The organism is Spongiibacter tropicus DSM 19543 (genome assembly GCF_000420325.1).
Classification (GTDB): domain Bacteria; phylum Pseudomonadota; class Gammaproteobacteria; order Pseudomonadales; family Spongiibacteraceae; genus Spongiibacter; species Spongiibacter tropicus.
The window spans coordinates 226,187-314,452 of the sequence record NZ_ATUS01000001.1; the positions used below are offsets into that span (position 1 = coordinate 226,187).

83 protein-coding genes and 1 tRNA gene (1 of these 84 running past the window's edge) are annotated in these 88,266 nt (G+C 56.6%); 20 read left to right on the forward strand and 64 right to left on the reverse strand.

The annotated features are described in order from the left end of the window. Nucleotides 1-240, forward strand: partial view of an HTD2 family dehydratase gene (locus G411_RS0101170; RefSeq protein WP_022957334.1) — the end only. The gene continues 615 nt to the left of window position 1, outside the view; the window shows 240 of its 855 coding nt (coding positions 616-855); its start codon lies beyond the left edge, outside the window; its stop codon occupies nucleotides 238-240. A gap of 21 nt (nucleotides 241-261) precedes the next feature. After that, nucleotides 262-1,116, forward strand: coding sequence for an HpcH/HpaI aldolase/citrate lyase family protein (locus tag G411_RS18865; protein WP_022957335.1), 855 nt, complete (start codon nucleotides 262-264; stop codon nucleotides 1,114-1,116). A 202-nt stretch (nucleotides 1,117-1,318) separates the two neighbouring features. On the opposite strand, the gene G411_RS0101180 is transcribed toward G411_RS18865, so the two are convergent. From G411_RS0101180 to G411_RS0101215, 8 genes are all read right to left on the reverse strand, one after another. Beyond that, nucleotides 1,319-2,512, reverse strand: coding sequence for an acetyl-CoA C-acetyltransferase (locus G411_RS0101180; protein ID WP_022957336.1), 1,194 nt, complete (start codon nucleotides 2,510-2,512; stop codon nucleotides 1,319-1,321). Between the two features lie 104 nt (nucleotides 2,513-2,616). Continuing rightward, nucleotides 2,617-4,692, reverse strand: a complete 2,076-nt coding sequence (locus tag G411_RS0101185) for a 3-hydroxyacyl-CoA dehydrogenase NAD-binding domain-containing protein (protein ID WP_022957337.1) — start codon at nucleotides 4,690-4,692, stop codon at nucleotides 2,617-2,619. 20 nt (nucleotides 4,693-4,712) lie between these two features. Further along, nucleotides 4,713-6,806, reverse strand: coding sequence for a PQQ-dependent dehydrogenase, methanol/ethanol family (locus G411_RS0101190; RefSeq protein ID WP_022957338.1), 2,094 nt, complete (start codon nucleotides 6,804-6,806; stop codon nucleotides 4,713-4,715). 281 nt (nucleotides 6,807-7,087) lie between these two features. Next, the gene (locus G411_RS0101195; protein ID WP_022957339.1) at nucleotides 7,088-8,629 is read right to left on the reverse strand and encodes an AMP-binding protein; all 1,542 of its coding nucleotides are present in this window, start codon (nucleotides 8,627-8,629) and stop codon (nucleotides 7,088-7,090) included. Between the two features lie 32 nt (nucleotides 8,630-8,661). Further along, nucleotides 8,662-10,065 (reverse strand): MFS transporter, encoded by a 1,404-nt coding sequence (locus G411_RS18870; protein WP_022957340.1) that lies wholly within the window; start codon nucleotides 10,063-10,065, stop codon nucleotides 8,662-8,664. A gap of 114 nt (nucleotides 10,066-10,179) precedes the next feature. Then, on the reverse strand, nucleotides 10,180-11,394 hold the full coding sequence (locus tag G411_RS0101205) for an acyl-CoA dehydrogenase family protein (RefSeq protein WP_022957341.1): 1,215 nt from the start codon (nucleotides 11,392-11,394) through the stop codon (nucleotides 10,180-10,182). A gap of 21 nt (nucleotides 11,395-11,415) precedes the next feature. After that, complete coding sequence (locus G411_RS0101210; RefSeq protein WP_022957342.1) at nucleotides 11,416-12,159, reverse strand: SDR family NAD(P)-dependent oxidoreductase; 744 nt, start codon at nucleotides 12,157-12,159, stop codon at nucleotides 11,416-11,418. 29 nt (nucleotides 12,160-12,188) lie between these two features. Continuing rightward, complete coding sequence (locus G411_RS0101215; protein WP_022957343.1) at nucleotides 12,189-13,229, reverse strand: phosphotransferase family protein; 1,041 nt, start codon at nucleotides 13,227-13,229, stop codon at nucleotides 12,189-12,191. A gap of 121 nt (nucleotides 13,230-13,350) precedes the next feature. On the opposite strand from G411_RS0101215, the gene G411_RS18875 reads away from it, so the two are divergent. The 3 genes from G411_RS18875 to G411_RS0101235 all read left to right on the forward strand — a co-directional run bounded on the left by G411_RS18875 (nucleotide 13,351) and on the right by G411_RS0101235 (nucleotide 15,735). Then, the gene (locus G411_RS18875) at nucleotides 13,351-14,070 is read left to right on the forward strand and encodes a TetR/AcrR family transcriptional regulator (RefSeq protein WP_022957344.1); all 720 of its coding nucleotides are present in this window, start codon (nucleotides 13,351-13,353) and stop codon (nucleotides 14,068-14,070) included. A gap of 20 nt (nucleotides 14,071-14,090) precedes the next feature. Next, the gene (gene npdG, locus G411_RS0101225; RefSeq protein WP_022957345.1) at nucleotides 14,091-14,759 is read left to right on the forward strand and encodes an NADPH-dependent F420 reductase; all 669 of its coding nucleotides are present in this window, start codon (nucleotides 14,091-14,093) and stop codon (nucleotides 14,757-14,759) included. 286 nt (nucleotides 14,760-15,045) lie between these two features. Further along, nucleotides 15,046-15,735, forward strand: coding sequence for a TetR/AcrR family transcriptional regulator (locus G411_RS0101235; RefSeq protein ID WP_022957347.1), 690 nt, complete (start codon nucleotides 15,046-15,048; stop codon nucleotides 15,733-15,735). Between the two features lie 62 nt (nucleotides 15,736-15,797). Here the strand turns inward: G411_RS0101235 and G411_RS0101240 are convergent, their stop codons facing one another. The 4 genes from G411_RS0101240 to msrB all read right to left on the reverse strand — a co-directional run bounded on the left by G411_RS0101240 (nucleotide 15,798) and on the right by msrB (nucleotide 21,091). Beyond that, on the reverse strand, nucleotides 15,798-16,868 hold the full coding sequence (locus G411_RS0101240) for an SMP-30/gluconolactonase/LRE family protein (RefSeq protein ID WP_022957348.1): 1,071 nt from the start codon (nucleotides 16,866-16,868) through the stop codon (nucleotides 15,798-15,800). Nucleotides 16,869-16,972: 104 nt separating this feature from the next. Beyond that, the gene (locus G411_RS0101245) at nucleotides 16,973-19,876 is read right to left on the reverse strand and encodes a TonB-dependent receptor plug domain-containing protein (protein WP_022957349.1); all 2,904 of its coding nucleotides are present in this window, start codon (nucleotides 19,874-19,876) and stop codon (nucleotides 16,973-16,975) included. Nucleotides 19,877-20,456: 580 nt separating this feature from the next. Beyond that, nucleotides 20,457-20,532: transfer RNA gene (locus G411_RS0101250), tRNA-Glu, on the reverse strand. Between the two features lie 160 nt (nucleotides 20,533-20,692). Continuing rightward, nucleotides 20,693-21,091: a peptide-methionine (R)-S-oxide reductase MsrB gene (msrB, locus tag G411_RS0101255; protein WP_028968034.1), complete on the reverse strand. Its 399-nt coding sequence runs from the start codon at nucleotides 21,089-21,091 to the stop codon at nucleotides 20,693-20,695. A 118-nt stretch (nucleotides 21,092-21,209) separates the two neighbouring features. On the opposite strand from msrB, the gene G411_RS0101260 reads away from it, so the two are divergent. Further along, complete coding sequence (locus tag G411_RS0101260) at nucleotides 21,210-22,442, forward strand: pyridoxal phosphate-dependent aminotransferase (RefSeq protein WP_022957351.1); 1,233 nt, start codon at nucleotides 21,210-21,212, stop codon at nucleotides 22,440-22,442. On the opposite strand, the gene G411_RS0101265 is transcribed toward G411_RS0101260, so the two are convergent. Continuing rightward, on the reverse strand, nucleotides 22,439-23,377 hold the full coding sequence (locus G411_RS0101265; RefSeq protein ID WP_022957352.1) for a class I SAM-dependent methyltransferase: 939 nt from the start codon (nucleotides 23,375-23,377) through the stop codon (nucleotides 22,439-22,441). The two genes, G411_RS0101260 and G411_RS0101265, sit on opposite strands and share 4 nt — an antisense overlap. A 6-nt stretch (nucleotides 23,378-23,383) precedes the next feature. Continuing rightward, a complete protein-coding gene (locus G411_RS0101270) occupies nucleotides 23,384-24,514 on the reverse strand; it encodes an ATP-NAD kinase family protein (protein ID WP_022957353.1) in 1,131 nt (376 codons plus the stop codon). A gap of 121 nt (nucleotides 24,515-24,635) precedes the next feature. On the opposite strand from G411_RS0101270, the gene G411_RS22015 reads away from it, so the two are divergent. Continuing rightward, nucleotides 24,636-24,857, forward strand: a complete 222-nt coding sequence (locus G411_RS22015) for a hypothetical protein (protein ID WP_157581084.1) — start codon at nucleotides 24,636-24,638, stop codon at nucleotides 24,855-24,857. Here G411_RS22015 and G411_RS18880 read toward each other — a convergent pair. Genes G411_RS18880 through G411_RS18890 form a run of 4 tightly spaced genes read right to left on the reverse strand, consistent with a single transcriptional unit; the run spans nucleotide 24,823 to nucleotide 27,932 of the window. Then, the gene (locus G411_RS18880; RefSeq protein WP_022957355.1) at nucleotides 24,823-25,956 is read right to left on the reverse strand and encodes a 4-phosphoerythronate dehydrogenase; all 1,134 of its coding nucleotides are present in this window, start codon (nucleotides 25,954-25,956) and stop codon (nucleotides 24,823-24,825) included. The two genes, G411_RS22015 and G411_RS18880, sit on opposite strands and share 35 nt — an antisense overlap. Then, nucleotides 25,953-26,867 carry a 5'-3' exonuclease gene (locus tag G411_RS18885; RefSeq protein ID WP_022957356.1) on the reverse strand — a complete coding sequence of 305 codons (915 nt, stop codon included), beginning with the start codon at nucleotides 26,865-26,867 and terminating at the stop codon, nucleotides 25,953-25,955. The genes G411_RS18880 and G411_RS18885 overlap by 4 nt, the downstream gene beginning before the upstream one ends. Continuing rightward, nucleotides 26,867-27,442 (reverse strand): elongation factor P hydroxylase, encoded by a 576-nt coding sequence (locus tag G411_RS0101290; protein ID WP_022957357.1) that lies wholly within the window; start codon nucleotides 27,440-27,442, stop codon nucleotides 26,867-26,869. The genes G411_RS18885 and G411_RS0101290 overlap by 1 nt, the downstream gene beginning before the upstream one ends. Beyond that, complete coding sequence (locus G411_RS18890) at nucleotides 27,435-27,932, reverse strand: gamma-glutamylcyclotransferase family protein (protein WP_022957358.1); 498 nt, start codon at nucleotides 27,930-27,932, stop codon at nucleotides 27,435-27,437. The genes G411_RS0101290 and G411_RS18890 overlap by 8 nt, the downstream gene beginning before the upstream one ends. 129 nt (nucleotides 27,933-28,061) lie before the next feature. Here G411_RS18890 and G411_RS18895 point away from each other — a divergent pair, with 129 nt between their 5' ends. Continuing rightward, entirely contained in the window at nucleotides 28,062-28,733 is a 672-nt protein-coding gene (locus G411_RS18895; protein ID WP_022957359.1) for a hypothetical protein, read from the forward strand. A 24-nt stretch (nucleotides 28,734-28,757) separates the two neighbouring features. On the opposite strand, the gene tusA is transcribed toward G411_RS18895, so the two are convergent. The 3 genes from tusA to G411_RS0101315 all read right to left on the reverse strand — a co-directional run bounded on the left by tusA (nucleotide 28,758) and on the right by G411_RS0101315 (nucleotide 29,616). Further along, nucleotides 28,758-28,991, reverse strand: a complete 234-nt coding sequence (gene tusA / locus G411_RS0101305) for a sulfurtransferase TusA (protein ID WP_028968037.1) — start codon at nucleotides 28,989-28,991, stop codon at nucleotides 28,758-28,760. 62 nt (nucleotides 28,992-29,053) lie between these two features. After that, complete coding sequence (locus tag G411_RS0101310) at nucleotides 29,054-29,278, reverse strand: YheU family protein (RefSeq protein ID WP_157581086.1); 225 nt, start codon at nucleotides 29,276-29,278, stop codon at nucleotides 29,054-29,056. Between the two features lie 23 nt (nucleotides 29,279-29,301). Then, the gene (locus G411_RS0101315) at nucleotides 29,302-29,616 is read right to left on the reverse strand and encodes an MTH1187 family thiamine-binding protein (RefSeq protein ID WP_022957362.1); all 315 of its coding nucleotides are present in this window, start codon (nucleotides 29,614-29,616) and stop codon (nucleotides 29,302-29,304) included. A gap of 94 nt (nucleotides 29,617-29,710) precedes the next feature. Here G411_RS0101315 and G411_RS0101320 point away from each other — a divergent pair, with 94 nt between their 5' ends. Beyond that, nucleotides 29,711-30,232, forward strand: a complete 522-nt coding sequence (locus tag G411_RS0101320) for a glycine cleavage system transcriptional repressor (RefSeq protein ID WP_022957363.1) — start codon at nucleotides 29,711-29,713, stop codon at nucleotides 30,230-30,232. Here G411_RS0101320 and G411_RS18900 read toward each other — a convergent pair. From G411_RS18900 to prmB, 5 genes are all read right to left on the reverse strand, one after another. After that, nucleotides 30,229-30,441: a hypothetical protein gene (locus G411_RS18900; protein WP_022957364.1), complete on the reverse strand. Its 213-nt coding sequence runs from the start codon at nucleotides 30,439-30,441 to the stop codon at nucleotides 30,229-30,231. The two genes, G411_RS0101320 and G411_RS18900, sit on opposite strands and share 4 nt — an antisense overlap. 60 nt (nucleotides 30,442-30,501) lie before the next feature. Next, the gene (locus tag G411_RS0101330) at nucleotides 30,502-30,933 is read right to left on the reverse strand and encodes a hypothetical protein (protein WP_022957365.1); all 432 of its coding nucleotides are present in this window, start codon (nucleotides 30,931-30,933) and stop codon (nucleotides 30,502-30,504) included. A 22-nt stretch (nucleotides 30,934-30,955) separates the two neighbouring features. After that, on the reverse strand, nucleotides 30,956-32,149 hold the full coding sequence (locus G411_RS18905; RefSeq protein WP_022957366.1) for an MFS transporter: 1,194 nt from the start codon (nucleotides 32,147-32,149) through the stop codon (nucleotides 30,956-30,958). A gap of 6 nt (nucleotides 32,150-32,155) precedes the next feature. Then, nucleotides 32,156-33,253 carry a chorismate synthase gene (gene aroC / locus G411_RS0101340; RefSeq protein WP_022957367.1) on the reverse strand — a complete coding sequence of 366 codons (1,098 nt, stop codon included), beginning with the start codon at nucleotides 33,251-33,253 and terminating at the stop codon, nucleotides 32,156-32,158. A 78-nt stretch (nucleotides 33,254-33,331) separates the two neighbouring features. After that, complete coding sequence (gene prmB / locus G411_RS0101345) at nucleotides 33,332-34,240, reverse strand: 50S ribosomal protein L3 N(5)-glutamine methyltransferase (protein WP_022957368.1); 909 nt, start codon at nucleotides 34,238-34,240, stop codon at nucleotides 33,332-33,334. Between the two features lie 148 nt (nucleotides 34,241-34,388). Between prmB and folE the strand changes: the two genes are divergently transcribed. After that, nucleotides 34,389-34,934 carry a GTP cyclohydrolase I FolE gene (folE, locus tag G411_RS0101350; RefSeq protein ID WP_022957369.1) on the forward strand — a complete coding sequence of 182 codons (546 nt, stop codon included), beginning with the start codon at nucleotides 34,389-34,391 and terminating at the stop codon, nucleotides 34,932-34,934. 55 nt (nucleotides 34,935-34,989) lie between these two features. On the opposite strand, the gene G411_RS0101355 is transcribed toward folE, so the two are convergent. From G411_RS0101355 to sdhC, 15 genes are all read right to left on the reverse strand, one after another. Then, nucleotides 34,990-35,859 carry an alpha/beta fold hydrolase gene (locus tag G411_RS0101355; protein WP_022957370.1) on the reverse strand — a complete coding sequence of 290 codons (870 nt, stop codon included), beginning with the start codon at nucleotides 35,857-35,859 and terminating at the stop codon, nucleotides 34,990-34,992. Between the two features lie 3 nt (nucleotides 35,860-35,862). Further along, nucleotides 35,863-36,339 (reverse strand): histidine phosphatase family protein, encoded by a 477-nt coding sequence (locus tag G411_RS0101360; RefSeq protein WP_022957371.1) that lies wholly within the window; start codon nucleotides 36,337-36,339, stop codon nucleotides 35,863-35,865. Continuing rightward, nucleotides 36,339-37,355 carry an NAD(P)H-dependent glycerol-3-phosphate dehydrogenase gene (locus G411_RS0101365; RefSeq protein WP_022957372.1) on the reverse strand — a complete coding sequence of 339 codons (1,017 nt, stop codon included), beginning with the start codon at nucleotides 37,353-37,355 and terminating at the stop codon, nucleotides 36,339-36,341. Before G411_RS0101365 ends, G411_RS0101360 begins: the two co-directional genes overlap by 1 nt. 131 nt (nucleotides 37,356-37,486) lie before the next feature. Next, nucleotides 37,487-39,382 carry a molecular chaperone HtpG gene (htpG, locus tag G411_RS0101370; RefSeq protein WP_022957373.1) on the reverse strand — a complete coding sequence of 632 codons (1,896 nt, stop codon included), beginning with the start codon at nucleotides 39,380-39,382 and terminating at the stop codon, nucleotides 37,487-37,489. Nucleotides 39,383-39,498: 116 nt separating this feature from the next. Next, the gene (locus G411_RS0101375; protein ID WP_022957374.1) at nucleotides 39,499-41,175 is read right to left on the reverse strand and encodes an acyl-CoA dehydrogenase family protein; all 1,677 of its coding nucleotides are present in this window, start codon (nucleotides 41,173-41,175) and stop codon (nucleotides 39,499-39,501) included. After that, complete coding sequence (locus tag G411_RS0101380) at nucleotides 41,172-41,783, reverse strand: TetR/AcrR family transcriptional regulator (RefSeq protein ID WP_022957375.1); 612 nt, start codon at nucleotides 41,781-41,783, stop codon at nucleotides 41,172-41,174. Before G411_RS0101380 ends, G411_RS0101375 begins: the two co-directional genes overlap by 4 nt. 117 nt (nucleotides 41,784-41,900) lie before the next feature. Next, nucleotides 41,901-42,773 (reverse strand): succinate--CoA ligase subunit alpha, encoded by an 873-nt coding sequence (gene sucD, locus G411_RS0101385; protein WP_022957376.1) that lies wholly within the window; start codon nucleotides 42,771-42,773, stop codon nucleotides 41,901-41,903. After that, on the reverse strand, nucleotides 42,773-43,939 hold the full coding sequence (gene sucC, locus G411_RS0101390) for an ADP-forming succinate--CoA ligase subunit beta (RefSeq protein ID WP_022957377.1): 1,167 nt from the start codon (nucleotides 43,937-43,939) through the stop codon (nucleotides 42,773-42,775). The genes sucD and sucC overlap by 1 nt, the downstream gene beginning before the upstream one ends. Nucleotides 43,940-44,077: 138 nt before the next feature. Further along, a complete protein-coding gene (gene lpdA / locus G411_RS0101395; RefSeq protein ID WP_022957378.1) occupies nucleotides 44,078-45,514 on the reverse strand; it encodes a dihydrolipoyl dehydrogenase in 1,437 nt (478 codons plus the stop codon). Nucleotides 45,515-45,588: 74 nt separating this feature from the next. Next, the gene (gene odhB, locus G411_RS0101400; RefSeq protein ID WP_022957379.1) at nucleotides 45,589-46,788 is read right to left on the reverse strand and encodes a 2-oxoglutarate dehydrogenase complex dihydrolipoyllysine-residue succinyltransferase; all 1,200 of its coding nucleotides are present in this window, start codon (nucleotides 46,786-46,788) and stop codon (nucleotides 45,589-45,591) included. Nucleotides 46,789-46,859: 71 nt separating this feature from the next. After that, the gene (locus G411_RS0101405; RefSeq protein WP_022957380.1) at nucleotides 46,860-49,694 is read right to left on the reverse strand and encodes a 2-oxoglutarate dehydrogenase E1 component; all 2,835 of its coding nucleotides are present in this window, start codon (nucleotides 49,692-49,694) and stop codon (nucleotides 46,860-46,862) included. A gap of 297 nt (nucleotides 49,695-49,991) precedes the next feature. After that, complete coding sequence (locus G411_RS0101410) at nucleotides 49,992-50,708, reverse strand: succinate dehydrogenase iron-sulfur subunit (RefSeq protein WP_022957381.1); 717 nt, start codon at nucleotides 50,706-50,708, stop codon at nucleotides 49,992-49,994. A 17-nt stretch (nucleotides 50,709-50,725) separates the two neighbouring features. Beyond that, nucleotides 50,726-52,498 (reverse strand): succinate dehydrogenase flavoprotein subunit, encoded by a 1,773-nt coding sequence (gene sdhA / locus G411_RS0101415; RefSeq protein ID WP_022957382.1) that lies wholly within the window; start codon nucleotides 52,496-52,498, stop codon nucleotides 50,726-50,728. 3 nt (nucleotides 52,499-52,501) lie between these two features. After that, nucleotides 52,502-52,873, reverse strand: a complete 372-nt coding sequence (gene sdhD, locus G411_RS0101420) for a succinate dehydrogenase, hydrophobic membrane anchor protein (protein WP_022957383.1) — start codon at nucleotides 52,871-52,873, stop codon at nucleotides 52,502-52,504. Next, on the reverse strand, nucleotides 52,867-53,241 hold the full coding sequence (gene sdhC / locus G411_RS0101425; RefSeq protein ID WP_022957384.1) for a succinate dehydrogenase, cytochrome b556 subunit: 375 nt from the start codon (nucleotides 53,239-53,241) through the stop codon (nucleotides 52,867-52,869). The genes sdhD and sdhC overlap by 7 nt, the downstream gene beginning before the upstream one ends. Nucleotides 53,242-53,756: 515 nt before the next feature. Between sdhC and G411_RS0101430 the strand changes: the two genes are divergently transcribed. Further along, a complete protein-coding gene (locus G411_RS0101430) occupies nucleotides 53,757-55,037 on the forward strand; it encodes a citrate synthase (RefSeq protein ID WP_022957385.1) in 1,281 nt (426 codons plus the stop codon). Between the two features lie 56 nt (nucleotides 55,038-55,093). Here the strand turns inward: G411_RS0101430 and G411_RS0101435 are convergent, their stop codons facing one another. Then, nucleotides 55,094-55,498 (reverse strand): hypothetical protein, encoded by a 405-nt coding sequence (locus G411_RS0101435; RefSeq protein WP_022957386.1) that lies wholly within the window; start codon nucleotides 55,496-55,498, stop codon nucleotides 55,094-55,096. 126 nt (nucleotides 55,499-55,624) lie between these two features. Between G411_RS0101435 and G411_RS0101440 the strand changes: the two genes are divergently transcribed. Together G411_RS0101440 and G411_RS0101445 are read left to right on the forward strand one after the other, a co-directional pair. After that, a complete protein-coding gene (locus tag G411_RS0101440; RefSeq protein ID WP_022957387.1) occupies nucleotides 55,625-56,398 on the forward strand; it encodes a glucose 1-dehydrogenase in 774 nt (257 codons plus the stop codon). Between the two features lie 75 nt (nucleotides 56,399-56,473). Further along, nucleotides 56,474-56,707: a DUF2789 domain-containing protein gene (locus G411_RS0101445; protein ID WP_022957388.1), complete on the forward strand. Its 234-nt coding sequence runs from the start codon at nucleotides 56,474-56,476 to the stop codon at nucleotides 56,705-56,707. 31 nt (nucleotides 56,708-56,738) lie between these two features. Here the strand turns inward: G411_RS0101445 and G411_RS0101450 are convergent, their stop codons facing one another. Continuing rightward, nucleotides 56,739-57,119 carry a hypothetical protein gene (locus G411_RS0101450; protein ID WP_022957389.1) on the reverse strand — a complete coding sequence of 127 codons (381 nt, stop codon included), beginning with the start codon at nucleotides 57,117-57,119 and terminating at the stop codon, nucleotides 56,739-56,741. A 93-nt stretch (nucleotides 57,120-57,212) separates the two neighbouring features. On the opposite strand from G411_RS0101450, the gene G411_RS0101455 reads away from it, so the two are divergent. After that, nucleotides 57,213-58,493, forward strand: a complete 1,281-nt coding sequence (locus G411_RS0101455; protein ID WP_022957390.1) for a CinA family nicotinamide mononucleotide deamidase-related protein — start codon at nucleotides 57,213-57,215, stop codon at nucleotides 58,491-58,493. A 2-nt stretch (nucleotides 58,494-58,495) separates the two neighbouring features. Here the strand turns inward: G411_RS0101455 and G411_RS21250 are convergent, their stop codons facing one another. After that, nucleotides 58,496-58,927 (reverse strand): SRPBCC family protein, encoded by a 432-nt coding sequence (locus tag G411_RS21250; RefSeq protein ID WP_022957391.1) that lies wholly within the window; start codon nucleotides 58,925-58,927, stop codon nucleotides 58,496-58,498. A gap of 159 nt (nucleotides 58,928-59,086) precedes the next feature. Here G411_RS21250 and G411_RS0101465 point away from each other — a divergent pair, with 159 nt between their 5' ends. Further along, a complete protein-coding gene (locus tag G411_RS0101465) occupies nucleotides 59,087-61,024 on the forward strand; it encodes a B12-binding domain-containing radical SAM protein (RefSeq protein ID WP_022957392.1) in 1,938 nt (645 codons plus the stop codon). 16 nt (nucleotides 61,025-61,040) lie between these two features. Here G411_RS0101465 and G411_RS0101470 read toward each other — a convergent pair whose 3' ends face one another. From G411_RS0101470 to G411_RS0101505, 8 genes are all read right to left on the reverse strand, one after another. Further along, nucleotides 61,041-61,439 carry an HIT family protein gene (locus tag G411_RS0101470; protein ID WP_022957393.1) on the reverse strand — a complete coding sequence of 133 codons (399 nt, stop codon included), beginning with the start codon at nucleotides 61,437-61,439 and terminating at the stop codon, nucleotides 61,041-61,043. A 14-nt stretch (nucleotides 61,440-61,453) separates the two neighbouring features. Next, entirely contained in the window at nucleotides 61,454-63,496 is a 2,043-nt protein-coding gene (locus tag G411_RS18915) for a GNAT family N-acetyltransferase (RefSeq protein ID WP_022957394.1), read from the reverse strand. After that, on the reverse strand, nucleotides 63,496-63,789 hold the full coding sequence (locus G411_RS0101480) for a hypothetical protein (RefSeq protein ID WP_022957395.1): 294 nt from the start codon (nucleotides 63,787-63,789) through the stop codon (nucleotides 63,496-63,498). The genes G411_RS18915 and G411_RS0101480 overlap by 1 nt, the downstream gene beginning before the upstream one ends. A 17-nt stretch (nucleotides 63,790-63,806) precedes the next feature. After that, the gene (locus G411_RS0101485; protein ID WP_022957396.1) at nucleotides 63,807-64,121 is read right to left on the reverse strand and encodes a DUF2288 family protein; all 315 of its coding nucleotides are present in this window, start codon (nucleotides 64,119-64,121) and stop codon (nucleotides 63,807-63,809) included. A 38-nt stretch (nucleotides 64,122-64,159) separates the two neighbouring features. Continuing rightward, complete coding sequence (locus tag G411_RS0101490; RefSeq protein ID WP_022957397.1) at nucleotides 64,160-64,834, reverse strand: TIGR01621 family pseudouridine synthase; 675 nt, start codon at nucleotides 64,832-64,834, stop codon at nucleotides 64,160-64,162. Between the two features lie 14 nt (nucleotides 64,835-64,848). Beyond that, nucleotides 64,849-66,144 (reverse strand): type IV pilus assembly protein FimV, encoded by a 1,296-nt coding sequence (locus G411_RS0101495; RefSeq protein WP_157581088.1) that lies wholly within the window; start codon nucleotides 66,142-66,144, stop codon nucleotides 64,849-64,851. A gap of 10 nt (nucleotides 66,145-66,154) precedes the next feature. Then, entirely contained in the window at nucleotides 66,155-66,754 is a 600-nt protein-coding gene (locus tag G411_RS0101500) for a type IV pilus assembly protein FimV (RefSeq protein ID WP_157581090.1), read from the reverse strand. A gap of 334 nt (nucleotides 66,755-67,088) precedes the next feature. Then, nucleotides 67,089-68,309: an MFS transporter gene (locus G411_RS0101505; protein ID WP_028968041.1), complete on the reverse strand. Its 1,221-nt coding sequence runs from the start codon at nucleotides 68,307-68,309 to the stop codon at nucleotides 67,089-67,091. Nucleotides 68,310-68,506: 197 nt separating this feature from the next. On the opposite strand from G411_RS0101505, the gene G411_RS0101510 reads away from it, so the two are divergent. Further along, nucleotides 68,507-70,018 carry an AbgT family transporter gene (locus tag G411_RS0101510; protein ID WP_051151225.1) on the forward strand — a complete coding sequence of 504 codons (1,512 nt, stop codon included), beginning with the start codon at nucleotides 68,507-68,509 and terminating at the stop codon, nucleotides 70,016-70,018. 67 nt (nucleotides 70,019-70,085) lie between these two features. Here G411_RS0101510 and phoU read toward each other — a convergent pair whose 3' ends face one another. From phoU to G411_RS0101560, 10 genes are all read right to left on the reverse strand, one after another. Further along, nucleotides 70,086-70,814, reverse strand: a complete 729-nt coding sequence (phoU, locus tag G411_RS0101515) for a phosphate signaling complex protein PhoU (protein WP_022957402.1) — start codon at nucleotides 70,812-70,814, stop codon at nucleotides 70,086-70,088. A gap of 35 nt (nucleotides 70,815-70,849) precedes the next feature. Then, nucleotides 70,850-71,692, reverse strand: a complete 843-nt coding sequence (gene pstB / locus G411_RS0101520; RefSeq protein WP_028968042.1) for a phosphate ABC transporter ATP-binding protein PstB — start codon at nucleotides 71,690-71,692, stop codon at nucleotides 70,850-70,852. A 26-nt stretch (nucleotides 71,693-71,718) separates the two neighbouring features. Then, nucleotides 71,719-73,419 carry a phosphate ABC transporter permease PstA gene (pstA, locus tag G411_RS0101525; protein ID WP_022957404.1) on the reverse strand — a complete coding sequence of 567 codons (1,701 nt, stop codon included), beginning with the start codon at nucleotides 73,417-73,419 and terminating at the stop codon, nucleotides 71,719-71,721. Between the two features lie 16 nt (nucleotides 73,420-73,435). Further along, on the reverse strand, nucleotides 73,436-75,658 hold the full coding sequence (locus G411_RS0101530) for an ABC transporter permease subunit (RefSeq protein ID WP_022957405.1): 2,223 nt from the start codon (nucleotides 75,656-75,658) through the stop codon (nucleotides 73,436-73,438). A 116-nt stretch (nucleotides 75,659-75,774) separates the two neighbouring features. Further along, entirely contained in the window at nucleotides 75,775-76,743 is a 969-nt protein-coding gene (locus tag G411_RS0101535; protein WP_022957406.1) for a PstS family phosphate ABC transporter substrate-binding protein, read from the reverse strand. A gap of 108 nt (nucleotides 76,744-76,851) precedes the next feature. Beyond that, nucleotides 76,852-78,156 (reverse strand): phosphate regulon sensor histidine kinase PhoR, encoded by a 1,305-nt coding sequence (gene phoR / locus G411_RS0101540; RefSeq protein WP_022957407.1) that lies wholly within the window; start codon nucleotides 78,154-78,156, stop codon nucleotides 76,852-76,854. Nucleotides 78,157-78,165: 9 nt separating this feature from the next. Further along, complete coding sequence (gene phoB / locus G411_RS0101545) at nucleotides 78,166-78,876, reverse strand: phosphate regulon transcriptional regulator PhoB (protein WP_022957408.1); 711 nt, start codon at nucleotides 78,874-78,876, stop codon at nucleotides 78,166-78,168. Between the two features lie 78 nt (nucleotides 78,877-78,954). After that, a complete protein-coding gene (purU, locus tag G411_RS0101550; RefSeq protein ID WP_022957409.1) occupies nucleotides 78,955-79,809 on the reverse strand; it encodes a formyltetrahydrofolate deformylase in 855 nt (284 codons plus the stop codon). A 24-nt stretch (nucleotides 79,810-79,833) separates the two neighbouring features. Next, nucleotides 79,834-80,682 carry an SPFH domain-containing protein gene (locus tag G411_RS0101555; RefSeq protein WP_022957410.1) on the reverse strand — a complete coding sequence of 283 codons (849 nt, stop codon included), beginning with the start codon at nucleotides 80,680-80,682 and terminating at the stop codon, nucleotides 79,834-79,836. A gap of 47 nt (nucleotides 80,683-80,729) precedes the next feature. Beyond that, a complete protein-coding gene (locus G411_RS0101560; RefSeq protein ID WP_022957411.1) occupies nucleotides 80,730-81,209 on the reverse strand; it encodes an NfeD family protein in 480 nt (159 codons plus the stop codon). A 163-nt stretch (nucleotides 81,210-81,372) separates the two neighbouring features. Between G411_RS0101560 and G411_RS18920 the strand changes: the two genes are divergently transcribed. The 3 genes from G411_RS18920 to G411_RS21255 all read left to right on the forward strand — a co-directional run bounded on the left by G411_RS18920 (nucleotide 81,373) and on the right by G411_RS21255 (nucleotide 84,627). Further along, the gene (locus G411_RS18920) at nucleotides 81,373-83,505 is read left to right on the forward strand and encodes a YgiQ family radical SAM protein (protein ID WP_022957412.1); all 2,133 of its coding nucleotides are present in this window, start codon (nucleotides 81,373-81,375) and stop codon (nucleotides 83,503-83,505) included. 200 nt (nucleotides 83,506-83,705) lie between these two features. Beyond that, nucleotides 83,706-83,912: a cold-shock protein gene (locus tag G411_RS0101570; protein WP_022957413.1), complete on the forward strand. Its 207-nt coding sequence runs from the start codon at nucleotides 83,706-83,708 to the stop codon at nucleotides 83,910-83,912. Between the two features lie 166 nt (nucleotides 83,913-84,078). Further along, on the forward strand, nucleotides 84,079-84,627 hold the full coding sequence (locus G411_RS21255) for an acyloxyacyl hydrolase (protein WP_022957414.1): 549 nt from the start codon (nucleotides 84,079-84,081) through the stop codon (nucleotides 84,625-84,627). 10 nt (nucleotides 84,628-84,637) lie between these two features. Here G411_RS21255 and rlmKL read toward each other — a convergent pair whose 3' ends face one another. Then, nucleotides 84,638-86,797 (reverse strand): bifunctional 23S rRNA (guanine(2069)-N(7))-methyltransferase RlmK/23S rRNA (guanine(2445)-N(2))-methyltransferase RlmL, encoded by a 2,160-nt coding sequence (gene rlmKL, locus G411_RS0101580; protein WP_022957415.1) that lies wholly within the window; start codon nucleotides 86,795-86,797, stop codon nucleotides 84,638-84,640. Between the two features lie 262 nt (nucleotides 86,798-87,059). Between rlmKL and rmf the strand changes: the two genes are divergently transcribed. Further along, nucleotides 87,060-87,266: a ribosome modulation factor gene (gene rmf, locus G411_RS0101585; protein WP_022957416.1), complete on the forward strand. Its 207-nt coding sequence runs from the start codon at nucleotides 87,060-87,062 to the stop codon at nucleotides 87,264-87,266. Nucleotides 87,267-87,352: 86 nt separating this feature from the next. Here rmf and rluB read toward each other — a convergent pair whose 3' ends face one another. Continuing rightward, nucleotides 87,353-88,171 (reverse strand): 23S rRNA pseudouridine(2605) synthase RluB, encoded by an 819-nt coding sequence (gene rluB, locus G411_RS0101590; RefSeq protein ID WP_022957417.1) that lies wholly within the window; start codon nucleotides 88,169-88,171, stop codon nucleotides 87,353-87,355. Nucleotides 88,172-88,266: the final 95 nt, after the last annotated feature.

Here is an 88,266-nt window from a genome sequence, read left to right on the forward strand (position 1 = left end):
CCCGACCTGGTGGTTCACGGGCCCTTCACGGCCGTGAAGCTGTTCGCCTACGCTCAACAGCAACTCGGAGCGCCCCTGACGCAGTTTAACTTCCGCGCCACGGCTCCGCTCTTTGTCGAGCAGACTGTGCGCCTGTGTCATGGCGGTCCGCGCCCCGACGTCGCCGAAGGCTGCCACGAATTCAAGGCCCTGCGCTGCGACGGCAGTACCGCCATGAGCGCCATTGTGCGTATAGACTGACAAGAAAAGCCGGAGAATCTTATGCAAAACCACTGGCGCTCACTGCTGTTTGTTCCCGCCGACAACCCCAGCCGTCAACAGAAGGCCGCCAGCGTGGGTGCCGACGCCGTCATCCTCGATCTGGAAGACGGCGTGGCTGCCGATGCAAAAGCCTCGGCCCGCGAAGGCATCGCGGCGGCAGCGACACAGCTCCACGATGCCGGTGTCACCGTCACCGTGCGCATCAACACGGGCTGGCAAGCGGTCATGGCCGATCTGAACGCGGCGGTCTGCCCCGCGGTTTCCGCGATTATGTTGCCCAAGGTCGAAAGCGCCGCCCACGCCGAGGTCATCGGCGAGATGCTGGGTGAATTTGAAGTAGAGCGCGGACTGCCCCTTGGCAGCATCGGCCTGATCGCGCTGATCGAGTCCCCCGCCGGCCTCACTGCACTCGACGACATCGCCAAGGTAGAGCGCGTCATCGGCCTGGCCCTCGGCCCGGAAGATTTCAGTCTGGAACTCGGTGTCCGCCCCACCCCCAATTTGCTCGACTACCCAGCTCGCCAGATCGCACTGGCCGCATCAAGCCGACACCTGATGGCATTGGGCGTACCCATTTCCATTGCCGAATTTCGAGATATGGATGCCTATACCGCTGCCGCCGTGCACGGGGCCGAGATTGGCATCAATGGCGCATTGTGCATCCACCCCAACCAGGTAACGGCCGCTAACCAATGCTTTAAACCCAGTGACGAAGCCATTGAACAGGCCAAGGCGATCCTCGACGCCTGGGAACAGGCCAAACAGCAGGGACAAGCCGTGACCGCCCTCAATGGCCAGATGATTGATTTACCCGTTGCGGAAAGAGCTGAGCGCTTGCTGGCCGCGGTATCCTGATTACCGCGCGGGCTCCTCTGCCCCCGCCGACCTGCCGATGCGGAACACGGACGTTTCGCTACTCCCCTATCCTATTCACTGATTATTTACTTCCCTTTCTTGTTGAACCCCGTCCACTTGCTTCATCCCATCGATAACAATCACCCATAAAAAAGGCCCTCCGAAGAGGGCCTTTTCAATAACATGCTACGGTTTCGAGCGCTTATGCACGCTCGAAGATAGCGGCAATCCCCTGCCCACCACCGATACACATGGTTTCCAGACCGTAACGGGCATCGCGGCGCTGCAGCTCACGCAGCAGATTGGCGAGAATACGACCGCCGGTCGCACCGATGGGATGGCCCAGCGAAATGCCGGAACCATTGACGTTCAGGCGATCGCGGTCATCCCAGCCCCAGCCTTTCAACACGGCCAGAACCTGCGGTGCAAAGGCTTCGTTCAGTTCAACCAGGTCGATATCGTCCCAGCCCATTTTGCTGCGGGCAAACAGGCGCTCAACGGCCGGTACCGGACCAATCCCCATCCGCGAGGGGTCACAACCCGCCGCCGCCCAGCTGACCATATAGCCCATGGGATCCAGATTGAGTTCAGCCAGTTTATCCTCGGCAACAATCAGGCAAGCCGCCGCCGCGTCATTTTGCTGGCTGGCGTTGCCGGCAGTGACGACACCGCCTTCAATGGGCTTGAGGGCTGACAGGGATTCCATGGTCGCATCGGGACGGTAGCCTTCGTCGTGACTGAAAATAACCGGATCGCCGCGACGTTGGGGAACAGGAACGGGCACCAGCTCGTCATCAAACTTGCCTTCTTTCCAGGCTGCGGTGGCACGCTGGTGGCTCATTACCGCGTATTCGTCGCAGTCTTCACGGCTGATGTTGTAATCCTTGGCGAGGTTCTCGGCCGTCTCGATCATGCCGGTGATCACACCGCAGCGCGAAATCGGCTGCGACATGACACGGCCGCGGGTCAGGCGGTCGTGCATGGTAGACGAACCGGAACGTGCGCCGCCGCGCATATCGGTGCTGTAGTACTCGACGTTGCTCATGCTCTCAACACCGCCGGCAATGACCACGTCAGCCACGCCGGTCTGCACCAACATGGAGGCATCGATGACCGCCTGCAGGCCACTGCCGCAGCGACGATCGAGCTGATAACCGGGAACGCTCAGAGGCAGGCCCGCTGCCAGCGCTGCCCAGCGTGCGATACAGGGGGCTTCACCGTTGCCGTACCCCTGGGCAAATACCACGTCGTCGATACGCTCTGGATCGATACCACTGCGATCGACCAGCGCTTTAATCACGTGGGCGGCCAGATCACCGGCAGCGATACCTTTGAGTGATCCCATAAACTTCCCAACCGGGGTACGCAGTGGGGTAACAATCGCGGCTCTACGCATAACAGACCTCTTTACCTTGTTCTTGAATGCCATAAAAAAGTGGCCGCGCAGTAAACACGGTCTGCGCGGCCAGCAAGGGGTATCCGACGGTTGCCGGATGGGAGTTACAGATCTTTGAAACCTTTGCCTTCGCTAACCAGACGCTCCAGCAGCGGCGAGGGTTTGAAATCGTCGCCATGCTCGGCTTCCAGCTTGCGCAAGCTGTCCAGAATCGTATCCAGTCCCACCAGGTCGCCCCAGAACATCGGGCCACCGCGGTAAGCGGGCCAGCCGTAGCCGGTAATCCAGACGATATCGATATCGGAGGCGCGGGCCGCTTTGCCTTCCAGCAGAATATTGGCGCCCTCATTCACCATCGAGTACACGCAGCGCTCGAGGATTTCCTGATCGCTGACGGGACGGCGGCTGATGCCCTTTTTCTCGCAGAAATCGAGAATGACCTGCTCAACTACCTTAGACGGTGTCGCTTTGCGCTTCTCGTCGTAATCATAGAAGCCCGCGTTGGTCTTCTGTCCACGACGGCCCATCTCATTCAGGATTTCCCGTACGGTCGACGAGGAGCTTTTCTCCGGATCCCAGCCCACGTCCATGCCCGCCAGATCGCGCATGGCAAACGGTCCCATGGGGAAACCAAAATCGTAGAGCACGCGGTCGACATCCCAGGGCCAGGCGCCTTCCAGTATCAACTTCTCGGCTTCACGCTGGCGCTGAGCCAACATCCGGTTGCCGACGAAGCCAAAGCAAACGCCAACCACCACGCCAACTTTGCCGATCTGCTTGGCCAGCTTGAGTGAGGTCGCCACCACCGACTTGCTGGTTTTATCCGCGCGGACGATTTCCAGCAGACGCATGACGTTCGCTGGCGAGAAGAAGTGCAAACCCACTACCTGCTCGGGGCGAGACGTCATCGCGGCGATGTCGTTCACATCGAGGTAAGAGGTGTTGGTGGCAAGAATGGCATCCGGCTTGGCGAATTCATCCAATCGGGAAAAGACGGCTTGCTTGATGTCCATCTGCTCAAACACCGCTTCGATAATCAGATCGCAGTCTGACAGCTCAGCCATGTCGAGGCTGCCGGTCAACAGGCCCATGCGGGTTTCCACATCGTCCTGACTGATACGCCCCTTCTTGGCGGTGTTCTCGTAATTCTTGCGAATCACGCCCAGACCGCGCTCCAGCGCTTCGGCCTTGGTTTCCACAATGGTGACCGGCAGGCCAACGTTGAGGAAGTTCATGGCGATGCCACCACCCATGGTGCCGGCGCCGATGACACCGACCTTGCGGATATCCTGGGTAGGCGTGTCTTTGGGGATGTCATCGATCTTGGCCGCCTGACGCTCAGCGAAGAACACGTGACGCTGCGCCGCCGACTGGGAATCCGCCATCAGCTCTTCAAACAGTTGGCGCTCGTACTTGAAGGCCTCGTCAAAGGGCATATTCACCGCGGCTTCGATACAGCGAATGATGTGCTCCGGGGCTTTAAAACCGCGGAACTTGCGCGCCTTGGCTTTGCGGAAATTGTCGAACAGTGCGGGATCGACCTTGGCCGGGTCGACCTTGTCGTTCATTTCCCGCACTTTGACCAGCGGGCGATTCTCGGCAACCACCTGTTCGGCGAAGGCGATGGCGCCCTCGCGCAGCTTGCCTTCCTCTACCACTTTGTCCAGCAAGCCCATTTCCAGTGCATCCTGAGCAGACAACTGGTCACCACTGGTAATGATCTCCAGTGCGCGCTCCGGGCCAACAATACGTGGCAGACGCTGGGTACCACCGGCGCCGGGCAGCAGGCCCAGTTTCACTTCCGGCAGACCGCAGCGCGCCGACGGTACGGCGACACGGTAGTGGGTCACCAGTGCGACTTCCAGGCCACCGCCCAGTGCGGTGCCGTGAATCGCTGCGATCACCGGCTTGCTGGCGTTCTCGATCGTTTCCTGCACCTCGCGCAGCGTGGGCAGCAACTTGCCTTTGCCAAACTCGGTAATGTCGGCGCCGGCAAAGAAGGTGCGGCCCTCGCAGATCAACACCATTGCCTTCACCGAAGGGTCGGCTACGGCCTTTTCAACCGCCTCGTTGATGCCGATACGAACGCGCTGAGACAGCGCGTTAACCGGGGGTGAATTCAAGGTGGCTACTGCGATCTCACCAACCACTTCATAGTGAGTAACGTCGTTAATCTGCATAGTGCTCTCTCAATGGTCTCTTACGGTTGCTTCTGTTCTTGAGCCTGTTCTTGCTTTGCGAGTTCGCGACGGGCGACCTTGCGGATGAAGTGAACCAGTCCTTCCACTTCTTCCATGGTCATGTCTTCGAACTGAGGCATACCCGCAGGTACCATTGCCCCCTCAATCAGCACACTGGCGAGAATGTTCTTGTCAGTGGTGATACCTGAGCGAAGAAGATCGGGCGCGGCACCACCGGCCAGTACTTCTACCCCGTGGCAGACGTAGCAGGTGCTGTAGTAAGTAGCGCGACCCAGTGCGGCTTTTTCTTCGTCGATTTTGAAGTCAGGCAGATCGATGATCGGGCCTGGCTTGCTGGTGTTCGGCGGCAGCTTGGCCTTGCCATCCAATGCGAATGTCAGCACACGACGCTTCTGAGTACGGTAGTCCCAGGCCTTGCCGGAACCGCGGTCTGATGACGCGCGCCAGCCGACGATTTGGGTGACGTACTGCTTGCCGTCAACCAGATAGGTGATCGGGTGCGTCATGATTCCGTTCTGGGCGTCGAAGGACCAGATTTTCTCGCCGCTATCTGCCTTGTAAACACTCAGCTCGCCCGAGTTACGACCTTGCATCACCCAGTTACCTGCCGTCGTCATGGTGCCCGCGTTGTGGGTGTGCTCCAGATCGACACGCCATACTTCTTTTTGGGTCCGTGGGTCCCAGGCAGCGAGCCAGCCTTTACCTTTGGGAACCGTCATACCCGCCGGCGGCTTGCCAAGACCGGAGTTGATTTTCATCCCTTTGCGGTAGGTCCAATCTTCAGTGGACTCGGCATCGGTGTAGATGTTGGCCATATCCCGTGCAGGCAGGTAAACCAGCCCGGTATCGGGGTTGTATGACATGGCGGCAACGCCGTGGGCGCCCCACGCTGACGGGAACATCAGGAAGGCTTTGCCATCGGGGTAGCGTGCTTCGGGCACCTCAATCGGCCGACCGGTTTTCGGGTCGATGCCGGTGGCCCAGGTCACGCGGGAGAACTTCTCGGCGGAGATAAAGCTGCCGTCGAGGCGGTTAATCACGTAGAAGAAGCCGTTCTTCGGTGCCTGATACAGCACGGGAACGGTCTTGCCATCCACTTCCATCTCATCAAGCACCATGTCCATGGTGGCGTTGAAATCCCAGCTTTCACCCGGGTTGGTCTGGTAGTGCCAGATGTACTCACCGGTGTCGGCATCCAGGGCCACAATGGAGCTGAGGAAAAGGTTGTCACCGCCACCGGGGCTGCGGATTTTCTGGTTCCACGGCGCCCCGTTCCCCACACCGATATAGATGCGGTTAAATTCTTTGTCATAGGTCATTGAACCCCAGACGGTGCCGCCGGTGCCGCCAAAACGCCACCATTCGCCAGACCAGGTTTTTGCCGCCATTTCCATGGCTTTGTTTTCAAAGCCATCGGCGGGGTTTCCGGGAACAGTATAGAAACGCCATGCCTGCTTGCCGGTCTCTTCATCATAGGCCGTGACATAACCGCGCACGGGGTTATAGTCAGCGCCGCCGTGACCGATAATCACTTTGCCGTTCATGACCCAGGGAGCCCCGGTGATGTAGCGGCCGTCTTCCGGATCAACGGTCATCGCCGACCACAGCTGCTTCCCGGTTTTAGCGTCAATCGCAATCAGGCGACCGTCCAATGTGCCGGTGAAGACTTTGCCCTTGTTGTAGGCGATACCGCGAACGCCCCAGCCAGCGCGCAGCTTGTGCCCGGCGTGTTCTGCGGTTTTGGGATCAAACTGCCACAACAGCTTGCCCGTTTTGGCGTCCATGGCGTGAATCACGCTGTGGCCTACTGAAAAATACAGTACGCCATCGACAGCCAGTGGCGCACTGACACCGCTGCTGGGCGCTGCAGGCAGATCGTAAGACCAGACCAGCCCCATGCGATCAATATTGTTTTCATTGATCTGCTTCAGCGGGCTGTAGTGAGTTTCTTTGTAAGTACGGCCATAGCTGGGCCAGTTAGTACCGTCGTCTTCGGCGGCCAATTGAGCTTTGCCACCAGACATGGCGAGAGCCGTGCTGACAGACAGCACAGACAATACACCGACCAGTGATTTCTGAAGTGTGGCACGCATGCTTAATTATCCTCTTGGTGCAAATTTCCCGGCATTGCCGCCGTGTATCCAGTGAAGTGGCCGACTGGACATAACACGGTGCTTACCGCCTTATGGTTATTCTGTAACCGTCGAGCCGTTTGCGGGCGACTCGCGCTACCATGCTGTAGCACCGAAGTGCTATCGGCAATCAATAATGCACTCTAATGCATTTTTAATTTTACATGATATTGCAGTTTTGGACATTGTCAACCAGCAAATAGTCGATATATCGGGCGAGACTGCCTCGCCCGCAAGCAGCATCAGCCGCCGATCGTCCGCTCGCCCTGCCAATACTTCTTGCGCAGCGCACGTTTATTGACTTTACCCATGATGTTACGACCGATATCGTCGACGAATTCATAGCTTCGTGGGCACTTAAAGCCCGCGAGATGGGCACGGCAATGCGCGTTGAGCGCCTCAGCCGATGGCGGCTTGGCGAGATCGGCGGGAATGACCAGAGCCTTGGCCTCTTCGCCCATATCCGCATTGGGAACGCCGATAATCGCCACGTCGACCACCTCGTCGTGGGTCAACAGCACATGCTCGGCCTCGGCAGGATAAATATTGACCCCACCACTGACGATCATGTCGGATACGCGGTCGGTGATGAACAGAAAGCCGTCTTCATCGACGTAGCCCATTTCACCCAGTGTGAACACGCCGGGCTCGATATGGGCTGCTGCGGTTTTCTCGGGATCGTTGTAGTAGATAATGCCGCGGCCCGTGGTATCGCGAATATAGATTTGACCGACCTCATTGGCCTCCAGCGGCTTACCGTCTTCGCTGACAATAACCACTTCAAAGGGTGGCAGCGCCTGACCGACCGACCCCGGTTTGCGAAGCCAGTCGTCCGAACTGATGCCGACAACCGACCCGGACTCCGTGCCTCCGTAGCCTTCGGTCAACACCGGACCAAACCAGTCGATCATCGCCTGTTTGACTTCTCTCGGGCAGGCGGCACCGGTGTGGGCCAGACGTTTCATACTGGAGACGTCATAGCGCTGGCGAACCGCCTCAGGCAAGGCCAGCAATCGCTGGAAATGCGTCGGCACCATCACACAGTTGGCAATCTTGTAGTCTTCAATGGCCTTCAGCACGGCTTCGCCATCGAAGGACGACAGCACGACAATGCCCAAGCCTCCCAGAAAGCCGCGCACCGTTGTCATTGGCCCGGTATGGTAGAGCGGACCGACAACCAGACCCGGTCCCTGGGGCATCAGCGCGATGCGCTCACGCATCTTCTGGATCATGTCCTCAATATTCCCGGCGGCCGGGAACATGGATGGCGGCGTTTCCGTACCTTTGGGCTTACCGGTGGTCCCCGAGGTGTAATGCAACTGTGGCAATGACGCCATATCCGTCGGGGGTTCAGCGTCGGAGGCCGCATTCAGCCACGCCTGCCAGTCCGTCACCGGCTGCGCATCACAGCGCCAGCCAATCACCGTTTCCACCCCCGCCTGCTTGGCGGCGGCCAAACCCACTTCGGCAGTTTCGGGGCCGACAAATACGGCACAGGCACCGGAATTTTCCAGAATATATGCCAGCTCTGAGGCCGTAAGATGGTAGCTGACCGGAATGCTCGACACGCCCGCGTGAAAACAGGCGATATAGGCCATTACCGCTTCTGCGCTGTTATTGGCAAAAACCGCGACGCGCGGTGTGGGCAGCGACATATCCAGCAGTGCATTGATGGCGCGATTGAGTACGGGATTAATCTCATCCCAGCTATAACTGACCCGCTCATCCGTCAGCGCCAATTGACTGCGCTGCGCGGGAGGGAGGCTGGTGACAGCTAAACACATGGTAACTTCCTTCTTTCTACAAAGCGTTTTTATTACTGAGCGGCGGCTTGCGGATCGGCATTGGCCTTGGCTTCGGCAGCTAATGAGCGGGCCTCAGCCCGTTCAATGGCCGGGCGCAAATAGCGCAGCGCAAGCATCATTGAGACGACAGCCAAGGTGTAAAAACCGACGACCACAATCCCGATAGAGGCACCAATCTTGGTCTCGTCCTGAAAAATGAAGTCCGTCAGACCACCCACCAGGGTCGGCCCGAGGCCCATCCCGAGGTTGGTCGACGCAAACAGGAACATGGCGATCAGCTGGCCGCGAATGATATTGGGCGCCAACATCGCCACCACGGCCGAGATATAGATAATGAACGGCACCGTGATGATCTGAATCAGCCCGTACAGGCCGAGGAACACATAGGGATTCTCAACCAGGAACATCGACAGAGCCGCCGGATAAATGGCAAGCATCAGCCAGATGTAAAAGCGCAGATGAACATCCTTCATACCGCGGGCATAAAGGGTGTCGACAATCTTGCCATTCGCGACCAGCGTCAGCGCCGCAAACAGGTTCATCATGCTCAAGGCCGGTCCGTATACCACCGGCTCCCAATTAAAGTGGCGGGAGAAATACTCCGGCACCCACGACGTGAGCGTATAACCACAGACTGCCACCGACGAAAAGCCGACGACCATCAGGCTCATCAACTTCCAGTTCTCGCGGAAAAAGACCTTGCGCGGCCCTTCCACTTCGCCCTTGTCATTGGTGGACTCCGGCACGTAGGCGTCGCGGCGCGGCGGTTCGCTGAATGTGAAGACCAACAGCGCCAGAATCACACCCGGCGCACCGACCATAATCATTACGATCTGCCAGGCAGCCAACTGGCCCACCAGCGGCCATTGAATGTGGTGAATCTGGTCCGCAAAGGCAATGGCTACACCGCCGAGGCCAAAGGCCACTGCCGAGCCCACTTTGCCCCCCATCTGAAAGACAGAAGTCGCCAGCATCATTTTGCTGCGCGGAAACTCATCGGCCATCAGCGAATAGGCCGACGGCATCAGTGATGCCTCCCCTGCCCCAACGCCGACACGCCCCAACAGCAAGGTAATAAAGTTCTTGGCGAAACCGCATGACATTGTCGCAATGCCCCACACCGTCACACCGAAGTAAATCACCCAGCGACGCGGATAACGGTCGGCCGCCCAGCCAAGCGGCAAACCGAAAATGGAGTAGAAAATGGCAAAGGCCGGCCCGAGTACCAGACTCATCTGGAAATCGGTCATCGCCAGATCTTCCTTGATCGGTCCAATGAGCATGCTGAGAATCAGCCGGTCGACCCAGGAGAATACGTAAAGCGAAAACAACACCGCGACCATCCACCAACTTTTGAAGGGAATGGCATCTTTCTTTTTGGCGTTCGCTTTTTCTTCGCTGGATAGCGCGTTCATGGGGAACCCCTTATTACTATTATCTGGCTCGATGCCCCTGCCATTACGGCTGGGCTGAATCGGCGCACTGCTCGGGCGAACCCTCCCGAACAGTGCCTGGCCGCATTACGTGGACTACTGGTTGTACTCGTCGATTTTCATCTTGCCGAGCTGCGCCATGTGCACTTCGTCCGGACCATCGGCCAAACGCAGGAAACGGTTGGTGGTAAACACCTGAGCTATCGGCGTGTCATCGCTGATCCCCATCGCCCCGTGGGCCTGAATCGCGCGATCGGCAACCGTCTGTGCCATTTGCGGCGCGACGACTTTGATAGCGGCGATCAGGTCTTTAGCAACCTTGTTACCGTAGCGATCCATGGCGTCGGCGGCTTTCAGCGTCAGCAGACGCGCCTGCTCGATTTCACAGAACGATTTGGCAACATCCTGACGAATACTGCTTTGCTGGGACAGCTTGCGGCCGAAAGGCGAACGTGACTCTACCCGCTTGGCCATAATTTCCAGCGTACGCTGAGCCTGACCGATAGAACGCATGCAGTGGTGAATACGACCGGGGCCGAGACGGCCCTGCGCAATTTCAAAGCCACGGCCCTCACCCAAGATCATATTTGACTTGGGCACACGCACATTATTGAAACGCATTTCGACGTGGCCGCCCGGCGAGTGGAAGGTGCCAAACACTTTCAATGGCCGTATGATTTCGACTCCGGGAGTGTCACGGGGCACAATGATGATGGAGTGCTGCTTGTGGCGCGGGTTATCCAATAGGGTTTTGCCCATCACCAGCAGCAGATTGCAATCGGGGTGCATCGCGCCGGAGATCCACCACTTGCGACCGTTGATCACGTAATCGTCACCATCTGGCAAAATCGTGGTTTCAATATTGGTGGCATCGGAAGAGGCAACCTGCGGCTCGGTCATCACATAAGCGGAGCGGATTTTTCCATCCAGCAGTGGGCGCAGCCACTGCTCCTGCTGCTCGGGGCTGCCGTACTTGGCCAGCACTTCCATGTTGCCGCTGTCGGGTGCGTTGCAGTTGAAAATTTCCGAACTGAAGGACACGCGGCCCATAATCTCAGCCAGCGGAGCGTATTCAAGGTTGGTCAGCCCGGGGCTGAACTCACCGTATTCCTCAGGCAGAAACAGATTCCACAGGCCCGCTTCGCGTGCCTTGGCTTTCAGATTTTCCATTCCCGGCCAGGGCTTCCACAGATTGGCTTCGCTGTGCATCCAGTCACCGCGCTCTTTCTCGGTGGGATACACATACTCATCCATAAAGGCGTTCAGCCTGGCGATCAGCTCTTGGACTTTTTCACTGTATTCAAAATTCATTGCACTCTCCTGTAGTGCCCCTTAAAGGGACAGCCCACCATCAACAAGAATTGTCTGACCGCAGACATACGCTGCCAGCGGAGACGCCAGGAACAGGGCGACGCCTGCCATGTCGTCGGGCGTACCGAAACGCCCCGTCGGAATTTTTGCCAGCGCGGCTTCGCGGCGCTTGGGGTGATCGGTGGTCACCGCTGTCAGCTTGGTTTCGACGAGACCCGGCGCGAGACCGTTAACGCGAATACCTTTGCTGGCCCATGCCTGACCCAATGTACGGGTCAGATTGATAGCCCCTGCCTTTGACGCCGCATAGGCAGGATTTCCCTTATTGGCGCGATAACCCGACAGTGAACTGACGATCGTAATGGAACCCGCAGACGCTTCCAGCGCCGCGCGAAAACGGCGTGAGCAATGCATCAGGCTGTCGAGGTTAACGGCCATCACGCGATCCCAGCCTTCCTGTTCAAACTCGCGGCGCTGATACTCCACGGTGCCCTGACAGAGAATCAACACATCCATACGACCTTCAGCAAAAGGCTCAGGCGCGCTGGCAATTGCTTCGGGATCGCCCACATTTACACAGCTGTAGCCAACGCCGCTGAGGTCGGAGCCACTGACTCCATCATAATCTGCGGCAGTTTTGCGGGTGCCCCACACGTGAACATCTGCGCCACGCTGGCGAAACGCCTGGGCAATACCGTTGCCGATGCCGCTTGAACCGCCGACAACCAGCACAGCTTTGCCAGTAAAATCTGTATCATCATGCATTGATCTGCTGCCTTCTTTTATTACTTGTCTTAACGAATCCAACGCAGCGCACGCTCAAACAGGCGTACCGCCTTTCCGTGCAATGCGTCGCCAGTTTCTTTGGGAGCACGTCCTGCGCAGGCTCGCGCGTGAGTCCCCTCCAGCAAAATACCGAGCTTGTAGCAGGCCAGTACGCCATACCACTCAATGTGCGACAGATCCCGCTCGGAGCGAGCACGGTAGTGCTCCACCAGCTCTTGCGCAGAGGGGAAGCCCTTCCAGGGGGTAACGGTCGTTGCTTGCTGACCGCCCTCGTCGTCGGGCCAGGTTGCCAACAGCCAGCCGAGATCCAGCAGCGGGTCACCAATCGTGGCCAACTCCCAGTCAACAATCGCGGCCAACTCCGCACTGTCTTTGCGATACATCACATTGGCTAAATGGTAGTCGCCATGGAGAATACCGGGCGTGAATTCCGTCGGCCGATTCGCGTCCAGCCATTCGGCGACACGCGCCACACCCGGCAGGCTCTCGGCGCCGGGCCAACCCGCGCAATCGCTGTAACTTTCCAGTTGTCGCTGCCAGCGAGATACCTGACGCTCCAGATAATTATCAGGACGCCCAAAGCCCTCAAGCCCTACCGCGCGATAGTCCACTGCGCCCAGCGCGGCGATACCTTCGACCAGCGCCAAGCCCATACGGTGGCGAATTGCCTCCGACCCGGCGTGCAGCGGCGGCAAGCCGGTCACCGGATTAAAGCCATCGACGGGCTCCATCAGATAAAAGGCCGCTCCCAATACATCTTCGTCAGGGCAGCCGGCAATCAGGCGGGCATGAGGCACATTCGTGGTCGCCAGTGCCCCCAGTACTCGCGCTTCGCGGCGCATGGTTTCGTTCGACCCTGCACGCAAATGTGCGGGCGGGCGACGCAAGACAAAGCTGCGACCGTCACGCTCAAAGCGCAGAAGAATATTTTGAGTGCCTCCAGCCAGATCCTGCACATTTTCAAGGGGCCCCTGCCCCAATTGCTGCTCATCCATCCACGCCTGCAGACGCTTAAGATCCACCAGTTCAGCTGTTGTTACGGAGTTCAAAGCAAATGGCTCCTTCGCTGCGTCTTCGCTTTTTTAATTATTGGAAGACTGACTTGCATTAAAATTAATTCATTTGGATAATGCACATGAATTTACAAAAAATCAACGAATTTTAACCCCTATGGCAAGATTAGTTAGCAAGTCAGAAAGCGGCCCGATAGCCCAACTAAAGCAGACAGCGTGCAGATTGTTTGCAGAAAGAGGCGTGGACGGCGTCACTGTCCGCGAGATAGCAATGGCAGCCGGGCAAAAAAACCACAGCGCGGTGGGCTACCACTTCGGCTCAAAGGAAGGCCTGGTTAAAGCGCTTATCCTCGATGGCGCTGTTGCCATCGACAAACGCCGCAACGCCATGATTGATGACATCGAAGCGCGAGGCGGCCCGGAAAATATCCGGGAGGTTGTGCAGGCACTAATTTATCCATCCGTCAGCCTCGACAAAGACAGTCTCGCGACAGATCACTATGTCCGCTTCGTCACCATGCTCAGCATGACGCATCGCGAACTGTTTATGGACACACTGGAAAATCGCTGGAATTCCGGCTACCTGCGCTGCCTGGAACACCTGCGCAAACTCATGCCGGAGATGTCCCCCGCGTCAAAAAATCAGCGTTTTGTTTTCATGGGAGGCCTGCTTGGCAGCGTGCTGGCGATGCGCGAGCGGGCGCTGGCCGATACCGAACGCCCCCACCCGACCTGGCGGTCTGAGCACACCCTGCAACACCTGGCGTTGACCATGGCCGCCATGCTCGAAGCACCCGCAGATCCAAGCGATGCCGCTGACGGCATCGAAGACGATAAAAAACCTTTCAGCGCCCCAATGCTCGGCTTTGTCGAGTAGGGCTTAATCAGGATAACAAGATGAACAATCAGAAAACTCTCGCCGTTCTCGGCGGCACTGGCAATGAAGGCAAAGGACTGGCACTGCGCTGGGCTAACGCAGGCTACAAGGTCATTCTCGGCAGCCGATCCGCCGAAAAAGCAGCCGAAGTTGCCGAAGAAATGAACGCCATTCTTGGCAGCTCGAACGTCAGTGGCTGCGGTAATGTGCAGGCTGCGGAACAGGCAGACATTGCCGTGCTCACCGTCCCCTATTCCGCCCAACGCGCCGTCGTTGAAGAAGTACAACATGCTCTCAGCGGCAAGATCCTGGTGGATGTTACGGTTCCCCTAAAACCGCCGCGCGTCTTTCAGGTGCAACTGCCGGATAACGGCTCCGCGGTTCAGGCGGTGCAGACCTTCCTCGGCGATGGCGTGAAAGTGGTTTCGGCCTTTCAGAACATTTCTGCCCACCATTTAACCGATCTCGACTACCAGTTCGACTGTGAGGTACTGGTGTGCGGAGACGATGCAGAAGCCTGCGAAACGGTCATCCAAATGTCCGAAGCCATTGGCTTGCACGCATGGCATGCAGGGGTTCTGGCAAACTCGGTTGTGGCAGAGGCATTGACCTCGGTACTGATAGCAATCAACAAACGCTACAAGACCCCCAGCGCAGGTATTCGCATCACTGGCGTTAACGCCGCCTGACACCAAAAGCTGTCGCTCTTCTCTCTTACCGCTTGCTGAGTTCATCAGCAGGCGGTGCTTGCTATTTCTTTGTCAAAGCTCAAAACTCCATGGTAGTATAATTTTCATATTTGGGAGTTATAGCGACTTCCCGCTTAGGAAAAAACCATAAGGCTATGAGCACAAAACTATCTGAGCAGGCCGTAAAAAGGCGGCAAAATATCGCGCCCGCCGCAGATAAGCTGCGCTGTCAGATAACAATAGCCAAGCAAAAAAAAGATAATCACGCTGCAGGGAACAGCCTCTAATGCCAAAAAAAGCTCCACAACGCCCCGCCAATTACCAAAGCCCGGCCATTCGTGAGCGCCGACGCCGAATACTCAACGAAGCCCGCTTGATGATATCTGAGAAAGGTATCAATGATTTCAGCATGGATGAGCTTGGAGTGCGTGCAGGCGTCGCCAAGCGTACGCTCTACAATGCGTTCAACAGCAAAGAACTTATTATCTCTACTGCCATTCAGCAGTATTTCGATACCTTCATCGAGAAGATCCCCTACTCCACCCCGCCGGGAAGCTTACCGCGCATCGTTGAGCGCCTGGCCTGGATCGTGCGTCGAAACAAAGAGATCCCCAACTACATTAAGGCGCTGATGGCGATCTACTTCAGCCCCGATATCGAGGATGATATTTGGGAGTCCATCCACATGCTGGGTGTGCGCTTTAATATGGAGTGGATCAAAAAGCTGACCAGCAAGCGTCAGCTGCAACCCTGGATTGATCCGGAGCAGATGGCTCACGATATCATTCGCATCGAATACGGCGTTATCAGCGACTGGTGTCAGGGGCGAATTGACGACGACGACTTCCTTCCCCATATTCTTCTCTGCTACCTAAACTATGTGGTTGGCGCCACCAAAGGCAGAGCCCGCAAAGAAGTCGAAGATATGCTCAAGCTGCTGCAAACTGGCGAGCTGCTGGAAGCGTACAACAGCTAAGAACTACGAAGTTGTAAATAAGAAGTCGTAAAAAAGGGGCTTTCGCAGCCCCTTCCCCTGCACTATTTCACTTGCGCAGGCTGATAGGGAAAGCGCGCGATTCTGTGACCGAGAATTGAACTCACCCAGATTTCCTCGCCCACCTGAAGCGCCGTTGTGGCCAGTCCCAAATCATTTCCGGCATCGACACGCCACTTCTGAACAATCTTCATCGATGCGGGGTCAACCTCCACAACCGTCAACACCGAAGGACACTCACCCTTCCCCTTGACGCATTCCAGCAGGCCATTGGGCGTTGTGTGCTGACCGGTTGCCAGTACGGTGCCCGCGGATGTCCAGCGCAGGTTATCCGGCATAAAGCTCAGTGCCAGCGACTTATCCGGCCGCTTCTCTCCGGTGCTCGCGCAGGGCAGCGATTGTCTCACCAATTCACTGCCGGACCACGCCGCAACCACAGCGAAGCATCCGTCATCCGATACCACCAGCCCATTCGGTCCCGACATGGGTTTAACCGGCGCCGCCTGCCAGCCATCACGTGGAGACCAATGGAAAAGCCGACCGGTGTCTTCACCATCCACCCGGCGCTGCCAGGAATCTTTATCGGCCGGATCATAGGTCTGGGTGATATAGATATCGCCAGTGGGCAACAGACTCAAGCTGTTTGCCGATACCTCAGAGGGAATGGGGATACAGTCCTCCCAGGTCAGGCGAGGCTTGCCCGAACCCCCATCAACACGAAAACGCTCGATCGCCGCCCGCCCGCCGCGGTTGATCACCAGGAGTATATTGCGATCCCCATCGCGACCGACGGTGATACCCAGCGGCGAAAACGCCTTCTCCTCCAGCGCGGAACAATGACGACGGTCCGCAGCGGCAGCAATATCAAAGGAGAGTTTCTCCAGGTGCAGTGGCAATCTGCGCATGGCATAAATGCCGGGCTGCGCGGCCTTACCAATGGAAATACCACTGACAAGAACCCAGTCGCTACCGGGAATCGTGACCATATCCTCAGCCACGGGCGGTGCCGCCACATTATCCGGTTTTACCAGCGTTTCGGCATGCACACTTAACGCAGTACAAAGCAACGCTACAGCGGTCGCAATACGGTAAAAAAACAGGGACTTTGCAGGCATAAGCTTACCTCCAATCTTTGAATGTTGACTCCAGAACGTGAGTCAAAAAAAAGGCGCCGTAGCAAGCTAACGGCGCCAAGCACAAACCCAACGAGCGGGAAAACTTAGAAGGTGTAACGCATACCTACGGTGAAGGCACGGCCTATGTAGTCATATACACCAATCATGGTGGGGTAAGTCGCACCAGGAGTAGTACCGGGAACGATTGGCGGCTCGTTATCAAACAGGTTGTTAACCGTGCCAAACAGCTCCATTTCGCCACCCTGATTGCCAACCATCATGCGGTAACGGCCAGTGATATCGGTGTACCACTCAGGATCGACATCACCATCGATAAAGTTACTTGGCGAGCCAGGAATACCCACTTCCATTTTACCTACGTACTGCTCGGTAAGTGTCAGACCAAAGTTACCCAAATCGTAGCTAACATTGAGCGTGCCACTCCACTCTGGGCGCCCTTGGGTGTTACCCCCTGCAATAGTAGCTATACCGGCATACTCAAGTGTTGGGGCACCTGCGTATTGTTGCTCCTGATACTTCTCCAGATAGTTTGCATACAAACGCACGCTGAGATTACCCGGCCCAACCGGCGTTGCGTAACTCACGTCGATATCGATACCGCTGGTCTCCAGCGAGGCGATATTCGCTGATGCAACGCGAATTTCGGTTGGGAAGTCACCGGGAGAAGGACGTGTAATCAAGTCACACTCAGGCCCGCCGGTCTGGAAGCAGTTATTAATAATCTGCTGAGCACTCAGGGAACCGATCGCGTCCTGAATTTCGATACTGTAGTAATCGATAGACAGACTCAGACCGGGAACCGCTTGCGGCGTGTAGACGACACCAAAGGTATAGGTATCCGCTTCTTCCGGCTCGAGGTCACGGTTACCACCGTTCACCTGAGGAATATTCGCCTGGAGGCCGGTTAAGGGATCGAAGATCGTACTGATGGCTGACTGATCGCCTGCATAGAGGCTGAACAGCGACGGCGCACGAATATCGCGAGATACAGTGGCACGCAGCAGTACTTCGTCAATGGTGCGCCAGGTCATACCCAGCTTCCAGGTATCCACAGGACCACTGGTGCTGTAATCGGTGTGACGAACCGCCGCATTCAAGTCGAGCTGTTCAAAACCGGGACGACCAGCAATAACAGGCACGTTCACTTCCGCAAACGCTTCCCAAACATCGACGCTACCATCAGCGACGCCAATATTGGTCAACCAGTAGTGCAGCGCAGAAGAAGGAACGCCTCTCAGCCCCGCGAAATGCTCATCGCGCTCCGCCGCCTCATCCAACAGCGCCGGATCGGCGTTGCTGCGAAGCTCCAAGTCTTCGGTACGCCATTCCGCACCAAATGCCATATCCACAGGACCCGCAGGCAATGTAAACGCGCTACCAACCACTTCGAAGGCAATCGTATCCTGAGTCGTTTCGGCCACATAGCTGGAAGTGCCTGTCGCATAGGCATAGCCTTCTGGCGTAGCGATGCTCGGATCACCATTCATGATATTCATCGGCTTACAGTCGGCAAAACGCGCTGCAACGGCAGGGTCACTGCTAAGCGATGCACGACAGACGATATTGCCCGTACCATCATCAACCGCATCCAGCGCCGCGTAAGTGCGCTGCCAGTTATACAGGCCGGACTGATCCATGGTGTGCTCGGACTGACCGTGGCTGATATCCAGCCCCCAGCTCCAGCTCTCATTGATATCACCATCCAAACCGGCGGCGAACATCATGAACTCCGTCTCTTCCTCAGTAAACGGCTTTGGCCCCGTACCGAGGTAGTGCGCTAGCTTGAAGCTATCAGTCGGCGCCAACTCGGCCTGCAGCGCGGCGGGCAGATAAGCGTTATCACCATAAATCGTTGCAGACGTTGCCCCTACCAGCGAGTTCGCCAATGAGGTGTATTCAACTTCGCTGCTTGAGTACAGGCCCTGAACATAACCTCTCACACCATTAGAGAAGTCGTAAATTACCTTACCAAACAACTGCTCGGTAGTGAGCGGCGCAACGCCAGTTACATCAAAGGGAACGGTATAGCCATCACCGCCGGAAGCAAAAATAGGCGAGCCGGTTGGCGTACCGGGATCAAAAGGCACGATATTCCCACTCTGGTCAAAACGCTGACCATTGTAGGAGAAGCCGGCAGGACCACCACTAATCAAACCATAATCAGAGGCGACGGTCAGACGACCGTTTTTGAAGCGCTTATACGGATTCAGCGCGCCGCCAGGCACACAATCGGAGGCGTTGGCACTGACACAGTTAGGATTGCTGCCTGCAAAAATCCAACCCTCACGACTGGCATCACGATCACTGCGCATCATGCCATCGTTGTCATAGCGCTCAGCACTCAGCAGAACGTGTCCATTGCCTTCAGAGAATTCAAAGCCCGTCGCCACACCAATGCGGTTATGTTCGTTATCGCCCTGCTCGGAAAAGCCGCCTTGAACGTTGAGTTTGGTACCCACGAAACTGTCGTCAACGATAAAGTTAACAACACCCGATACCGCGTCAGAGCCGTAGGCCGCAGACGCACCACCCGTCACAACCTCAACTCGCTGCATCAGCAAATTGGGCATCACGTTCACGTCGACATCACCCAGGAAGGTGGTCTTCGGCATTCTCATGCCATCCATCAGGATCAGCGTTCGTTTTGAACCGATACCACGAAGGTTAAGCAAGTTGCCGTGAGACGCAGTATTGGAGAAGTTGTGTTGGCTCTGAGCGGGGCCACTCGACAACTGGAACTGCGGCAACTTGTTCAAGGCATCGGGAATATTCGTTGGCTGCATATTCATCAGGTCATCGGTAGATGCCACGGTGACCGGGGTAGGTGCAGTAAAGCCATCACGCTTGATGCGGCTGGCCGACACAACTACCTCTTCTACAGCCGAATCCTGTTCCACCACCGGATTCTCTTCTGTTTGAGCATTGACGGATGAAACACCCATCAGCGCATTGGCAATAGCCAATGACAACAGCGTGCGTTTTTTCATAGGGATCCTCTTACGCTTAATATTATCTGCTTTATTTCAGGACCGAGACAATGGACGCGCACACCGCGTCCATTGTAGCTAACCATCTCTTTCACTCCTGCGCCTCGAAATCACCCTGCCGCCAATTCCCAAGAGAACAACACTGTGTCACCCAAGGGCAGCGACCTTTTTCGGAGGCGCGCGGGCACAGACCCACGAAACGAATAGTGCAACGCGTTGCAAAAAAAAGCAACGAATTTTAACCTGCAAAGCAATATTAGAACCCAACTAAAAACGCCGCGAATGAATACTGCCCCCTCTCCAAATCGCGAACACACTATAAATACAAGGCCTTAAGGCACTCGCAGCCAGCAAGGGCGCAAGCCACCTGAAGGGCAACGTTTACGAAAAATTGTCGGTTTTCGAGCAGAATCTGAGGAAGAAACGTCAGAAAAGAGGGATAAATCAGCCCGCGTGAAGACAAGCCCGATAAACGGAGTGTCGCGCAATAGCCGTTAGGGAGGTGATTTTCGGATACACGTCGTTAATGAACACGAGCCGACAAGGAGAAAAAGGATAGGTATTACGAGGGGGAAGTAAATGGCGTCCCCTAGGGGACTCGAACCCCTGTTACTGCCGTGAAAGGGCAGTGTCCTAGGCCACTAGACGAAGGGGACGCCGCAAACCTTCCAGACCACGAGTCAATAACGTCTGAAAGTGGCGCGCATTTTATGGAGGCCTCCCGGCCACGTCAAGCAGCAATCGGCAAGAAAACTGAAATAATTGAATATTCCCGGCTCGCCTGCCGATTTTTCAGGCAATCTGCTCACATTTCCTTCAAGTTGTTGATTTATCGAGCTTCAAGGACAGGGAGTTAATACAGTACCGCAGCCCTGTGGGTGCAGGCCCATCCGGAAAAACGTGCCCGAGATGGGCGTCACAGCGAGCACAGGTGACTTCCTCTCGAATCATGCCGTGACTGGTATCCCGGTGAACATCCAGCACCTCGCCGGCTTTGGGCTGATAAAAACTGGGCCAGCCGGAGCCGGAGTCGTACTTGGTCTGCGAATCAAACAGCGGCTCACCACAGCATCGACAACGGTATACGCCATCGCTCTTTTCGTTGTAATACTCGCCAGTAAACGCGCGCTCTGTGCCTTTTTCACGACAGACGTGGTATTCCTCAGGACTTAAAAGTTCCTGCCACTCTGCCTCGGTTTTCACGACTTTTTCCATCAATATCACTCCACCTGTCGATTGGCTAAGGCGTATACTACGCTTAATAGCTAACACGGTCGCTGACTGCCTGACGCGCAGCGCTTCCGCGCCATTACTCCGATTTTAGAAGACTGACATGAGCAATTACTACAAATCCAGCAAGCTGCACGACGTGTGTTATGACATTCGCGGACCCGTGCTGCACCGCGCCAATGAGCTGGAAGAGGAAGGTTATCGCATCCTCAAGCTCAATATCGGCAATCCGGCCACGTTTGGCTTTAATGCGCCGGAGGAAATTATTCAGGATGTGATTCGCATGCTGCCTGAAAGTGAAGGCTACAGCGATTCCAAGGGCCTGTACTCAGCGCGCAAAGCGGTAATGCAGGAGTGCCAGAAGATCGGCATACCCGGCGTCGAGGTCAATGACATCTATCTGGGCAATGGCTGCAGTGAACTGATCACCATGGCCACGCAGGCACTGCTCAATATCGGTGACGAGGTACTAATCCCCTCCCCCGACTACCCGCTGTGGACGGCAGTCGTCTCGCTGAGCGGCGCCAAGCCTGTCCACTACCGCTGCGACGAAGAAAATGACTGGCAACCGTCCATCGAAGATATCCGCAGCAAGATTACCAGCCGCACCCGGGCGATTGTCATTATCAACCCCAATAACCCGACCGGCGCGGTCTACAGCCGCAGTATGCTCGAAGAACTCGTCAGCATTGCCGAAGAATTCGAACTGGTGGTGTTTGCCGACGAGATTTACAGCAAAATTCTGTACGACGATGCCGTGCACATTCCACTGGGCAGCATTAATCCCGACGTGCTGTGCCTGACGTTCAATGGCCTGTCCAAATCCTATCGTCTCGCGGGTTTCCGCAGCGGCTGGATGATTGTGTCTGGCCCCAAGGAACGTGCCAGGGACTACATAGAAGGCCTGGATATGCTGTCATCGATGCGACTCTGCGCCAACGTACCGGCCCAGCACGCCATTCAGACGGCACTGGGCGGCTACCAAAGCATTAACGAATTGATTCTGCCCGGCGGCCGCCTGTTGGAACAGCGGGATATTGCCTGGGAAATGCTCAATGATATTCCCGGTGTGAGCTGTACCAAACCGAGGGGCGCACTTTACATGTTCCCCCGCCTCGACCCCGAGGTCTATCCTGTGGCTAGCGACGAGCAACTGGTGCTGGACCTGCTCAACCAGGAAAAAATCCTGCTGGTGCAGGGCACGGGCTTCAACTGGCATGCACCGGACCACCTGCGTATTGTATTCCTGCCCAACAAGCTGGATCTGGCAGCCGCTATTGAGCGCTTTGGCCGCTTTCTGCGAGGCTACCGCAAAAAGCTCCACGCCGTCGGCTAGGCTGGCGCACGATATCGCAATACCTTGAGGGCGCCATCGGCGCCCTTTTCAGGAAAGTCCTCCCGGCCCGGCAAGCGCGCTTCAAACTGCGCCTCGGGCCAGAACGCCGCTACCTGTTCCCTAAGGAATGCTTCTCCCAGCCACGGCGCATTCAAACAAAACAGCACTGACGCCGCCGGTGCGCAGAGCTCCGGCATTCGGCGAATCAGCTTTTGGTAATCGCGCTCGGCGTCAAAACTGCCCTTCTGCCGCGACGGCGGATCGCAAATGATAATGTCATAGGGGCCGAGCTTTCGCAGCTTTCCCCAGGATTTAAGAATATCGTGACCGAGAAAACGTACCGACTCCAGCGGCTGCCCGTTAAGACGGTGATTCTCCCGCCCCCGTGCCAACGACGCTTTACTCATATCAATATTCACCACAGACTCGGCACCCGCAGCCAGCGCCGAGACTGAAAATGCACAGGTGTAGGAAAACAGATTCAACACCCGTCGCTCTCTGGCAACCCCCTGTAACCAGCGCCGAGTGGGCGCCATATCCATAAAGTAACCGATATTCTGTTGGCGCCCGGGGGCCAGCAAAAAAGACAAGCCCTGCTCCCGGGCGACAATTGGCGCCTCTGGCAAGCGGTCCCATAAACATTCCACCGGGGTGTCGGTCTGGTAGCGATGCTGCACCGTGGCGCACGCCAGCTCTCCACCGAAACAGCTTTTCAGGTGGTCGCAAAACGCTGACCAGAATGCCTCGGGCGGCTCCCTATACAGCACCAGCCACAGCAGCGGCGAAAACCAGTCGACAGTGAGCCATTCATAGCCGGGGTAGCACTGACCGCGACCATGAAACAGGCGAAGGGCATCCCCGCCGTCAACCATCTGCCCGGCCCAATGCTCAAATGCACTGAGCTGAAGAAATTCGTCGAGATTCAAGCTCGTCATCACCGCTCAACCCGCCGCGCTGACGCGGTACATAACCTGATCACGATAGCCGGTGAGCACGGGAATATAGCCCTCCCAGGCGCGATCCAGCTCTGGGTCGTTGCTGTCGACCAACAGCGGGCGTCCCTCCAGACTTTTCAGCTTGGTTTTGCTGGCCAGCACCAGAAAATGCTCACGGCCAATACGCCGTATCAGCGCTGGGGTCAGCTGCTGGTTCCCCCGCCCCAGAATATGCCCCTGCCCGCCGATAGCGGAAATCAGCACTTGCACCGGCCCGTTGTGGGTATCCAGCGCGGCAGCAATCTGTGCGGCATTCGCATCCGCCTGCAACAGCTCACCGGCCCTCACCAGATCAAAGCCAAGCAAGGTGAACGGCAGGCCCAAGGCATTCATGAATCCCGTCGTGGTACTGCCGGGACCGACGATATACAGGGTGTCGTCGTCGCAGGCCTCCATCAACTCATCAGCAATATCGGCAATAACCAGCTCTTCGACTTCACGGCCGCCCTGCTTGACCTGCTGTAGAAAGCCACCGAGCCTCGGCACCAACAGCTCACCAAAATGCTTGGAACGAACGCGTCCCTCACGGAAAGCGGCCTCATCAATATCGCGCACTTCCTGCAGGGTAATGTCCACCAGATCACCGGCGATGAGCGCCTTGAGAATCTCCGCCGCTGCGTCCGGGTTCACCGCATAAACCGCCGAGTGCATCTTTACGCCAGCGGGCACTCCCAGCACCGGGAAGTCCTCTCCAACGGCGCGATAAATATCCCTGGCTGTGCCATCGCCGCCAACAAACAGCAGCAGATCCACTCCCGACGCCCGCAGGGCCAATGCCGCCCGATGTGTATCGTCCGGCGTACTTAATGGGCTGACCGCAGCCCCCAACGATTCAAATGGCAGGCCATCGGGCACCGCCGCCCCCGCCATAGCCCCCTCAAAACCATAAACCGTCACCGGCAGCCCCACCAGCAGCGCGAGACAACGGCGTGCCCGAGGCAAGGCGCGGCTGTTTGCAATATCATCGGCGACCTGCAGACGAAGAGCCTCCGGCAACTCATCGCTGCCCTTCAAACCTTCCGGGCCGCCCAAGCCCGCATAAGGATTGACGATCAGCCCCAGCTTAAAATTCGACATGTTCAGTAAAAATCCTTTCGGTTTCCTGTGGGCATTACCTACAGACAGTCCGTGTTTCATTGTGGCGCAATAACACAGACGGATAATAATGACGCTTCACCAATACAGGGAATTCCACGCTTTGAGTACACGACAGCAACAACGCAGCGATGTCTCTCTCACTTCTTCTCACCAGCGCCATCGCGCCCAGCGACACTTTGAACAACGCTATGCTGCCAGCCTGATTGACGATAAGGGACGGGAAATCCCCATCGACAGCCATAGCGTTCAGCGCTGCCTGGAACAACTCGCGGGCAGCGACAGTGAGTTCATCTGCTACCTTGCAAGGCGGCAAGCAAGTTGAACCCCGCCGTATCGAGCTGTTCACCTACGTAACGGCAGTAAGCAAACTCCCGCCGTTCGGGATAGTGTTTACGCAAGCCATCAAACGCTGCAGCCGGATCGTCGGCAAGCAGTGACTCGCGAAATCTCCTATCGTCACCGCGGGGATCGTACACGGCCAGAGCCGCTTCTCGAAGCAGCTCAGCGCCGTACGACTCACTCAGCTCAACGACAGGCTCCGGCAGTCGGGTCGCCGCCAGTGCAGCGGGCGCCTTCAGTCCACGATGCTGACAGTGGGCCAGCAACTGCTCAGCGATAGCCCGGCTACCGGCAATTTTTCCATCCAGGCTGTAACCGGCAATATGCGGTGTGGCGATAAGACACCGCCCGGCAAGCTCGCGGCTTACACCCGGCTCCCCCTCCCATACATCCAGTGCCAACTCGATATCCGGCCTCAGCTCCCTAAGCTGCAATAACTCTTCGGTAGCCACGACCTCGCCACGCCCCGCACTGACAACCAGCGATGAGGATGGCAACCGCGACAGTTGTGCCGCATCCAGCATATGGAAGCTGGGATACTCGCCACCGCGTGTCAGCGGCGCATGGAGGCATAGCACGTCGCAAGCAAGCACGGCATCAAGACTGCTCAGACGGGCATCTTCTGTCGGGGCCAACAGCGGGTCATAGGCACAACAGGGAATATCCAGCCCGGCCAAACGATCTGCCAGTCGCCGGCCAACATTGCCGAATGCGACAATTCCCACCTGCCGCTCTCCGCTCAGCAACGACGCCCAGCGCTGGCGATCCAGACACAGTACGCTGACTACGTAGTCCACCACAGAATCTGCATTGCAGCCCGGTGCCGTGGCCCACTGTATTCCCTGCGCGTCCATAAACGCCGTATCTAAATGATCGCGACCAATGGTGCAGGAGCCGACAAATCGCACCGGACTGCCAGACAGTAAGGCAGCGTTGACCCGAGTGACCGAGCGCACAACCAGCGCATCGGCATCGCGCAGATCGGCAGCGGTCAGTGAGCGACCCGCAAAGCGACGCAGTTCACCAAAGGGCGCGAACAAGGTCTCGGCCTCGGGCACATTTTCATCAGCGTAGATAATCATGACTTCGCTCCTGTTGGCGCGACAAACGCACGGGGATAGCGTGACTGAAGTGTGTAGAGATAGTTTGCCGATAAGCCCAGCGCTTCGCCCTGCCCCATCCAGTCATCGACTGCGGGCTTGCGCAAGGCCGCCTGCTCAAAACCGGGCAACGCCAGATCATCCCGCAAGCGACAGAGCTGCCGGAAGAGAAACAGCTTTTCTCGGGCATTGGCAAACTTATCACGCAGGCCTTTGGCCCCCCTCACCGGTAAGGCCGCTAGGCCATCCAAGTCGCGGTAAATTGCGTCCAGCGAGGGGTAGTGTTCAAAAATCACTTTCGCGGTCTTCTCGCCGACGCCCTTCAGCCCCGGAATATCATCTACCGTATCCCCTGCCACCGCGAGAAAATCCGCTACACGCTCGCAAGCCACACCCCGCTCACGTCGCCAGTCCTCAGCGGAACGCGGCGCACTGCCAAAGTGCCACAGACGATCGGCGTCAGCACACAAGAGTTGCGCTAGATCTTTGTCGCGACTGACGATAGTCACCGCAAGGCGCTGTTCTCGCGCCTGTCGGGCAGCACTGGCGAGAATATCATCCGCCTCGAACTCGGCCTCCGCATGGCAGTACAGGCCCAAGGCCTCGCTCAAGCGCCGACAGGCGCGAAGCTGGTAGGCCAGTGCCTCGTCAGGCAGCACACGGCGAGACTTGTACGCGGGATACAGACGCTCGCGATAGCCGCGTCCCAGGCTTTCATCAAAGGCGACCAGGACATGAGCAGGACGCTCGCTGTGCAGAAACTTGAGCAAGGTTTCCAGATAGCCTTCCAGTGCGTTCAGCGGAAAGCCCTGTTCACTCACGTGGCGCGCCTGCCGGGCAAAATAGGCCTGAAAGATGTACACCGACGCATCGATGCCATAGAAACGCGACATCAGGAACGCAAATCCGTCAGCAGCAAACGGCTGGCATCGATCGCCAGCGGCTGACAAAACGCCACAGCCAACGCCCGCCGAAAACGCTCCGCCCGCGGGGGCAGCCCTTCGGACGCGTAGCGATGCGCCCGCTGCCATACGGCCAGGGCAAAGGGAAAATCATCAATATCTCCGCCAGAGAGATTGTCGATACTAACGCGAAACGGCAAACCCGCCGCCATGGCAAAGAACCACTCCAGCGCCTGAGGGCAACTCTCCACCCGTTCAAATTCGCGCTGCTGTACCTCGTTGCGACCGTCTGGCTCATACCAATAGCCGTAGTCATCCAACTGCCGCCGTGCATCACCGGCAATGCACCAATGCGCCGCTTCGTGCAAGGCGCTGCGGGCAAAGTCTTCGCGGTACCAGACCGTGTGAAGCTCACCCAGGCTCCCTGCCGGTACATAAAGGGGCTCCTCTGCACCACCGCAGAGCTGTGTTCGGTAGTCTCCGGCAAAACAGCGATCGAACACAGCCGCAATCTGACGATCCAGCGGCGCCCCGTCAATCACCCATTGTTCGGCCAGCTCAATCATTAAAGAGCAGCCCCCGCTCCGGACAACCAGACTCGACATGCTGGCAAGGCTGCTGCCGGAGAAAATCCAGATAACTCGGCGAAAGATACGCCTCCCCCGCCAATAAGTGCTCCAGATAGCGGCTTTGTGGCAACAAGCCCTCGCAAACAAAAGCTGGGTTAGCGAGATATACCCAGGCCGAACGATGTCCGAAATCGCCGGACACTTGCAGGCATTCTCGACTGTAACGTACGGGGGTGCCCTCAAAATGATCCATCTTGTCGATATCCTGCCCGCTGGTCAGTGCATAGAGCACGCCTTCAACGCAGCTATTACTGGTCGGCACGATATTGGCATAAGCCACCCCGGGCTGGTTGTGTGCAGCCTTGTTAAAACGCAGGCCGTAACCGGGTAAACGCGCGGCCCAAAGATCAATAAACGACAAGCCCCTGGCGCGCATCCGCGCCGGGTTCATATTGGAGCCATAGGCGAAATAGTAGTTGCAGATCACAAGACAAAACCGTTTTTGTGCTTGGCAAATGAATAATGACCGGGTAATTTTACCAGAAAGGGGATGCATCGTACGCGCTGCGGCAACCCGCCCAACGACGTATTCTCCCCCGCAACGAGAGGAAGCGTCATGGCGACACGTCAGTCCGGCAGCACCCACTCCGCGAAGATCCTCCCATTCACCCCCACCAGCTCACGCATACGCTGTATTTCTCCCGCCTATGAAGGCCACTGCCTGCTATACAGTCACCATGCCCTATCACGGGACAAACTCTACGCCATTCGTATACTCTGCTGGGCCCGGCTGGCCGATGGCCGCGACGTGGCCGTGGTGCCCTGGCTGAACGATATCAGTCACTGCCGGGATTTGAATGACGCGGAAACCGGCCTTGCCGTGGGCTATTACGATCCGGCCTGCGATGACCGCTTCGACACACTTCCCAGCCAGCACCGCGCTGCGCTGGACGCCCTGTCCGAACAAGTTGCAACGGATAAGGCCCACGGTGTTCTTCAGGAAATTCCCGACCTGATCGGCAGCCATGCCGCCATGGTCAAGGACAGCGACGAGCTGGTACTGGAGCCGGTTGTGAGTTGGCAGTTGCGGGGTGATGGCCGCATGCAGGCGATGCTTGCTGACCCGGAGCGAATTACCCAGCAGCCGGTGCTGCCCGGCGACCCCTGCCTGTACGCGGCGGATCACGAGTCGGGGCTGCGTTACTACTTTCAGTACCACATCGCCAATCAAATCAAGAATGGCGGCGCCATGAGCACCCGCATTTTGGGACAGTTAATCCGGCGCTGACGATCTAGTGCTGGAATTCGCGACTCAGGCCTTACGTACCCAGTAACGGTACTCGCTGTCACTGTGCTGCTGGTCCAGCAGCTCATGGCCGAGAAAGTTGCAGAATTTGGGAATGTCGCGGGTCGTAGCCGGGTCAGTCGCCAGAATTTCCAGCACCTCGCCCGACGGCATATCGCGAATTTTGTTGTGTAACAGCATCACCGGCTCCGGGCAGGTCAGCCCGCTGGTGTCGAGATGGTGGTCGGCGTTCTCAGTCATGATCGTTACTGCGGTGAGTGGGCCGTCTATTGTGCGGCCGGTGGTGCAAAAATCAAGCTTGCTCACCGCGCACGGGGCAACACCGACCAGCTTTCGGTTTCCGGGCAAAAGGCAATAAAGGCGCGTTCGCTCTTCAGTGCCTCACGCAATTGCGCAATCTTCTCCGCCTCACTCAGCTCCTGCTCGCCGTAGTCGGTACCATCGCGACTGACCATTTCCTGCAGCATGCCTTCAAAGGCGTCTTCACTCAGTTTTTGCCAGGGAATTTCCAAATACTCGGACATCATTTCTCTCATCTAAAAAGCGGTCGTTACTGCTGTTGCTGCGCCTGTTGCAACGCCTGCACGCTGTCGATTTTATCTTGCAACGACTGCGGCCGATCCACACGGCTGCCGATCTTGAGCTGGGTGTGGATTCGCGCAGCGCCCATCTCGTGAATACGCTGGTGACAGTGTTTGATCGCCGCCATCACGACTTCCCACTCCCCTTCGATATTGGTGCCAAAAGCATGCAACTGACAAGACAAGCCAGCCTCATCAAGGATCTTCTGACACTCGGCAATATAGGGTGATAGTGACTCACCGGCATTGATGGGGATAACACAAAATTCGACCTGTACCTGCATCGTCTCACCTATCGCGCTTTGCACTCGTGATTTGTTAACTCAGATATCGTATCGTTAGGCTCCGCGACTGTCTCTAGCCAAACGGAATTTCACCTTGAATACATCACTGGTTTTCACCTTTATCAGCAAGGACCGCCCCGGTCTTGTAGAAACCCTTTCCGCGGCCATTGCCGATGCCAACGGCAGCTGGCAGGAAAGCCGTATGACCCGGCTGGCAGGTCAATTTGCCGGTATCGGCCGGGTGAATATCGCCAAGGACAAACGCGACGTGCTGGTCAGCGCGCTGCAAGCGCTGTCCGCTGACGGAATCACAGTGAGTATCGACAACAGCGACAGCGATAGCGGAGAAGCCGCCGAGCAGCTCTGCCATCTGCAGATTGTTGGCAACGACCGCCCGGGCATTGTTCGGGAAGTCAGCCGCGCGCTGAAAGAGCGCCAGCTCAATGTGACCGAGCTGAGCTCAAACATCACCAGTGCGCCCATGACCGGCGAGCCGCTGTTCGAGGCCAGCGTTACCGCCGCTCTGCCGCCGGGTTGTGATCTGGATGAACTGGAAGACGCGATGGAAGATATCGCGGAATTGCTGAGTGTGGATATTGATATTGAACGGGGCTAACCGCGCCCGCCGAGACTTTTAAACAGCCACACCGTCGCCGCCGCCAGCGCGGCGATCACCGTCACCCCCAGCACACATAGCAGCAGATAGCTGAGAATATCCCGCCAGGGTACGTCAAAACTCCACACGGCCGACGACACCAGCATCAATGTCGCCAGTACCGCCAATACGGGTGTGCGATAGCGTTTGAAGGTGTGCAACCACTGCATCAGCTCATCCTTCTCCTGTTTTTCGGGGTGTTTTCGCGTGTCGGCCAGGGGGCGACGGAATCAGGCGAAACTGTCTTCTTTCAGCCACTCGCAGCGCAGGCGGCCCGAGTCATCGCCGGGGGCATGATAGTCGCCTTCGGCCTGCCACACAAAGGTATGTGTGCCGTTATAGGCGGTTTGTAAATGTACGGTCGCCGTCACCCAGTACATTTTGGAGAGCATCCGTTCGAACTGACGCAGCCAGGCATCCCATTCGTGCTCCACCGCCTTGTAGGAACTGCCGAAGTGAATCACATCGGTCTGACAATCACCAAAATCAATGGCGCGCTGAGGCACCGAAAACATCTCCCGGCACAGCAGCGGCCACTCTTCTGCCGACGGCAGGGTATCGGTGATCTGCTGATTCACCTCTCGCCGCTCCTGTACATCAACACCGTCACGCACAAACAACATATCGGTGATACAACCGTACACGACTGACTCTTGAGACATGGCTAGCTTCCGTTGTTTTTTCTCAGTCTACCCCAGCCGTTGGCGCTGAACGATGATTGGCATCGGCAGACGTGGTTGGGGTCTCAAAATAGCGCCAGGCCAGCCAGGCGGCCAGTGCCGCGGCTGCAGCCGCCACCCAAAAACTGTAACGGGCGCTGATATCCCAGGCATAACCGCTGAACAGTGCGCCCATGGCGCCGCCAGCACCAAAGCTCAGCCCGCTGTACAAGGCCATGCCCTGCCCGTGATGGGCGGTAAAGAAGCGCCGGATAGTTTCCACTGCGGCGGCATGAGCGCTGCCAAAACTCGCGGCATGCAGGCACTGCGCAACAATCAGCAGCGCTGTAGAAGCCGCAAATTCAGCAATCATCCACCAGCGCAGCGCGGTGAGGGCCAAACTGGCTATCAGAATATGACGCAGACTGAAACGCGCCAGCAGCCGATGCATCCCCATAAACAGCAAAACTTCCGCCAGCACGCCCAGCGACCAGAGCATACCCGTCGCGGTCGTACTGTATCCCTCTCCCTCCAGATAAATACTGAAAAAGGTATAGTACGGGCCGTGGGAAAACTGCAGTAGAAAGCTGGTAGCAAAGAACGCCAGTACCGCCGGCTTGCTCAGAATACGTCTCAGCGAGCCAGGGCTGCGATCACCGCGACTGAGCCCCTGGGGATTCTCAGCAACCAGCAGGCTGCCGAGCCAGATAGCGGTAAGCAGGCCGGTGATAATCAGCAAAAGGTGCGCGATTGGGTGATAATCCAGCCATGCGCCCACCGCCAATACGGCGACAATAAAGCCGATCGATCCCCACACCCGGATCAGCGAATAGCGTGCATAACGCCCACTGAGGTGGCTGAGGGTGAGTACGTCGAACTGCGACAGCACCGCATTCCAGAAAAAACTGTAGCCTACCACCACAGCGGCAAGCCAATAGAAATCCTGCCGCCAGAACACCCCGGCAAAGGCCAGTATCGCCATCAGCGAACCAAGGCGAATAATGCGGGTACGGCAGTCGTAACGGTCGGCGAGATAACCCCAGATATTGGGCGCAATCACCTTGGTGACCATTACCAGCGCCGACAGAATACCGATCTCACCCGAGGAGTAGCCCAGCGATTTCAGGTACAGCGACCAATACGGCAACCACGTGCCGAGCAGGCCGAAGTAGAAAAAGTAAAAGGCTGACAGTCGCCAGTACGGCAGCTGTTGCGTCATACCGGCTTAGCGAGCTCCGGGAATCTTCGGGGTGGCACAGTCCACATTGGCGTTCTGACCGCGATGACGCAGCAGGTGATCCATCAGCACAATCGCTAGCATTGCCTCGGCAATCGGCACCGCACGAATGCCCACGCAGGGGTCGTGGCGGCCCGTGGTGATGACATCGACCGGGTCACCCTGCTGATTAATGGTTTTGCCGGGGACCAGAATGCTGGAGGTCGGCTTCAGCGCAATATGCGCCACGATATCCTGACCGCTGGAAATGCCGCCGAGCACTCCGCCGGCATTGTTCGAGGTAAATCCCTCAGGCGTCAATTCGTCGCGATGTTCGCTGCCCTTGGCCTCAACACAATCGAAACCCGCACCGATCTCCACGCCTTTAACGGCGTTGATGCCCATCAGGGCATGGGCGATGTCGGCGTCGAGGCGATCAAACACCGGTTCGCCCAGGCCAACCGGAACGGCGGACGCCACGACACTGATCTTCGCGCCGATAGAATCGCCGGACTTACGCAGTGCCTGCATATACGCTTCCATCTCTGGAATCTTATCGGCATCGGGACAGAAGAAGGGGTTGCTTTCCACCAGGTCCCAGTCCAGCTTTTCCGCTTTAATAGGCCCCAGCTGCGAGAGGTAACCACGCACCAGAATACCGTGTTGCTCGGCCAGATATTTCTTGGCCACAGCGCCTGCGGCCACACGCATCGCCGTTTCTCGGGCCGACGAGCGGCCACCGCCGCGATAGTCCCGCAGCCCGTACTTTTGCTCATAGCTGTAATCGGCGTGCATGGGACGGAAGCGATCTTTGATCTTGCCGTAGTCCTTGGAGCGCTGATCACGATTTTCAATCAGCAGGCCTATGGACGTGCCGGTGGTTTTGCCTTCAAACACGCCAGACAGAATTTTGACTTCGTCGTCTTCCCGACGCTGTGTGGTATAGCGGGAGGTGCCGGGCTTGCGGCGATCCAGGTCTTTTTGAAGGTCAGCTTCGGTCAGCGCCAATCCCGGTGGGCAACCGTCAATAATCGCGCCCAACGCCAGACCGTGACTTTCGCCAAAGGTGGTAACCGTAAACAACTTGCCAATGGTGTTGCCAGACATGCAAAAATCCTGAATTCAATCGTTCTGCCCCGACTGCGGAGCGAGGAATGCAAATTATACGTGAAAGCCGGAGCGGCGTCAGAGCCACTGCTGGGCAGCGAGCAGCTCTTCACGGCTCATGCAGAAGACCCCATGTCCGCCGCGCTCGAACTCCAACCACGTGAAGCCGATCTGCGGATACGCCTCGTCGAGAGCCAGCCAACTATTACCCACTTCTACCACCAGCAGACCGCCCTCTTCCAAGTGCGCTGCCGCGTCGCGCAGAATCTGTCGGGTAATATCCAAGCCGTCCACCCCAGAGGCCAGACCCAGCGCCGGTTCACTGTGGTATTCCTCTGGCATCTCCGCCAGATCACGGGCATCGACATAAGGGGGATTGCTCACAATCAAGTCGTAGCGCTGACCATCCAGCCCGGCAAATACATCAGACTGACAAACCTGCACGCGATCACCCAGCTCGTGCCGCACAATATTGATATTTGCCACATCCAGCGCGTCCGAGGAAATATCGACCAGATCGACGGAAGCGTCATCAAACGCGTAGGCGCAGGCAATGCCGATACAGCCGCTGCCAGTACATAAATCCAGCACCCGGCTCGGTTCACCCGCAAGCCACGGCGCAAAGCCATTTTCCACCAGTTCGGCAATAGGCGAACGCGGCACCAGTACCCGCTCATCGACATAAAATGACAGGCCAGCAAACCAGGCTTCATGAGTGAGGTAAGCGGCAGGCAGACGCTCATCGACCCGGCGCTTTAGCAGCGCGAGTACGCGCTCGCGCTCCTCCATAGTGAGGCGTGCTGAAAGCAACTCGTCGGGGCTGTCGAAGGGCATGTGCAGCGCGTGAAGCACCAGCAGCCGCGCCTCGTCGAGCGCGTTGTCAGTGCCGTGACCAAAGAACAGCCCGGCGCGAGTAAATTCGCTCAGTCCCCAGCGGATATAATCGCGGATGCTGACCAGATAAGGGCGGATATCGTCTTCGCTCACGGCAGGGCCTCGGGGTAATATTTGTCGCCGCGAAGTGTACACCGCCCTCCCGGTGCATACCATGTATGGCTGATTTCTGCTGCTTGGGAAAGCGTGGTGGCTTTGTTACCATTGCCGGTCATTTGTCACGCCATAAAAAGAGAATCCGGTGGAAAAAGCATTCGCAAAAATCATTGAAGAGATTGGTGAAGACCTGAGCCGCGACGGTCTGGTCGATACGCCAAAGCGTGCGGCCAAGGCCTTTGAATTTATCACCCGCGGTTATCGCCAGAGCGTTGACGAGGTAGTAAATAACGCCCTGTTTGAGTCAGATGCCAATGAGATGGTCGTGGTCTCAGATATCGAGCTGTACTCTCTCTGCGAGCACCACCTGCTGCCCTTTATCGGCAAATGCCATGTCGCTTATATCCCCAATGGCAAAGTGCTGGGACTCTCTAAAGTCGCTCGCATCGTCGACCTCTACGCCCGCCGCCTCCAGATTCAGGAAGGCCTGACCACGCAGATCGCCAATACGGTGCAAGACGTGACCGGCGCCGAGGGCGTGGCGGTCATTATTGAAGCCCGGCATATGTGCATGATGATGCGCGGCGTGGAAAAGCAGAACTCCGTAATGCGCACCAGCGCCATGCTGGGGGTATTCAAAGAGAATCAGGCAACCCGCGCCGAATTCATGGCGCTGATCAACAAGCGCTGATATCAATGCGTTGGTTAAACGAAACGACAAAAGGCCCTTAATCGGGCCTTTTTACTTAGCGCTTGCTCCAGGCCTCGGCAAAATGCCGTTGCGCGGCATCGCTAATCGCCGCGGCACTTTCCCCCATGTGGCAGTGATGGTCCCCCTCCACCGCCAGTACCTGAAAGTCGACTGGCCGCTCGTCTTCCGCGAGTAATCCGAGAAGCTGCTCACCAAAACCCTGCTCTGCAGAGACAAACAACAGTGGAGCACGAATCGCCTTCATCACCGCCAGCCATTGACCATGAGTGAGCTTAATGGACGACGCCAAGCCCACTCTGCGATCACTGCGCCAACGATACTTGCCATCCTCACCTTGCTGAGTACCGCGCTCAACAATACGCAACGCGGCTGGGACAGACATCGGCATGGCCTTTATCCTCGCCTGCGCCGCTTCTTCCAAGGAGTTAAACGCCCTGGCCGGACGCCCCGGCTTCTCGAAGTCGTGAAGATAACGCCCCAGTTGCACCGGGAAGTCTTCCTCAGCAACGGGGCGTGTCAGCAGACCATCAATGCATACCAACGCAGCAACTCTATCAGGCTGAGCAGCAGCCAGCAGTGCCGCCATCATCGCTCCACGGGAGTGAGCCAACACCGCAAAGCGCGGCCAACCCAACTGGTCGGCTACACCGAGAATACTGCGTAAATCTTCCCAAATACCGTAGCTGCCTGATGCGGGTTTGTGACCGCTGTGACCGTGACCGGGCAGATCCAGCGCTACCAACCGCCACGTGTTTTGTCGCTCAGCAATGGCTTCAAAGCTCAGGGCATTATCCAGCCAGCCATGCAGAGCAATGACCGGTATACCGTCCTCCGGACCAGACACCCTGGCGACCAGCTCGATGTCATCTACCCAAAAACGCAGGGTTTCGAAGACGCTACTCATGACTCAGCGCCCATTGTGCGCATAGTTGGGATAGTGCCTCAGCCATTTCAGCTCGGCACAGCCGCTGGCAAACACCTCGCCCTCCAGCAACGCCATACTGGCGGTTTGCATGCCCCAATAGCTGCGAAGCTCACCCTGCCAGTGGGCAATGGCATTACTGAGCAAGGGGTTGTGCCCCACCAACATCAAGCGCTGACCGGCAAACGTCGCCAGCAGGTTTTCCAAATCTTCGGGGCGATTGTCGGGAGTAAGGCAGGCAATGTTGCGCTGGGGTGCGCCCCAGATATTCAAGATCTCTGCACTTTGCTGGGCACGCCGATAAGGGCTCACCCACAATTGCTCCGGCTGCCAGTCTTCCCCGCGCAGCCACTGCGCGGCTGCATCGACCTCTTCCCGTCCTCGCTCGGTGAGCGCTCGTTCCATATCGGTCGCCGCGTCCCACGACGCGGCGCCATGTCTCACTAACAACACTTCCATCATTAACGCACCGCGAACTCTACATCGCGGTTCTGCTCCGCCCACATCATGCCGCCAATCACGTCACTGACGGTTTTGCCTTCATAAATAATGCCGTACAGACCGTTGACCAGCGGCATATAGATATCGAGGACCTCAGACTGCTGCTTGAGCAGCTTAAGGGTATTCACCCCCTCAGCCACTTGCCCGAGCTCCGCCACGACCTCGTTCAAATCACGGCCTTTACCCAATTCAAAACCTACGCGGTAGTTACGGCTGAGCGGCGACGTACAGGTCACGAATAAATCACCCACGCCCGCCAAGCCCAGAAAGGTCAGCGGATCGGCGCCTTCGCGCACTGCATAACGGCTCATCTCCGCCAGACTGCGGGTAATCAGCATGCTGATGGTGTTGTGCCCGACACCCAGCGCCGCCGCGAGTCCCGCGACAATGGCATACACATTTTTCAGCGCGCCGGCCAGTTCGACACCATAGACATCGCTGCCGGCATAAACCCTAAAATACGCGCATTGAAGAAGGTCCTGGATGCAGCGTGTCAGTGATTCATCTTCACTGGCAATCACAGTGCCGGTAATCTCTCTGGCCGCCAGTTCTTTCGCCAGATTGGGGCCACTCATTACGCCGATACTGACATCGCCAAGCTCTTCACCGAGCACCTGACTCATCAGCTTATTGGTCTCTGCCTCCATGCCCTTGGTCGTGCTCACAACCATCGTGCCCGCCGCCAACAGCGGCGCCAATTGGCGTGCGACCTCTCGGCAGGACTTACTGGGCACAGCCACAAAGACGACATCGCAGCCATCCACGGCATCGGCCAAATCCGCGCTGGCGCGCAGGCTCGGATTCAGAGCAATACCCGGCAGGTACGCGCTGTTGCAGTGCTGGGTATTCACCTCATCGGCGCGCTCTGCATTGCGCATCCACAGACACACATCGTGCCCTTTGTCGGCCACAATATTGGCAATGGCCGTTCCAAAACTACCGCCGCCTACAATGGCGACCTTGTGCTTGTCCGTCATGACGGTCTCGCTGCATCCTTAATTCAGGCAGTTTATCACCGCCACTTTGCTGTGAAGAAGCCCGCCAGCCATGCAAGCGGAGCTCAGAAACAAAAAGGCGGCTATTCGCCGCCTTTTCCTTCCGGAAAAACTCAGGCACTGAGTTCCAGCAGCAATTTGTTGAGCTTGCTGACGTAATCCGCCGGATTCTCAAGCTGTGCGCCCTCAGCCAGATGCGCTTGGTTGAAGAGTATATCCACCAGATCGGCAAACCGGTCTTCGTCGGTTTCCTGATCGAGTTTCTGCACCAGCGGGTGCTCGGGATTGACCTCGAAGATCGGCTTACTTTCCGGTAATGCCTGACCAGCCGCTTCCAGAATGCGACGCATCTGCGCGCCCATATCGTGCTCGCCCACCACCAAACAGGCCGGCGAACTCGTCAGACGGCCAGTGGCACGCACGTCTTCCACCTTGCCATCCAGCGCCTTGGCCACCCGCTCGATCAGGTCTTTGTGCTCTTCAGCAAGGCTTTCCTGCGCCTTCTTCTCGTCTTCGTCTTCAAGCTCACCCAGATCAAGCTGGCCGCGCCCCACGTCTTGCAGCGCTTTACCGTCGAACTCAGACAAGTGATTCATCAGCCAGTCATCGACGCGATCCGACAACAGCAGCACTTCGATGCCCTTCTTACGGAAGACTTCGAGGTGCGGACTGCTCGCTGCCGTGCGATGGTTCTCGGCCACCACGTAGTAAATTTTGCTCTGCCCTTCTTTCATGCGGGCCACATAGTCGTCGAGTGAGTGCGTCTGCTCCGCCTTGTCGTCATGGGTAGTGGCAAAGCGCAGCAGCTTGGCAATTTTTTCGCGGTTGCTGAAATCTTCCGCCGGGCCTTCTTTCAACACCTGGCCGAAAGCCTTCCAGAAGGTCTGATACTTCTCGACATCGTTCTTCGCCAGCTTGCCCAGCATATCCAGTACACGCTTGGTCAGTGCGGTTTTCATGGCATCGACCGCTGGATCCTGCTGCAGAATCTCCCGCGACACGTTCAGCGACAAATCATTGGAATCCAACACACCTTTCACAAAACGCAGGTACAGCGGCAAGAACTGCTCGGCGTCGTCCATGATAAAGGTGCGCTGCACGTAAAGCTTCACACCGCGTGCCGCATCACGATTCCACATATCAAAGGGGGGCTGCGACGGCAAATACAGCAGGCTGGTGTACTCCAGCTTGCCCTCGACCTTATTGTGACTCCAGCTCAACGGCTCGTTAAAGTCGTGGCTGATGTGTTTGTAAAATTCCTTGTATTCGTCGTCGCTCACTTCATTGCGTGGGCGCGTCCACAGCGCCGTAGCCGAGTTAATGCTCTCGAATTCGTCGGGGGCGTCTGCGTCATCCTCGCTTTTCGCCTTGGGCATTTCGACAGGAATGCTGATGTGGTCGGAGTATTTCTTGATAATACTGCGCAGGCGCCAGTCATCAGCAAAGTCTTTATCTTCCTCGCGCAGATGCAGCACCACGGTAGTTCCACGTGCAGCGCGCTCGCAGCTTTCAATCGAGAATTCCGCCTCACCCTGGGATTCCCAGTGCACGCCTTCACTGACCGGAGCACCGGCGCGGCGGGTAAATACTTCCACACGCTCAGCAACGATAAACGCTGAGTAGAAGCCCACACCGAATTGGCCGATAAGCTGCGAGTCTTTCTTGTTGTCGCCGCTGAGATTTTTCAGGAACTCCGCCGTGCCTGAGCGGGCAATTGTCCCAAGGTTGGCAATCACTTCATCGCGGCTCATGCCAATGCCGTTATCACTGATGGTGACGGTACCGGCGTCTTTGTCCGCCTCAACCCGCACCCGCACATTGGGATCGCTCTCAAACAAACTGTCGTCGGAAAGTGCCTCAAAACGCAGTTTATCTGCGGCATCGGAGGCGTTGGAAACCAGCTCGCGAAGGAAAATTTCCTTGTTGCTGTACATGGAGTGGATCATCAGCTGAAGCATCTGCTTGGCTTCGGTCTGAAATCCCAGGGTTTCTTTTTCTGCTGTCGACATGTTTATCACCTGTAAAACCATAAAACCGAGTGCCCACGGGGGCGTTACAGCTTTATGGGGACGACAGGGAAAATTTCAAGGGGAAAAGCGGCCTGAACAAACAGGCCGCGAGACGATTACAGGCGATTCGGCAAGATCCGATCGACGATATAGGCCGCATCACAGCCAAGCGGAAGACAGCCGTATACGCTATGCGGGCGCTTGAGACGCGAGGCAATAAACGCCTCCGCCACGTTTTCATCGCCATGCAGCAGTAATAGAGCAGACTGAAAGCACAGCGCCATTTGCTCCACCAAATGCCGGGCACGGTACTCGGCGTGACTCAAATCGCTGAGCTCCTGCTTCAGTGCAGCAATATGCTGGTCCAGCACCGCGGAACGTCCCTCCGCCAGGGCCAGTTCGGCAAACCAGCGGTCACAGACTTCCGGCGATTTGGCAAAGGCACGCAGCACATCCAGGGCCTGGATATTCCCTGAGCCCTCCCAGATCGCATTGATCGGTGCTTCACGGTACAGCCGCGGCATAATGCAGTTCTCGATCACGCCGTTACCCCCCAGACATTCCATCGCCTCATAGGCGTGATTCGGGGTGCGCTTGCAAATCCAGAACTTCCCTACCGCACTGCCCAATCGGAGCAGCAGTTTTTCCTCTGGCGTATCGGCGTCCAGCGCCGCCGCCATGCGCATGGTCATCGCCAGCGAACCTTCGACTTCCAACTGAAGATCGGCGAGCACATTCTGCATCAGCGGCTGGTCAATCAGCCGCTTGCCGAAGGCTTTGCGGAGGCTGGCATGATGCGCGGCCTGCGCCACAGCCTGCCGCTGACCTCCAGTTGAGCCAACCATACAGTCAAAGCGCGTCAGTGCGACCATTTCTATAATGGCTGGTACGCCGCGCCCCTCTTCACCCACCATCCAACCCTGAGCACCGCGCATCTCGACTTCCGACGAGGCGTTGGACACATTGCCCATCTTGTTCTTCAGACGCTGTACAAAAAGGCTGTTCTTCTCACCATCCGGACGCCAACGCGGCACCAGAAAGCAGCTCAATCCACCTTCCGATTGCGCCAGCATCAGAAACGCATCGCACATTGGCGCAGACATAAACCACTTGTGGCCGGTCAGCTCATAGAGTTCGCCCGGTCCCCGATCGCCAATGGCTTTGGCTATCGAAGTGTTGGCACGCACATCACTGCCGCCCTGTTTCTCGGTCATTCCCATGCCAATGGTAACGGCCTGTTTTTCGAAGTACGGCTTGTTTGCCGGCTCATAACTCCGATTCAATACTTTCGGCAACCACTCCTCAGCCACCGACGGTGTCAGCTTCAAGGTCGGCACTGCCGCAAAGGTCATGGTCAGCGGACAACCGTGCCCTGCCTCCACCTGACTTTGCATATAACTGTAAGCCGCGCGCTGCACGTGGGCGTTGGCGGTTGAACCGTCCCAAGGCATTGCGTGAATCCCCTGAGAAAGCGCCATATCCATCAACTGGTGATAGGCGGGGTGAAAACGGACCTGATCGACCCGATGCCCAAAACGGTCGTGACTGTCGAACTGGGGTTTGAATTCATTGGCGTCAAAGCCCCAGCCAATTACTTCAGCACTGCCGCAGCGCTGGCCATACGCCGACAGACCAAGACGGTCAGCCGCTGGCGCATAACTGCTTAGCCACTCGCGAAGCGCCCGATCCTCTTCAAACAGATTGGTGTTCTCCAGGGCGTCAGACTGATTGAAGACCTCGTGCGTATGGCTGCCTGACTCAGCTGCCTGTGCGATATCTTTCTGCGTTTTCATACCCTGTCCTCTTCATTAATCCCTACCGCCCGCAAACACAGGTGGCACAGTTCTTCTATGGTAGCGACGTTGTATTCGGTCTCGACCAGTGGTCCCAGCAGACTCTCAGCCAACGCCCCGACCAACGCAGCGGCCGTCAGTGACGCGCGCTGTGAAACGAACTCCCCGCTGTCGATACCTTGCTGAATGACCGCTTCAAACAAGCCGGTGTATTCCCGCCGAAAGTGCAGACGCGCTTCATCCACCGCCGGATCGACCGGCTCAGCGATCAGTGCCCAGGCAAACTGTGGCGCCCGAAAAGCGCGCTCAGAAAACACCGTCACACCACTGCGCAAGCGTTGAGCCTGGCTACCGCTTCCAGACAAGGCGGTTTTGACCGCGCCAACCTCCCGGCGCGTGGCATGGCTAAACACCTCTGTCGCGAGCTGATCCTTGTTCTTAAAGTAGCGATAAACCGAGCCGACGCTAACTCCGGCATCGCGGGCCAGCGCCTGAATGGTCAGCGCACGAAAACCGCCTTCGCGCACCAACGACTCGGCGCTCTGCAACAACCGCTCCCGTAACTCCGCCTTGCGCTGACTGACCTGCGCCGTTTCCCGATACGCCATTTCGTCTCCACACAAAGAAGTGAATCATAGTTCATTTTATTGTTTATGCCCAGCCACCTTTCTGCTGGCATAAAAAAAGGCGACCCTGAGGTCGCCTTTCTTCAAGAAGCGTCTGCCTTACCAGCCAGTCACTTCTTTCAGCGCATCACCGATCTGCGCCAGCGAGCGAACGGTTTTTACGCCCGCATCTTCCAGAGCAGCAAACTTCTCGTCGGCAGTACCTTTACCACCAGAGATGATGGCGCCAGCGTGGCCCATACGCTTGCCCGGAGGTGCAGTTACACCGGCAATGTAGGAAACCACAGGCTTGGTCACATTAGCCTTGATGTAAGCCGCCGCTTCTTCTTCAGCAGAACCACCGATCTCACCGATCATAACGATCGCTTCAGTCGCGGGATCTTTCTCGAACATTTCCAGAATGTCGATGAAGTTAGAACCGGGAATCGGGTCACCACCGATACCAACACAGGTAGACTGGCCGAAGCCGTAGTCAGTGGTCTGCTTAACCGCTTCGTAAGTCAGGGTACCGGAACGAGAAACGATACCCACTTTACCGGGCAGGTGAATGTGACCGGGCATGATGCCGATTTTGCACTCACCCGGAGTGATAACACCCGGACAGTTGGGACCGATCAGGCGCACGCCCAGCTCGTCACACTTCACTTTACATTCGAGCATATCCATAACGGGGATGTGCTCAGTGATGCAGACGATCAGCTTGATGCCGCTGTTGGCCGCTTCCAGGATAGAGTCCTTACAGAACGGCGCGGGCACGTAGATCACAGACGCTTCTGCGCCAGTAGTTTCTACCGCTTCTTTAACGGTGTTGAACACGGGCAGGCCCAGGTGCTCAGTGCCGCCCTTACCAGGGGTCACACCACCCACCATTTTCGTACCGTAGGCAATCGCTTGCTCAGAGTGGAAGGTACCCTGACCACCGGTGAAACCCTGGCAGATAACCTTGGTGTCTTTATTGATCAGAATAGCCATTATTTACCCTCCGCTGCTTTGACAGCCTGCTGAGCCGCGTCGGTCAGGCTGGTTGCCGCGATAATGTCCAGACCGGATTCAGACAACAGCTTGGAACCCAGATCGGCATTGTTACCCTCAAGACGCACAACTACCGGCACGCTCACACCCACTTCTTTCACTGCACCGATGATGCCTTCGGCAATCAGGTCGCAGCGAACGATACCGCCGAAGATGTTAACCAGCACGGCTTTCACGTTGCTGTCTTCGAGGATGATTTTGAAGGCTTCGGTCACGCGCTCTTTGGTTGCACCACCACCTACGTCGAGGAAGTTAGCGGGGAAGCCACCGTGCAGAGAGACGATGTCCATGGTACCCATGGCCAGGCCTGCACCGTTTACCATGCAACCGATGTTACCGGTCAGAGCCACGTAGTTCAGATCCCACTCGGCCGCGCGTGCTTCACGCTCGTCTTCCTGTGAGGGATCGTGCATGGCCTGCAGGTCTTTGTGGCGGTAAATCGCGTTACCGTCGATAACCACTTTGGCGTCCAGGCAGTGCAGGTTGCCGTCAGTGGTGATAACCAGCGGGTTGATTTCCAGCAGAGCCAGGTCTTTTTCCTGGAACATTTTTGCCAGACCCAGGAAGATGTTAACGAACTGCTTAACCTGAGTCGGGTTCAAACCCAGTTGGAAAGCCAGTTCACGGCCCTGATAAGGCTGTGCGCCAGTCAGCGGATCGATAGTCGCTTTGAGAATCTTCTCCGGAGTCTCTTCGGCCACTTTTTCGATTTCCACACCACCTTCGGTCGATGCCATGAAAACAATGCGACGGCTGCCACGGTCAACAACGGCGCCCAGGTAGAGTTCCTGGTCGATGTCGGTGCAAGATTCAACCAGAATCTTGGCAACCGGCTGGCCATTTTCGTCAGTTTGGTAGGTCACCAGGTTTTTGCCCAGCCACTGTTCGGCGAAGGCTTTGACTTCTTCTGTGCTGCTGACCAGTTTTACACCACCGGCTTTACCACGGCCACCGGCGTGAACTTGGGCTTTTACAACCCATTTGTCGCCGCCGATTTTTTCAGCCGCTGCTGCGGCCTCTTCCGGGGTATCACAGGCATAGCCTTTAGACACAGGCAGCCCGTATTCAGCAAACAGCTGTTTGCCTTGGTACTCGTGAAGGTTCATGTTGGAATTACCATCTCGGTCTGTGGAAGTGTTAAGCGGGCAATACGCTGTCAGTGAATGGCCCGCTCCCTCTGCACATTGCGGAGAACCGCAAAATTCGGGTCCGTATTTTCCCGAATTTCACGGAGTACCGCAAATCTATTTGCGCTTCTTGCGGTTTGGAATGTGGATAGCCCGACCATCGACGGCCAACGCTGCTTCGTGAACAGCCTCTGACATCGTCGGGTGGCCGAATACCGTCAGTGCGATATCTTCGGCAGAAGAGCCAAATTCCATGGCAATCACGATCTGTTGAACCAGATCGGCAGCGCTTGGGCCAATAATGTGGCAGCCCAGGATGCGGTCGGTTTCCTCGTGAGCGAGGATTTTCACCATACCCGTTGTTTCATTGGAGGCCAGCGCACGACCACTGGCAATAAAGGGGAAGCTGCCCGACTTATAAGGCACACCGTCCGCCTTCAACTGCTCTTCCGTCGCGCCCACCATAGCGATTTCGGGGTGCGTGTAGATAATTGACGGAATGCAATCATAGTTCATGCTGACCTTGTGACCGGCGATACGCTCGGCAACCATCACGCCCTCTTCCGAGCCTTTGTGAGCCAGCATCGGACCGCGCACAATATCACCCACCGCGTAGATACCCGGCGCATCGGTTTCGCAGTGATCGTTGACGAAAATGAAACCGCGCTCATCCAGGTTTACACCGCAATCCGGTGACAGCAGGTTGTTGCTCAGCGGACGACGGCCCACACACACAATCAGCTTGTCAAAGGTCTCACTCTGCTCTTCGTCGTTGAGTGTATAGCTAACCTCAACTTTCTTGCGCTTAATTTCGGTACCGGTTACGCGAGCACCAAGACGGATATCCAGCTCCTGCTTTTTGAAGACCTTGGCGGCCTCTTTGGCAATCTGCTGATCCATCGCCGGCAGGAAGGTATCCAGTGCTTCCAGTACGACAACTTCACTACCCAAGCGAGCCCAGACACTGCCCAGCTCCAAACCGATGACGCCGGCACCAATAATACCCAGGCGTTTGGGCACAGCCTGGAATTCCAGGGCACCTGTAGAGTCAACGATGACATCCTGATCGATGGGCGCAGGCGGAATTTCTACGGGAACTGAACCCGCAGCGATAATGATGTTCTCGGCCTCAAGGGTCGTGGTTTTACCGTCATTGTCGGTAACCTCCACTTTCTTGCCCGCCAGCACCTTACCGAATCCTTCAACGGCAGTAACACCATTGGCCTTGAACAGACCGCCAACGCCGCCCGTGAGCTGCTCGACGATCGCGTCTTTGCGCTTGATCATCTCTGGCACATCGATAGACACCTTGCCGGTGCTGATGCCGTGAATACCAAAGTCTTCTTTGGCTTCATGGTATTTGTGGCTGCTGTCCAGCAGCGCCTTAGAGGGGATACACCCCACATTCAAGCACGTTCCACCGAGTGCAACCTTGCCCGATTTCCCCTGATTTTTTTCTACACAGGCAGTTTTCAATCCCAGCTGAGCAGCGCGAATTGCAGCCACATAACCTGCGGGACCGGAACCGATAACGACGACATCGTACTTAGACATAACTGTTTCCTGTAATACCTGTTGCTTGGATTCCGCGATTACTCGCCCCAGGGGTTAACCTGGGGCAGCCCTGCTTAGACTTCCAGCAGAATACGCGCGGGATCTTCGAGGAGGTCCTTGATAGTCACCAGGAACTGAACGGCATCTTTGCCATCGATCAGGCGGTGATCGTAAGACAGTGCCAGGTACATCATAGGCAGGATTTCCACCTGACCATTGACGGCCATCGGACGCTCCTGAATTTTGTGCATACCCAGAATTGCGGTCTGCGGCGGATTGAGGATCGGCGTTGACAGCAGCGAGCCGAACACCCCACCGTTAGTGATGGTGAAGGTACCACCGGTCATTTCATCGATACCCAGCTTACCGTCGCGAGCGCGCAGACCAAAGTCACGCACCTTGTCTTCCACCTTCGCCAGGCTCATTTCGTCAGCATCGCGAAGCACCGGCACGACCAGACCTTTTTCCGTTGACACCGCGACGCCGACATCTTGATAGCCGTGATAAACCACGTCATCACCATCGATAGAGGCATTGACTGCAGGGAAGCGTTTCAGCGCTTCGCAGGCCGCTTTGACGAAGAAGCCCATGAAGCCGAGACGGGTACCATTGTGGCTCTTTTCAAACAGGTCCTTGTATTGCTTGCGCAGCTCCATGACCGGTTTCATGTTGACTTCGTTGAAGGTAGTCAACATCGCCGTAGTCTGGCTGGCTTCCAGCAGACGCTCGGCGATACGCTTGCGCAGGCGGGTCATCGGCACGCGCTTTTCAACACGCTCACCAGCGGGCACATCAACGGCTGCCGGGGCCGGAGCGGCCGCAGCAGGCTTCGCCGCTGGCGCCTGATAATTCATCACATCTTCTTTAGTGATCAGACCGCCTTTGCCAGTGCCGGTCACTGCACTGGCATCGAGGCCTTTTTCCTGCAGCGCCTTACGCGCCGCCGGGCTGATCTTCAGATCATCGTTGCTGGCCTCTGCCGCCTTTGGCTCTTCGGCAGCGGCGGGAGCTGCGGGGGCCGCCGCCTCGCCAGCGGCACCTTCCTCAAACAGCGCGACGACTTCGTCACTCAGAACGGTGTCGCCTTCCTGCTTGATAATTTCTCGCAGCACGCCGTCAGCGGGCGCTACCACTTCCAGAACGACCTTATCCGTTTCGATATCAACCAGCGGCTCATCACGGCTGACCGATTCACCAACCTGCTTGTGCCAGGTAGCGATGGAGCCATCGGCTACGGATTCAGGAAACGTCGGCGCTTTGATTTCAGTACTCATCTCTTTCATCCTGTCTTTGTCTATCGCAACACGCGTCTACAGCGGCGTTGTCAGTTGTCTGCGGTTCAGGCTTAGAGCTTCAGAGCCTGGCTGATAAATTTCTCTTGCTGCTCAAGGTGCAGGGCCATGTATCCGGCCGCTGGCGATGCCGACGGTTCGCGACCGACGTAACCCAGCAACAGATTTTTCTCTGGCTTGAAGCTGCGAATAACACGAGCCATACGATGGCGACTGTTATACCAGGCCCCCTGGTTGCGCGGCTCTTCCTGACACCAAACCACTTTCTTCAGGTTCGGATACTGGGCAATAACTTCGCGCAGATCATCGTAGGGGAACGGGTACAACTGCTCCAAACGCACAATAGCAATCGAGTCTTTACCGTGTTCGCGGCGCGCGGCACGGAGGTCGTAGTACACCTTGCCACTGCACAGGATCATGCGCGTTACTTTAGACTTATCGATATCGTCCGTTTCATTGATCACATTCTGGAACTGGCCATCCGTCAGCTCTTCCAGCGTCGATACCGCCTCTTTATGACGCAGCAGGCTCTTCGGCGACATCACCACCAGCGGACGACGCAGCGGACGAACCACCTGTCGACGCAACATGTGATAGACCTGTGCCGGCGTCGAGGGTACACATACTTGGATATTGTGCTCTGCACACAGTTGCAGGAAGCGTTCCAGGCGCGCCGAGGAATGCTCCGGCCCCTGCCCTTCATAGCCGTGAGGCAACAGCATGGTCAGGCCACAAAGACGTCCCCACTTTAACTCACCACTGCTGATGAACTGGTCTACTACGACCTGCGCACCATTGGCGAAGTCACCGAACTGTGCCTCCCAGATCACCAGCGCATTGGGCTTGGTGGTTGCGTAACCGTACTCAAACGCCAGTACAGCTTCCTCTGACAGCAGCGAGTCGTAGATATCAAAGTTCGGCTGACCGTCTTCGACATGCTGCAAGGGAATGTAGCGACTGGCGTCTGTTTGATTGTGCAGCACCGCGTGGCGGTGAGAGAACGTACCGCGACCCACGTCCTGCCCAGTCAAACGAACCGGATAGCCGGATTTCAGCAAGGTGCCGTAAGCCAGGGTCTCGGCAAAGCCCCAATTGATCGGGGTCGCACCCACAGCCATCTTGCGGCGATCTTCATAAATCTTGGACACCTGGCGCTGAACACTGAAACCTTCTGGAATCGCGTTCACTGCTTCCGAAACTTCCTTCAGAAGTTTGGCATCAATACGCGTGTCACCGGGTACGTCCCAGGCATGGCCGAGGTACGGCGTCCAGTCGACAAACAGCTCTTTGTTGGGCTCTTTGACCAGACTTTTCGCGACGTGCTGACCATCGTCCAATGCCTGGCGATAATCATCCGCCATTTTGTCTGCAATGGCCTTATCGATAACCCCTTCGTCCAGCAGCTTGTTGACGTACAGTTCACGAGTGCTTTTCTGCTTGCCAATCTGCTTGTACATCAGCGGCTGGGTACCGGACGGCTCATCAGCCTCGTTGTGTCCACGGCGGCGATAGCAGATCAGATCGATCACGACATCTTTGCGGAATTCCTGGCGGAAATCAGCGGCCAGTTGCGACACGAAGAGTACCGCTTCCGGGTCATCACCATTCACATGGAAAATCGGCGCCTGCACCATTTTGGCAACGTCAGTACAGTATTCCGTAGAGCGCGCATCTTCCTGCAGGCTAGTGGTGAAACCCACCTGGTTATTGATGACTACGTGAATGGTACCGCCGGTTTTGTAGGCGCGGGTCTGAGACATCTGGAACGTCTCCATCACCACACCCTGCCCAGCAAAGGCCGCGTCGCCGTGCAATACAATCGGCACGACCTGATCACCAGCCGGGTCGCTACGGCGATCCTGACGGGCCCGCACAGAGCCTTCAACCACCGGAGAAACAATTTCAAGGTGAGAGGGGTTGAATGCCAGTGCCAAGTGAACTTCACCACCCGGCGTCATCACATTCGACGAGAAGCCCTGATGGTACTTCACATCGGCAGACCCTTCGTACTGCACCTTGCCTTCGAACTCATCAAACAGTTCGGCAGGATTTTTACCCAGCGTATTGACCAGAACGTTGAGACGACCGCGGTGCGCCATACCGATCACGATTTCCTTCGCACCGTATTCACCGCTGCGCTGGATCATCGCATCCATCATCGGGATCAGACTTTCACCGCCTTCAAGGCCGAAACGTTTGGTACCGGGGTACTTGGAGCCCAGCGACTTTTCCAAGCCTTCAGCCGCTGTCAAACGCTCAAGCAAATGTTTGCGCGCTTCAGAACCGTACTGCGGCTTTGAACGTACACTCTCCATACGCTGTTGAATCCATGCGCGCTCGCGGGTATCGACGATGTGCATGAATTCGGCGCCAACGGAGCGGCAGTAGGTCTGACGCAGCGAGTCGTAAATCTCTCGCAAGGTCGCCTGATCTTTGCCGATGTACAGGCTGCCAGTCTGGAATACCGTGTCAAAATCGGCTTCGCTGAGCTGATGGTATTGCAGCTCCAGATCAGGCACTCCGTGGCGCTGCCAGAGGTTCAGCGGATCGAGCTGAGCCTCCTGATGACCGCGCTGGCGATAGGCACTGACCAACTGAATAACGCGAACCTGCTTGCGCTCGTGGTCACTGACTTCGCTGCTGGCAGACTCGGCGGCACGTACCGGCTGTTTGGCCAGATGGGCAAAGTGGTCACGAATTGGAGAGTGGGGAATATCGCGAATAGAGGCTTCGCTGACACGGGGGAGTTGTTGAAAATAATTTCGCCATTCTTCGGGAACGGCATTGGGATCAGTGAGATAGGTTTCATACAGGTCTTCAACGTAACCCGCATTGCCACCCGATATATGGGAGCTCTTCCAAAGAAGCTCCATTGACGCTTTCTGCATTCCTGTCCACCTAATCACAAGAGGAGTGATCGCCGGATGCTGCATCGTTCCCGATAAGGCGCTCTGCATGACAAACACCCACAGCGTTCAGTGTACGCTGCGAGGCCGGCATAAACCACAGCCCGGATGGGCCATTTCCCTCTCTATACGTTTTCTATCTCGCTAGTGCCGGTAAGCACCGAGTTGTACTTTGTTCCGGTGCCATGGGTAGACACCAAGGGACACAATACGCGCAGATGACAGCCCTATCTTCGCAGGGTCTGCTTGGGGCCTATTTTCATAGGCCCCTGGGCAGCATTAGCTTGCCCGGTTGAGCAACATATTACGGATATGACCGATAGCTCGCGTCGGGTTCAATCCTTTCGGGCAAACGTTGACACAGTTCTGAATTCCATGGCAACGGAAAACACTGAAAGGATCATCCAGCTCGCTCAGTCGCTGCTCAGTCGCTGTATCGCGGCTGTCGGCCAGGAATCGGTATGCCTGAAGCAGACCACTGGGGCCGATGAAGCGATCGGGGTTCCACCAGAAAGACGGGCAAGCGGTTGAGCAACATGCACAGAGAATACACTCGTACAGACCATCCAGCTTCTCACGCTCTTCAGGTGACTGAAGACGCTCAATAGCAGGAGCAGGCTCGTTGTTAATCAGATACGGCTTGATCTTCTCGTATTGCTTGTAAAACAAGCTCATGTCGATCACGAGATCGCGAATCACGGGCAGACCCGGCAGCGGGCGCAACACCAGCGTGCTGCCACCTTTGCCATTTTTCAGTGCTTCAGAAACAGGCGTGATACACGCCAATCCGTTTTTACCATTGATGCTCATGCCATCAGAACCACATACACCTTCGCGGCAGCTGCGACGGAAGGTCAGTGACGGGTCCTGAGCTTTCAGCAGCTCCAGAACATCAAGCACCATCAGGTCTTTACCACCGGTATCGATCTCGGTGTCCTGCATGTACGGTTCCTGATCAACTTCAGGATTGTAACGATAGAGACTGACTTTCAACATTTTCTCTTCTCCCCTGATCAGTAGGTACGTACTTTCGGCGCAAACGCTTCGCGGGTTTTCGGCGCGAAGTTTACTGCACGCTTACCAACACGTTTTTCGCCAGGGAAATACATGGAGTGACACAGCCAGTTTTCGTCATCACGATCCTGGAAGTCTTCACGAGCATGTGCACCGCGGCTCTCTTTGCGGGCCTCCGCAGCAACAGCGGTTGCCTCGGCGACTTCAAAGAGGTTGTGCAGCTCAAGCGCTTCAATACGCGCTGTGTTATACGCGTTGCTCTTGTCTTCCAGATGCGCGTTTTCAATACGGCCACGCAGCTCTGCCAGCTTCTTGATACCTTCCTGCATGAAGTCACCGCGACGGAATACGCCGAAGTGATTCTGCATGATGCCTTGAAGCTCGGTGCGCAGCGCGGAAACTTTCTCACCACCTTTGCTGCTGTTCACGCGGTTCAGACGGTCATTAGCCTGTTCCAGATCGCTCTCAGAAGCATCGCGCATTTCAACGCCTTCACGCAGCGCTTTTTCGATAAACAGACCAGACGCGCGGCCGAATACCACCAGATCCAGCAGTGAGTTACCGCCCAGACGGTTGGCACCGTGTACCGACACACAGGCCACCTCACCACAGGCGTACAAGCCGGGGATAATTTGATCGTTTCCGTTTTCATCCACCGTCAGTGCCTGACCGTGAATGTTGGTCGGGATACCGCCCATCATGTAGTGGCAGGTCGGTACAACGGGAATCGGCTCTTTTACCGGATCAGCGTGAGCAAAGGTACGGCTCAGCTCACAGATACCAGGCAGACGGCTTTCCAGCACTTCTTCACCCAGGTGATCCAGCTTCAGGAATACGTGATCGCCATTCGGACCACAGCCACGACCTTCAAGGATTTCCAGAGTCATTGAGCGTGCAACCACGTCGCGACCCGCGAGGTCTTTGGCATTCGGCGCATAACGCTCCATGAAGCGCTCGCCGTCTTTATTGATCAGGTAACCGCCTTCACCACGACAACCTTCTGTAACCAACACACCCGCGCCGGCAATCCCGGTCGGGTGGAACTGCCACATTTCAATATCCTGAACGGGGAAGCCAGCGCGCAGCGCCATGCCCACACCGTCACCGGTATTAATGTGTGCGTTGGTGGTTGATGCGTAGATACGGCCCGCGCCACCCGTCGCAAATACGGTAGCCTTGGACTTCACGTACACCACTTCGCCGGTTTCGATGCAGATAGCCATCACGCCGACGACGGCGCCGTCCTGGTTCTTAACAATGTCAGTGGCATACCACTCGTTAAAGAACACCGTGTTGTTTTTCAGGTTGCCCTGGTAAAGGGTGTGCAGCAGTGCGTGACCGGTACGGTCAGCAGCCGCACAGGTGCGAGCAGCCTGACCACCCTCACCGAAATTTTTGGACTGCCCGCCGAAAGGACGCTGATAAATACGGCCTTCTTCAGTACGGGAGAACGGCAGCCCCATATGATCCAGTTCAAATACCGCCTCGGGGCCCACACTGGTCATGTACTCGATCGCGTCTTGGTCACCGATGTAGTCAGAACCCTTTACGGTGTCGTACATATGCCACTGCCACTGATCCTGGGGATCAGCGCTGGCGATTGCACAGGTAATACCGCCCTGGGCAGATACAGTGTGAGAGCGCGTTGGAAAAACTTTTGAAATTACGGCCGTCTTGTAACCAGACTGAGCCAATTGCAGCGCAGCACGCATGCCGGCACCGCCACCACCGACGATTACGCCGTCAAAGGTCATTGTGCGAATATTAGCCATTTCTTAACTCCAAAGAATCTGGATGCCCCAAACGAGGTAGGTGAACAGAACAACGCCCGAAAGAGCTTGGAATGCCAGGCGCAGGGCAAGACCCTTGGACCCCATCATTCGCTCGGTCAGATAATCTGTAGACACTGCCCACAGTCCGATCCAGGCATGCGCAACCACTGACAGCACAGCCGCCGTACTGAACACTCGCATGAACGTTGAAGAAAAGAATGCGCTCCACTGAGCGTAATCCAAATCGCTTCCTGCAGAGAGCAGGTAACCGGCAACTACAATAAAGTAAGCCAGCAGCACCACGCCTGAGACGCGCTGCACGATCCAATCAGCTACCCCGTTACGGGCAAAACTTGTTACAGACTTGACTACCATACCCACAACCCCGTCAGTACAACCAGAACCGCTGTCGCGATCAGCACCAGCTTGGCACCGCGCTCACCGCCTTCCATCGACTCACCAATACCCGCATCCATCACCAGGTGCTTAACACCTGCCGCCGCGTGGTAGCTAATACCTACCAACACCGCCCAGACAACCAGCTTGCCCCAGAATGATGACAGGCATTCTTTCGCCTGAGCGAAGCCCTCAGGACCACTGAGACTGGTGCCCAGCAACCAAAACAGCACGGCCATGCCGGCCACAAGAAACACACCACTGGCGCGATGCAAAATAGAGGTATATGCGGTAATCGGCAGTGCGATTGTCCCGATATCCAGGTTCACAGGTCGTTTGTCGTTCACGGTATTCCACACTTTATTTCTGGCCCATCATGGTACGGGCGGTTCAACGGAAGTGGATCTAAGCTCACCGGGCTCTCCTTCCCGGTTTTCTTCTACAGAAGTGCGTGATAGGCGCAAGCACAGGGGCTCCAGAAGAAACGCCGCGCATTATAGGACCATAGAAAGGCAATTACAAACATCGACTAAGGTCCAAATAGCGGCTTAAAGCACCTGTATATCAAGGGCTTAAGACACTATTTCGCCCTATTATGACGCCATAAAAAATCTGGCGCGCCATTTTGGAGCACGCAGCCCGGGATCGCCCCGTTATAGTTAGTTTTGAATCAGCAATTCCCTGTCCAAGCTTGGCAAGGTAAGATGTATTCAGCGTTGACAAAATGTTTTAGCTCTCTATATTTGTGACTCCCCACTTGGGGAGCCTTTCCGTTGTTGCGCCCGGCACCACCTCGCCGGCTAGCAGACAACGGGGACCACCGCCAAAAGCTACGAATCAAAAAGCAACAGGAGCCCGTCAAATGAGCGATAAAAAAGCCACTCTGAGTATCGATGGCAAAACGCTGGAATTGAACGTACATTCCGGCACCATTGGCCCGGACGTGATTGAAGTTGGCCCTCTGACGGGTAACGGATACTTCACCTACGATCCCGGCTTCGTCTCTACCGCCGCTTGCGAATCTAAAATCACCTACATCGATGGCAACGAAGGCGTTCTGCTCCACGGCGGTTATCCTATCGAGCAACTGGCCGAGCAATCCGATTACCTCGAAACCAGCTTCCTGCTGCTTTACGGACACCTGCCCAACAAGGCTGAGAAAGAAGCGTTTGTAAACAAAGTCCGCATGCACACGATGGTCAATGACCAGATGAGCACGTTCTTTAAAGGCTTCCGCCGCGACGCTCACCCGATGGCCATCATGTGTGGTGTCGTCGGTGCGCTGTCCGCCTTCTATCATGACTCGCTGGACATTAATGACGAGAAACACCGCGAAATTTCAGCAATTCGCCTGATCGCCAAAATGCCCACCCTGGCTGCCATGACTTACAAATACACCATCGGCCAGCCTTTCATGTACCCCCAGAACCACCTCAGCTACTCAGAAAACTTCCTTCACATGATGTTCGGTAACCCCTGCGAACCCAGCAAGGTTAGCCCGGTTCTTGCACGCGCGATGGATACTATCTTCCTGCTGCACGCTGACCACGAGCAAAACGCGTCAACATCTACTGTTCGTCTGGCTGGCTCAACAGGCGCCAATCCATTCGCCTGTATCTCTGCAGGTATCGCAGCACTTTGGGGACCGTCACACGGCGGCGCCAACGAAGCGGTACTGAACATGCTGGAAGAAATTGGCGACGAAGCCAATGTCGACGCCTGCGTGGCTCGCGCCAAGGACAAGAACGACCCCTTCCGCCTGATGGGCTTTGGTCACCGCGTTTACAAAAACTTTGACCCCCGCGCCAAAGTGATGAAGCAAGTAGCAGACGAAGTACTCGGCGAGCTGGGTATTGACGATCCGCTGCTGAAAGTCGCCAAGCGCCTGGAACAAATCGCTCTGGAAGACGAATACTTTGTCGAGAAGAAGCTCTACCCCAATGTGGACTTCTACTCCGGCATCATTCTGAAAGCTATCGGCATTCCGACCAGCATGTTCACGGTAATCTTTGCTCTGGGCCGTACCCCGGGCTGGATTGCTCACTGGAACGAAATGCACGCTGGCGCCTCGCGCATCGGCCGCCCCCGCCAGCTCTACACTGGCCCCGCCAAGCGCGACTTTGTCCCTCTGGACAAGCGCTAAGAAAACAAAAAACCCTGCCTCGGCAGGGTTTTTTTTGGCTTGATTTCGACAGTCAATCAACGGGTTTTGTATTCAATACCCATTTCAGCACCGTCAATCGCTTCCTGATAGTTCCCCATATCCCGCTGCAGTTCCACGCCGTCCTTCATCAGCAATTTACTTTTAAACTTCACCGATGACTCGGTCTTTTCTTTCGGCGCAAACCACTGTTCAGACCCAAAGCGATTATCGCCGTTTTCCGGCAATGGCTCGCCACTGACCACATCCGCTGGCACCGTCAAATCCAGCACCACCGGCGGCGCCGGCTTTGCCACTGGGGGCAACGGCTCAGCGTCGGGTTCTTCAATCATGATCACTGGCTCAACCACCTGCAGGCAACAATCAGACATAGATCGCTGCTGCCACCACCAGGCTGACGACAACACCAGTACGCCAAACGCGACCAAGAGCAATGACCTCATGTGTTCTCCAATACGTATTTACTTACAGCGCAAGCAATGAAGGATATCACCCACTTGGATAATTGACCCGCCTCACCAGCCCCGCATAATGCGCCACCAACACTAACAAAAAGCGAGGATTTTTCCATGGGCAGATTATCAGGCAAGGTCGCGATTATTACTGGTGCCGCGCGCGGTATGGGTGCAGTCACCGCCCGCCGTTTTGTTGAGGAAGGCGCCAAGGTTATCATCGCCGACCTGCTCGACGACGCCGGAGAGAAGCTCGCGACAGAACTGGGCGCCAGTGCCCGCTACGTTCATGCCGACGTTTCTCAGGAAAGCGACTGGCAGGCATTGATCCACGCAGCGGAAGACTTCGGACCGCTCAACATCCTCGTCAATAACGCGGCCATCCTTCACGCTGCAGCGATTGCCGACAGCGACGGCGACGACTACATGCGCGTTATCCGAGTAAACCAACTGGGCCCCTACCTTGGCATCCGAGCCGCTATCGCACCGATGAAAGCCGCGGGCGGCGGCTCGATTATCAATATTTCATCCATTGACGGCCTGCAGGCTAAGAATGGCCTGAGCGCCTATGTGTCATCGAAATGGGCGGTGCGCGGCCTGAGTAAGTCAGCAGCGATTGAGCTTGGCCCCTACAATATACGCGTCAACACCGTACACCCCGGCGGCATCTTCACGGATATGCATGGTGCGGGTGAGAACAGTGAGCCCTCAGAGCAAGACAACGCCTTTTACGTCAACCACCCCCTCCCTCGCGTTGGCCTTCCTCAAGAAGTGGCAAATATGTCGTTGTTCTTAGCCAGTGATGAAAGCAGCTACTCCACCGGCTCGGAGTTTATTGTGGACGGAGGCTGGAACGCCGGGCTGCGCCTGGACCTATTGCCAAGCTCCTGATCCCTGGTGGGGTTTTCAGGCCCGCGCCCAATATTCTATAGTGCCTCATCGGTCATCTGCGACAGGAGAGGCACCATGGACACTGATATACATAGCCTGAATCTGTTATTTGAGCAGCTCGGACTGCCATCCAGCGACAGCGAGATTGCCAGCTTTGTTGCCAGTCATCGTCCGCTACCCGCCGAGCTACCCCTTCACCAAGCCGCTTTCTGGACGGAAAGTCAGTCTGCATTCATCAAGCAGGCGATCGACGATGACGCCGACTGGGCAGAATGGGTGGACGAACTCGACGCGCTGTTACGCCACTAGCTTTGCCTCCATTAAACGCCGCTCGGCACATTTACAGCGGCCCCTCTCCCGAAGGCGAATCGCCCTTGTCTGGCGCAGCTTGCGACTTGGGCTGGGCATTTTCACGACGCGATTCGGCGATATTTTCCTGCGCCCGCTCCAGCTCGCGTTCCACTGACTCCACCATCGCAGACCAGCCTTGAATCAACGCTTTATTCGCATTTTCGATAATGCCGCCCAGTGAACTTTCCTCATCCCGTTTACGCGCTTCCTGTAACTGTCCACTGAGTTCATCGAGACGCGACTCTATCGTTACCAGTTGCTGACTTAGCGCCGCACGGTAAGCCTGCTCGTCCCGGTACTGCCAGTATTCAAAAGCGGCAAACAGCAGCACAATAATCCCCGCAAAGATCACACCCGACGACATTTTCATACTATGCTCTCCCTCTTTGTGTGCAGCAAAGCAGCGATTGTAAGTGTTTTGCCGCCAGCATATAGCCCGTTATATCAAGGATCTACTGAAGGCATGAAACTCAATCTGCTGCTGACCGGTAACGAAATCATGGCCGGTGATGTTATCGACTCCAATTCAGCGCGTATTGCTCAGCAACTGAACCCGCATGGCTGGCGCGTCTACAAAAAAGTCACCGTTGGCGATGACCTCGCCCTGCTCTGTCAGCAAATCGATAAACTCTGCGACGATGGCGATGTATTGATTATCAACGGCGGACTGGGCCCGACCGTCGATGATCTCACCGCCGCGGCCCTGTCCGCCGTCAGCCAGCAACCGCTATGCGAGCACCCCAGGGGAATGCGTGAATTGCAGGCGTGGTGTGACAAGCGGGGGTTTACCCTGAATGAGGCAAACAGGAAACAGGCCATCCTGCCCCAAGGCTGCGACATCATCAGCAATGCTCGGGGCAGCGCGCCGGGTATTCAGCTGGAACACAAGGGCTGTCTGGTAATCGCCACGCCCGGCGTGCCGAGTGAACTGCAACAGATGCTGGCCGACGAAATCCTTCCCCTGCTGCTGCAGCGTTTCGATTCTGACCACATACAAACCTTGCGACTGGGTGTATTTGGGCTGGGTGAATCCAGTATTCAAGAACTGTTTGACCGGGAGCTGCCCCATTGGCCGGACGATATCGAGCTGGGATTTCGTGCCTCAATGCCCGTACTGGAGGTCAAACTGACCGCCAGCGGCGCCAACTCGGGGGAGCAGCTCGCCCGCTGGCGTGAACCCGTTGAAGCCCTGTTAGGCGACCACCTACTTGGCGAGCTGCCCGTCACCCTGTCGGATGCACTGGTCAACACATTGAGAAAGCACAGTCTCAGCCTCAGCACCGCGGAATCCTGTACCGGCGGTCTGATCGCGGCACAGATTACCTCAGTGACCGGCGCATCGGAGGTTTACCCCGGCGGCATCGTGAGTTATTCCAACGCAATGAAAATGTCTCAGCTCGGCGTGAACGCAAGCAGCCTGGAGACGTACGGTGCCGTGAGTGAAACGGTGGCAAAAGAAATGGCGACCGGCGCGCTTGTCGCAACCCAGTCCGATCTCGCCATCGCTGTCACCGGGATTGCCGGCCCCGGCGGCGGCAGTGAAGAAAAGCCGGTGGGCACGGTCTGGATTGCCTGGGGCCGTTCGGAGAACTTACACAGCGTCTGCCTGCAGCTACCCTTCGACCGGCAGGGCTTCCAACTTTGGGTCGCGGCGCTCGCTCAGGAGCTGCTGCGCCGCGAGGTATTGGGAATCATTGGCTTACCGTCATTGGTACAGCGCTACCGCCGTGGCGGCAGCATCTGAAATCACGCGGCGGCGCGCTTCTCCAGTTCTTCAGCAATCCATTGCAGCAGCATTTCGTAAGCGCCACGAATCATGGCCGCCGCATCCTCGTCGCTCGCCCCTTCGGGCTTGGCACGACCATACCAGTCGACGTGACAGCGACCAGCGTCCAGCGCGGTCACTTTGGCATTGGCTGAATAGTCACTGACCGGCATGGGAATACCCTGCGGGATGCTGTAACCGAAGGCCATATTCTCAGGCTCGAGGAACGACAGCTGCTCATCAATAGGGTCCATGCCCTGCATGTGCAGGCGGCGAATCATACCAATGCCCTCACCGATCACTTCTATGCGGTCAATGCCCGGCGCCCAGCTGATATCACCGAAATCTTCCAGCAAGGCCCATACCGTTTCAGCAGGGAAGTCGAGATCGCGGGCAACATGTACCTCTACCATGATGTTCTCCAATTTATTATTAAACAGCGGCGATCTTGCCTCATAATGGTTACAGTAGCCTCACCCGAACGGCTTAGTCAGAAATTCAACGTGAATGAGTAATACTCAGCGACTCGTTGCAGTAATATTGACGAATAATCACAACAGGTTTTCATCCCCATGATCAGTGTCGCTCCTCCCCGCCCGGTTCGCTTATTCAGCATGGATTCCGAAGGCTTCTGGGCTGTGCCCACAACCACCGGGGGGCTGAAAGCCTACTACCAGCGCTATGGCGCCAATCCTGACGACAACGATATTCAACTGCTGCACTTTCGCGACAGTGACGCCGTTGCCCAGTGGCGGACAGAATGGCCCGCATTGCGCGACGTTTTTCAGGACGCAATCGCAAAGGGGCAGCGTCCGGTCGTTGGCTTCAGCATGTATACCTGGAACGCCGCTGAATTTTTGGAGCTGATCGCCCTGATCAAACACGACTGCCCGCAGGCTCTATGTATCGCGGGCGGCCCCCACGTTCAACAGGCAGAAGACTATCTGTTCGACGATCCCATTGATGCCATTGCCCTGGGTGAAGCAGAAACCACCTTTCAGGAATGGCTGGACTGCTGTGACAGCAAAGAAGACTGGCGGAATATCAAAGGCCTTGCGTATCTGGAAAATGGCGGCATTCATAAAACAGCAGAACGTCCGCGCCGTATTAACCTGGATGAGCTGCCCTCAGCACTGGATGTTGTGCCACTCAGTGACGCCAACGGCAAACCGTTGTACGACTCGGTGTCCTACGAAAGCAGCCGAGGCTGTCCATTCAAATGCGCTTTCTGTGAGTGGGGCACCGGCGCTATCGGCTCGAAGATGTACCAGTTTTCCATGGATCGCGTGGAGCGGGACTGGCGAAAAATCGTCGCGGCAGGTATCAAGGATATCTGGCTGGCCGACTCCAACTTTGGCGCCCTGCGCGAGGATCTCGACAAAGCCAAACTGATCTGCGAGCTGAAAAGCACAACTGGCTTGCCCAGTAGCTTCGCGACTTCCTGGTCGAAGAAACACAGCCCTCGGGTGCAGGAAATCGTCTTGCTCCTGCATGAGAACGGCCTGCTTCCGCACTATCAGCTTGCCCTGCAAACGCTCACGCCCAAGGCACTGGAACTGAGTAACCGCAAGAACATGGCCGCCAACAAATACGAGCCCATTGCCCGCGAAATGGCGACCCAGGGCGTGCCGATTGCTGCCGAGTTAATCTGGGGGCTGCCCGGCGACAATCTGCCGGACTTCGAACGCAATCTCGACCAATTACTGCAGGTATTCCCCAACCTGAATATCTTCGCCTACACCCTGTTACCCGGCACCGAGTTTTACGAAAAACGCGAGGAATATCGCATTGAGACCATTCCGGTGGCCGGCTACGGCAAGGCCAAAGGCGAGTATGTCGTGGCCTGTCACAGCTTCGACCGCGAGCAGGGACTACAGGGGTACCTGCTGATTACCGCACACATGCTCTTCGCCCACGGCCATATTCTGCCTTACAGCATTCGCTATATAGCCCGACAAGCCGGTGTCACGACCGCTACGCTGATGCGTCAGCTACTGCTCGCCGTATGCCGGGAATACGCCGAGCAACTGCCTGCGGTGGATTCAGGCGATGCACTGAGTGTTTACGAGGGCCGCAATCGTATTTTTACCGAGTCGCTACGTGACCCCAGCCGGCTTTATGACTGCCTTCAGCAGGTGATTGGCGACTATGTGACGCAACAGGCCAGCGACGGGCGCGAAATACCGCTGAGCGCCCGCCTGAGCATGGTTCTGGAACTGGACAAGGCCCTGTCTCCGCGCTGGGGCGCAGCACAAGAGCGGGAGGTCAGCTTCAGTTTCGATGCCAGAGCCTGCAAGCAGGCTCTCGATGAACTGCGCGACCCCGACGACGCCTGTTTCCGCGCCGGCCCTCAAACGCTGACAATCCGCACGCCGGGCGGCGTGGGTGACATCCTCAAAGAACCCGACGGGGGTGCCTGGCTGCGCGGCGAGGTACAGAAAGGCGCGGGGGCAGCCACTCCAAGACTTATCCAGCCGGGGCTGGAATCCCTTGCCAGAGAGGTGCACTGACCCTCTCGATGAAGCCTTACAGCGCCGCCAGAGTCCCGCGAATTTTTTCGGCCTCGGCGGCCAGAGCGTCGGGCTCGGCCATGGCTGCACGAGCAAAATCCACATCCTGCATTTCATTGATCGGCACCAGATGCAGGTGGGTGTGAGGGACTTCTAAGCCCACGATTTGTAAACTTACCCGACGGCAAGCGTAGCTCTGCTTCAGCGCCTTCGCCAGCTTGGCCGATACTGCCATCAAATGGGCACTGAGTTCCGCAGGCAGATCATCCCAATGGTCGACCTCTTCGCGGGGAATCACCAGCAGATGACCGGGATGCATAGGCTGGATGGTCATAATCGCCACGCAGCGCTCGTCTTCCCAGACAAAATGCCCCGGCAGTTCGCCCGCAATAATCTTGCTGAAAATACTCGCCATGATGTTCTCCTTCGTCAAACGTCGATCAACGCCGAGAGCGTCGATTTGATTTCGGTTTCTATGGCTCCGCGACCGTCAAGCCGATATCGCCTTGCCAAGGCTGACCAATCCTCTTCGCAAAACAAGCGCTCAATACACAATGCGGAGACAAGTCGCCCCGCGCAGTAACGCTTGAGACTGGGCGCCGCCATTTCAAACGACAGTTGTCCCGCTACATAGCGCTGAAGCTGCCGCAAGTCATCACTGTCACTGAGTGCAGATAACACCGACAGCAAAGCTTGTAACGCCTCCGGCGGCATCTCTCGGTATATCAAACGAAAGCTGATCAACAGCGATTGCGCGAACTGCTGTTGTTGCAAGACGAAGTCCTCACTCCAGCCCTCCCCCAATGCCAATGCGACCATCAGTGAATAACTGCCACTCGCTGCATCCCGGCGACTGCCAAGATGCAGCGGTATAAACCCGGCCGAATGCCAGAACGCCACCACATCGGGCTCACAGGCAAAACTGGAACTGAGAAAGGCCATACCTTCCTCGTTCGCCTGCCGTGAGAGAGCCGCTAACAACGCCGACGCAACACCAGCGCGTCGCTCACCGTCGACCACGGCGATGCGATTGACACGCAGACTGGGACTTAACAGATACCTGGGATTGCCCGTCTGAACAGCCAGTGTCTGCGCCAGCAAATGCCCTCTCGGACGACGCCTGCCAGCACAAGTTGCTTCGGCCAAGGTCTTGTCAAAGCCGCCCTCGACGAACGCCTGACAGACACCGACAATATTTTCACCACGCCGCGCCACCCATATTCTGCCCGGCAGGTCGAGGAGGAATTGCAGGTCCTGGGGGGTGGTTTGGTAGTGAGCATCTAACAGCAGACCATGCACCTGACGCAGCAATGACGGCTCGCGAATCAGGGTGTCCGGATCAACAACGTGTACCACCAACGGGTCGCTGCTTTGTGCCATCGCGACGTCAGCGTCAAGCAGAAACAGTCGGTTGAGACCGGCCTCAAGGGGGTCATCCTCAGCCCAGCGCAGCGGGCTGCGAAGGTATTCGCGGCGCCAGTGTGGACGGCGGCGATCCAGGCAGCGGCGAAAGCGAATATCGAAGCCACGCCCACTGCCTTCATAACCGTGTACCGTGCTCGCGAACACCAGCCGCGGATAGCGCTGCAGCAGCGTATCCAATAGGGACAGCGACAAATGTGCTGCTTCATCCACCAGCAACAAATCGGGTGTTTGACTGCGACTGAGCAATTCAGCGGGGGGCAGATACTCCAAACGCCCTTCCCGCCAGCTCAGCGCATGCTTTTCCCGCCGGGCATCGGGCAACGCGGACTGAGCGTGGCGGAACGCCGTCTCCACCATTCCCGGTCTTGCCGCTGTGATCACGATCCTCCGCTGGTCTCGCAGCAATTCCGCTGCCGCCAGCCCGAGCGCCGCCGTCTTGCCACGTCCGCGATCAGCGCGAATCAGCAGTGGCCGTCCGGCACGCCCCTTAGCGGCGCGACATATTGCCTGTACGGTACGGCATTGACCCTCGCTGGGCAGCGCCGCCTGCCAGCAGGCCTCAGGAGTCAGTGGCATGTCAGGTAAAGGGGCCTTTTGACACCAGAGCAGTGTATTCGACGCAGTCGGCCATTCCCGGCAAAGACGCCGAATAAACACCGAGTCATCAACGTCGAAGCCCTGATGCCGCATCGACGCCGCATAATCCGCAGGCCAGTCGTTCATTGGCGGACACAACAGAACGAGCAGCCCACCGGCACGCAGGGTTCCCGCCGCGGCAAGCCATTGGTTTAGCGATTGGTAGTGGTGAGCGTTAATAACCAGCCAGTCAGATTCAATGCCGAGGCTCTCCGGCTTACTGGCGGGGCGCTGTCCTGCGATCGCCTCTGGAGCCAGCAGCAGTCCGTCCCCTTGACTCATAAGCACTTCAGCCATCGCCACGCCCCACGACTCTTCCCCGCTGAGCAACAGGCAGGCGCGATGCCCGGCAGCGCGAAGGGTTGACGCTAGTTGCTGGCAATAGCGTTGGAAATCGGCCGCGCCGGGCACTACTTCGCCCCGCTGGGATAGACCGGCGCTTCGCGCATATGCAAGTGCAGTAACAGACGATGATCCCGGCGATAGATATCCTGAAGTGGAGCATCGAGATACTGCTCAGCTAAAGCCAACAAGCGCTGGCGCAGCGATGCCTCCGATATCACACCCAATTTAACCGCCGAATCCATCGCGCCCTCCAGGCGATAGAGTACGGCGGGCGGAATATCCAGACCGGCGTGCTGATCGGCAAAAAATGCCTGCAAACGCGCCTCTAGCTCCTGTCGAAAAACGTCGCTGTCAGTCATGATGACTCCGACTTGAATTAGTTGAGCTCTCTTTCCGTTTGCACCAACACCCAAGGCACGACGACGACAGCCCACAGTTCCTGCTCAGCATCGAACCACTGCTGAGCGCGCGCCTCGTCCACCCGACTGAGATCACCGCTGCCAAGGTACTGCTGAATTTGCGTTGCATCGTCGTCGGCCATCGCTGCAGCCACCGCGATCAAATCCAGAGCAGGAGCGACTTCCAAAACTGCGCCCTGCGCGTAGAAGCGTTGCAACTCTCGCCAGTGAATCCGTGCGGTTTCACGATTAAGTTTGCCGAATAGCGAATCGTTGTCGGGAAGGTCAGTCATAGCAGCATTGGGTTCTCAGAAGATCAGACGGTGCGTCGTTATTTGCCCCAGTTCAACGCCCAAGGCTGCCGCCATTCTACCAGCGCTTCCTGCACAGCTCTATCGACAAAGCGCTGCCCCGATGAGGGCTGCTGACAAAACTGATAATGGTGCCCTCCATAATCGAAACACAAGGCAAAGGCGTGCAGATAACAGCGGTCAGCCTCGGTTTTACCGTAGCGCTCATCGCCCAGGATGGGCACACCGAGACTGCTCATGACCACTCGCAGCTGGTGAGTCTTTCCGGTATGGGGTTTCAGTAAATAGAGGCGCAGTCCCGGCATAACGGCACTGCTGATAAAGCGTGTACGGCTGGGGTTGTCGCGGCTGCGGCTCAGGCGATAACTGCCGTTGCGCGCTTTCACGATATCGCCCACCACCAGCCCCTGCTTTTTTCGCGGCTTGCCGTCAGCCAATGCGATATAGAATTTCTGGACATGGCGCTCGCTGAACTGCGCTGATAACTGCGCAGCCGCGGACTTGTTCCGGGCAATCAACAGCAGTCCGGAGGTGGCGTCATCAAGTCGGTGAACCAGGTGCAAGGCTTCATCACCGAGCTCATGCCGAAGCGTGTCCAGCAGGCTGCTTCCGCGCTGATTTCGGTGCAGGTTTACACCCGCGTGCTTGTCGATCAGATAGAAATCGTCGTGACGATACAGTAAGTCATAGCTCATGGATCAGGACAGCATCAACCCTTTGCCTGGCCGAGCTGATCCACTCTCTGCCCCATGGCCTTACGCAAGACGTCCATCTCGCGAATGAGCTCATCGCTGACGCCGGCAAACTCCATTTGCAGCGCCAGAGTTTCAAACTCAGAAACATCGCCTTGCTGAGCGTAGACATCCAACAACATCAGCTTCAAGGATTCCACGTCATTGCTGTGCAGCTCGGCCTCAAGAATACGGCGTGCTCCCGGAAGGTCGTTGAGCGACAAGCACGCTGCCGCCGCCGTCTCGGCATCGCTGCCTGGGGAAACGGATACCGCCGCCGCTCCGACTGGCGGCAATGTATTCTCCACCGAGATATCGTCCTCGGGCATCGCACTCAGCTCATCATCAACATCAGATTGTGTCGGCTCCGTGGCCTCGGCTACCGCGGTAGTATCCTGACTGCCACGCGTTCGGCGGCCATCAAGATCATCAAACACATCGTGGAAAGCATCCGGCGAGTGCTGCGGAGACGGCTCAGGAGGTTTCCCGGTGACGATCGGCGCCGCCTGATAAGAAGCGACGGGGGCTTTGCGACCGCGTCGCCGCAACACCACCCACAATGCCGTCAATGCTGCCAGCGCCCACAGCCACCAGAGGCGCGCTGTTGCGCTATCGCTCGGCACCCCTTCGCTCATGACTGGCTCTGGCTCCACAACCGGCTCGTCACTGATCTCTGGCTGAGAAGCATTTGTCACTGTTGCAAGCTGATCTTGGCCAGCAATGCCTTCCGCTTCCAGCGAGGCGGCGGCTGCGTCACGCTCATCAGCCGTCGCCAGCACCGGCTCTCCTCTCACACCATCCTCGGTGAGTCTATCGACAAAGCCGTCATTGCGCAGGGCATTCACTTCTCCCTGCACCTGGGCGTATTCCTGCTGAAGCCCCGCCAATCTCGCTTGAAGCTGCGCAAGGCGCGCAGACATCACTTCGATGTTCTGAGTGACCTGCTCAACTTCCTGGCTGACGGCAAGCAGTGACTCCGTCAGCTCAGCCGCGCGACCACCTTCACCACTCGTCGCCTGCGGCACGCTTTCAATCGCGGCCGCCTCAGCCGCGCTATCTGACGTTTGCGCCGCTTCGACAGCAAGCGCCTCTCCTGCGCCGCCTGACGGCGGTAAATCACGCGGCGGCAAGGCAGCCGACGGCAAAGCTGTCGCCGATGACAGCACCGAGCTTAGCCTGGCTGGATCGATATCCAGCGTGACGGATTCTTTGAGCAGGTGGCGAGCCTTGCGGATAAATGCTTCCGGATTCAGGGCATAAATCTGCTCCATCACGCGCTGCTGGTCACCTCCTCTCTCGCGCCGAAGTCTGGCCGCGATAGACCACAAGCTGTCGCCGCGCTGCGTCACATAGTGTGTGCTGGATGAGCCTATTGAAGCGCCGGTACGGGGCGTTATGGACGAACTTGAATAGCGAGGTTGGCAACGCCACCGGTACATCTGCCTGGCTGGCGGTCAGCGGCGACTGGGGCGACGCAACAGATGTTGTGGGTAAGTCTAGCAACAGGGTGTATTCGCGATTCAGACTGCCCTGCGGCCAGCGCACACTCACAACAAAATTCAGGAAGGGTTCGGCAATGGGTTCTGCGCTGCTCAGATCGATCAGTGCCTGCCCTTGCTCATCACGGTAGGCGGTTACCTGTATATCTCCGGGCTTCAGCCCCCCGATCACCGATTCGCTGTCTTCATCCCAGACCGGCTGAATACTGATCAGCAGTTGCTCCGGATCCAGCCCGTCCATACTGCGCAGAGGAATACGTGCCTGTAATGGGCTTCCAAGGCGAGACGCCAGCTCGGCACTGCCAAGCCCCAGCGCCAGCGCTTCTCTGCTTACCATTGCCGCCAGACACAGTGGGAGTAATGCAGGTATACGCGTGTTTTTCATCGCCAGTGCTCTTATCAATATCGCTGTATGCTGCGATCCATCTCTCGCCCGCTCCCGTTATCCACCACGACACAGGAAAACACGAACTCCGTCACATTAAGTGTAGCTATCTTGGCGGTAACGCGCACACCCGGCAAAAGGTTTTAGACGCAAATAAGGAAATTTCATCGGGCGAAAACCACATCTGCCCAATATTCGGGCAATCTGTTTAGCAATTGCCCAACTGTGGGCAAAACTTTTCCCCAGATTAGGTGAATAAACTTGTGGATAACGCTGTTCAATTCCGCCGGGAACAGCGCCATGTCGACGCTGCCGACACAAGGGTAAATTTTGATCAGTCGCGCAGCGTATGACCATAGCGGCTAATCATGACAATAATAATCAAGGCCATAATTCCCGCCGCCCCCAAATAGGGATAGCTCGGCGAGAACTGGTATAGGAAACCGCCGGCCAAAGGCCCTGCCACAAATCCCAAACCCGCGATTGAGCCTAGCAAGCCAGCCAGCCCTCCCTGCTCATGCGATTCCACCACCATGGTTGCACTTGCCCCGTAAGCCGGTGCCGTCAACCCCATCCCAAAGCCGAACAGCCCCATGGCCGCCAGCAACATCCCGAGATTGCCGGAAAACGCCAACAGCAGGTAACCCATAAAACTGAAAGGCATACCGAGAAACAACAGCTTCATCGGTGGCCCGTTGTAGCGTTGCACAATCACAAACTGGGCAAACAGCATCGCCCCCGATGAGACGATCATCGCGGCGGAGAACCACTGTGCCGCTTCCACACCTTCGAGAGACAGCAGGTCCTGAAAATAGAAGCCCAGAGTCTGCTGCACCATGCCCAATAGCCCGTAGATGACAAAGCCGATCACAATGAACAATCGATAACGCGGGTCGAAATAGGACATTGCCTTAGGCTTGCGATCACGACTGGATTGATGTGGCGGCAATGCTGGCAGAAAGCGCCATACCGCCAATGCGACTAGTACCGATAGGAGCGCCTGCAAATATAAAGGAGCCAAGTAGCTGAAATGGACAAACCAAGCCAGCGCAGGGCCAAGCATTACCCCCAGTTGGTTGAAGGCCTGAAGCTTGGCCATGCCTTTCGCCCGCTGGCGGATTTCCGTCACATCAACCATATAGGCTGCAGAGGCCGGGTGCGCTGCCGACATCAGCGCCGCGTGTACCGCGCGACTGGCTATCAGCAGTAGATACAGCGCACCACCGCCCATAATCGCAGTTAGCCCCAGCCAGGCAACACTGTTGAACAACAAGGTCCCTATCGCATAACCAAACAAGCCAATAATAATGACCGGCTTGCGCCCCCAGCGATCACTCTTGCGACCCCAGAATGGCGAGGTGATAAAGAAGACAAACGCCGTCAGTGCCGACAGCGAGGTAATCGCCAGCTCCTTGGGCGCCAGCTCGATATTGAGCAGCGGGATCTGCCAAATCATTTCATGCAGAGCAAGCTCCCGCCCCAGCATTGGCAGAATCGCAAACACTACGCTCTGGCCCATACCCACTGCCATCATCGCGGCATATAGAGAGATCATCGCCCGCCAATCGGAGCGTGGGGAGTGGCTGTTTGCGTTCAAGTCAGTACCGTCTTTTGTTGGGACATTCGCAGGCAATGCATGTCATGTCGTTGTCTACAGCGAGCCGCATCTGGCAGACTTCCTGCTTCATGCGGCTACAGAACAGCCAAACATTCTACACGCTGCGCGGCAACCACCACAAAAGGTAATACAAGATGACGAGGGTTCAGCAAGGACCACCACGTTTGCAGGCTTGGCTGAACCGACTCGAAGTGGTGGGTAATCGCCTGCCTCATCCGGTGCTGTTGTTTATTCTTCTGAGCATCGCCCTCGTACTGTTATCGGCCCTGATGACCGCAACTCAGGTGTCGGCACAACACCCTGCCACCGGCGAGTGGCTGCACAGCCGTTCGCTGCTGTCCCGCGAAGGGCTGCTGTGGATGCTAAACAATGCCGTTGGCAACTTCACCGGCTTTGCCCCCGTTGGCCCGGTCATCGTAGCGATTATGGGCATTGCCATTGCCGAGCATTCGGGACTGCTGGCCTGTGTATTGAGCCGTCTCGCCCGCCGGGCATCGGAGCGCTACCTCAGTGCCGTGATCGTGTTTACCGGCGTTCTCTCAAGTATCGGTTTTGACTCTGGCTATGTGGTACTGATCCCCTTGGCAGCCCTGATCTTCAAAGCGGCGGGGCGACCCCCGCTGGCAGGTATTGCCGCTGCCTTCGCTGGCGTCTCCGGCGGCTACAGTGCCAACCTGATGCTGGGGCCTGTCGATGCCATCCTAGCGGGCATCAGCACTGAGGCGCTGTCGCTGGTGGCCCCGCAGGCCGAAGTACTGGTCAGCGACAACTATTATTTCATCATCGCGTCGACATTCCTGATCACTTTTATCGGCGCCTGGGTGAACGACCATATTGTTGAACCCCGCCTTCGCTCAAACACGGATACCCCTCTGGAACAGTCCGTCGATGAAATCGCTAATCCCGCCGAGCGACGAGCACTTCGCTGGGTAGCCGTGTTTTCTGTCGCCTACTTAGCGCTGTTGATCAGCCTGGTCGCGTTACCGAACGGTCTGCTTCGCAACCCCGACGCCACTGGCATGGTGGCGTATCCACTGCTGAGGGGGATTGTGATTTTTATTGCGCTCTATGCTGGCATCGCCGGCATGTTATTTGGCTACCTCAGCGGCAAATTTACGCGTTCAAGCGATTGGGTCCTGGCGATGGAGAAAGGCATGGCAACGCTGGCGGGCTATCTCGTACTGATGTTCTTTGCTGCGCAGTTTGTCAATTATTTCGCGTGGTCCGGCATTGGCGCGGTAGTCGCCATCAAGGGCGCACAGGCACTGGCCGCGTTGCAGTTGCCCAGCACCGCTCTGCTGGTGGCCTTCGTGCTGACTACTGCCGCCATCAATCTGCTGATCGGCAGCGCCTCCGCCAAGTGGGCACTGATGGCGCCCATCTTTGTTCCCATGCTGTACATGCTGGGTATCGACGCAGCATCGGTACAGATGGCCTACCGGATCGGCGACTCCAGCAGCAACATCATTACCCCGTTGATGCCTTACTTCGGTGTCGTCGTAGCGTTTATGCAGAAGCACGATGAACGCGCAGGTATCGGCAGTCTGATGGCACTGATGCTGCCCTACTCTGTTGCCCTGCTGCTTGGCTGGACGCTGATGCTTAGCCTGTGGATGCTGGCGGGCTTGCCGCTGGGACCAGGCTAAGAGCCGCCACAAACAAAAACGCCGTCGCCAGCCTGCGGCCGCGACGGCGTGATCATCACTGCAGTCATTACTTTTTTGTCGATTCCTGAACCGCCGCACTCATTTCATCAATGTCGGCATGACGGACATCGGCGCCCTTCACCAGGTAAATCACGTGCTCGGCAATATTGCGGGCATGATCGCCGATCCGCTCCAGTGAGCGCAGCGCCCACAAGACCTGCAGTACCGAAGAGATCGTGCGCGGATCTTCCATCATATAAGTGACCAGACTGCGCATCGCAGTGCCGTATTCGATATCGACAGCGTGGTCTTCCTCCGCCACTTCCAGTGCCTTGTCACTGTCAAAGCGGGCAAAGGCATCCAGCGCGTTGCGCACCATGCCCAGTACATGGTCTCCGATATGGCGAATCTCCAGCACACTGCGCGGCAGGCCACCCAGCTCACCCAGCTTAATCGCGGAATGGGCGACTTTGCAGGCCTCATCGCCCATGCGCTCCAGGTCACTGATAATCCGACTGATGGACAGTACCAGACGCAGGTCCGTCGCGGCGGGCTGGCGACGAGCCAGAATAATGGTGCAGTCCTCGTCGATAGACAGTTCCAGTGCGTTCACAATACGGTCGCCACGATCCACGTCTTCTGCCAGACCGCTGTCCTGACTCATAAAGGCATTGATCGCATCGGCAACCTGCTTCTCAACCACACCGCCCATTTCCAGCATGCGGGTTTTAATATCATCCAGCTCAGTGTTGAACTGCTGGGAGATATGATGCGCGTGCAGATCTTTATCTTTCATACTGTGATTCCTGCGACATCCGCCAACGTCACCACTCAGCCATAGCGGCCGGTGATGTAGTCCTCGGTCTGTTTATTATTGGGGTTGGTAAACAGTGTATCGGTGTTATCGAACTCGATCAGTTTACCCATGTACATAAACGCCGTGTAGTCAGACACACGAGCTGCCTGCTGCATATTGTGGGTAACGATCACAATCGTGTATTTGTCTTTCAGCTCGTAGATCAGCTCTTCGATCTTCAGCGTGGAAATCGGATCAAGTGCTGAGGCCGGCTCATCGAGCAGCAGAACTTCGGGCTCAACCGCAATGGTGCGAGCGATGACCAGACGCTGCTGCTGACCGCCGGACATGCCCAGGGCGTTGTCGTGCAGACGATCTTTCACCTCGTCCCACAGCGCCGCGCCGCGCAGCGAGCGCTCGACCACTTCGTCGAGCACCCGTTTTTTGTTGACCCCCTGAATACGCAGGCCGTAGGCGACGTTCTCATAAATCGATTTTGGGAAGGGGTTGGGTTTCTGAAACACCATGCCCACACGGCGGCGCAGAGTCGCGACGTCTACCGCACGATCATAGATGTTTTCGCCATCAAGACGAATACCGCCTTCCACCCGACAGGAATCCACCAGATCATTCATGCGGTTAAAGCAGCGCAGCAGTGTCGATTTACCGCAACCACTGGGACCGATAAATGCGGTGACCTTCTGGCGGGGAATCTGCATATTCACATCGAACAGGGCCTGTTTCTCACCGTAGTAAAGATCCAGGTTTTCGACCGTCAGCGTGATGTCTTCGTCGTCGATATGCTGCTCGTTACGTGCCCGGCCCAGAGATTCAATATCAATCGCATGGCTCGCAGTGGCTGTTTTGTTGGTATCCATAATTTTTACCGTCATGGCGTGGCCAATTACATTTCCAGAGATTTGTATTTTTCGCGCAGGTGGTTGCGCAGTGCAACCGCACTGAGGTTAAGCAGCGCAATAATCACCACTAACAGCAGCGCTGTGGCATATACCAGCGGGCGCGCCGCCTCAACATTGGGGCTTTGAAAACCCACATCATAAATGTGAAAGCCCAGATGCATGAACTTTTGGTCAAGGTGGAAGTATGGGAAGTTGCCGTCCACCGGCAGCGACGGCGCCAGTTTAACGACCCCGACCAGCATCAGCGGAGCGACCTCGCCCGCAGCCCGAGCGACCGCCAAAATCAATCCGGTCATCATCGCAGGGCTGGTCATGGGCAACACGACCCGCCACAGCGTTTCCGCCTTGGTTGCACCCAGCGCCAGACTGCCTTCGCGCAAATTGCGCGGGATGCGTGCCAAGCCTTCTTCCGTGGCAACAATCACCACAGGCAGTGTCAGCAATGCCAATGTTACCGAGGCCCACAACAAGCCCGGTGTACCGAAGGTCGGCGACGGCAGCGCCTCGGGAAACAGGGCCTGATCAATCTCCGCCCCGACAAAATAGATAAAGAAGCCGAGACCGAACACCCCGTAGACAATGGACGGCACGCCGGCCAGGTTGTTAACGGCAATGCGAACGATACGGGTCATCAAGCCCTGCTTCGCATACTCACGCAGGTAAACCGCAGCAATCACCCCAAAAGGCGTCACCATAATCGACATAATCAGCACCATGATGACCGTGCCGAAAATGGCCGGAAAAATCCCGCCTTCGGTATTTGCTTCGCGGGGCTCCTCACTGAGAAACTCCCCGAACTTGGCGAAGTAGAACCCGACTTTATCCAGTGACGACATGGCATTGGGGCGATACGCCTGCACCACCGTCGATACGCGCTGTTCCCGACTTTGGCCCTGCGCGGTTTCCATCACAAAACTGTCGCGGTTCCACTGTGCATACAGCCCGTTCAGCTCTTTCTGCAATACCTTGTACTCGGCATCGAGCTCAGCGCGTTCGCTATCAATCTCCAGCTGGCGCTGCGCACGTTTGGCATCCGGCAGTTCTTCATCCAGTGCCAGACCACGCTCACGCAGGCGAAGCTTTTCCAGCCGGTAGTTCACTGCACCGATGGCCTTTTTCTCAATCCGTTCAATATCGTCATGGATCGCTTCAGCCCGCTCTATTCGCTGCTGAAAATCTGCCCATAAAGCGGCGTCATCGCTATATTCCTGACGCTGACCCGCTTCTTTAACACCCCTCAAAAAGCCGTAGAAGTTCCCCCATTCACGGCGCTCCAGCACCACAGCATCCTCGGGAAATTCGGAATTTTTCAGGTAACGACTGAGCACCCAGCGAAAATCGGCGCCGCTGACATCGCGGTTACCGACCTTGACCAGCTCTCGCTGAATAAAAGAGTCCTCAGTATCCAGCACAAAACCGGCACTGGTCAGTTGTTCAATGGCGACTTCTTCGCTCTCCACCCTTTCCGCCATCACAATGGCCGATGAGCGTTCGGGAAGAGCATAGCTGGCGACGAATACATCGGCGGGCCAGAAGTGGCTGAAGCCTCTCACTGCCAACAAAATCAGCAGCCCAATGACCGCCAGCGTGCTGACCGTCACAGCGGCAGCGTTGGCCCAGATCAGCGGCTCACCACCTTTGAACCAAGCCTTGATTCCCTGTTGTTGTTTACCTTGCAATTGCATCTTTTATCCCGCCCGATCAGAGGTTGCCATAGCGCTGCCTGAGGCGCTGCCTGACCGTTTCGGCCACGGTGTTAACGACAAAGGTGAACATAAACAGCACGAATGCCGCGAGGAAGAGCACTCGATAGTGACTGCTGTCGACTTCCGTTTCACCTATTTCCACGGCGATATTCGCCGCCAATGTCCGCATACCCTCGAAGATATTGGCGTCCATAATCGGAGTATTCCCCGTTGCCATCAGTACAATCATGGTTTCGCCAACCGCGCGACCCATGCCAATCATCAGCGCGGAGAAAATACCGGGGCTCGCGGTAGGCATCACGACTCCCACCAGGCTTTGCCAAGGTGTGGCGCCGAGAGCCAGTGATCCATAACTGAGGTGTTTGGGAACGGAGAAAATAGCGTCTTCAGCGATAGAGAAGATGGTTGGAATCACCGCAAACCCCATCGCCACCCCAACCACCAGCGCATTGCGCTGATCGAAGGCAATACCAAGATCATTGGTCAGCCAGGCGCGCATATCACCGCTGAAGAAGGCACGTTCCATCGGTGCGCTCAGTTCGACACAACCCATCACTACCGCGATGACCACCGGCACCAGCAGCACCGGGTGCCAGCCGTCGGGCACGCGATTCCGCCAATCCGCCGGGATGCGTGACCAGCACCACGCGAACGCCAAAATCGAGACCGGCATGGCAATAAACACCGAGAACACCGCCGGGAGATTGCGTTCAATGAACGGCGCCAGCCAAAGCCCGGCGAGGAACCCGAGGATAACGGTCGGCAAGGCCTCCATGAGTTCGATGATCGGCTTCACCTTGCGGCGCAGCGCCGGTGCCATGAAATAGGCCGTGTAGATAGCCCCGCAAATCGCCAGTGGCGCGGCAATCAGCATGGCGTAAAAGGCGGCTTTCAGGGTACCAAACGCCAACGGAGCAAAACTGTACTTCGGCTCGAAATCATTGTCTGCCGCCGAGGACTGCCAAACGTAGTCGGGCTCTGGATAGCTTTCGTACCAAACCTTGCTCCACAACACGGACCAGGAAACTTCAGGGTGCTCGTTGTGCACAGCATACCGCTGGATAGTGCCCTGCCCGGATTCGACCAGCAGCGCATCTGCCCGAGGCGCGATAGCCAGACCGGATACCTGTTTTGCGTCCAGGTCCTGACTCAGAAGTCGACGCTCGGATGTACTGTGGTATATGTCGAGGTGGCCGTCCCGGCTGACACTGAGGAAGCCTTTCCGGCGATGTTCGGTAACCAGCTCGCTCGGCGTACTTTCCGCGTCAAAGCGACGGACGAACTGCAATCGATAGCCGGTGTCGCGGCTGGCATCACGCACAACAAACCACTGACTGATCTCGCCCTTATCCGTGGCCGTCAACAGCGAGATTCCGCCCAGCAAGAACCGGGCATCAGTCAGACTGCCACCCTCTGCGAGACGTCCGCGATCGGTAATCTTCAGGCTGCGCATATCAATCAGCCGGTAATCGCCCTGCTGACTCAAGACATACAACCAATGCTGGCGCGGACCGATCAACAGATAGTCTGCAGGGACGTCCAGCGTCGGCAGTTTAAGAATCTCTTCTTCCAGCGTGACCTCCTCGGTAAGGAAGTCTTCTTCTTTGGTCCAGCGCCGCCCAACCAGATGTCCATCGCTCACGCCAACAATCAGCAGCGCATCTTCACTGTCTCTAAGCGCCAGCTTGTCCAGCGCCGCCTCGGCAACCTCTACCCCGTCGTTGCCGTAAGGGTAGCGCAGCAGCGGTGTAATCACGCGCTTGTCGCCGGGATAACTTACACGATAGTCGTGTTTAACAATCAGTACTCGACCGTCGTCCTGCCCCAGGGCAATGACGCGACTGTCTTCCGACTCCAGCGCGAAGCTGCGAATCGCCGAGGATAAAGGCAACTGCTCGCGCAGGACTTCGTCCCCATTCTGAGCATTGAAAAACAGGGCATCACCCTGATTGCCCAGGCGGAAGCCGATTTCCGTCTGCTCTTCGATCGCATGGTAAAGGGGGGCTTCGGTAACCGGCAGGGTAAACTGCTCTTCCAGCTCGATATCTGCCGATGTAAACAGAGGCAGAATTTCGTAGAGAAGATAGAAGAAGATCAACAGAATAGATAACAGCACACCGATACCACCAGCGGTGATCGTTGCGGTGGTCATCTTATCCTTAATATGCCGCCACCGGCGCTGCGCCGACGCAGCTGCCCGCACCTCGGATTGCTTCATACGTTTAAAACTCTGCTTCTGTGAATACGTGAAATGCTACAGCCACCGCATGTCGTCAGCGTGACAGCAATGCGGGGACACTGCTCACAGCCATCCCCGCATCAGTTGAGTCCGAGTTACATATCCAGCTTCTTGAGGATACGTTCTACGACACTCGCGGGCAGCGGCACATAACCATCTTTCACCACCACTTCCTGGCCCTGCTTAGACAGCACCATTTTCAGGAACTCGCGCTCAAGCGGAGCCAATGGCTTGTTCGGCGCCTTGTTCACATAGACGTAGAGGAAGCGCGAAAGCGGATAACTGCCATTGATCGCGTTTTCCGGGTTGGCGGCGACTGCGGCACTTTTGTCGCTCTTGGCAATGGGCACAGCACGGACACTGGAAGTGGTGTAACCGATACCGCTGTAGCCAATACCGTTAACTGATGTGGATACTGACTGAACAACAGAAGCCGATCCTGGCTGCTCGTTCACACCGTTTTTGAAATCCCCTTTACACAGCGCTTCACCCTTGAAGTAGCCGTAAGTACCCGATACCGAGTTCCGGCCAAACATTTGAATATCGCGCCCTTCCCAGGCGCCAGTCATACCCAGTTGCCCCCAGCGGCGAACATCATCCGGGTAGCCACATTTGCGGGTGCTGGAGAAGATCGCATCCACCTCGGCCAGCGTCATACCATCGATGGGGTTGTCTTTGTGGACAAAGATAGCCAGGGCGTCAATGGCCACCGGGACGGCCGTCGGCTTGTAGCCGAAACGCGCTTCAAAGGCTTCTATTTCCTTGTCCTTCATTTTGCGGCTCATTGGCCCCATATTGGACGTGCCTTCTGTCAGCGCCGGCGGCGCAGTGGAAGACCCCGCAGCCTGAATCTGAATATTGACGTTGGGATAGTTGCGCTTGAAATCCTCGCCCCACAGCGTCATCAGGTTTGCGAGCGTATCCGAGCCAACGCTGGACAGGTTTCCGGAAACGCCGGATGCTTTTTCATAGGTGGGCAGGCCCGCATCCACATCGGTCGCGGCACTGGCCAGTGAAGAAGAAAGGCCAATTACTGCAGCAATCAGGCAATTTTTGAGTTTCACCGTCGTCTCCCAAGTCATGCAAAAGGTCGTAGATTTAACACGGCCGTCATTTTATCGACGAAATATGACTAAATTGTTACAAGCAGCGTAGCTTTTATTACAGCGTTGTCACGCTGCAGATTCAGCCTTCGTTGCCAAGGATTTGGGGAACAGACAACTGAAGGTACTGCCGTTTCCGGGGTGACTGCGCACCCTCAGCTCGCCGCGATGTCGAAGCAGTACATGTTTGACAATTGCCAAGCCCAGCCCGGTGCCGCCGGTATCCAGCGAGCGACTCTGATCCACGCGATAAAAGCGCTCGGTCAAGCGGGGAATATATTGCGGTTCAATGCCAATACCGCTGTCCTGGACTTCCAACACCGCATGACTGTCGGTCTGATACCAGCGCAGCACAATGCGGTCACCTTCAGCGGTGTAGCGGGCAGCGTTGACGGCCAGGTTAGACAATGCACTGCGTATTTCCGTCGCCTGCCCTTTCAGTACGATACTGTCGTCGCATTCTATTTCGATGCTGCGATCACCCTTCGCCGCCGCCAGCGCCTCTTCTCGGACCATTTCCAGCAGAGGTCGCAAGACAATACGGTCCTGTTCTTTGGGCTTGGGCACCGACTCCAGTCGCGACAGCAGCATCAGATCCTGAATCAGGTGATGCATTCTGCGAGACTGCTTCAGCATTTGTTCAATAGCACGATCCCAGCGCGGATTTTCGCCGCCGTGTTCCGCGAAGGTTTCGAGGTAGCCATTGATAACCGTCAGAGGGGTGCGCAATTCGTGGGATACGTTCGCCACGAAATCCTTACGCATTTTTTCAAGGCGATAAGTCCGGGTGATATCCCGGGCAAACAGCAGGCGATTACGCTCGGCAAAGAAGCTGATACTGATACTGAGCTGAATGTCTGCATTCACCGGGGAGACCATTTCCAGCGGTGCCCCGTATTTTTCGGCCTCGTAATAGCCGACAAATGATGGCGCACGAATCAGGTTGAGCAGCTGAAGGCCGGTATCGTCCTCTCGCCGCAGCCCCAGCAACTCCGATGCCGCATCGTTACACCATTCGATATTGCCCTGATGATCGAGCATCACCACCGCGTCAGACATGGACGCGAACGACGCTCGCAGATAATCAATCATGGCCTGCAAGCGATCGTGATCCCCCGTCGCCTGCTTCTGCATATCATAAATGGTATCGAAAATTTGACCCCACATGCCTATCGCCTCTGGCGGCTCCGTCCCGGAGCCTCGGTATAGCCAGTCGCTCAAACGTTGAAGCTGCCAAAGCAGCCAGGTGCAGATTCCCGCGGCCACCACAAACACCGGCCAGGCACCCAGTTCGAACGCTGTCGACAGAACCGCAGCAGCTGCCAGCGGCAGCATGACTCTGACCAGTTCCGTCTTCCAATCGTAATACCGCATGAACCGGCGCTATGCGCTGACTCCTGTTGCTGAAAAGCGGTAACCGGTGCCTCTTACGGTCTGGATAAGCTGACCAAAATCGCGGCTGTCTGTGAGAAGTGCCTTGCGCAGTCGACGGATATGCACATCCACCGTGCGCTCTTCGACATAGACATTGGTGCCCCACACTTGATCAAGAAGCTGTCCACGGCTGTAGGCACGCTCCTGGTGGGTCATGAAGAATTTGAGAAGTTTGAACTCTGTCGGCCCCATATCGAGAGGCACGTTATCGGCAAAAACGCGGTGACTGGCGGGGTCGAGGCGCAGGCCATCCACATCGATACTCTCTTCCTGGTCGGGCGTGCTCACCCGGCGCAATACCGCCTTGATGCGGGCCAGCAGTTCGCGAGAGGAAAAAGGCTTGGTGATGTAATCGTCAGCGCCAACGTCCAGCCCCTGCACGCGGTTGTCTTCATCGTCTTTGGCGGTGAGCATGATAACCAGCATATCGCGAGTCAATTCCTCACGCCGCAGGCGCCGCAGCAACTCGATACCGCTGGTGACCGGCATCATCCAATCGAGCAGCACCAGGTCTGGCCGCTGGTCAACAATAATGCCGTGAGCTTCCTGGGCATTGGCTGCCTCCAGGCAATCGTAGCCTGCAAGTTCCAAGCCTACGCGAATCATTTCGCGAATGGCTGCCTCGTCATCGACGATGAGGATAGTCTTGGTTGTCGTCATGCTTGTCCCTTTAACGCCGCCTAAGTACTTGAGCCTGCATTTAAACGGTCTTCAATGACAATTTTATGACAAGTCAGTCTAGTCGAATACGACGGTTTTATTGCCGTGAACCAGTACCCGGTCTTCCAGGTGGTTACGTAAGGCTCTGGCAAGCACCGACTTTTCCACATCTTTGCCGAGCCGAACCAAATCATCTTTGCTGTGGCGATGTGACACTCGGATGACATCCTGCTCAATAATTGGCCCTTCATCCAGCTGTTCTGTCACATAGTGACTGGTCGCGCCAATCAGCTTCACACCACGGTCATACGCCTTTTGGTAGGGGTTGGCGCCAACAAACGACGGTAAAAAGCTGTGGTGAATATTAATCATTCGACCGGCGTAGGCTCGACAGAATTCCGGGGGGATAATCTGCATATAGCGAGCAAGGACGATACAGTCCGCTTCGTACGCCGCTGCGAGCGACTGGACCTTCTCATGGGCAGGCGCCTTGTTATTCGGGTCGACTTGCACGTGTTCGAAGGGAATGCCGTGCCACTCCACCATACTGCGCAGGTTTTCGTGATTGGAGATAACACAGGGAATGTCGCAATACAGTTCACCACTGTGCCAGCGGTGCAACAGATCAGCAATGCAGTGGGAGGCGTGGCTGGCCATAATCACCACGCGACGGCGGCGTGCCGAATCCACCAGCTCCCACTCCATCCCGTATTCTTCGGCAATGGGGCGGAACGCTTCCCTCACCGCATCGGCTTTCATGCCCAGCGACTCGGCGGCAATTTCATTGCGCATGAAGAACCAATTGCTGTCGGCATCAGAATGGTAATTGGCCTCGGTCAGCCAGCCCCCCTGTTCTGCCACAAACTGGCTGACACGGGCAACAATCCCGACGCGATCGGGACAACTGGTGATAAGGCGGTAAGTGTGCTGCATGGTAATTCTGTAAACCTTACTAAATCAGACTTTATTCAATATTCCGCGCACGGCCTGAGGCAGATCTGCGGGCAGCACCACGGTTTTGGCGTTGCCAGATGCCGACAGCTCTTTGAGCGCCTCGGTGTATTTTTCCCCCAGCATATAAAGCACTGGCAGCTCATCGCCCTTCACGGCGCTGGAGACCAGTTCGATCGCCGTCCCGCTGGCTTTGGCCAGTACGACTTCGGCCTGGGCATCGCGGCGGGACGCCTCAAGACGCCCTTCTGCTTCGAGGATCGCGGCCTGCTTCTCTCCTTCCGCCTTGGTCACAGCCGCCCGCCGCTGACGTTCGGCAGCGGCCTGCTCTTCCATCGCGCGCTGCATCGTCGGAGAGGGGTTAATGTCCTGAATTTCAACGGTCTTCAGGGTAATTCCCCAGTCGGCAATATCATCGGAGATCGCCGCTTTTAGCTTGGCTTTAATCTGATCGCGGGACGACAGTGCCGAGTCCAGCGACATTTCACCGACAATCGAGCGCAACGCCGTCTGAACGAGATTCTGGATGGCGATGTTGTAATCCTCAACGCCGTATACCGCTTTCTCTGGCGATACGATGTTGATGTAGGCGACAGCGTTAGCAATGATCACCGCATTATCTTCGGTGATCACTTCCTGCGAAGGGATATCGAGCACGATATCCTTGGTCGTGATTTTGTAAGCGACCTGATCTACGTAGGGAATAATGAAGTTCAACCCGGGATTCAGGGTGCCGTGGTATTTTCCCAGACGCTGCACGATGTGCTTATAGCCTTGAGGGACCGTCTTAACGCCCATCCCCAGCGTTACGATTACCAGGACCAGCAACGCGCCGGTAACAGCCAAACCATCCATTGTTATCTCTCCTGAAGTAGTGGGATTCGCCGAGTTGGCGGAGCGAATCAGTCCGCGGCGCCGAAACGCGCATCCAGTGGGCGGACGATCAGGGAGTTCCCTGACACATCTTCCACAACAACGCGGTCACCCACGGCAACCGGCTCGCGACAAATGTACATCCACTCATCGCTTCCCAATACCGGGATACTGAAACGCACAGCGCCTTCGCCATGGGAACCGGCACGAATCACCATGCCTTCCTGACCGACGACCTGCTCTCTGGACATGCCCGAGAGGCTGCGGTTTTTCATGCGTGGATGAACAAATTTGAACCAGAGGAAAAGGTCAAACGCCGACAGGCAGGCCCAGATCAGCAACTGAATACTGAAGTCCAGAGGCACAACCGCCGTAATGAGACCGACGGCGATCGCACTGGCGCCAAACCACAGCATCACGAAACTGGGTACAACGGCCTCGCTGGCAACCAGCAGCAGACCGAACACCATCCAGTGCCAGTATTGAATTGTGTTATTGAACCACTCCATCCCTGCCCCTTTTGCCTTGTCACGAACGCAGGCACTATTTAGCCACGATCAGCACCAATAGCAAGCACACAGCGGTAAAATTGCGCGGAAACTCATTGGTCACAGCCAGCAGAAAGGCGCAAATTCCGGTACAATGCGCTCCTTATCGGAGAGTAGCCAAACCATGTCTGTACCACCGGCCATATTCAGCCATCGCCCCTATTGGGCCGAGTGCTTCGGCACAGCCCCCTTCCTGCCAACGAGCCGGGAAGAGATGGATGCGTTTGGCTGGGACAGCTGCGACATTATTATTGTCACCGGCGACGCCTACGTCGACCATCCCAGTTTTGGCATGGCAGTCATCGGCCGCACCCTCGAAGCGCAGGGCTTTCGCGTTGGCATCATTTCCCAGCCCGACTGGCAGTCGGCCGAGGCGTTCAAAATACTGGGGCGCCCGAACCTGTTCTTCGGTGTAGCCGCCGGGAATATGGACTCGATGATCAATCGCTACACCGCAGATCGCCGCCTGCGTCATGACGACGCCTACTCGCCCGATAATGTCGGTGGCAAACGGCCTGACCGAGCGGTGATTGTCTACTCTCAGCGCTGCCGTGAAGCGTTTAAAGACTGTCCGATTATTATTGGCTCCATTGAGGCCAGCCTCCGGCGTATCGCACACTACGACTACTGGAGCGACAAAGTTCGTCGTTCCATTCTGATGGACGCCCGCGCCGACTTATTGCTGTACGGCAACGCAGAACGAGCCATTATCGACCTGGCCCACCGCCTTTCCCGCGGTGAATCGGTGCAGGAAATTCGTGACCTCCGAGGCACGGCCTATATTTCTGATGGCGTCCCCCAAGGCTGGCAAGTCGTCGATTCCAGCAGCGTAGATCAACCGGGCAAAGTCGATCCGATCACCAGCCCCTACGTGGACACGAGCGCCGACCCGGCCTGTAAAACCGAGCAGCAGAATGCCAAACAGGCTGACGCAGAAGCGGTGCAGACCGTTACCCTGATCGATCCGCGCAGCGCCCGGCAGGAACGCGATACTGAACACACCGTCATCCGCTTACCGGATTACGAGACCGTAAAAAAAGACCCCGTCAGCTATGCTCACGCCGCTCGCGTACTGCATCTGGAAACCAATCCGGGCAACGCCAGGGCACTGGTGCAACGACACGGCGACAAGGACATCTGGCTGAACCCACCGCCGATTCCGCTTACCACGGAAGAGCTGGACTGGGTGTTCGAACTACCCTACCAGCGGCGCCCTCATCCGAAGTATGGCGATGCTCGCATCCCCGCCTACGAGATGATCCGGAACTCCGTCAATATCATGCGGGGTTGTTTTGGCGGTTGCAGTTTCTGCTCAATCACCGAGCATGAAGGGCGAATCATTCAGAGTCGCTCTCAGGAATCCATCGTCAAAGAAGTCGAAAAAATCCGTGACAAAACCCCCGGTTTTACTGGCGTCATTTCCGACTTGGGCGGCCCCACCGCCAATATGTGGCAACTCACCTGCAAGAGTGAAGCAATAGAAAAACGCTGCCGTCGCCTGTCTTGCGTATTCCCCGGCATCTGCAAAAACCTGAATACCGATCAAACGCCATTGATATCTCTGTACCGGGAAGTCCGCTCATTGGAAGGCGTTAAAAAGGTGTTGATCGCATCAGGCTTGCGCTACGACCTTGCGGTGGAAACCCCGGAGTATGTCAAAGAGCTGGTCACTCATCACGTGGGTGGCTATCTTAAAATCGCCCCGGAACATTCCGAAGACAGCCCGCTCAGCAAAATGATGAAGCCAGGCATGGGCAGTTACGATCGCTTCAAAGCGATGTTCGACAAATTCTCAAAGCAAGCCGGTAAAGAGCAATACCTGATTCCCTACTTTATTGCCGCTCACCCCGGCACGCGCGACGAAGATATGATGAACCTCGCGCTATGGCTGAAACGCAATGGCTTTCGGGCTGATCAGGTACAGGCCTTCTACCCCTCACCGATGGCCAATGCCACGGCGATGTATTACTCCGGCAAAAACCCACTGCGCAAAGTCAGCCGTCGAAGCGAAGATGTCTTCAGCGCGAAAGGGCTCAAACAGCGTCGCCTGCATAAAGCCTACCTGCGTTATCACGACCCCGATGGTTGGCCAGCGCTGCGTGAATCGCTTCTCAAAATGGGACGCCAGGATTTAATCGGCTACGGCAAGAAGCATCTTGTTCCACCCAAGCAACCGGCTAACTGGCAGCCCAAGAGCGGCAGGAAAGGCAAAATCCTTACCCAACATACGGGTTTGCCTCCGCGAAAACGGCAATAAAAAATTCATTTTATCCCTTGCAAAAGGCTTTCTATACCGCTTCAAGCTGTGTATATAATGAGCTTGCTGGCTATAGATGCAGCTTGGTTTTATGTAAAAGCACCACGAAGTCGTTTTAAGTACCTCGTTCTGTTTCATAACTACCCTGCCTATCTCAGCTCAAGCCATTCAAGGCAAACTTACAAAACGAGGTTTTAAACATGTCCAGAAGCACTGGTAAAGTAAAATGGTTCAACGAAACCAAAGGTTTTGGCTTCATTGAGCAAGACTCTGGCCCAGATGTGTTTGTACACTTCAGCGCCATCAGCGGCTCAGGTTTCAAAACCCTGGCCGAAGGTCAAGCCGTAGAGTTTGACGTGCAGAGCGGCCAGAAAGGCCCGCAAGCTGCCAACGTAACCGTTATCTAAAACGGCTGAGCAGGCAGCCGGTTGCTGCCTGCTTTCTTCCCCTCCTCAAAAGTATCACTCCGCAAAACCAACACTCCCCGTTGGCGCCAACTTCCTTTTAGTAGTTTAATTCTGAACTGATATCGCATCGGCACGCACAGCGCTGCATAACCTTTCTGGGAATGTTATGAAAAAAACCATCATCGCCACCCTTTTTCTCTCCACATTCAGCCTGGCGTCGCACGCCGGAAACTTTCGCTACGCGATCGACTACAGCAAAGCGATTGAGAACAGTCTAAACGAAGGTGGCGCACAAGGTGTTGAAGTGTCCGCCGCGTGGCATCCGGATGTTGCCTTTAACCAAAGCGGCCGGTTCAGCTTCTATATAGACAGCCAGCTCGGGGTCTTTGAATCAGATGCAAGGCGCGACAAGGGAGATAAAGCGATGATCCTTTCAGTGTCGCCCATGCTCCGACTGGAGTTATTCCAAATTGATGGACGGCGCGTGTTTGCTGAAGCCGGCATTGGCGCCAGTTATTTATCTGAAGATGTATTTGCCGACCAGCTCTACTCAACACACTTCCAGTTTCGCGACCGTCTAGCACTCAGCGTAGAACTTGATCAGGCCGGCGTGCATCAACTCAGCTTGAAGCGAACCCATTATTCCAATGCCGACATCGACGAGCCCAACCCCGGCTTTGACACCTGGTCGCTGTCTTACTCCAGAGCTTTTTAAATCCCGCCCGTCATTTCGTGTGCCGCAGATACCAGCAATAGTGAATCGGTTTGCTGCGGCGCTTGAAATCCTCGTCCAGCGACCACTGGCAGCGGTCTTCCACTGCGTAGCGCTCGCTCAGGGATGCATCCAATTCAAAGCCACGCTTGTTGGTCGAAAAAATCAGCAAACCCTCTTTCGATAAACAGCGCATAGCCTGTTCAATCAGCCAGGAATGGTCACGCTGGGTATCCAGCACATCGTCCATGCGCTTTGAGTTGGAAAAGGTCGGAGGATCCAGCAGGATCAGATCGTATTCGTCTTCGCAGGCCTCCAGCCAGCGCCGGGCATCACCCTGCTCGGTGCGGTGACGAATTTCACTCAATCCATTCAGCGACAGGTTCTGACGAGCCCAGCGAAGGTAGGTATGCGACATGTCTACCGACATGGTATAGCGCGCACCACCCAGACCAGCGTGTACCGAGGCGACGGCGGTATAACAGAAGAGATTCAGAAAGCGTTTACCCTTTGCCCGAGCAGCAATGTCGAGTCGCACGGGGCGGTGGTCGAGAAACAGCCCGGTATCCAGATAGTCGTGGAGGTTGACCAGCACTTTTGCCTGCCCCTCCCTCACTTCCAGTGTTTCGCCTTTTGGCGCACGCCGCTCGTATTGCGCACTGCCTCGCTGACGGCGGCGCTCCTTCAAGGCGATTCGCTCGACAGGCACCTCGAACACTTGGGCACAGGCATCCATTACTTCGCTGAGGCGCTTCTGCGCCGCATTATCGTCGACAGACGACGGCGCGGCATATTCACTGACGTGAACGGCGTTGCCGTAACAATCCACCGCTACCGCATACTCCGGCATATCGGCATCGTAGACCCGATAGCATTCAATACTTTCACGCCGGCGCCACTTCTCCATGCGCTTCAGGTTCTTGCGCAGCCGATTGGCAAACATTTCCGCACCAGAGGACAGAGGTTTGCTTACCGCAACCGGCCCCTCCCCACTGGGATCATCGACCCGATATTCCGGCAGACAGTGAAACAGCAGCAACTTGCTGGGAATGCTCGCATTCAGAAGCTGATATTGCCGATAGCTGCGCAAGCCCATACGCTTGCCCAGGTCGGGATTGCCGGTAAATACGGCAGCCTCCCAGCCGTTAAAGTCGTCGCGTAACGCCTGCCCCAAACGCCGGTATAAGTGCAGCAATTCGCCCTGCTCGCCAAGCCGTTCTCCGTAGGGCGGATTGCAGATCACTAACCCTGTCGCCTGTTCGCCCAGCGATGAACGGCTCAACGCAGATAACTCTTTGCGGCCGACGTTGACCACTTCAGCCAGTCCCGCTCTGCGGATATTATCCCGCGCCTGATCGAGCACCTTGCCACTGGCGTCAAAGCCACGAATAAGCGGCCCCTGCCGTTGTAATGCCTTTTGCTGAATAGCGCGAGCTTCGTCCAGCAATGCCGACCACAACTTCGCATCGTGGCCCCGCCAAGCCGAAAAGCCCCAATAAGAACGGTGCAGCCCCGGAGCAATATTCATGGCCATCATGGCCCCTTCGATCAACAGCGTGCCACTGCCACACATCGGGTCCAGCAAGGCGCCACCTCGACTGGCAATGCCTGGCCAATCGGCGCGAAGCAACAATGCCGCGGCAAGATTTTCCTTCAGTGGTGCAAGCGCACTGCTCTGCCGATAACCTCGCCGGTGCAGACTCTCACCCGATAAATCAATCGCCGCCAACACCTTGCCCTTTCGCAGTCGGACATGCAGGCGAATATCGGGCTGCTGCTTGGCAATAGATGGTCGGGCAAGACCGGCATCCTGAAAGCTGTCAACGACGGCGTCTTTGCACCGCAGCGCGCCGAAATGGCTGTTGCGAATATCGCGGCTTCGGCCCGCAAAATCTACCAACAAGGTGGCGCCTTCGGGAATATGCTCATGCCACGGTACAGTCCGCAGACCGCTGTAGAGCGCATCGGCGGTATCACCACTGAACTCCGTTAGAGGCAGTAAAACCCGGTTGGCGAGCCGCGACCAGAGACAAAGTCGATACGTTGTCTCAAGGCTCGCCGCCACCCTGATAGCGCCAACGGTTTCTCCGAGATGGCTGGCACCGAGAGATTGCGCTTCATCAGAAAGCAGGCCTTCAAGACCTTTGGGACAACTCAGTATCAGGGACTGCATATGACTCACCAAAACCCATCCGGGAAATAGAAAATGCTTGAAAATTTACGCCGCAACAAGTGCTTAGCTACTTATTCACCAGCCATCTAAAACTGCGCTTCTTTAGACGAAATTGGTCTTCGCAGCAATTATGAAAGTTTGCTTACATGAGGGTTCGGTTGCTGTTCAGCTGTCATAACAGCAACACCGGGTCACCGCCCTCAGCTTTTGTCCATCGTAACGCGGCGGTGAGTACACGTTGAAAAATGGAGGCATCTGCCCTATGAGAAGACAGAAACGCGATATGACCGAGCGCGCTTACCAACGTGGTTATCAAGCGGGTATTAGCGGGAGAAACAAGGAGAACTGTCCCCACACCCAGGAGCAACTCCGCCAACAGTGGCTGACCGGCTGGCGGGAAGGCCGAGGCGACCACTGGGATGGTATCGACACCGCCACCGCGCTCGAAAAGCAGCAGGCGTTTCACTGATTGATCCCCAGCAACAACAGCCAGTTCTGTGGCTGTAGCACTCCCAAGGGCCCGCACAACTGCGGGCTTTCTTTTTTCCGCAAGCGCTAACCGCGAGATCGACGCCCTCGCCCCGCAGAACGCGGCACGCGACCTCCCCCCTCTACCGCTTCCTGCACCGGCACCGACATCCCCGCCATCGCATAGACATCGCTCACCTCGTTTTCGGGCAACTCAATCCACTGGCCTACCTTCACCTTGGACGGAATGAAAACATTGCCGTAGCGAACTCGCTTGAGTCGATTGACCTGCAAGCCCTGAGATTCCCACAAACGCCGAACCTCACGGTTGCGCCCTTCCATAATGACCACGTAATACCAGTGGTTGATGCCCTCACCGCCGCCATCAACAATATCGGTGAAGCGAGCAACACCATCTTCCAATTGAACACCATCAACCAGTTGCTGAAGCATGTCGTCAGAGGCATTCCCCATCACCCGGCACAGGTACTCGCGCTCAATGACCGTCGAGGGGTGCATCAGCTTATTAGCTAGGTCACCATCGGTAGTGAACAGCAGCAAGCCGGTGGTATTGAAATCCAGTCTCCCTACGCAAATCCAGCGCTCACCGTTAAGGCGTGGCAGGCGATCAAAGACCGAGCGACGCCCTTCCGGGTCTTTGCGGCTACAGATTTCGCCTTCAGGCTTGTTGTAAAGCAGTACACGGGGCTTGGTGCTGCCCGTATCCAGCTTGACCGGTTTGCCATCAAATACGATGCGAGCAGTCTTGTCGACGCGATCACCAAGGGTGGCTGTTTCACCATTCACCTTGACACGCCCATCGGCAATTGCCCGTTCCATTTCACGACGGGAACCAATACCGGCTCGAGCCAGTACTTTCTGTAACTTTTCGTCTTCAGCACTCATTCGTGCGGTTTCTCTATCATTGTGTCGTCCTCATCGACGAGTGGCATTTCGGCTTCGGCTTCGGCTTCGGCTTCGGCTTCGGCTTCGGCTTCGGC

Excerpts from the sequence above, each read along its gene's own strand:
- G411_RS0101465 (WP_022957392.1), top strand. The coding sequence starts at position 59,087 with ATGATCAGTGTCGCTCCTCCCCGCCCGGTTCGCTTATTCAGCATGGAT.
- G411_RS0101485 (WP_022957396.1), bottom strand. The coding sequence starts at position 64,121 with ATGACTGACCTTCCCGACAACGATTCGCTATTCGGCAAACTTAATCGT.
- npdG (WP_022957345.1), top strand. The coding sequence starts at position 14,091 with ATGAACAATCAGAAAACTCTCGCCGTTCTCGGCGGCACTGGCAATGAA.
- G411_RS0101375 (WP_022957374.1), bottom strand. The coding sequence starts at position 41,175 with ATGAAAACGCAGAAAGATATCGCACAGGCAGCTGAGTCAGGCAGCCAT.
- G411_RS0101330 (WP_022957365.1), bottom strand. The coding sequence starts at position 30,933 with ATGTCTCAAGAGTCAGTCGTGTACGGTTGTATCACCGATATGTTGTTT.
- phoU (WP_022957402.1), bottom strand. The coding sequence starts at position 70,814 with ATGAAAGATAAAGATCTGCACGCGCATCATATCTCCCAGCAGTTCAAC.
- aroC (WP_022957367.1), bottom strand. The coding sequence starts at position 33,253 with ATGTCTGGCAACACCATTGGCAAGTTGTTTACGGTTACCACCTTTGGC.
- G411_RS0101450 (WP_022957389.1), bottom strand. The coding sequence starts at position 57,119 with ATGAAAATGTCGTCGGGTGTGATCTTTGCGGGGATTATTGTGCTGCTG.
- G411_RS0101245 (WP_022957349.1), bottom strand. The coding sequence starts at position 19,876 with ATGAAAAAACGCACGCTGTTGTCATTGGCTATTGCCAATGCGCTGATG.
- G411_RS18885 (WP_022957356.1), bottom strand. The coding sequence starts at position 26,867 with ATGTCGCGTTTCTATGGCATCGATGCGTCGGTGTACATCTTTCAGGCC.
- G411_RS0101500 (WP_157581090.1), bottom strand. The coding sequence starts at position 66,754 with ATGAAAAACACGCGTATACCTGCATTACTCCCACTGTGTCTGGCGGCA.
- G411_RS0101470 (WP_022957393.1), bottom strand. The coding sequence starts at position 61,439 with ATGGCGAGTATTTTCAGCAAGATTATTGCGGGCGAACTGCCGGGGCAT.
- purU (WP_022957409.1), bottom strand. The coding sequence starts at position 79,809 with ATGCAGCACACTTACCGCCTTATCACCAGTTGTCCCGATCGCGTCGGG.
- sucC (WP_022957377.1), bottom strand. The coding sequence starts at position 43,939 with ATGAACCTTCACGAGTACCAAGGCAAACAGCTGTTTGCTGAATACGGG.
- phoB (WP_022957408.1), bottom strand. The coding sequence starts at position 78,876 with ATGACGACAACCAAGACTATCCTCATCGTCGATGACGAGGCAGCCATT.
- pstA (WP_022957404.1), bottom strand. The coding sequence starts at position 73,419 with ATGCAATTGCAAGGTAAACAACAACAGGGAATCAAGGCTTGGTTCAAA.
- G411_RS18920 (WP_022957412.1), top strand. The coding sequence starts at position 81,373 with ATGTCTGTACCACCGGCCATATTCAGCCATCGCCCCTATTGGGCCGAG.
- G411_RS0101490 (WP_022957397.1), bottom strand. The coding sequence starts at position 64,834 with ATGAGCTATGACTTACTGTATCGTCACGACGATTTCTATCTGATCGAC.
- G411_RS0101560 (WP_022957411.1), bottom strand. The coding sequence starts at position 81,209 with ATGGAGTGGTTCAATAACACAATTCAATACTGGCACTGGATGGTGTTC.
- G411_RS0101290 (WP_022957357.1), bottom strand. The coding sequence starts at position 27,442 with ATGATTGAGCTGGCCGAACAATGGGTGATTGACGGGGCGCCGCTGGAT.
- G411_RS18900 (WP_022957364.1), bottom strand. The coding sequence starts at position 30,441 with ATGCAGTGGTTGCACACCTTCAAACGCTATCGCACACCCGTATTGGCG.
- G411_RS0101555 (WP_022957410.1), bottom strand. The coding sequence starts at position 80,682 with ATGGATGGTTTGGCTGTTACCGGCGCGTTGCTGGTCCTGGTAATCGTA.
- G411_RS0101510 (WP_051151225.1), top strand. The coding sequence starts at position 68,507 with ATGACGAGGGTTCAGCAAGGACCACCACGTTTGCAGGCTTGGCTGAAC.
- G411_RS0101480 (WP_022957395.1), bottom strand. The coding sequence starts at position 63,789 with ATGACTGACAGCGACGTTTTTCGACAGGAGCTAGAGGCGCGTTTGCAG.
- G411_RS0101315 (WP_022957362.1), bottom strand. The coding sequence starts at position 29,616 with ATGCAGGTACAGGTCGAATTTTGTGTTATCCCCATCAATGCCGGTGAG.
- sucD (WP_022957376.1), bottom strand. The coding sequence starts at position 42,773 with ATGGCTATTCTGATCAATAAAGACACCAAGGTTATCTGCCAGGGTTTC.
- G411_RS0101530 (WP_022957405.1), bottom strand. The coding sequence starts at position 75,658 with ATGAAGCAATCCGAGGTGCGGGCAGCTGCGTCGGCGCAGCGCCGGTGG.
- G411_RS18895 (WP_022957359.1), top strand. The coding sequence starts at position 28,062 with ATGGCGACACGTCAGTCCGGCAGCACCCACTCCGCGAAGATCCTCCCA.
- G411_RS0101195 (WP_022957339.1), bottom strand. The coding sequence starts at position 8,629 with ATGTGTTTAGCTGTCACCAGCCTCCCTCCCGCGCAGCGCAGTCAATTG.
- phoR (WP_022957407.1), bottom strand. The coding sequence starts at position 78,156 with ATGCGGTATTACGATTGGAAGACGGAACTGGTCAGAGTCATGCTGCCG.
- pstB (WP_028968042.1), bottom strand. The coding sequence starts at position 71,692 with ATGGATACCAACAAAACAGCCACTGCGAGCCATGCGATTGATATTGAA.
- rmf (WP_022957416.1), top strand. The coding sequence starts at position 87,060 with ATGAGAAGACAGAAACGCGATATGACCGAGCGCGCTTACCAACGTGGT.
- G411_RS0101180 (WP_022957336.1), bottom strand. The coding sequence starts at position 2,512 with ATGCGTAGAGCCGCGATTGTTACCCCACTGCGTACCCCGGTTGGGAAG.
- tusA (WP_028968037.1), bottom strand. The coding sequence starts at position 28,991 with ATGACTGAGAACGCCGACCACCATCTCGACACCAGCGGGCTGACCTGC.
- G411_RS0101445 (WP_022957388.1), top strand. The coding sequence starts at position 56,474 with ATGGACACTGATATACATAGCCTGAATCTGTTATTTGAGCAGCTCGGA.
- G411_RS18905 (WP_022957366.1), bottom strand. The coding sequence starts at position 32,149 with ATGACGCAACAGCTGCCGTACTGGCGACTGTCAGCCTTTTACTTTTTC.
- G411_RS0101205 (WP_022957341.1), bottom strand. The coding sequence starts at position 11,394 with ATGAATTTTGAATACAGTGAAAAAGTCCAAGAGCTGATCGCCAGGCTG.
- odhB (WP_022957379.1), bottom strand. The coding sequence starts at position 46,788 with ATGAGTACTGAAATCAAAGCGCCGACGTTTCCTGAATCCGTAGCCGAT.
- G411_RS21250 (WP_022957391.1), bottom strand. The coding sequence starts at position 58,927 with ATGGTAGAGGTACATGTTGCCCGCGATCTCGACTTCCCTGCTGAAACG.
- G411_RS0101365 (WP_022957372.1), bottom strand. The coding sequence starts at position 37,355 with ATGACGGACAAGCACAAGGTCGCCATTGTAGGCGGCGGTAGTTTTGGA.
- G411_RS0101190 (WP_022957338.1), bottom strand. The coding sequence starts at position 6,806 with ATGCGTGCCACACTTCAGAAATCACTGGTCGGTGTATTGTCTGTGCTG.
- G411_RS0101185 (WP_022957337.1), bottom strand. The coding sequence starts at position 4,692 with ATGCAGATTAACGACGTTACTCACTATGAAGTGGTTGGTGAGATCGCA.
- G411_RS0101265 (WP_022957352.1), bottom strand. The coding sequence starts at position 23,377 with ATGACGAGCTTGAATCTCGACGAATTTCTTCAGCTCAGTGCATTTGAG.
- G411_RS18880 (WP_022957355.1), bottom strand. The coding sequence starts at position 25,956 with ATGATTATCTACGCTGATGAAAATGTGCCCGAGGCCGAGACCTTGTTC.
- G411_RS0101360 (WP_022957371.1), bottom strand. The coding sequence starts at position 36,339 with ATGATGGAAGTGTTGTTAGTGAGACATGGCGCCGCGTCGTGGGACGCG.
- G411_RS0101240 (WP_022957348.1), bottom strand. The coding sequence starts at position 16,868 with ATGCCTGCAAAGTCCCTGTTTTTTTACCGTATTGCGACCGCTGTAGCG.
- G411_RS18875 (WP_022957344.1), top strand. The coding sequence starts at position 13,351 with ATGGCAAGATTAGTTAGCAAGTCAGAAAGCGGCCCGATAGCCCAACTA.
- G411_RS0101355 (WP_022957370.1), bottom strand. The coding sequence starts at position 35,859 with ATGAGTAGCGTCTTCGAAACCCTGCGTTTTTGGGTAGATGACATCGAG.
- G411_RS0101405 (WP_022957380.1), bottom strand. The coding sequence starts at position 49,694 with ATGCAGAAAGCGTCAATGGAGCTTCTTTGGAAGAGCTCCCATATATCG.
- G411_RS0101440 (WP_022957387.1), top strand. The coding sequence starts at position 55,625 with ATGGGCAGATTATCAGGCAAGGTCGCGATTATTACTGGTGCCGCGCGC.
- G411_RS0101260 (WP_022957351.1), top strand. The coding sequence starts at position 21,210 with ATGAGCAATTACTACAAATCCAGCAAGCTGCACGACGTGTGTTATGAC.
- G411_RS21255 (WP_022957414.1), top strand. The coding sequence starts at position 84,079 with ATGAAAAAAACCATCATCGCCACCCTTTTTCTCTCCACATTCAGCCTG.
- sdhD (WP_022957383.1), bottom strand. The coding sequence starts at position 52,873 with ATGGTAGTCAAGTCTGTAACAAGTTTTGCCCGTAACGGGGTAGCTGAT.
- G411_RS0101270 (WP_022957353.1), bottom strand. The coding sequence starts at position 24,514 with ATGTCGAATTTTAAGCTGGGGCTGATCGTCAATCCTTATGCGGGCTTG.
- G411_RS18870 (WP_022957340.1), bottom strand. The coding sequence starts at position 10,065 with ATGAACGCGCTATCCAGCGAAGAAAAAGCGAACGCCAAAAAGAAAGAT.
- G411_RS0101235 (WP_022957347.1), top strand. The coding sequence starts at position 15,046 with ATGCCAAAAAAAGCTCCACAACGCCCCGCCAATTACCAAAGCCCGGCC.
- G411_RS0101380 (WP_022957375.1), bottom strand. The coding sequence starts at position 41,783 with ATGGCGTATCGGGAAACGGCGCAGGTCAGTCAGCGCAAGGCGGAGTTA.
- msrB (WP_028968034.1), bottom strand. The coding sequence starts at position 21,091 with ATGGAAAAAGTCGTGAAAACCGAGGCAGAGTGGCAGGAACTTTTAAGT.
- G411_RS0101210 (WP_022957342.1), bottom strand. The coding sequence starts at position 12,159 with ATGCATGATGATACAGATTTTACTGGCAAAGCTGTGCTGGTTGTCGGC.
- rluB (WP_022957417.1), bottom strand. The coding sequence starts at position 88,171 with ATGAGTGCTGAAGACGAAAAGTTACAGAAAGTACTGGCTCGAGCCGGT.
- G411_RS0101570 (WP_022957413.1), top strand. The coding sequence starts at position 83,706 with ATGTCCAGAAGCACTGGTAAAGTAAAATGGTTCAACGAAACCAAAGGT.
- G411_RS18865 (WP_022957335.1), top strand. The coding sequence starts at position 262 with ATGCAAAACCACTGGCGCTCACTGCTGTTTGTTCCCGCCGACAACCCC.
- lpdA (WP_022957378.1), bottom strand. The coding sequence starts at position 45,514 with ATGTCTAAGTACGATGTCGTCGTTATCGGTTCCGGTCCCGCAGGTTAT.
- sdhA (WP_022957382.1), bottom strand. The coding sequence starts at position 52,498 with ATGGCTAATATTCGCACAATGACCTTTGACGGCGTAATCGTCGGTGGT.
- G411_RS0101505 (WP_028968041.1), bottom strand. The coding sequence starts at position 68,309 with ATGATCTCTCTATATGCCGCGATGATGGCAGTGGGTATGGGCCAGAGC.
- rlmKL (WP_022957415.1), bottom strand. The coding sequence starts at position 86,797 with ATGCAGTCCCTGATACTGAGTTGTCCCAAAGGTCTTGAAGGCCTGCTT.
- G411_RS0101410 (WP_022957381.1), bottom strand. The coding sequence starts at position 50,708 with ATGTTGAAAGTCAGTCTCTATCGTTACAATCCTGAAGTTGATCAGGAA.
- htpG (WP_022957373.1), bottom strand. The coding sequence starts at position 39,382 with ATGTCGACAGCAGAAAAAGAAACCCTGGGATTTCAGACCGAAGCCAAG.
- G411_RS0101310 (WP_157581086.1), bottom strand. The coding sequence starts at position 29,278 with ATGATGTCCGAGTATTTGGAAATTCCCTGGCAAAAACTGAGTGAAGAC.
- G411_RS0101430 (WP_022957385.1), top strand. The coding sequence starts at position 53,757 with ATGAGCGATAAAAAAGCCACTCTGAGTATCGATGGCAAAACGCTGGAA.
- G411_RS0101455 (WP_022957390.1), top strand. The coding sequence starts at position 57,213 with ATGAAACTCAATCTGCTGCTGACCGGTAACGAAATCATGGCCGGTGAT.
- G411_RS0101435 (WP_022957386.1), bottom strand. The coding sequence starts at position 55,498 with ATGAGGTCATTGCTCTTGGTCGCGTTTGGCGTACTGGTGTTGTCGTCA.